This window comes from Emticicia sp. 17c (genome assembly GCF_037153985.1).
Taxonomy (GTDB): Bacteria; Bacteroidota; Bacteroidia; order Cytophagales; family Spirosomataceae; genus Emticicia.
Genome location: NZ_JBBAYI010000016.1, coordinates 1 through 98544, shown reverse-complemented (window position 1 = coordinate 98544; position 98544 = coordinate 1). Strand labels below are relative to the sequence as shown.

Below are 98544 nucleotides of genomic sequence, written 5' to 3'. Positions count from 1 at the left end.
AAAGGTACGGCACTTTTTTGCCTTTGTCAAGACCCCTCTCAAAAGTTTTTTTAGCCCACCAACTTACTCCTCTTATTTACAGCTATTTACAAGTTGCACCAAACAAAACGTTTATATTATTTCTTGGTTTTGTTATATGTAAAACTTAAGTCTTATTCCTTAATTATCTGCTACCAGCACGGCATAAGCACCAGATATGGGGTGGAACAGTTTTTTAGAATACTTATTTTAACGTAAGATTCTAAGTTTATATACCATCCATCATACAAATCATTTAACAATGAAACGAAATAAAAAAGGGATTTTTGGTTTCTTCGACCAGTTTTCCAAAAAGGTAACCAAAGCTACCGGAAGCCCGTATGCCTTTGTAAGTGCTTTTTTAGTAATTATTATCTGGGCGGTTTCAGGGCCGCTGTTTAGTTTTTCTGATACCTGGCAATTGGTTATCAATACGGGTACTACTATTATTACGTTTCTGATGGTGTTTATTATTCAGCAATCGCAGAACAAAGATACTATTGCCTTGCAAATCAAATTAAACGAACTGATTGCTTCAAGTGAAAAAGCCAGTAACCGATTAATTGATATTGAGGATTTAACAGAAGATGAACTCGACAAAGCCAAGAAGTTTTATAGAAAGCTGGCCGAACTGGCCGAAAAAGAAGATGATGCTTTTATTTCCCACTCCATTGAGGAGGCTTCACAGAAACATGAGGAGAAATCAAGTTCTCAGCGAAAGAACAAAACACTGGATGGAAAAAATAATGCAAACAGCAAAGGGGCAACATAAAACAGGCTCGGTTTTGAAACCGAGCCTGTTTTGTTTATCTGGCAAATGCCGCTGGGGCAATATTATCATTAAAGACTATGCTTGTTGTTACCTTCACAGTTCTTTTTTCAACGCTACTGGTGTAGGTTGATTCAGAAGGGTATTTTATTCCGTAAGGCGAAGTAGCATAACTTGTGTAATCTTCGGTGATTATTTCTCCGCTGGCAAGGGTTAGTTTTCTTCTTACAAGTAAATCTGTTTCTTGGTCGAAATAAAGGTTATATTTTACTCCTTTACCATTTAACTCTACTTGTGTTACTTTTTTACCGTTTAAAGTTTCAGCACCTACCAAAGTAGCCACGTATCCTTTTTTCTGATAGTCCCAGAAAGGCAATACCAATTCTTTTAACTCTCTGCGCATATTTTCTTGTTCTTTCTGGCTCAGGTCTTTGGTTTCATACTGAGTAGCTTTGTCACTACTTCCGAGCGGTACTTTTAGCCAACCTTCATTTCCTTTTATACCATATATAAATGTTCTTTTCAGAATGGTTTTAGCTTTTGACATAGAACCATCGGCAAAAGAGGCTTTTACGTCCATGTCATAGTCAGAGGCATTGCCACTTCTATAACTTTGTTTCATAGAATAATTGCTTACGCCCTCCCAGAGAGATTTCCCACCGGTAGCTTCCATATATTTATTTAAAACATCTTCTGCGGTTTGAGCGAATGTCATACTTATCGACATTGCCAGAGCGACGAGACTGATAATTGCTTTTTTCATGAGTTGTCTGATTATTTATGTTTTTACTATTAACGTACTTTTATTGCTCAACATATACGTTAGACCCCACTTATTAACTAAGGTTTAATTTTACGCGGTTGCCCAAATCGGTAAATCGTCTGGTTATCGGCAGTATTGGGCTGGTCATTATATATGATAATATCATTGAGCCGTAAATCATATTGAGCCGAAGGATTCAATAATTTCAATACAGCTTTATGTTTGCCTTTAGGTAATTGGTAATTCCAGAAAATCTCATGCTTACGGGTACGAAATTCAGTAGGCATTTCTACGGTTTCAACCAGTTTATCATCAATATAAACTTCTACGTTCAGTATTGCCTCTTTGGTTTCTTTATCTTTTTTCTCTGCTACTCCTTTCATTACTACGCCTGTTCCTTCAAAATCAAAGGCGTATTGGTCTTTCACACTTTTATAAACAAATATTTTATCTACCGGATACACCTGCTCAAAGCTCTGCTCAAACCGAACAACCTCAGGTTTTTGTACCAGAATGCTTACCTTATTGCCCGAAACTTTACCGCCATTTCGTTCAATAGTCTGCAAGGCGTGTTTTAAGCCGATTTCATATACATCGTTCAACGAAATAGTGGTGTATTTAAAATCAATATCTTCTGCTTCTTTCAGACCTATTTTCCAATAAGCGGGTATTTTTGAGTAACCTAACATAGTTCCCAGAATTCCACAGGCCGACGATGGATTACAATCGGCATCCTGCCCACAACGGGTGGTTATCTCGATGGTCTTCGTGAAATCACCTTTACCATATAATAAACCTAAAACTACATAAGCCGAGTTCAGTTTGGCATCAATATTAAAAGGAGTGAAAACTCCGTCGGGGCAGCCAATATCTTCTGACCAACGTTCCTGCAAAGCATACCATGTTTTTTTCCAGTCGTTCGGATACATTTTATAGAACTTAATTACATCGGCAATACATTTATAATACTCGCTTTGCTTCGGAATTGTTTTCAGGGCTTCATTAATAATATACTCGATATTATTAGAAGTAAACGCCAATGTGTAACAAGCGCCAAGAAAAACCCCTCCGTACCAGCCGTCGCCGTAGTTCATGATATGCCCTATTTTATCAGAAATTCTGGATGCTGTATTAGGCATTCCGGGCGACATCAACCCTGCAAAATCACATTCAATCTGATAATCGATACAGTCGGCATGGGGGTTATGTAACCAATGCCCCGACTGCGGAGGCATAATGTTATGTAATATATTGTAACGCCCTGCCTGATTAGCATGCCAAAGGGCATATCCGGCATTGGCATAGGCTTTGGCATGAGACTCAACGGGTGCATCAAGCCCTTCTTTTTCAAAAACATCAACAAAGGTGAGGTCCATATATAGGTCATCATACAAGCCCGGGTTCTCAAGCATGGTTTTCTTCAGATACCCATCATACCACGGAATAGGCTGGTACTCATTGATAATGGTGCCGTTATACCGGAACTCCATTGGCCCTCCGAAAGTTACGCCAATGGTCTGGCCTGCCCAACCTCCTTTTATTTTATCGTGCAACACCTCTTTAGAAAGTGTCAGATATTTTTGCTGTGCATGGCCTGCCATAAAGTAGCAAACCAACAGGAAGGTGTATATTTTTTTCATAGATGTATATAGGTTTTGAATAGATACTGTCAGAATATTTTTTAAATCTCGCTTATCATTTCTGCTACCTCACGGCCTGTTTGCATAGCTCCGTTTAATGATGGGTAGGCCAGATAATCACCACAACGATAAAGGTTTTCGCCCAGTTTCAGGTTTTGTTTTTCTGTTCCTGCCTGAAACTTTACTAATGCTTCGGTTAGGTGGTAGGTTCGCAAGTGTTGCCATACATTTACCTGAGCCCCAAACCACTCAAAAAGCTCTCGTTTAATACGTGCAATGTGTTGCCTTTCATCGATTTTATCTAAACCCTGCGTACTTACCGAAATCAGGGCTTTGCCTGCGGCTCCGTATTTGGGCGAAATATCAGAAGGCACACAGATATTATGTACCACTCCTTTTCTGTCAGGATTCAGAATAATAAACCGCTGATTTTTCATGGGTGAGTACTCGGCCGAAAAATAAGTACAAGTATTTATCTGATACTGATAGGCGGTGTCTTCTCCTAAAAGATTAGCTGCTGTATGGGGGTCTGTGGCTATTACAACACGGTCGGCACTTATTACCTCCCCTCCTTCCAGAAACACCTGATTCCCTTCAATATACTTTACAGGTGCATTCAGGCGGATTTGTTCTTTGGGTAACATACCAGACATCTGTTTGGGTATTTCCTCTATCCCGTCTGAAGGCAAAGCCACTTCGCCTTTAAAAAATTGTTTAAATACAAACTGAAAAAAATTACTTGAGGTGCTCAGGTCGTTTTCAAGGAATACCCCTCCGAAAAACGGCCTGAAAAAGTTATTAATCATCTGGTTACTCCAACCGTATTCTTTCAGAAAAGTAAGGGTATCTGTATCGCTCATAGAGAAAAACGCCTCATCAGGAATATCAGCCACTTGTTTGGCGAGTTTTCTGATTTTAAGTTTATCGCTCAATGAACCTACCGACGAAAAAGCCATTGAAAAATAGGCGGCTTTATTCTTGAAAGGATTTTGCACTTTCATGAATCCTTTCTTTGCTTTTATCAACGCTCCCGAATCAAAATATCTGAGGTCCAGATCATTATAGTTCAGTATTTTACGTGCTTCTGTATAATTGGTCAATAACACCTGAAAGCCCCTGTCGAGCCTGAAACCCTCTACCCTATCAGTACGTACCCGCCCGCCGAGCGTGTCTGACCCTTCAAGAATAAGGAAACTCATTCCTTTATCATACAGATACTTTGCACAGGTTAATCCTGAAACGCCCCCTCCGATAATCACCGTTGAAAAATCATTCATAAACTTTTAATGTCTATTTTTCGTTTTTAATATAAAAGTTTTGAAAATTCAATTTTAAACCACTATTTTGTCATTAGAAAGCACAAATATATAAGTATTTCAATAATTAAGTCTTTATCAAACCATACTAAATCTTACTTTAGAATTTTATTAAAAGAGGATGAATTATCAAGTACAACAAGAGGGCGAGTTTAAATATATTGATGAGGGTAGCGGCGATACCTTACTCATCTTGCATGGGTTATTTGGTGCATTAAGTAACTTCGACGATGTAATAGAAGGTTTCAGACATCGTTGCAGGATTGTTATTCCTGTAATGCCTATCTATGATATGCCCATGCGTCAGGCAAGTTTAGATGGCTTGCAGGCTTTTATTGAAAGATTTATTGCTTTTAAACAACTCAATGATATTATATTATTAGGTAATTCATTAGGAGGCCATGTAGGTTTGTTATATACACTGGCACATCAGGATACCATAAGAGCATTAGTACTTACGGGCAGTTCGGGTTTATTTGAAAACACCATGGGGGGGTCTTTCCCGAAACGAGGTAGCTATGAGTACATCCGTGAGCGTGTAGCCTATACGTTCTATGACCCAAAAACTGCCACAAAGGAACTTATTGACGAGTGTTTTGAGATTACCTCAAGTATTCCGAAATGTATGAATATCGTGCAGATAGCCAAATCGGCGCAACGCCACAACATGGCTAAAGAGATACCCAATATTAAAGTACCTACGTGCCTGATATGGGGCTTGAACGATACCATTACACCGCCACACGTTGGTTTTGAATTTAATCGTTTGATAGAAAATTCTGAATTATATTTTATTGACAAATGTTGCCATGCCCCTATGATGGAGCAACCCGAAGAATTTAATAAATATCTTGCCAAGTTTCTTGACAAAGTACAGACAGAGGTCTTGGCATAATTTTTTATGAATATTTCTTCGTTAGCTTTAGAAATATATTATAAAAATAAAACAAATGACGGCTGCTCAAATTATCAACCACGAATTACCCATTTTGAAGCTAAGCGATACTGTTGGTGATGCTTTAAACTGGATGGAAGAGAATCGTATTGGACAATTGGTGGTTGTCGACAATGAAAGATACCTCGGTATCATGAGCGAAGATATATTGCTGAATTATGATGAAGATTTGCTTCTTTCTGAGATAATGCCTCAATATTCAGACGTTTACATTTTCGATTACCAACATTTATATGAGGCTTTGGGCCTTATCTCAAAATACCATTTACAAATACTGGGAGTGGTAGACGAAGAAGAGATTTTTGTTGGCACTATTACAGCTAATGAAATCTATAACAAGTTTGGTGAGCTTCTGGGTACGCAGGAGCCAGGCGCAGTAATGGTCATTGCTATTAATAACCGTGACTATTCGTTGGCAGAAATAAGCCGCCTGATAGAATCAGATAATGCTAAAATTTTAAGTAGCTATTTTTCAGGAAATCAATATACAGGTGACGATACTTCAAGGCTTACCCTAAAAATTAATCGTCAGAACATTTCTTCTATTGTTGCTACACTCGAACGCTTCGGCTATATAGTAGAAGGTGCATACGCGCATGAACCTGTTGATAGTATAGAGCAAGAACGCTATGATATGCTCATGAAATACCTTAGTGTTTAGCTTTTTCGGCTTGATCAACCTTCGTATTGTGCTTTTTCAGGGTAATTATGATTAAAATAAAACTTATCGTCGTTAATACTACCGATGCCAGAAATGGTACGCCCGGAAAATACACAGGTGCATTTTTACCCGTAAACTGATAAAACAGGTTTGTCATTAAAACAGGGCCGATGATGGCCGCAATACTGTTGAGGCTTGTTAACGACCCCTGCAATTCACCTTGCTCATTAGCCGGCACTTGCCCCGAAATAATTCCTTGCATGGCAGGCCCCGCTAATCCGCCAAGCGAAAACGGAACCATAATGGCATACATCATCCATGGTTCGGAGGCAAAAGCATAGGCAAGAGACCCCAGAATTGAAAAAACAAAACCTACATAAATAGCGTTTCGGGTTCCTAACTTAGGAATCAGGATACGGGTCAGAAAACCTTGTACTAAAGCTATCATGAAACCTACAAAAGTTAACGACCAGCCAATTTCTTGATCCGACCAGTTAAATTTTTCTTTGGTAAAGTAAGTCCAAGTGCCTTGTGTAGAAAAACTTGATATATATACCAGAAACAAAGCGGTTACTAAACCTGTGAGCATCGGGAAACGACGCAGATTCATACTGGCACCTATCGGATTTGCTCGTTTCCACTCAAATTTGCGGCGGTTCTCAGCACTCAACGATTCTGGCAGTACAAAAAAACCGTACAACCAGTTAAGTATGGTTAATACTCCTGCCACCATAAATGGCACACGAATACCATATTGGCTCGCTATGGCTCCTATGCTGGGACCAATAATAAAACCTAAACCAAAAGCTGCACCTATCATTCCAAAATTCTGCGCTCTTTTTTCAGGCGTACTTATATCAGCCATATAAGCTGCGGCTGTGGTAAAACTTGCACCCATAATACCGGCAATGATTCTACCTACAAACAACCAATTGATTGAGGGAGCAAACACTAATAACAGGTAGTCGAGACCGAAACCAAAAAGCGATGCTAGCAATACAGGTCTACGCCCGTACTGGTCGCTTAACCCACCAACAATTGGCGAAAAAATAAATTGCATAACCGAATACGCAGCAAACAAGAATCCTCCATATTGCGCTGCACCACTCGTATCTACATGAGCAAGTTCCGAAATTAATGATGGCAGAACTGGAATAATTATTCCAAAACCAATAGAATCTATTAAAACTGTAATTAAAATGAACGAAGTAGCGGCGTTTTTTCGTACAGGCATGGAAATCAGATTTTATGCAAAATAACTATTTTTCTAACTAAATTCTTTCGCATTACATTAAAATTAGGTTAAAGAACTCCCCATAATATAATTTCTAACTTTGTTGTATTCCCATGCTTTTCTTCCTTTGCATAAACGACCAAGCCAATAAGCCTGCATAAATTAACAAACCGCCCAATGTTGCCCAGATACCTGCTTTTTCGTAAGGTGGCTCATATTTCATAGTAATATTGTGTTTGCCTTTATCGAGTAATACGCCTGTCATACCATAGGTAACTTTTCTGGTTGTTTGCGGCTGCCCATTGGCCCACACTTTCCAGCCTTCATCGTAAGGAATTGATAAGTACAACAATTTTGGCGTACTCAAGGTAAGGTCACCTTCAAAATTATTATTTGAAAACTGCTTAATGTTCAACGCTTCTTTCTTGAGGTTATCTGATAGCAGTTTTACCTGTTCCAAAGTTAATACGGAGGTAGAGTCTTTTACTTCTCTTAGCTGCCCGAAAGTACTTTTTTCTTTATCTTCAACCACAAAAGCCTGCATCAATGCAAGGTCTTTTTGTAGCATTGATAAGTTCTCAAAGTTAGCGCGGGTCATATAACCATCATACGTAAAACCCATAGGCAAGGCATTCGGGTTTGAAAACACCTTTATATCATTAACGGTGGTCAGAGAATCATACCCAAAATTTTTAAAAGGGATAACATCTCTCGATAACACGTATTTAACTCCTACATGCCCCAGCACAAAGGGGCGGTTACGAATACCCGATAGCCAGCGTGTTTCAAACTCCTGTTTAGGGTTAATCATACCTAAACCAGCCATGAAACTAACCTGATTTTTATGGTTAAAAGCCGTATAAACAGTAGTTCCGTTATAGCCTTGTACCATTGGGTCGTTGGTACTTACATGAATGGCCGTACCTGAAGAATAATCTTTTTCAACCCTATAAAACGATTTATCACGCTCTTTTAAATACTGAACAGCTTCATTTGAGTAATCATTAAACCCAGATTTTTCTTTCCACTCCGATGCCGTGATGATGTCTCGCTTGTTCAGAGTTGCATAAGTTACTCCTGTTGCTTCAATAAACGTAATAGCCACAATAAGATATTTTACCAGATTCTTACGTGTAAAATGATATGTCAGTAACAGGGCCGTTAATACTATAAAAGTAAGCATTGCTTTTACTTTTTCTGAGCTTACCATTACAGTATTCCAATCGTCGGTATAATTAATTGAAAGCAATGCTACCCAGAAAACAACAGTACCCCCTAAAAGGATAAGGTTTATTTTTTTGCCTTTTTCCATTTCAGAAATCACCCATAAGCCCGCCAAAAGTATGGTAATGCCTATAAACAAAGACAACAAACGATAATAGTCACCCGTAAAACCCCAGAAGGCATATCTGAAAAACGGGAAAAGAATAATAATTGCAACCAGCGTAGCTACGGTAGCAGCCGTTTTCCTGAATTTATCTTTCAGCAATAGAAATACTTGTGGAAAAAGTAACAAACCAAGCAAACCCAGATAAAACGTTGGAGCTTCCATGTAATTGGTCCAGCCTTTGTAGTTATTTCCTGCCCCTAAAAGGTTGTTACCAAAAAAACGCGAAACAATAGTACCCGCCTGTAAGGCATCAACGGGTTGTAAAGGAGGGCGGCTGGTGAGGGTATCGAAATAAGATGACCCACCTGACACACGCGGACTGTTAAGCATCGTAAATATGTTAGCACCAAACATAATACCGCCCATAAGCAAGCCCAACAAACCCGAACCTATTAATTTGCCTATATTAATCAGATAAGTGTTTAGCTTTATATGCTCCTGAAAGAAATACCATGAAATAACATAAACAATAGAAAACTCACCAATAAGAAACAGGTTAAAAGGTTGGTCAATAGCAACAAGGGCTATGGCTATGGGCATATAATACCAGCCTTTGCCTCTTAACAGGTACTCTAGCGCAAATAACCAGAAACTTAGTTCCACGGCCCACCCTGTAAAGAAGTTAAACCAGCCTGAACTGATACTCAAAAAACCTGATAACCCATAAACAAGCCCGCCAAGAATACAAGCTAGCGCGCTTAATGACAGTTGTCTTAAATAGGCATAGAATAGCAAACCTGCGCTGATAAATTTTATAAATTCGACCAATGCGATTGAATATGGCAGGTTATCTTTCCCTAACAGATAAATAAGCCAATGAAACGGATTACCCAGATTAAAAGGAGCTACATACTGCCCCAACCCTTGCTGAAAAGACCATTTCGGAATGCCATCTTTTTCGATGGTCTCGATAATCATTTTAGCGAAGGCATAAATCTGGTTCAGTGTATCGCTACCTATATCTTTATAAAGAAATACCTTTTTACCTAGCAGAAAATCTTTAAATACCCAGAAATTGGCCAGTACTAAAAGCACTAGCAAGATATAAAATGAACTTTTATACGATAAAAAATCAGGAATAGGTGAAGGAGTAGCTACCTGTGGTGTATCAATAATTTCTTTTGCTGGTTTGTCTGCCTTCTGCGCGTATTTCTTCTTAGCCATACGAGATTGGGTATAAATAGGTTTGTTGCTACAAAAATAGCAAAAGCCTTGCCTAAATTACTACAAACAAGAAAAAAACAAATATTAACAAACAGTACCATTACCAGACAGTTTTCTACTTTCACCTATCTTTCCTTTAGCGTTTTCGTCCCTACTTCATTTTCAGCGAATAGCCTATTTGTGCATAAAAAGGAAGCAAAGGTTTCGTTCTAAAGTCCTGACTGATTACTTTCCCGACTTTAAGCGAGAGGTCGTGGCTTCGCCAGCTAAAACCGGCCTGCATACCATAATAGAAATTACCACCAGTTGCCGGCACATACCAGCCATTTTTAGCCGCAAAGTTCTCATTCATTAGTTCAGTATGCTTAAAATGCGTTACAATGGCCTTATCAAACCCTGTTTCACCTGCCAAAAACCACTTAGGTTTGTAATATCCTATTACGCCGGATACATCAGTACCGAAATTAGCTAACGTAACATAGTTATTTTCGAATCTTCTGAAAACACCTTGTATTCGGGTACTTAAATTAAAATCGTTAACCCTAACCCATCTTATCTGCCCACCTATTTTGGTTTTAAAATCATCACTGATAGTCTTGCCTGATGGCATGGAGTATTCTGCTGCAATTACCACAGGCAAAGATGTTTTCAATTGATAGCCATACGTTATGCCCACAGTTACGCCATATTCTAGCCCGATATTTATATTGGCAATGTGCCTATGCTGTTTTTGAAGGCTTGCCCAATTTAGAGTTTGAGCATTAATACTATTTACGCTTAAAAGGCTTAAAGCTAAAATCAATCTTACAGTTTTCATATTAAAGTTGGTTTAGGTATTTTAGTGCAATAGGATAAAAATTACTCCAGCCTGTTGGAAAACTGAGCATATCGTGCCCGGCACCGTTGATTTTCACCAAGTTTACATTTGGGTAGGCCGAGGATACCTTTTGTGCATGGGCCAAGCCATAAGATTTGTTACGCTCGCTATAAATAAAGAGTACCTTTTTCGTATAAGCTTTCAGATTTGTTGTCCAATCTGGTTTTTCTTTGTTTCCTGCTTCAAATAAGGCTTCCTGAATAATTGCACCACTACGCCAGAATGGCAAAGGGCCATCGTTCCCTAACGAACTTTCTGTCGATTCATCAGCCGAAGCCATGAGTGTAAATTTATAATCAAGTATAGCCTGTTCGTCTTGTTTTCCTGTAATAAACTGATCGAGGTAAGTAGCATCGTTAAGTGTCTCTGAAAGCAATTTGAAACTACGTGAGCGACCCACGTAGTCTATCACATCTTGCCAGATAAAGCCACCCGGTTCGGCTAAAATTGCTCCATCAACGCTTTTAGGGTAAGCATTGATATAAGCCGTTGCCAGCATAGCCCCCCATGAATGCCCCAGAAAATAAACTTTTTGGGTAGGCGATGTACGGTAATGGGCAATAACGGCGCTCAGGTCGTCGAACATGATTTGGATGGTGTAAGTATCTTTTGCATGACGCTTAGATAAACCTGAGCCTCTTTGGTCATAAAATACTACATAATACCCCTCGTTAGCAAATGCCTTGCAATTAAGCAGGTAACGATAATCACTACCGGGCCCACCATGCAAAATAATAAGCATAGGATTGCTCGGCTTCCCGAAGGTTTCGGCATGAAGCTGTGTATTATTAACAATAATAGAAGGGAGCGAAGGGTCTTGGTCTACTGTTTTAGGCACCAAATTACCCGCTTCGTTGATAGACAGCTCTTTCTGGCAGCTAACAAAAAAGAGTACCAATAGCATGGCTGAAATAATACTAAGTGTTCGATTCATTGTTTTGCTTTGTTTTTCAGCAAAGTTGAACCGCTAACAGATGCTAATCGCCCCAATTTGTAAGGTGGCACCTAATTTTATGCCGCTAAAGGTAATGAAATCTGAGCCAGATACTCTTTGGGCGACATTCCTAGAGTTTTCTTAAAAGTTCGGTTAAAAGAGGTCTTCGAATTGAAACCACAATCGAAAGCCAGCGAAAGAAGGGTATATTTTTTGCTATCATCAGCAAGCACAATTTCTTTGAATGCTTCAATGCGCAAATGATTTATGTAATCATAAAATGTTTTTTGTTCAAAAGAATTAATCACCTGCGATAAAGTATTCTGATGCACGCCAAGTTTTTCGGCCAGTTTCCCAAGAGTTAACTCAGGTATTTTGAATAGTTTCTCTGTTTGCATCAATTGTCTCAATTGCGTATGAATCAATAGAGCTTCCTCTTCTTTTAAAGCTGACTTCTGGTACTTTATTTTTTCGGTGATATGCTTAGGTTCAAAAGCTATTTGATTCGCGTATTGACAATTTTGTTCCATCCTAAAAGCATCAGAAGGCATAGAAACACCATAAGATAAAGCATAATTACTAAATACATTACCTTGTTTAACACCCACATAACCAATTAGTATTACAAATACAGACACAGAACCAAACGTGAGGGTGTCATTACCAATAATAACTACAATCCATATCACTGCAACTCCATACAGAAAATACCATATCCATTTCATATTCATTTTCTCAGCCATTTGCCATGAATCTTGTATTCGTGTTTTATGACGTGAAATCAAGTACCAACAAAGCGCTACATAAATAATTCCTGATAAAACAATAGCAATAAAAATAAACGTTGTTAACGATTCAAAACCAACACCTTGGTGTTTGTAAACAAATATTTTTTGTTCGTTCGATAAAACAAGAAAAGGTATCAAGGAAATATAAGCGGCCAGAGATGGTAGAAAATGAAGAAGCCATCTGGATTTACGTTGTGAATGAGGTATGTGTGAATGGATATATAAATACAAAAATGGACCATGCACCAATGGCATCGGAATTTCGAGCCCCAACAAATAAGGAAACTGAACATACTGCCCACTAAAATGTAAATAAAATAATTGCAGATGCAAGCCAATAAATACAAGCCAGACACTTAGAATTTTATCAGCACGTGATTTATTCTTTTTGCTAATGAGCAATATCGCCAAAAAGAATGTAATAGTAATTCCGATAAGGTAGAGCATTATATGAGTATGATTTGCTTTTATGACAATTTAAACAACATAAACCCCTAAATATTTATCTTTTATAACAAAAGGCTATAAAAACAAAAAGCACTTTCTTGCGAAAGTGCTTTTCTTTATGATGCTTCCTAATTCTAAGAATTAAGCAAGGATTTCAGTTACCTGACCAGCACCTACGGTACGTCCACCTTCACGAATCGCGAAACGAAGACCTTTATCCATAGCGATGGCGTTGATTAATTTCACTTCGATAGTGATGTTATCACCAGGCATAACCATTTCCACACCTGCTGGAAGAGTGATCTCACCAGTTACGTCAGTTGTACGGAAATAGAATTGAGGACGATATTTGTTAAAGAATGGTGTATGACGACCACCTTCTTCTTTACTTAATACGTAAACCTCAGCTTTGAAGTGAGCGTGTGGTTTAACTGAACCTGGTTTACAGATAACCATACCACGTCTGATATCGGTTTTCTCAATACCACGAAGCAATAACCCTACGTTGTCACCAGCTTCACCACGGTCAAGGATTTTACGGAACATCTCAACACCAGTTACAACTGATTTCAAGCCTTCAGCACCCATACCTAAGATTTCAACTGGTTCACCTGAGTTGATTACACCTGTTTCAATACGACCTGTTGCAACAGTACCACGACCTGTGATTGAGAATACGTCCTCAACCGGCATCAAGAATGGTTTGTCAGTTGCACGAGCAGGAAGTGGAATAAATGTATCAACAGCTTCCATTAATTGTTCGATAGTAGCAACCCATTTTGGTTCGCCGTTCAAGCCACCAAGAGCTGAACCTTGAATTACTGGGATGTTATCACCATCATATTTGTAGAATGACAACAAGTCACGGATTTCCATTTCAACTAGCTCCAATAACTCAGGGTCATCAACCATGTCCACTTTGTTCATGAACACAACTAATTGAGGTACACCTACCTGACGAGCCAAAAGGATGTGCTCGCGAGTTTGTGGCATCGGACCATCAGTTGCAGCTACTACAAGAATAGCACCGTCCATCTGAGCAGCACCAGTTACCATGTTTTTCACGTAGTCAGCGTGACCAGGACAGTCAACGTGAGCATAGTGACGGTTTGATGTTTGATATTCTACGTGCGCAGTGTTAATAGTAATACCACGCTCTTTTTCTTCTGGGGCATTGTCAATAGATGAGAAATCTCTTTTCTCTGCCAATCCTTTCTCTGAAAGTACCTTTGTAATGGCAGCTGTCAAAGTTGTTTTACCGTGGTCAACGTGACCAATAGTACCAATGTTTACGTGAGGTTTACTACGGTCAAAATTCTCTTTTGCCATGATTATTGAAGTCTAAATATTAGATTTATTACAAAATTAATTATTCACTTTGATGAGCCTTCTTGCAGAACAGTCGGATTGAACTAGTCAACGAAAGAAGAAACTCTTTTTTATTTCATCAAATCAGGTTTAATGCTGATTTTTTGCCTAAAACTTCTCTTCTTACTTTTAAAAGATTATCAACTAAGGCAGGATTACTTGATTGCAGTGTCCTGCTGTTGTTTTTCTTTTTAAGAAAAAGACTCTTTTCAGAGTTTTGAGCAGGGTTTAGCAGTATAACTGCTTTTGCTGGCTTCTTCCTTAACAAGAAACTGCTCTTTTCAAAGCTAGAGCCTTCAAGCAGGATTGAACTGCCGACCTCTTCCTTACCAAGGAAGTGCTCTACCACTGAGCTACGAAGGCATTTTCTATAAAATGCGAAAGACACTTTTTAAAGTGCTTATTGCTTTTCTGAGCGGGAGACGGGTCTCGAACCCGCCACCTATAGCTTGGAAGGCTATCGCTCTACCAAATGAGCTACTCCCGCTGATAAATTATTTTTCAACTTCACTTATTAGCTTGGAAGGTTACCGCAATGGAATTGTCGCTCTATTAAATGAGCTACTCCCGCTGATAAATTTATTGAATTAACATCAACCATGAACTCATTGTTGATATTTGTGGGGGCGGATGGATTCGAACCACCGTAAGCGTAAGCTAGCAGATTTACAGTCTGCCCCATTTGGCCACTCTGGTACACCCCCTTTTTTCAAAAAACCACACCTTCGGAACACTTATCAAAGAACAATCTTTCCGAATGGGAGTGCAAAATTACATTCTTTTTTTTAATTGTCAAATATTAGCACACAAAAAAATCAATTTCTTTTTATTTTTTTTTTGAAGCATCTTTTCGCACAAAAAAGTGGCAAAAAACTTACAATTTTTTGCCACTTTTTTAGGGTAATTATTTTTTATAGCCTTATGCCAATTGTCCAGGCTTGTAAACCTGAAGCATTTTTCTGGCTTGATTTAAATAATTCGTTTAAATCATACCGACCAAAAAATGTAATACCCCTCTTCTTCCCTATCTCTGCCGTCAGGCCATAACGGAAATCGTTTAAGCCATAACTATCTCTGTCAATTTCTTTCTTTTTGCTATCACTATATTTTAGTTTACGGTAACTTCCAACTCTATAACCAATGTAGCCACCAAGACCTATCTTGAGCTTAGCTTCCTCAAAGCCAAAATTAAACATAATTGGCAGGTTCAGGCTTGTAACTACTAATTTAGTACGATTTAAGTCTTTAGCAGATTTCAGAAACTCTATCTGTTCGGTTGCGTGGTCGATATAGTTATTTCCTTCAAACATGAAGTTATTCCACGATATTTCAGGCCCATAACTTAGAGCGAGGTCCATTTGTTTGCCATTGATAAGTGTGGCATTTCTGCGGAATGATAAAGCTATAAATCTCGAATTCCAAGTTTCAAGTTCGGGAACAGCCGCTGGGCCATTCGACCAGTTATTTAGCCCAACATAGAACCCGAAGTCGGAACGTGAGAAAAATCTACTGTTCCCTTCTTTCCCTTTAGTTTTTTTATAAGTAGACCGATTATCATCATCGTCGTCGTCATCATTACTATCAGAGCGGCTCCAGTGTTCGTCATTACCATTGCGTAAGGTGTCTCTTTTCCCTAGTTGGCCTCTTACATCACGCGCTACTATTTTAACATTTCTGCCATCACGGGCTATCACCAGAATTGTGTCCTGTTTTTCGCCCGACTGCCCAAGAAGCATAAAGGCTTTTTTACGTTCGGCGGAGTCTACTCCGATGCTTTTAAGCACATTATCCAGATTAAGGTTGCGCGGTAAATCAAAGTCTGTTTTGCTTGCAGCATAAACCGTTACACGCTTCTTAACGCCGCGGTCAGTAAACTCAACAATAGTAGTATCTTGTTTGTACGATGCTTTTACTGAAAGACCTCCTAATATTAGTAAGAGTATGAGTCCTAGTCTTTTCATTATTTTATCTTAAAATTATATTCACGTTTATTTTTCTATGTTTCTGAGTACTACTCTCTTTTTTGTATTCTGCCTATTCTGCGTTGTACGTAATCTCTTACATCTTCGCGTTCTTCTTTCAATAAGCCTTCGTCAACTCTGGCAACAACATCTTTTACACCTAGTTTCTTTAGGTCTACTTTCTCACCGTACTTAAAGTGCTTGTATTCTCCGTATAATTTTGCCAGAAAAGATTTCTCTTTTTCGGCTTTTTCTTCCGCTAGGCTTTCTGTTTCCGTAACGGCTGCCAGTGTATTTTCCTCAACCGGATCAATAATAAGCGTAATAGGTTTGCCAATATTATATTTACCTGCTACTACATTTTTGTTGGCAGATGATTCAGCCAGAACAGCCGAATTTTTGCTAGCTAAAGCCTGTAAAGGTGTTGTATCTGTAACTTGTATAGATGCAAGTGATTGTTGCATTTCTTGTGGTTTCTGTATTTCAGGCACAGAAACTTTTTCATGTATTTCTGCTGGCTTTGTTACCACAGCCTTATTAGCTGCTAGTGTTGTTTTGCTACTTAGCTGAGTAGGTGTTGCATTGTTAGTAGCTGGCATCTGTTTTGTTTCGGCACTAGCTACTGTACTGCTTGTTGCCTGATTATCTGACAAATTCGCTTTCGTGTCATTGGCCGATGAGGCGGGTTGTTTAACGGCATCAACCTGAGTAGGTTTGTTTGTATTAACTGCTACCGACGAGTCAGTAGTGTTATTCTGTAATAGAACCCCTATGGTTAAAGCTGCTACAACACTGGCAGCGGCTGCATAATAAGGCCAGTTGCGATAAATGGCAAATACTCCTCCCCGACGCTTGCTTTGTTTTTCCTGCAAACGCGCCTGAAATTTCTCAAAGGCTTTCTGAGAAGGCTCCTGGCGGTGTTCTGCCAGTTTTTTGGCAAATAGGTCGTCAATCGGATGTTTTTTCATTTTTATAACTGATATTTTCATGTCCCCTACCGAATCTGTCGGCACGCCCATAAGGGGGAATTTCTAAATTACATTTTTTTCCAACTTCATTAACTTACTTTGCAAAATAGCTCTTGCTCTGCTTAACTGAGATTTCGAAGTTCCTTCCGAAATACCAAGTAACTGGCCTATCTCTTGGTGGTTATAACCTTCAATTGCATAAAGATTAAATACCATCCGGTAGCCCTCAGGCAATTGTTCTATTAATTTTAGTAAGTCTTCTGCATCTAAATCAGTACTAAAGGCAGCATCGTTGGGCTCTTCAACAGCATATTCCAAATCTACCTCTATCACTTTTTTACTTCTGACATACATTAAGGCTTCGTTAATCATGATTCTTCTGACCCACCCTTCAAAACTACCTTGAAAAGTAAATTGGTCTATTTTATCAAAGATTTTCATGAATCCCTCAATCATTACATCTTCTGCCTCCATTTTATCTCCTACATAACGACTACAAACAGCCAGCATTTTCGAGGCGAATTTCTCATATAACCGAGTTTGCGCCTTTGGGTCTTGCCGCTGTACGGCCTTTGCAAGGTCGTATTCGTTAGTGAATAAAGATAAAATTCTTGTCATAAAATCATACGTTCATAAGCAAGATGCAAAAAAGTATTGAAAGGGTTGCGTCAATAGTAAAAAAATCTTGACAAAGTTAAAATAAACCTCTCGGGTACAAGTTATTAGCCTTAAAATATGGCACTTATTGGCTACAAACAGACTGACTTTAGCTTTTGATTAATAAATTACACTTAGGTAATTAATTGATTATAAACCTATTGCCACCGTAAACAACCAATCTCACCAATAAGTTTTATATTTTTTTTTACTTTTTTTTGGGAGTTTGGTACAATGCTTGTACTTTTGCACTCCCAAATGGTCCTGTGGCCGAGTGGCTAGGCAGAGCTCTGCAAAAGCTTCTACAGCGGTTCGAATCCGCTCGGGACCTCAAAACGCAAACGCAATTACCTCTTTAGCGAGTAATTGCGTTTTTTGTTTTCTCATATCTGCACCTAGCCTCTTTGTTGGGCATTTACATAATATAATTCTCAAAAGCTTTAAAATTTTTAGAAGCCCAAACCAGCAAGGAGTTTTTGCCCTTAGGCAGATTAAGTTTTTTTACAATATTAGCTCGATGCCCTTCAACCGTTTTTTCTGAAATAAACAATAGCTCTGCAATCTGTTTATTTGTTTTATTTTCGGCCAGTAGCCCTAAAACCTTTTTTTCTGCAAATGTTATTTTAGGCACAGTAGTAAAGTCAGAATCCTGATTAATAAAGAAAGTCATTTCTATTGTTTGGGTTTTAAACTTTTCTCCGTTCAGTACCTTTCTGATACATGTTTCAAGGTCATTCTCATTATTATCTTTCAAAATAAAGCCTTCCACACCCAGTTCACGGGCTTTGTTATAAATGCTTATTTCTTTGTGCATGGTTAATAAAATAACTTTTGTAGGGATTTTATTGAGCCTGATTTGTTTCAGTATTTCGAGGCCGCTCATACCGGGCATATTAACATCAAGAATAGCAAGTATCGGGTGCTTTTGCATAATATGATTATATGCAATAATGCCGTTGGTATAAGATTCTACGTTGGTATATCCTATTGAACGGACAATATTTTTAACTCCCATGGCAAAAATGGGGTGGTCTTCGGCAATAATTATTTTCAGCATGTTGTTTTAGGTATATAAATAGTTATATTAGTTCCTCTTTCAGAAGACTCAATGTGACATTCGCCCCCAATAATTTTAGCCCTGCTCAGAATATTATGCAAACCAAACGAGCGTTTGTCTTTCAATATCATTGTTGTATCAAAACCTTTACCATTGTCTTCTACTTTAACTAATATTTTTTTTTCATCTTCCTGTATAGTTATTTTAGCAGCGTGTGCCGAAGCATGTTTTACAACATTGTTGAGGGTTTCCTGAATTATTCTGTAAAGGTGTAGTTCATTGGCTGACGTTAAGGAGCCTTTATAAGAGGTTTCGAATGATACCCATAAATTATGTGTATGATGAAACATATCAATAGCCCCCTCGAGAGTAGGTATTAAACCTATTTCTTCAAAAAGTGCCGGATACAGATTTCGACTGAGGCTTCGTACATTTTCTATAATTTTATCAACACTCGGGCGCACCTCTGTAAAAGTCGACTTCAACATGAGTAGTTCGTAGCTGATACTATCGTGCAGGTCGGCAGCTATGCGCCGGCGGTCGTTCTCAATGTCTTCCATTAAGGCTTTCGAAAACCATTGTTCTCTTTCGTTCTGTTGTTTTAGTACCTTGTTTTTTTGTCGCTGAATATACAGCAAGAAACCTAGTATTATCGTAATCAACAGTAATAGCAAAAACCCAATCAATCGCTTATTATGGGCCAGTTCTTCCTGCTGTAATTTGATTTGCTGTTCTTTTTTTTCTGAGGCATACCTTATTTCTAAATCAATTATTCGCCCTTCATTGCTTTTTCTATGAATAAGCCCCTGTAAATTATTAGCTTCTTGCAGATACCCTATTGCTTCTTTATACACCCCTTTATGAAAGGCATTTTTATACAGGAGTTTATTTACTTCGAGTGCTTCGAGCAGCAGCCCGTATTCTTTAAAGTTATTGGCTAGTTTTTCAAGTTTTCGGGTGTCTTGTATCGCCCCGTTTTTCTTTAAATCATATTGGCCCTCAATAAGAGAAACTTCATTTGTATAATCTTCATTACCCGTTTGTCGGGCAAGTCGTTGAATCGTACTTAAATACGGGCCAATACCTGTTAGCCACCCCTGCTTGCTAAACAAAAACTTTTGACACTGCAACAGGGCATTATCAAACACCAGAACAGAATCTCTGTTTTTAAGTGTTTTTATTTCTTCATTAACTCTGTCGGCCTCATGAATAAACTTGAGTGTATCGGAATCGAAATTAAAGACGGTCTTGATATAATTCACCTTAAAGTCGAGATATATTACAGAATCCTTATCTTTCAAAGACACACTCATGGCCTTATTAATATATGTCTGATACTGCGGATAACTGTAAATATCCTGAAAACAGTTAGCAATATTGGCATACACTACCCCCAGATTAACGTGGTCGTTCTGTAATTCGTAAAGTTTTTCGGCTTTCAGGTAATGCAATAAGGCTTGTTTGAGGTTATTCTCGCTGTAATATACGTTTCCCAGCACCATTTCGGTATTGGCTTGCAGGAGTTTATTCTGGTTTTGGTTTAGCACAATACTCTGCTGCAAAAACCATTTGGCAGAATCGTAGCTGGCAGCCACCCTGTATTGCAATCCTAATGAATAAAGAATCTGGGCTCTTGCGGCATCTGGTCTTTTATTAGGCTTTTTGTTCAGGAACTGCTGCCCTAAGTTTACAAAAAGGGTGTCGTACTGGTAGGTAGGAATCACATTAGCAAAATCTACCAATAATCTTTGGCAACTGTCGGTTAGTTCTTTTTTTTGGTAGTTTTTGTACGTATCAAATAGTACTTTATGATAGGTTTTATCTGTATAATTATCAGGATTTGCAATCCAGACGGCAGTTGAGTCAGATTTAACAAGTGTATTTTCTTTTTGGCATGCAACAAAGCTAGTAGCTAACAGCAAAGCTATTTTTAAAATTCTCATCTAGGTGGTATAGGGTAATTAGCTTTAAAGTTAAAAAATATAGGGGTTAACCCTTATATTTTTTAACTTTTTTTGTGTCTAGGTTTGTAGGCTCAAGGTGATTCCTGAAAAACCTGTAAAAGAGTAAGGAAAAGAAGTAATATAATTATTTTGCCGTGTCAAAACCATCTTTCATTGCCCGCGCCAGCATTGGCATCAAACAAGTTTTAGCTGTATATCCAGATGCCTTATTATTAGAAGTAGATGCCTGGAAAACCGAAGGAACTACACTGAATCCTGACGATTTAGACAAAATGAGAATTGTGTTCGCTTATAAGAACATCTTTTCAATTACAATCGAAAACATTTCTTTCGATACTTTTGCCCAACCTGTTTTACATAAAGAGCCGTTTTCTGAAGACATCGTTATAACAAAATGGCCTCTCAAAATGGACCTCCCACAAGCATTGGAATTGGTACAAAAAGCAAATTTAGAGCAACAATTCAGCAACGTTACCCTCCGACACCCACTTTCGCAGCATCGTACTCATACGCTTTATATTATAGGCACCAGCCCGATGCAGCCTTATATTACGGTTGATACTGTTACAATGGAAGTAAAAAAAATGCAGCAAATGCTGGGCGAACAATGGTTTAGTGTCAACATTTGTGTGTATGGCGTTTCTATCAAAGGTACTACCAATGTAGTACATGGTTCGAGTAGTATTCCTAAGACTGTCGATTTCCCAGATGGTAAATGTACCGCTACTAGTAAATTCACCTCTGCTTCATGGTCTGTTGCCGTGGGTACTGAGGGAACTATCGAACTAAAAGAAAACATCACCAACGGGCAAGTTATCTGTAAAATACATTGGGACTCGCCGTCGGTTGGCGAAAACAAATTCTATCTGACAGACCAAAACTCGGGCTACAGTTGTGAAATTACTGGGTCCGGTAACGCGGGGCAATCGACGGGTACGCTGGGAGCTTGTTCAATGAATATCTCTAAACTTTAATTTTTATGGCCAAAAGTATAGAACAAGGAGACAACGAATTAGTTGCGCTCAGGCCTAACAATGCCTATAGTCTTTATAAAATTGGTACACCCGTCAGATACAATGAGGTACTCGACACCGCCGAAATCTTTGATTTAGACAAACTAAACGGAGCTAAGCTGCTTGATTTTCAGAAAGGCTCAAGTGAAAAAATATACTCTTCCGAGAATACTTTCAACGAAACCGAAAGTAGCTGGGCTCTTGGTTTGGGGGTTAGCACCAAAATAAACTTATCAACCTGTGCCATTGAAGCTAAATATTCGATGGTTACGGCACGAGCCAGCCTGACAAGCGAAACCCGCGAGAAAATTTTTATGCTTTACAAATTTGACAACGGAATTGTAAAGCTAAACTACGGCGCAGCCAATAACGATAAAATAGTGGCTGCGCTAAAACAACCTGTGGCCGATTTATACTGGAAAATAGTTTTAGAGTCAGGTTCTTTTGCTGAACGAATCAGGGCTTATGATACCTTTATTAATACCTACGGAACAGGCTGTATTGTCAGGCTTGATTTAATTTCGTATTCGGCCGCCCAGATTGTTTATGAACACTCTAAAAGCAGCAATAAATCGAAAGACCAGCACCAGCTTACTTTTGGTGCTACATTTCAGACAGCTACTTCGATTAGCAGCTCGGTTAATTATCTGAAAGAAGCCTCAGAAAAAAACGCAAGCCTGAATTTCTCTGCGTATCAGGACACCTACCCTGTTGACTCAACCACCGCTACATGGGTAAACGACTTGTTTAAAACAGCGGTTGACAACATTATAAAAAAGGATTGGGCCAATGTAAAAGCACCTGAAAAAGACCCAAGCCCGCCGGCTATTCCTGAGCCGCCCAAAATAGACCCTAAGGTAAGCAACGAAGCTGCTTTTGACAGCCTGCATAAAAGCTTTGAAGAGCTTGAAAACAACCGTAAATTTCTTCAGGGTATCAAGATGTATAACATTGCTACTAAAGAAATAAAATACATTGCAGACTCCGACAAGCAAACAAAAAAAGCACAGGCCGAAGAAGACCGTAAAAAAGCCATTGCCCGAATTAATGACATGGATAAAAGCTACCTTATCAGGCTGGCTATTAATCTTGACTACATTAAAAAGAACGATGTCTCTGAGCCATATTTGTACGTTATCCAGAAAATAGAAGGCATTGACCTTGAAGTAGCCTTAAATGCTGTAAAAAGCAATCTGGTTAGTTTACTTAACGACCCCGCTTTTGCAACCAATGAGGCCATGGATAACTTTGTAAAAACCCTAAAAGGTGACGAGATAAAAATGGTTAATACTTATGCCAATCTTTTAATCTCTTACAGCAAAGAACTTGACCTTATTGTTGAGGAATTAACCAGAGCCAAAAATCTTTTCGATAAAACATCGGCATCAAGCAGTTTGCTTTTATCGGTTAATCTGCCCTCCATCCCTGTAACAGAAGCACAGTTTCAGGATTTGGTTCTGCTGATTCAAATGAAGAAAGACTGCCTAAATACGACTACGCTCAAAGACTACAAACAAGAACTTGCCAGAATAAAAGAGAATTTCTATACGCTAAAAATAATACAGGATATCCTGACTATTGAAAACGCTTAAAGCCTTTAACCATCATGGAAAAACTAAAAACATCTCCTTATGATACCTACGTAGTAAAGGGTTTTCAATATAAGAACTGGGAAACTGTATTGAACCTCAGCAAACCGTCTATTACTGAAGACTTCACGGGTACTAGTAGCTATTTAGCCAAACTTAATATCTATATGATTACCCGTCAGCAGTTTTTGTCTTACCTGAAATTTTTCTCAAGTTATAGTATTACCTATCAGCAAATGCACGACGAATACTATGACTTTTGTCTTGAATTGAATAGTAGTATTACCAACTATCTGGACAAAGGAGAATACAAGGATATTATAAACCGTTATAACACGCTCATTAAATCATTCTATGGGCTGGTAAAGAAATCCTCGATACCTAGTCTTGAAAAACTGTATAAGACGTTTTTCAAGAACTATGAGTATTTTAAAAATTTCAGAATTGGTTATTCTTGTATTTTCAAAGACAAAAAAGACGGCCCTGCTTATTACGCCAACACAGTTGGCAGCAAATACCCCATTATAACTAGCACACCGGGTCTTTTCTGTGTTGAATTTAATGAATACAAAAGTCTGGTCGATAATTTCAGACTTTATCCGTTTATTCCGCTGGATGTCAATCCTGACAACCCAGTTTTAAAGCTGGCTATTTTTGGTAACGAAAAATGGGTTTCACCAGTGCAGTTTATGTTCCCATACAGAAACTCAGAAAAACCTAATTATAAGTTTTCGGTCAATAGTTTTGAAATTTCAAAAAGTATTAAGGATTTGAATATCAAAGTAATTGAGGATATGCCAATAGAAATAAAAGTTGATTATTATTATTTTAATGGCAGGTTGTACCCAGCATCGAGCGAAAAAACAAGTGGTTTTTTAACAATATACCAACAAACTGCTACGAAAGAAACAATGAGGGGTATTCCCCTATTTGACTTTGGCCCCGAATGGGTTGCGCAGCCTATGTAATACGTTTGTTTGGGTAAGTTTACTTAGCCAGCCGGAGGTAAGTCTCCTGCTGGCTTTTTTATTTGTCTGGTTCAGGTGGGTTTTCATTATGCTTTTACTGAAAAACAAACCAATGTTTTCAAGAAAACCCATAACCTGCAAATATTTTTATTTAATCAGGCTTTTTCTAATGCCTACTTTCTGCTATTTTGGTTTATTATTCTGTATTTCTTCTTTGCCAGTTTTATAAGCAGCTAATTGTTAAGCAACGCACCTCATGGAAAAATTAAAATATTACTTTAGCGCAATGGGTTTTAACGATAATGATTTGGAGAAGATTGTGGCTGCTTTTAAACTCCAGCATTTCAAAAAAAATGAATCTTTCGTGGAAGAAGGCAAAACAAGCCGATACATTGGCCTTGTTGATAGTGGTATGTTTCAGTATTACGTGCTGATAGACGGCGAAGAACGAACTACCTATATTTCTATCGAAAATACCTTTATTGCCTCAGTACTAAGTTTTGTAGGCGAAATACCCGCGCTAGAAAATATAAGAGCTTTAACAGACGGAGCCATTTTTCTGATTAGCCGAGTGAACCTGAAAAAGCTCGTCAACGAAATTCCGCTCTTTAAAGATTTTTACATTAATCTTCTGGAGCAGTCAATTTGTGGTATAGATGCCACCCGCCACGACCTGATTGTATTGAGCGGTGAACAACGTTATGAAAAAATGCTTAGAGAAGAACCCCACCTACTACAAAGAATACCGTTACAATACTTGGCCTCTATGCTTGGTGTAACACCCCGCCACCTTAGCCGCATAAGAAATAATATACGCTAGGGCTTCTTTTTAGACATTTGTCCAGTAAAAGCCTTTTTCTGCACCCGAACTTTGCATCGTCACATTAAACAAACGACGATATGCAACATTTCAACAATATTTTAAATACTTATGGATTATTAGTAGTCATTATATTTTCATGCGTACTTTCATCTTGTACGCTCCGCCCACAAGCATGGCAGCCGCAGCCCAAACCAGCCTTTGAAGGCACAAGCACGCTTAACGAGGCCCTGCTTCAATCTCAGAAAATCAGCCTGAATGGTTGGTATGGCCCCGAAGATATTATCTTTGATAAAGCGGGGAATCTGTATTGTGGCGTTCATATTGGGGCAAATAATTTTAATGATGGCAAAATCTTAAAAATTGATACTACGGGCAAAATCGAAGTTTTTTACGATGCTCAATCTTGGGTAGCTGGCCTTCATTTTGATTCAGTAGGGAATCTGGTTGCTTTGAGCCATAAAGAAGGGCTTATTCGCATCAGTCCTGATAAAAAAGTAACCCTTTTAGCTGACAGAGACGAAAACGAAAACCCTTTTCTGATTCCTAATGGCTTAGATATTGCTTCAGACGGAAAAATCTATTTTTCAAATACTTCTGATATTGCTCCTTACACCATTCAATATGGTCGTAAAGTAATTCTTGAAATGAAGCCCATCGGCGGTTTCTACTGTTATGACCCAAAAACAAATCAGGTTAAGACCCTTATACGAGGTACTTATTTTGGAAATGGGGTAGTTTTATCAAAAGACGAAAGCTACGCTTTACTGGTAGAAACAACCAGATACAGAATACTGAAATACTGGCTTAAAGGAGAGAAAACAGGCCAAATTGAGATTTTCATTGATAATCTTCATGGATTTCCGAACGGAATTTCAATCAGAGAAGATGGCTCCTATTGGCTTGGTTTTACTACAAAACGAAACGATGCGCTAGATAAAATTCATTCTAAGCCCGGCATGAAAAAGTTAATCTATGCTTTACCAGAATTTATGCAACCCAAACAGGAAAAATTCGGAATGGTTATGCACATTTCAGCAGATGGCAAAATACTTCAATCATTCTTTGATACTCAGGGTAAAATCATGCCTGAAGCCGGAGCCGTAAAAGAACATAACGGGTACCTCTATATAGGCGGCGACGTACTTCCTCATATCGGCAAATACAAACTTTAACATTCTCAAAAAATTACTCCTGTTATCTGGCAATCAGCCAGATACATGGCAGAGCTATGTCTTAATTTTTAATTTAATATCTAAATAATTACAAAAATGAACACAAAACAATTACTCGTTTTCTTATTATTATTTGTTTCAGGTACAGCTTTTTCACAAAGCAAATTCTCGGCAAACGAAATCAGTATTAATGGTTTCCGCAACCCGTCGGTTGGGTTAGAGTACCGTCGTCATCAGGTTTCTGTTCATGCAGGCTACTACCCCACTGCTTTTAAATCTGGCGAAAACACTAATTTTTTCAAGGCAGGAGTAACACTCTGGTTTCTGCCTGTGGGTAAAAAAGAAAATCCCTCATCGTTCTACGCCGGAGCCAACTATCTGCGCGGATTCAGCCGCGACTACGAAGGCAAAAACGCCTTAGGTGTTGAAGCTGGTTTCAGATGGATGATTTGGAAAGGATTAAATTTCAGAATCGGTGGTATAGCCGTAGCAGCAAAAGGTGAAAGCCTGAAGATAAATCCGACACCCGGCCTAAGTTATTCTTTCTTCTTTTAAAATACTTTTATCAATGAAAACTATCTTAGGAACGGGTCAGCTAGGGCTTACAATTATGGAGACTTTACTCCGTAATAACCCAACAGAAAACATATTATTAGTGAACAAACAGGGGAGATTAAACATCAATCTCCCCAAAAATGTAAAACTTATCGGGGCAGATGTAACCAATAAACAACAACTGGAAAACATTGCTCGGGAGTCAGAAGTGATTTTTAGTTGTACAGATGTACCTTATCAACTCTGGGCCGAGTTTTATCCGGCCGCTGCTTCGGCGCTAGCTTTTGCACTTGAGCAAACATCGGCTAAACTGGTATTTGCCGATAACCTTTATTCTTATGGAAATGTAAGGGGGCAGGAAATGACCGAAAGTATGTCTCATACAGCTACTTCTAAAAAAGGGCAGATAAGAGCTTCTGTTATTAAGACTTTGTTACAGGCCAATAAAACAATAAGTAATCGGGTGGCTTTTGTTAAAGCTGCCGATTTTATAGGCCCAAGAATACACAAGGGGGTTTTTAGTCTGAATTTCCTGGAAAGGTTACATCAGGAGCACACCATTATGTTAGCTGGTAGCTTATTGCTTCCTCATACTTTTACTTACATCAGAGATTTTGCCACAGCCATGATTAATGTCGGAACTGCTAATGATACTTTCGGACAAATATGGCATGTTCCTAATGCTCCGGCCCTGAACCTGAACCAGTGGATTAAACATTTTGAAGCAGAAACAGGTAAAAAAGCTAAAGTTATGATATTACCTAAGTTTGTTGTCAGGCTAGCCGGTTTGTTCGACCCTTTACTGAAAGAACTTTACGAACTGGCTTACCAGTTTGAATATCCGTATCTGGTCAGCCATCACAAATATGTAAGTCGTTTTGGTAATCATTATACTAATCATTTAACTATCATTCAGGAAACACTCCAATGGTATCAATCTCTCCAAAAAACAACATGAAAATAAATCATATTATCGGGAGCTTCTTAATTGCGGGTGCAATTGCGGTTCTTATTCCATATACCTTGCTAACCATTATTTTTCAATATCCTGATATTTTGCGTGAAGAAACCTCTGTTGTATTGACGAGGTTTCATGAGGGCGGAAAAACCTTAATCTGGACATGGTTTGCTTTTGCCATTACAGGTATTCCGCTGATTCCTGCCTATATCATGATTGGCCAGAAATATGAAAGTAAAGCTCCGCTTGTGCGTGTAGCAACCATTATAGGGGTTATCGGGCTAATAGTGCAAATGATTGGCCTTTTACGCTGGACATTCGTTGTGCCTATTTTTGCTGAGACCTTCGTGAAGGCCACAGACGAAGCCACCCGCGCAGCGGCTGTGGTATCGTTCAAAACCATTCATCAGTTTGGGGGTGTTATTTTGGGAGAATATCTGGGGCAATTATTTACCATTATCTGGACAATCCTTATTTCTTTTTCCTTTGCCCAGTTAAAGCTGTTTCCGCGATGGGTAAACCTCTTAGGCTATATAAGCTCGGTTATTTATTTAATGGCTCAGGCCGAATTATTTGCCACCATTATGCCTGATTTTCCGGTGTGGAACATGGCAGGTTTTATTGGCAGCACACTCTGGCTGGTATGGCTGATTATTGTGGGTATAATGTTTTTCCGAATCGAAAAAACACACGCATAAATACACTATGCCTTAAAATAAAAAAAGTGTTGCCAAAAACAGGCAACACTTTCCAACATATTTAAACGTATTACTAACCTTTTTTTCTCTTTGTTGGTTTTGTCTTTTCTTTCTCTACTGTTACACCGTTAGTAGTAACTGTGTATTTTAAATCACAGGTACCATCTCCATAATCGACAACTTTTGAATCGCCCGTGAAAGGCTTGATTTCGATAGTTCCGCTCACAGGAAAACCTCTTGATTCCTGACAGGCGTATTTCACAACTAATGTTTTGGTAATATTGGCCGTAAACTCGGTACCATCACTTGACTTGGCATTGGTACTACCCGTAGTTTGTGACTCATCGTCATCTTTTGTGGCAGTCCCTTTGTTATCAACAGTACGTTTCTTTGTACTGGTGTAGGTAATTACCTTATTTGTATTAGTATTGGTAATTGACATATTGGTAAGTTTCTCACTGGCAGTTGCTTTGCCATTTGCTACGGTAGTAGTAATGGTATGCGAACCATTCAGAATGAGCGTGTCTCTCTTCAGATTTTCATAATTGACAGTACGTGTAAGCGTACCTGAAAAACCTGAATCGGGTTTAACAGGCATTGTGATAGTCAGTTTTCCGCCAACGGCTTTGTCGTCGCAGGTACTTACTCCAGTGTAATCAAAAACAATGGTAATAAGATTATTGGCAACGGTTTTGGTTACGTTTGCGCAATCATCGTCAAGCTTTCCTTTCCAGGGCCTGTCCCAGCCTGCACCTAGTATCGGGAAATGCCCCCCCCCGTTAGGATGCCCTTTATCGTCGGCACCGGTTTCACGGAAATTCCGCCCACCAAAAGGCAAAAAGGTAATGTCATCAACCAATTCGTAGGCATCTTCCGACTCATCCTGAATAGTCTGGTTATCGGCTACAACAGCTGCTGCCTGCGAATCCGGCGTAAGAGAATCACTCGTCATGTCTTTGTTACAGGCTGTAATCAAAAACCCTAAGGCCAGACTAAGCGATGCCATTTTTAAAACATTCTTTTTCATCGATTTTAGATAGTTTTTTAGTAGTGAACAAATAAAGATTTGTGTACACTTCTACTCATAATTAGCGAAACATTATTTAAATAATTACCAGAACTATACACAATGACGAATCTCTTAAAGAAAAGGGTTGCACCAGATGTATTAAAATATTTGAAATGATATTTTTAATTAATACGAGGCAGGATTTCACAAAAATTGTACTTTGTTACTGAATGATATTTCTAAACAAAGTTTGTTTTGGAAATACTTGGCGATATGCTTTATTTTTGCAAATGGAACAACAATCTGATAGTATATTCTCTCTCCAATACTGGCTTCTCTGCATAAGTTCACTGGTTTTCTTTGCAAGTTTTAATATGCTTATACCTGAACTGCCTGATTATTTATCAAAATTAGGAGGGGCAGAATACAAAGGTCTTATCATTAGTCTTTTTACACTTACCGCAGGGTTTTCGCGTCCTTTTAGCGGGCGTCTCACCGACCGTATCGGCCGTGTTCCTGTAATGGCTTTTGGTTCTCTGGTTTGCTTCGTATGCGGGTTCTTCTATCCGTTGGTAACTAGTATTTACCCGTTCTTGTTTTTAAGATTAGTTCATGGCTTCTCGACAGGTTTTAAACCTACCGGAACCGCCGCTTATATTGCTGATATTGTTCCTGCCAACAGACGCGGCGAGGCTATGGGAATGCACGGCTTAATGAGTAGCTTCGGAATGGCGTTCGGCCCGGCTTTAGGTAGCTGGATAGCCGATACTTTTTCGATGAATGTGCTGTTTTATGTTTCTTCTATGTTTGCGCTTATTTCAATTGCTATTTTATATAACATGAAAGAAACTCTGCCACAGAACCAGCGTGAGCGTTTTTCGGCCAACTCGTTAAAAATTAAACAAACCGATATTTTTGATGAAATGGTTTTGCCTGCTGCTACTGTTATGTTTCTGACATCGTTCAGCTTTGGGGCAATTGCAACGCTTTCGCCCGACTTAAGCAAAAGCATTGGTTTGCATAACAAAGGTTTATATTTTCTGATTTATACGTTAGCTTCTTTGTTTATCCGTTTTGCAGCGGGTAAGGTTTCTGATAAAAACGGCCGGATTCCGGTATTACGCTGGGGTTGTTTTGCCTTGATTATTGCCATGGGTTTTACAGCTTTTGCACATAATATTTACCTGTTTATAATAGCTGCTGTTTTCTTTGGCATTGCGCAGGGGGTGCTCTCTCCTATTTTACAAGCATGGACTATTGACCTATGCGACGAGAACAATCGCGGACGAGCGTTGGCTACCATGTATATTTGTATGGAAGCCGGTATTGGTTTGGGAGCTTTTTTATCGGCCGAGATTTACCACAACGTTATCAGCCGAATGCCTTATGCTTTCTTAATTATGGGAAGTCTGGCAATTCTGGCCTTTATTTATCTGTTTTCAGGAAAAGTGCGCCGCATGAAATTAAAAGAGGCCTTCTAAAACCATAGCTGGTTGAGCTTACCTATATAGACATCTGGCAGGTTTCCGGCTAGATACGCCTTTATATGTTCGCTTACATTCGGGTAAAGATGTACCTTATCAAGGTCAGCTATCTTTATCCACTCAACTGCCAATGCAGAAGTATGCACTGGATTCAAGACAGGTATACCTTCGGTTATTTTACCTTCAAAAATAAAATGAATAGTTTGTTTATGGTGTTCAGGGAAATGCACCTCCCCTACCATAATCAAGTCGCCTATACTGGCTTTTACTGATAGCTCTTCTTCCAACTCCCGCGAGAGGGCATCGGCCAGAAACTCACCAAATTCAAGATTTCCTCCGGGAAGATTGTAAACATCCTGACCACCATAACAGTAATGCATGGTCAGGATACTATCATCTTGTATGATTAAAACAGCGGGTCTGATTTTCATAGCTATTCTACTCAAAGTGGATTCATGGATAATAATAGGTATTTACAACAAAACACAAGTTATTTAAACGCCGAGTCATAAAACTTATCTGCGTCTTTCTTTAATTTAATTAACGATTCTTTGTGGATATACATCATGTGTCCGGCTTCAAAATAGGTAAAATTTACGTTTTTCTTTTGTTCAGGGCGCAACATCATGTGATTAAAAGTATATTCGGCTGCAAAATAAGGCGTAGCCAAATCGTAATACCCTGCGGCAACCCATACCTTTAAATACGGATTTTTCGACATTGCCTGACGTAACGTTTCGCTCACATTCAGATACTTGTTCTGCACATTATTGTAATTCCAGGGTTGTACTCTACCTGTTAGAATCAGATAAGGCAAATCGTTTTCATACTTTAACTCCTGACGAAGATAATGGTTGATAGTTCCCGAATAAGGTCCTGAGATGGTGGCATCAAGGCTTGGGTCAAACTCGTAGCGTTCTCCGGCGTTGTCGTAGTCAGTACCTGTAAACCTTCCGTCCAGACGGCCTGCGGTTTTACCTTCGTCACGTAATAGTTCTTTCACAAACCGACTGATTTCTATACGGTTATTGGCACGTTTTATATATTCTTTCGACAAGCCCGTAAATTTGCTTAGTTTTTCGGTAACCATTGTTTGTTCGGCTTCAGTTGCCATATCTCCTTTCATTAATACAGTTGAGTATTCGTTCAGAACGAATTTTTCAACCTCCCGAAGTGTTTTTTGCAAATCGGCCTGATACTCAGGAGCTATTTTTTTATGATACCATGCCATGGCTGTATAAGTAGGCAGAAAAAGCTCGTACGGCAAGTCATTGCCTTTATCAAAAAGGGCTGTCTGAAAATTCAGGATGGAAGAAATCAAAGCAATACCATTGATATACATATTGTATTTGTCTTGCAGGTAGCCCGATAAACCCGCTGCTCTGGTAGTACCGTAGCTTTCGCCTGCCAGAAACTTAGGAGAACCCCAACGGCCATACTTGGTTGCGTGTAAACGAATAAACTCTCCTACCGCCTCAATATCTTCTACATAACCCAGAAACTGACGCTCATTTTCCCCTTGAACTGCTCGGCTATAACCTGTATTCACGGGGTCAATAAATACCAGATCGGTTTTATCTAACCAACTGTATTCGTTATTTACATAAGAATATGGCGGAGCCAGAGCTTCTCCCTTGTCGCTCATCGGAATACGTTTGGGGCCTATACAGCCCATGTGCAGCCACACCGAGGCCGAACCCGGGCCACCATTGAAAGTATAGGTAACAGGGCGTTTAGTTACATCACTTACGCCATCTTTTGTATAAGCTATAAAGAATATATTTGCTTTGGGTTTGCCGCTTTCATCTTTTAAAACCATGTATCCTGTGCGGGTAGTGTAGCTAATGGTTTGCCCGCCAATGGTAATCTGGCCTTTGGTTTCTACTGGTGCAGGAACTATCTGGGCAATTACAGGTTTTTCGTCATTTTTTTTGTCATTATTCTGTGAAAAGCCCGTGATAGCCCCACAAAGCAGCCCCAGAAGGATAGTCTGTTGAATTTTTTTCATACGTTTGGTTAATAGTTAGTTGGGCAAAAATAGAAAAATTTGTGAGTTTGCAAGAAAATATCATCCATAAAAAAAGGATTCTTCAATGAAGAACCCTTAAATTAAAGTTGTGTGTGGTGAAACCTAATTTTAACAAAACTAACCCTATGTATTTTATTTGTTTACGACATCATATCTTACTTGATTAATATAGTAAGCTCATATATTTCAGCCAACTCGTAAGGAGGCACAAAAACACCCGTGGCCGAATCGCTATAATCTTTCTCATCATAACGTACTTTTACTTTTAGCTTCCTGCCATTACTCACGTCTCTTGCCGTAATCTTATATTTTCCTACGGGTATATCATAAATATTATAATCGTCAGCTGCGGCACGGCGCACTAGAGTTTTACCAGTACTCCCGTCAACCAATGGGCCATCAGGCACTAACGTCAGTTCTATATTCTCTCTTTCAATGGTATCGAAATCGTGGTGTATTTCAAGTGTACCGCCATAAAAGCCATCATCGCCAAAGTTTCCTGTTCTTTTACCTGTTAGTTTCAGGGTAAGATTCTTGATAGCACCATCGTAGGGCGAAAACTGGCTGTCATTTTCAGTAAAAAGAGCTAAATCATAGTTTTGCCCATTATATTTTACTCTTACACTCCCTCTCACATAAAATGAGCCTGACGCTATGCCAGTAGGGAGTTTAATACTGTAATTACCGTTTGCATCAGAATAACCAATGCGTGCATCCTGATAATCGAGGCTATTGGCTACAATTTTTGCATTGGCAATAGGTTTATTATTGGCATCGGTTACCCTTCCTTTTACAATTCCTTTTTCTACTTTACCCGAAGTGTTATCCGCTGGGGTGGGTTCGGTTGTTTTATCGGTAGTGCATGCCATTGCAGACAAAGACAGCATCAGGCTATATATGATTGATTTCATGGTTTTATCTGGATTTCTAGCGGGCAAACATAACAGCATATATCTGCCCGAAATTTGTTTATAGTTTATAGAGATTTGTGCCTGCATTCGCAGCAAATGTGTTAGCCGATGCGGCGTCGGCATTGATTTCAGCATCAGATGTATACATGATACCATAACCACCGCCATTGCTGATACGCGTATTTTTGATACTTACTTTTGCCCCTTTGCCATAGGCTGTTACAGTAGCTTTTTTACCCGACACAATTACGGTGCTTCCGCCACCACTTACTTCGGCGTTTTCAATTACGTTCAAGGCACTTACCGAGTACACAATTATGCCTCTCCAGTGTGTTGTATTTCTTGAAGACCCCGTAATAAGCACTTTGTTATCGGCTGTTCCTTTGGCTGATAAATACCCATTGCGGTTAATACTAATCATGGCATCTCTGGCTACTTCTACTATTACTCCTGGTTTGAGTGTCCAGCCTGTTTCAATAGCCATATTACCTAGCAAACGATAAGGTGTTTTATCTGCAAAAGCCGACCAACTCACATTTTGCCCATCTTTAATATCTGACGAACTTATTTCCACTACGTCGCGCCCATTACCCCCTGTAAACTTCGAGGCCGCATCGAGCAAAGTAGCATTATAGGCATCTATCAGAATACCCGCTTCGGTTTGTTTGGCAAAGCTATTACGAGCAAATGCACGAAACACCGAGCCATTCTGTACATACAACCCATAACCATCGTTACTTGTAAAGTTGCAATCTGTGAGGCTTATCTGCGCCTTATTATTGCCAAACATTGCCAAACCTGCTTTTGTATTGGTAAAAGCAATTTTGCTACCTCCGAACTCAATATCAACAAAAGCTAAAGCATTGGCAGTACTAGGAGAATATAGCTTTATACCTGCCCAATAGCTTTTTTGGGCCTGAATACCCGTAAACCTGATACGTTGTTCGATTACCCCCAACGCGCTGATAGTACCCTTTTCTTCAATACTAAGGCTTTTATCGCGGTCAAATGCCATTGTTACGCCTTGGTCAATGGTCAGTTCAGCACTTACCGGAATATCTTTCGTTACCAGATAATCAGCTTTAACGGGGTCAATAAAGCGGTCAAACAAACGTGTTTTGCTGGTAATAGGTTTATCTAACGTAATAGGCTCAGTATATTCTGCTTTTATCTTTATACGGTCCTGACTTTTTTCTGAACCATCGGTTACGGTCAGTTCAAATTCATAGTATCCGACAATATCAGGGGTAAAGTTGGGCTTTGCTGTGTTTGCCTGCGCCAACGTTGCATCGCTGTTGCTGGGTTTCCTAATCATTATCCAGTTAAAAGTTTTACTATCTTTTCCGGTCGAAGCCGAGCCGTCTAAAGTAACAAGTTTTGTAGGTAAAACATCTTGGTCGGGGCCTGCCTGTGCTTTCAGTTGTATGTCAGGTGTAGGCTTAGGTGTTTCTTCGGTTTCTTTACATGATACGAGCGTACTGCCTACAAGCAGCAACAACGCCCAAAGTGTTGAAGTGATTTTCATTTTTTTTGATAACTTTTTCATAATTGATAAATAGCAAGCATGTAAAGAGGATTCTGGCAGATGATTTATTGCTCTAAAACTTCTGATACAGATTTTCCTCTGACTTCTTGAGCATCACAAAATTATCCTGACCGTGTAGGTTTAAACTAACTGTTTAGGCTTAAACTGCGCATTCGGGTGGCTAAACTGCTATATTATCAGGATGAAGTGAAGAAATTTGACCAAGCAAGTATTGCTTTTATATTTATGTCTGTATGAGAGAGTTTTTATGCAATTGATGTCTAAAAATGGCTGATTCATGCACCCAAATTGAGGTTTCAGACAGTGCAACATTTAATAATACCTACCAAACCCTACATCTTTGCATGGCTGACAACAAGTTTGTACAGCAGTATTTTCTTATTCAAAACAAAATTATGTAAACAACAATGAAAGCATTACGTTACTCTTTAAAATCAGTATTAGGTGTATTAGCTATTTTTACCTTGCTACTTGGCTCATGTAAAAACCATGACTCGCCCACCCCTGACCTAGCCACTCAGGCAGCAGGCAATTATAATTTTACAGAAATTGTGTTTCAGGGTCAAACCATACCTGCTTCTGAAACCAGCATTAAAGGTTCTATTCAGATTACCCGCAAAACGGACTCAACAGTAGATGTGAAACTTAATATCCGTCAGAAAGCTACTAACGATGAGTTTATGGTTGAGTTTGTAGAAGGAGTAGTGGTGTCGCCCGGAAGTGGCACTATCGACCTGTTCTATGAAGGCGAAAGAGTAGCACAAATAAAAGATAAGAAACTCATGGTTAACAGCGTTGATGAAGCCGGAGAATCCTTTACACTAGTGGCCGTTAAATAATGTTATTATATTCAAGGTACTGCTTTGGTTGTTTCTGTCAGGCAGTACTTTGTTTTCATTTTTGCCAGACTCTTGCCTTGTTTGCGCTGTAATTTTAACGGCAATAAATACAAATCATACAGCATTTTTATCAATTCATACATAAAAGCAGGTTCATAAAGTTATTCTATGAAAACATAGCTGATAAAATAGTTATTTTTGAAGATTAGCTGGAGCGCATTATCCTCAAAATACGCTGATACTATTTTATGAGGCCGAGTTTTTTTTCAAAATATGAATGGTGGTATCATCTGTCGATGATGCCCATCTTTTTTGTTGCAGGTAACTACTATTTTATTGGCGAAACTTATTTCTCCAACCTACGTACCTTTCTTATCGGGACAGAACTCGTTTTTGTGCTATACTGGTTTTCCATTATCATGCTAACACTGGCTATCCGCTGGGTAATAGCCCGTTTCCCGATGGTTTATCAAACAAAGCAACGTTTGTTAATCATGCTTATATTAGTCGGAAGCATGACCATGCTGCTAGCTGTTTTTGATGTATGGGCTTACAGCATTATACCTTATCTTGGCGTAGCGTTTGTCTGGCAAAAAATATGGCCTATCATGATACTGGGGCTTTTCTTTGATGTTTTCCTGTGCGCTGCTTTAGGTTTATTCTATGCTTTTGAAAAGTGGAAACAGCATCAGGCCGAAAACGAAAAACTGGAACGTATTACCCTTCAACGCCAGTTCGATGCTTTGAAAGGGCAAGTTAATCCTCATTTTCTGTTCAATAGTTTAAATACGCTTTCATCGCTCATTGGCGAAAACAAAGAGTTAGCCGAACGCTTTGTTGAAGACCTTTCCAGAATATACAGGTATATGTTACAAGCGGCAAAGGTCGAATTTGCCAGCCTATCAACCGAACTCGAATTTCTGGAAATTTATACAAGGCTGCTCAAGGTACGTTATGGCGACGGGCTGCAATTTGTATTTCCTGAACTGCCCAATCATTCAGGCATTATTATTCCTCCTTTAAGCCTCCAGATACTTGTCGATAATGCCATTAAACACAATATGATGTCGGTTAGCAAGCCTTTAACCATCAGCCTTGAAGTACTACCCGATAAAAGAGTTATGGTACAGAACAACCTGCAAAAAAAGATTCGGAGCATGGATATGCAGGAGGCCCTGCTAGCTAACCTTCAGGCCAAGTACACATTTATTTGTGACGACCCCGTGGAGGTAATCAAAGATGATACCCATTTTACGGTAATTCTGCCTGTAATTAAAGAAAGACTTCCCACCAGTTAGGAATCAAAAATATGCAATCCATACAGTTTTTATTGAGTTTGATACAAGGTATCAGTTAAAAGCAGCCTTAAATTGACTTATTTTTGTTAGTTAACCATAGAAAAGGTTTCATTTTATAGATTTATGAAGAATCTGCTTGCAAATAATTTTACCAAAAAAACCGAGGCAAAGACAAGCTGGTCTTACTTACTTACCATGCCTGTGTTTCTGGTATTCTTTAGTTATTTGCTGGTAGGCTCGTCTTATTTTTCTGATATAAAAACATTTCTGGGCGCAACCTCTCTTAATCTGATTATTCTTACCTGCACCTTTTTAGTTCAGAACTACGTTAATACCCTTATTGCTCAACGGTATGCAGGCTTGGGGCAAACCATTCAACGCGTAGGCATTTCGGTACTTACACATGCCATTTTATCGGCTATTTTTCTGGGGCTAGTAGCTACCTTATACATCCGTCTAAGGCTTTTTGGGTCTACACTTAGCTACATGACCTTGCTCATTATATATGTCATTAACATGATGGCCATTGTACTGACAATGGTTATTCAGGAAACATTTCACTCGCTTGGGCATTGGAAACAACACGAGGTAAACAAAGAAAAACTGCTGAAAGAAAACATTCAGGGGCAACTGCAAAGCCTGAAAGCACAAATAAGCCCACATTTTTTATTTAACAGCCTTAATTCACTTTCAACACTCATTACTGAGGATTCGGAAAAGGCAGAAGAATTTGTTGACCAGATGGCACGGGTGTATCGCTATTTGTTACAAGCCAATCAATCAACCGTTGAGGGCGACACCACCAGCCACCTGACAACCCTTAACAATGAGTTAAATTTCATTGAATCGTATTATCATTTGCTTAAAACCAGATACGGCGATGGCCTGCATCTGAACATTAGCGTAAACGACAAATACATGGGGCATCTGATTCCACCCATAACTTTACAACTACTGGTCGAGAACGCCGTCAAGCACAATGTTATCAGACCAAGCCGCCCGCTCACTATTAATATCAACACCACTAATGATGGTTTGCTGGAAGTACAGAACAACCTCCAGAGAAAAAGTGTGTCGGGGCTTGAAAACCTCGAGTCAACGCAAATAGGCTTAGCCAATATTCAGGCAAAATATAGCCTGCTTGCACAAAGTAAACCTGAAATAAGTCCTCCTGTTATCGAAAACGGCCCAGATTACTTCACGGTTACATTACCTCTGATTATGAAGTCCATGTAAAAATACGCTATACTAAATATCTGAATAAAATTAACTTAAGAACTACTGTTTATCATGAATGCATTGATTGTTGAAGACGAAGCGTTATCGGTCCGTCGTTTGAAAAAAATAATAAATGAAATAACTTCCGAAATCAATGTAATAGGAGTTACCGACAGCATAGAAGATACCGTTGAATGGCTGGAAACAAACAGAGCGAATCTGAATGCAGACCCTGACCTTATTTTTCTCGACATTGAGCTTTCAGATGGACAGAGTTTTGAAATTTTCAATCGGACAGAAGTAAAAAGTACTGTTATTTTCACTACTTCTTATGATGAATATGCCTTGCAGGCTTTCAAGGTTAATAGTATTGATTATTTATTAAAGCCTGTACATCGCGATGATTTACAACGTAGTTTAAACAAATACGAAGCCTTAAAAGTACATTCAAAACCTGCTCAGGACTCGTTAGGTGGTATCAAGAAATTACTCGACGAACTCAAAAAGCACGCTACGCCCGAATATCGGGAGCGGTTTCTGGTAAAACAGAACCAGAAACTACTTTCTATTGAAGTAGGTGAAATTGCTTACTTCTTTACCGACGAAAGATATAGTTTCTTTACAACCCATACTAACCAGAAATTTCTGGTCGACTACACTTTAGATGAAATAGCTGAAACCCTTGACCCCGCACGTTTTTTCAGAATTAACCGCGCCATGATATTAACCCACAAAGCCGTTGAAAAAATGGAGCCTTATTTCGGAAGTCGTCTGGCTTTAACGCTTCGCCCTTCTTACAACAAACAAGCCTTAGTTAGCCGCGAAAAGGTAAGCGATTTTAAACTCTGGATGGGAAAATAACTAAAACGTAAATATCCGATAACAATAGTTTCAGGAGGGTTTTCCCTCCTTTTTTAATAGCCATAAAGCTCATTTCTGAACAATCTACACATACAATTCATCAGATGGTTCCTACATTTCTACAAGCCAATTATACAGTTCATACATACACCGATTCATATACTCTATGAAGTAATATAAGTTTGTATCATGTTTTTGACATCATCACATTATATGAAAAGCTATTACTTTAAAACAATTATGAAAACATTACAAGCTATTGTTATTACCTTACTGGTATTAGTCGGCCTGTTTTCCTGTGACAATAATCGGGAAAACATTAACCCTGATAAGCCTGTTTCAGGAACACCAACCGAAGTAGGGAAACCTCTGGGTGCTACTACATCAAAAATGATTGGCCCACAAGGTGGCAGCATTACAACCTCTGACGGTAAACTTACCCTTACTTTTCCGGCCGGAGCAGTAACCAAAGAAACTAATATTACCATTCGTCCTGTCGAAAACAAAGCATGGGGTGGTGTAGGCACAGGATATGAGTTCGGCCCTGATGGTAGCGAATTTGCCAAAGTTGTTACTTTTACATATCATTACACCGACCGTGAAATTAACGGCGCATCGCTAGATAACATGGCACTGGCTTTTCAGGACCAGAAAAAAGTATGGCAAATGACCAGCCCGCTAGTGGTTGATAAAGCTCAGAAAACCATTACAGGTTATATCAAGCATTTCAGTTGGTGGTCAATGGTAACCCGTTATCGTCTTGTGCCAGAATACGATACCGTGTTAGTAACACAAACCAAAGAACTAACGGTTGAATACCTCGAAAATGGAGAATGGCCCTGGACAACCACTTCTAAACCAATACCAGACATAGAATTATTATATCCGCTGATACCCCCAAAAGTTGCAGACCGCACCGATATTGCCAAACTTTACCTGAATGGCGTTGACTGCACCACCTCTGCGCCTAAAGACCCATCAGCAGGCTTGTTGGGTTATGCCAATAAAGGAAATAAAGCAGTTATTATGTATACAGCTCCGGGTAAAAAACCAGAAGATGCCTATAATCCTGTGGCTATTAGCGTAGAGTTATCGCACGCAGGCAAAGCCAAATTGATGCTTGTGAGCAATCTATTTATTCATCAGGAGAATACGTTTAGCGTAGATGGGTCAGGAGCTAGCAAGATTACCATTCATGCAGCATACAGCTCAGGCATATTGTATATGTCGTTTGAAGACAACTCGTCTAATTTACTCAATGTTTATGCTGAGCATTTCAAAACAGGCAAGTTTTCTTTTAATACAAAAGACACCTACGTTGGTGCCATTCATTACTCAAAGAAAAAAGGCGGGTCTTCTATATACAAGCATTGCCGTGAAGAAAAGAGCGAACAAGGCGACCTGATTATTGAAAAAATTTATAAGTCCGATGGCAAAACTATCATGAAAGGGCAGATTGTCGGAACCGTTTGTACAGACCATGCTGCTGACGAAAAATGCAATGTGATTCTTCATGAAACCATGAAAGTTAGTGCCAACTTTACAACAGTAGTTAATACCAACTAAAAGCAGGAATCCGTCCTTTGATAAAAATAACTTATCAAAGGACGGATTCCTTTATATATTCTTTCTAAATTCTGAAACCCCTCAGAAAATCTTCTACGCCCATTTTCTTTTTTCCTTCAAGTTGAAGCTCTTTTATTTTCAGAAGTTTATCGGCACATTTGAATGCCAGAAAGGTTTTTCCGTCTGACTGCATTTCTCCTGCTTTTGCTTCTGGCGCATCTGTGTCAGTCAGTTCAGACTGGTAAATTTTACATATTTTCCCTTGCAGAGTTGTCCATGCAGCCGGATACGGCGAAAGCCCCCGAATAAAATTATGCACCTGCGCTGCCGGCTGATTCCAGTTAATTTCACAGGTTTCTTTAAATATTTTTGGAGCTGGTCTTAATTCCTGACTTATGTCCTGAGGCAACTGCGGGTAATCGTTTGCTTCGATAGCCTTTACGGTTTTCAGTACCAGATTAGCCCCCCTTTCCATTAGCCTGTCATGTACTGTGCCGGCATTATCATAAGGGAAAATAGGCTCTTTATCAACGAAAATAATATTGCCTGTGTCAATCTCCTGCTTAATAAAAAACGTAGTTACGCCTGTTTCAGTATCTCCGTTAATTACAGCCCAGTTAATAGGGGCCGCTCCACGATACTGCGGCAATATTGACCCATGCAAATTAAAAGTGCCTTTTGAGGGCATTTTCCAGACCACCTCTGGTAGCATCCTGAAAGCCACAACCACCTGTAAATCAGCCTTATAGCCTCTGAGTTGTTCCAAAAACTCAGGGTTTCTGAGTTTTTCAGGTTGCAATACAGGTATCCCCTGTGCAACTGCATATTTCTTTACAGGTGTTTCGTGCATCAGCAAGCCTCTGCCTGAGGGTTTGTCGGGTGCTGTTACCACAGCCACAACTTCGCAACCATTCTCTACCAATTTTTTCAAGCTCGCCACGGCAAAGTCTGGCGTACCCATAAAAACTATTTTCATTTTTTCTTCGTTATAGAATTAAGTAGTTCCAAAAATACTTAATTTCAAAAAATCTTTGTACCTTTGTTATCTAAATTGCACAAATGAAACAAAATCGAGCAAATAAAGTATTTTTTCGAGTAAAATTCAGGTAGTTTCTTTGATAAAATTTCAAGTTTTATCAGGAACGGTCGAATTTTCGCCGTTCTTTTTTTGTCCACCCCTCAGCAAAAAGGGGTTTTTAAATTTATAAGAGATATGTCAAAAATCCAGTATTACACCGAAGAAGGGTATAATAACCTAAAAAATAGACTTCACGAACTCAAGACCAAAGGAAGGGCTGATATTGCTCGTCAGATTGCAGAAGCACGTGACAAAGGTGATTTGTCTGAGAACGCCGAATACGACGCGGCTAAAGATGCTCAAGGCTTGATGGAAATGGAAATTTCGAAATTAGAAGAACTGGTAGCCAATGCACGTATTTTAGATGAATCGACTATTGACACCTCTAAAGTATCGTTGTTGTCGAGAGTAAAAATAAAAAATAAGAAAAACGGAGCTTTGATGACTTATACGCTGGTATCAGAAGAAGAAGCTGATTTGAAACAAGGTAAGATTTCTGTTAATTCTCCTTTTGGAAAAGGCTTATTCGGCAAAAAAGTAGGCGAAATGGCGCAGATTCAGGCCCCTGCCGGACTAGTAGAAGTAGAAGTATTGGAAATAAGCAGATAGTTTTCCCTCACACAAGACTTATAAATATTAATTATACTGGCATCTCCTATAAAGAAAGACCACTTAGCAGCTAAGTGGTCTTTCTTTATATACCGATTTATTGATTTGGTGTTCTTTCTAATTTAAAGGCAAAAAGCTCTTTTGAACGTACAAAAAGCGTGGCAGCAATAACGAGCGTCATGACCCCACCGAAAACAACTGTCTGAATAGGGCCTATCAGTTTTGTCAAAGCGCCCGATTCAAAAGCTCCTAATTCGTTAGAACAACTAACAAAAATTCCATTTACAGAACTTACTCTACCCCGCATATCGTCAGGTGGCAACACCTGTAAAATGGTTTGCCTGATAACCACACTTATACTATCAAAAGCTCCTGTGAGAAACAACGCCCCTATCGACAGCAAGAAACTGGTCGAAAAAGCAAAAATCAGCGTTGCTAGCCCGAATCCGGTTACTGCTATGAGCATATTACGCCATGCTTTATGGGTAGGCGGAAAATAAGCCGTTCCTAACATGGTTAAAACGGCACCTACTCCCGGAGCAGCCCGCATAATGCCCAATCCTTCGGGTCCTACATGCAGAATATCCTTCGCAAAAACAGGCAAAATGGCTACTACTCCACCAAACAAGACCGAGAACATATCAAGCAAGATGGCATAAAACAATATTTTATTACGCACCACAAAGCTAATACCTTCTTTGAGGCTTTGCACAACACTGCCTTGTTTTTCAATATTCTGAATACCTTTTTTCGAAATGCGAGAAACAAACACGAAAGCTATCAGAAAGAACACAATTACCAATATTAAAGTATCTGTAAGCCCTAGCCACGCATAGAAAAAACCACCTAAAGCTGGCCCCAAAATGGAACCAGTCTGCCAGAACTGGCTACTCCATGAGGCAGAGTTAGAATAATGTTCGGCTGCAACCAGAAAGGGTTTAAGGGAGGTCCAGGCAGGGCCATAAAACCCTCGGGCCACGCCCAGAAAAAACACAACCAGATAAATAAAATTCTTTTGTTGTGTCAGGTCGAAACCATGTTCGGCTGATGGATGCGTTACCCATAGTAAAAGTAAAGAACACATCATAATAATGACATAACAAACCTGTATGATGGTTCTTTTATCTTTGCGGTCGGCAAAATAGCCCCCAAACAACGCCAGTGAAATATATGGAATTGCCTCAAAAAGCCCGATAAGCCCTAGCGTTAAAGGGTCGTTGGTTTTATCATACAGATAATAACTGATAACAATCTCCTGAATCAGAATAGCAATTGTAAATAAAAACTGGGCTGTGATGAAATATCTGAAGTCAGGATACCGGAGGGCAGCATAAGGGTCTTTTGCCTGTTTCATGTTTTATTAATTTAGAGGGATAAAACCCTCAACGTGACACTTTTTCTCTCAGAACAGGTAAAACCTGTTTCTTATTTTAGTACAATTTTTATCGAAAAACAGTTTGCCAGAATCAATTAATTTAATCTGATTTTCATACAGATAATAACACTCAACACAATTTTTTAAATTATGTTTCGGTTTTCTACAAAGTAAAGATTTTAAACTAACTTTGGCTTAATAAAATTTATCAGAACATGAAAATGCGTAAAGCATACTTACTTTTTATCAACATTCTATTTGTTTTTACTACATACGGGCAACTCAAAACCAAAGAATTTACCCATGACGACACCCTCAGAGGTAGTATAACCCCCGAAAGAAGCTGGTGGGATTTAAAATACTATGAGCTTCGCGTAAAAGTAAATCCTCCTGAAAAATACATTTCTGGAAGCACTTCTGTTTACTATCAGGTGCTAAAACCTTACCAGACTATCCAGATTGACTTGCAACCACCCCTTGCTATTGATAAAGTAACACAAGACGGAAAGGAACTCTCTTTTAAAAAAGACGGTAAAAATGCCTATATGATTGCATTGAAGAAAAAACAAGAGAAGGGTAAAAGGGAATCAATTGTGGTTTATTATTCTGGTAATCCTATTGTAGCGAAGCGTCCGCCGTGGGATGGTGGCGTACAATGGGTAAAAGATTCTCAGGGAAACGACTACGTAGCAACTTCTTGTCAGGGTTTAGGTGCAAGTGCGTGGTGGCCCTGTAAAGACCACATGTATGACGAATGTGACAGTATGCTTATCAGTATTACTGTTCCTGAAAATTTAAAGGATGTATCGAACGGCCGTTTGCGTCAGGTAATAAGCAATTCTGATGGCACCAAAACATTTAACTGGTTTGTTTCTAACCCCATCAACAATTACGGTATTAATATGAACGTGGGCAATTACGAGCATTTTGGTGATACCTACGAGGGCGAAAAAGGCAAACTTACGCTCGATTACTATGTACTACCTGAGAATATAGCTAAAGCGAAAGAACAATTCAAACAAGTGCCGATGATGCTGAAAGCCTTTGAATACTGGTTTGGCCCCTATCCTTTTTATGAAGATGGCTATAAACTGGTAGAGGTTCCGTACTTGGGTATGGAACATCAAAGCTCGGTTACTTATGGTAATAAATACAAGAACGGCTATCTGGGACGCGACTTATCGGGTACTGGCTGGGGTATGAAATGGGATTTCATTATAGTACATGAGTCGGGGCATGAATGGTTTGCCAATAACATTACATATAAAGACATAGCCGATATGTGGATTCATGAGAGTTTCACTAACTACTCTGAAAATCTGTTCACAGAATATTATTATGGCAAAGAAGCAGGGGCGGCTTATGTAATTGGTTGCCGGAAAAATATTCTGAACAAGGCTCCTATTATTGGCACCTATAATGTTAATAGTGGAGGTTCTGGCGACATGTATTATAAAGGTGGAAATATGTTGCATACAATGCGCCAGATTGTTGATGACGATGCCCGTTGGCGTCAGGTATTAAGAGGTTTGAACAAAACTTTTTATCATCAGACAGTTGTGAGTAAACAAATTGAAGACTATGTTTCTGAAAAATCAGGCAAGAATTTCAGTAAAGTATTTGACCAGTATCTGAGAGACATTCGGATTCCAGAGCTAGAATATAAAATTGAAAATGGGAAATTGGTTTATCGTTGGAGCAATTGCATTGAAGGGTTTAATATGCCTGTAAAAGTGGCTATTAATCAAGATAAAACGAATTTCATTTACCCGACTACACAGTGGCAAACGTTAAAACAAGAAGGTGTTACAGAAATAAAACTGGATGAGAACTTCTATGTGACTATCAAAAAAGCTGAATAGTTTTATTTAATAACCGCTACCTTACCAACGAGGCTTTCGGAGCCATCGGCAGCAATACAGAAAACCATGTAAATACCCGAAATATTACGGCCTGATGTGGCGTTCTGGATGTCCCATGAGGCCGTACCTCCATTCGATTTCGTTTCATATATCAATCGCCCTGCGGCATCAGTTATTTTTACGGCTGTGTTTTCTTTTAAACCCGAAACCGTCATTACTCCCTGAAAGTCTGGCCGAATAGGGTTCGGGAATATTTTTATATTACTCAGGCTTTCCTGTGGTTCTGTTGCATTGCTCTGGTAAGACAGTAAGCCCTTAGGTGTTAATACAAAAACTTCTCCTGTGGTGTTATCAATACCTATATCTGTTATTTCATTAGTGGGCAAGGGGCTGTTGTCCTCGGCAAAATGTGCAACCAGTTCATCAACTGTATTATTAAATAAGTTAAGCCCATTAGTAGTGCCTATCCATTTTCTGTTACCACCGTCAATCACAATTTTTGTTATGGTTTCCTGTAACAAAACTCTGCGCCCCTGTGTGTTATAGGGCGTATAAGCATCATTTGCTCTGGTGAAAATATCTCTTGCTGGTATTATTCCGGCTATACCATCATTTGTTCCTATCCAGATAGTACCTTCTCTATCAAGTGCTATTGTGTTTACAAAGGAACTTGGTAGGTTTCCGGTATTTTTACCAGTTGTATATAGGCGGGTCAGGCCGTTTGTCGGGTTAGTTACACGCACACCGTTATTAACAATCTGCCACCGAAAATCGTAAGCATCAATTATATCTTTCGAATTTACCGGTATCTGCCCTAAAGGTAGCTGCTTCCATTCGTTTGCCTGAAATACATTTCCTTGTGTACCTTTAGCATAAAGGCCGGGCGACACATAAAATACTTCGTTGATTGTGCCTTGTATACCATTAGGCGAATAGGTCTTGAATATATTTTCCTGATTACCTAGTAAACCATTTGTGTTATCGGCAATCCATGTTTTCCCCTCATTGTCAGTTTCTATTTCCTTTGGAGCAACCACGAGCGGGTCTTTAGGGTAATCTGGATTTTTAAATAGTGCTGGGTTATTTACCAGATGCCAGTTACCGAAAAATTGCAGATTAACATCAGCAGCAAATTTTGCTCCTAAAATACCACCTGAAGCGTTTACAAAGATGCTGTCTCGAGTGAAGGCTATTTGTTGCAGACTCACCTGACCGCCTCCTTGCCCAATGTTCTGATAGGTTTCTTTAATTTCTGATTTTCTGGTATCTAGTACCACTAATCCAAAATCACTGGCGAGGTAAGCAAAATCTCCCTGATATTCAATGGCATTAATGTGTTTACTGCCCTGAATTGTATTTGTCTGTTTAATAAAGTCTATATTATGAATAGTACCAAATGCACCATCGGTATCTATTTCGATTAAATCCAGATTACCTGTTTCATAGGCTATCAGCATTTTTCTGGAAACAGGGTTGTAACGTATATGTGCAATGTTGGCCTCTGCTAACCCGTCGGCTTTTGATAGCTTTATGGCTTGCTTATTGAGTTTGTCATAATAAAAAAAACCGTTATCCGAATAAGCATATATTTTGCTACCCACAACTTCTAGTCCTTTTAAGCTGGAATAATTGCTATGGGTACGCCAAGTGTTTGTAGGTATCTGGGCAAAAGTCTGGAATGCTAATAAGCTAAGCAGGGTTCTGAGCATCATAGATAGTTATATTTGCTTGCTGTTTCCTACACGGAATACCATTCCGTGATACGTACGGCGGAATGTTATTCGGCCGCACTCACATAAGAAAGTACCCCACACCGCGGGTTTTGGTAGCAAGCGGATGTAAAAAACACAATAGTGCAACAATCGCCAATAAAATTCGAAGCTGTTTCTCGGTTAACTTTGTGCGAACCAGCAGCAGTCCCAGAAAAATCATTGGAAAAACATAAGAGCCACTACGGGTCGAATCGTAGGTTGTCATTCCTAAAAATACCATTCCTACTGTACCACCCATTACCAAAAGCAATTTAAAATACTCCCGATTGGTATATAAAACCAAAAATGCCAGAAGCATTAATAGCCAGAAACCCTCTAGCACCCAAACAAACTTAAAACCATAAGAAGCCCAGCTATCGATAATCATTTGAGAAAACTCCCCTTCTTTATAAGTAGCCGACATCCCGACGTACTTCATCAGATAAAAACGTAAGCCCCCATAAGCAATAACGGCTAAAGCAGTAGCTATCATCTGCCAGCTTGGAATAAAACTTACAGGCTTGCCCTCACGGATGGTCGGAGAAACCCACCACCACAAAAACACCAGACCTGCGCCCACACTAGCACGTTCATCACACCAAGTAGCAGCAAAAATACTCGCAAAGATTACTAGCGGATTTCGAAAATATATACCTAGAAAAAGAAGCAGGAAGGCATAAAAATCGCCATATCCACAATTTTCGATAAAGAAAGAAGTCCCAAAATAAATACACGCTAACGCTATTACTCCTAGTAGCGTTGACACCTTGTCGTTGAGCAGTTGAAACAAAAATCGCGTGAGCAAAAAATACAACAACACCCCTAGTATTAACTGTAAACCATACAAAAACACACTTACGTGCCTGATATGCAAGACCTTTACCAATACTGGCAAGGTAAGCCGAAAAACACGATTATTCGACGCAGGCTCTTCATAAACTCGGTGTTCAGTCAAGTTCTGTGAGCGGTCTTTTGTAACCTTATATAGAAAATACTCTCCCCTCTTGGTTATTACTTCTTCATAATATGACCTAAAGTCCTGAAAAGGCATTACATTATTAAAAAATGACAACAACATTATCAGGATTGCTACCGCTACCACACGCCACTGCCAATTAGAAGCCTCCAGAAAAAGAACAATTTTAGATTCAAGTTTTTGGTAGATATTCTCTAGAAAAGTCATAAATGTTAAATGCTATTGCTAAGCTCCAAGTAATTTTTATTCGGAAGGTTCCATTGAAATGTAGTGCAAACTTACAAATCAAACTATGTATTTTAGTAATAAGACCCAGCTTTTTTAAAGAAAATCACAAAAAAAGAACAACAGACTCATTTTGGCGGAATCAGATTTTACCCTGAAACTTCTGCACAAAAATACTGTTGTTCTTTCTTATAAAGTTGTACCGCCGTTACTCAGCCGCTACTATTGTAAAACGCCTGACGGCAGATAAAGTAAGCCCTGTTATCACTAACAAGAAACCAAACCAAAGCAAGTTAATATGGGGTTTTTCGAGGGCCTTCAATACAATATACTCTCGTTGCCCACGGCTCGTTGAAAACGTAAACTTACCCATAACAGGGTCAATTCGGGTTAATTGCATACGCAAGCCCATTTCGTTGTTCACTTCGGGTTTACTCCATATTTCATGGTTACGGATAGCAAAAACAGGTCGCATTGTAACAGACGCATTTCGGTCCAGCACTTTCACTATGGCCCGTGCTGCGGCATCTCCTTCATTGAGTTTCATGCCATCAACCTCTCTTACTCCTTCAACATCCTGCAAAATGGCCACGTAATCATTTACAAAGAAAGTATCGCCTACGGCCACAGTAAACTCTTCCGGCACACTCCAGTCTCTGTCTTCATCCATCGTAACAAAACGAACGTGCGTGTAAATATCCTTATTCCAGAACTTTTTAATATCAGGCGATGCCACATTACCCATTTTCTCATTAATCTGGAAGCGTGGATAAAGATTAAAGTTCTTGCCGTTTTTGTCGGTGTATTCAACCTGATAATAAGTATTTTCGGCTTCATACTCCAGAGTATCACCACGTTTGTAAAATACCTTGTCACCATCTACAACATCTGCGCGGGCAATACCCTTAAAATTACTACCTGGCACAGGTAAAATATATTTCTTTTCGATATACCCCGGCACATTCCTTACATCAACGAATTGTCCTTTATAGGTAAACGAAAAATCGCTCAATTGCGTAGGTCGGTTCAGCCAGAGCAATACATTCTCTTTATTTTCTTTATCGTTCCCCTGAAAAATTTCAGATCCTGAGAAATTCAACGACACTATTTTTGAATAAGCCGATGAAAACATAATCCCGATAAGCATCAACGCTACACCAATGTGTGTAATAGCCCCGCCAGCCACTTTAAATTTGCCTTTCAGAATATCGGTCAGGATACTACCATTTGCCACAATACTAAAAGTAGCTGCTGTTAACACAATAATGTATTGCCAGTTGTTAACTTTAGCAAAAGTAATAACCGCTGCCGATACCAGAAGCGTAATAATAAGTGGGTTTAACAATTTTGAAAGGCTTTCTTTCTTTACACGTTTCCACCAGAAATACTGAGCGATACCCGTCAGAATTGTAATAACTACAAAGAACCACATCTGAAAACGTGTATAGTGCTCTACCTGATTGGTAGGCAAAGCCATATTAAGTTTTACTCCGAATACATCTCCGATTTTGTTATAAACGGGTATTGAAGTAGTAACAATTATCTGGAAAGCTGCCAGACTAAGCATAAGTACACCCATAAAAATCCAGAACTCGCGTGAGAACGTAGAAATCTCCTGTGCATCTTTTGGTAATTCTTTCCAGCGAATAATTGATAATACTACCGACGCTATAATGAAAGTAAACAAATACAAAAGCAACTGCCCTGAAAGCCCCAAGTCAGTAAACGAGTGTACTGAGGCATTTCCAAGCACCCCACTTCTGGCCAGAAACGTTGAGTACAGAATCAGAATATACTGCGCAATAACCAGAATAATAGTGTATTTAAGTGCTGAACTGTTTTTACGTGCCAATAGCATTGTATGGAAACTAGCTACTAATACCAGCCACGGTACATACACGGCATTTTCAACGGGGTCCCAGTTCCAGTATCCTTCAAAATTCAGGGTTTCATAAGCCCATATTCCTCCCATCATAATGCCAGTTCCAAGTATAACAGCCGCTACGAGTGTCCACGGCAAAGCAGGTTTTATCCATTCTGTATATTGTTTTCTCCATAAACCTGCCATACAAAAAGCAAAAGGCACTAAAGTAAAAGCAAAACCCAAGAAAGTAGTTGGCGGGTGAATTACCATCCAGTAGTTTTGAAGCAAAGGATTCAGTCCGTTTCCATCTTTCGGAATAAAATTCGGATTAGTTTTCCAGATAGGAATATCCGGCATTGATTCTTTCAGGGTAAGGAATGGAGAACTACCAATCTTGAAATCTCCGAAAATAACCACACCAAGAATCATCGATGCCAAAAAAGCCTGCACCAACGTAAAAATGGTAAGTGTAGGGGCTTCGAGTGTTTTGTTTTTTCTTAAAGATGAATTAATCAATATTACCCCAACAACTACGTTCCAGAACATCCATAATAAAAAACTACCCTCCTGGTCTTGCCAGAAACACGAAATAGCATAGCCAATGGGTAAACTCAAGGAGGCGTTGTCCCAGGCATAATGATATTCGAAATAATGATTAAAAATGATACTTAGCAACGAAACACAAATCGCAACAGTAGCTACTGCATGCACATAAAAAGCCCGACGGGCAAATTTAAGCCAGTCGGTTACAATGTGTTGCAGGGCTTGGGTGGTCGGGCGGCTAGCTTGCCAATAAGCATACGTAGAAACTAAGGCAGCAACGAAAGCGACAATAATGGACAAATGCCCTATATTTCCTAAATATGGTCTTAACATAAATTATAAACTTTATCTCAATAAACTAATTCCTGTAAATTGCAGAAACGCGTGAGGTTTCTGGTATCACAGACTTATTTAAACCAGTATTGCCACGGAATACGGCTTAAAATAATCACGAAAGCCAAGCCAAAGAATATCATGGTTTGCTTAAATTTCTTACCATTACCAACAGCACGTTTCGAACGCCCAAAACCAATAGTTACCAACGCAACCGCAATAAGATTCATAAAAGGATGTTCAATAGTATAGAGGCGCAAGAAAGGGTCACTCATGGTTGCTTTCAGGTTACTGAACTGCACTTTCGGAGAAAGCACCAGCAAAGTAAGCCCTAAAAGAAACATGGTATGAACAGCCATGAGCGCGAATCGGTTAATACTGGCATCTTTTTGCTCAAAGGCTTTCTGGCTATTAGCACCGATGATTCCGTTCACAGTAGCAACCAATAACAAAAGCAAAGTAAGCGCAGCCAGATATGAATGAGTGGTTTGAATGATTTGATACATATATAAGTCGTTAGAAGATTAAAATTTTTGTCAAAATTACGTTATAATCTTTTAATAACATAAATGTTAGGCAGCGAACTTTCGGTCTGCTCAACAGCGTTACAGAAATAATGAAATTTCTTAAAACAGCCCTAATACTCATATTCTTTGTTTTTTTCCTGTTTATCTGGGTTTTTCCACAGGTATTACGCTGTGCTTTTATCAGATATGATAACTTCTCGGCTATCGAAAAAAATGTTTATGTGTCTGCCTCATCTACTCTAAAACAGCAAGACTCCCTGAAAAAGTATATTAAAATTGCTAAAAAACGTATTCATGAATTTTGGGGCGGTCGGCAGGGGGAAGCCACCCTTATATTTTGTAATAATCTGGCAGACTACCAGCAATTCTGCCAAACCACAGAAGGCGCCGGCTGCACGATAGGTACGCCTTTTGGCTCTTGGATAGTTATTAATAAAGATGGCCTTAACGCTGATGTAATTGCCCACGAGATGTCGCACGATGAGCTAATAAGCCGCTTGGGTTGGTGGAAAACCAAAACAAAGGTACCAACTTGGTTCGACGAGGGCCTTGCGCTCATGCTCGACTACCGCTTTGTAGCTACGCAGGATACCCTACAACGCTACGCCGCCTACACCTCCGAACTACGTTTTATTGCCCCTAAACCAATACCCCTTAGCAGTTTAATCAGCGAAAAAGATTTCTTTGGCCACGGCGAATACTTTACTAAAGCTGCTTACTTTACTGCAGCCGCAACCATAGCAAAGAAAATTGCCCGAAAAGGCAAAAAAGGTATTTATAGTACAATTGATACCCTTAAACAAAAAAACATTTTTGTGTTTTAAGGCGTTGTTACCAACTTTTTAAAGGCATTTTTTTCTTTTCCAAAAAACTTCCCGACCTTTGCCCTTTTAAAACCAAATTTTAGATTAAATGAATATTCTGATTATTGGCTCTGGTGGCCGTGAGCACGCTTTTGCATGGAAAATTACTCAATCCAAAAACTGTACACAGCTTTTTGTTGCACCCGGTAATGCCGGTACAGCAAAAATAGCCCAAAACCTACCAATTGCCGTAAGTGATTTTACTAAAATTGCCGAAGCAGTAAAAGAGCATAATATTCAGATGGTTATTGTAGGGCCTGAAGACCCTCTTGTAAAAGGCATTGTTGATTTTTTCAGAAAAGATAAATCCCTGAAAAAAATAAAGATTGTTGGCCCCGACGCCGCAGGCGCACAACTGGAAGGCAGCAAAGACTTCTCTAAAAACTTTATGCAAAAGTATGGGATTCCGACAGCGGCTTCACAAACTTTTACAAAAGACACCCTTCAGGAAGGGCTGGCTTATCTGGCGCAACAATCGTTACCTATTGTACTGAAAGCTGATGGTCTGGCGGCAGGCAAAGGGGTAATTATTGCAGAAACCCACGAAGAAGCCCGACAAAGCCTGCACGAAATGCTGGCCGAAGCTAAATTCGGCGATGCCAGTAGCAAAGTTTTAGTTGAACAGTACCTGAACGGAATAGAGCTTTCGGTGTTTGTATTAACTGACGGAAAAAACTATAAAATTCTGCCCGAAGCCAAAGACTATAAACGTATTGGCGATGGTGATAAAGGATTGAACACAGGCGGTATGGGTGCCGTTTCACCTGTGCCATTTGCCGATGAGGCTTTTCTGTCGAAAGTAGAAGAAAAAGTAGTTAAACCTACACTTACAGGCTTACAGGCCGAAGGAATCAAATATGTAGGCTTTATTTTCGTTGGATTAATGAACGTACAAGGCGAACCTTATGTAATTGAATATAACGCCCGAATGGGTGACCCCGAAACTGAAGTAGTACTGCCAAGAATTAAAACCGATATGGTGAAACTCATGAAAGCTACTGCCGAAGGTAAGCTGGACAAAATAAAATTAGCTGTTCATGCAAAAGCGGCTATTGCGACGGTGGTAGTAGCGAAAGGCTACCCCGAAGATTACAGAAAGGGCGACATCATGGTGATTCCTAAACCACAAAAAGATACTATACTTTTTCATGCAGGCACCAGATTGGCCGAGCGCGACATAGTTTTAACCAACGGCGGCAGAGTAATTGTGTCGGTAGCAATGGCACGCACACTAAATTCTGCCCGTCAGAAATCACAACGATTAGCAAAAAATATTATCTTTGACGGAAAATATTTCAGAAAAGATATAGGAAAAGACCTTTTAAAATATTTAAAAGGTGAAAAAGAAGATATTTAAGACTTATTAAAATAGAAACCACTAAGATTCATATTAGCTGAATATATAAAACTATCTATAAATCAGTACCAGATAAAGTATTTAATGAGTTAAAATATCTCTTTTGCCTGTATTAGTAAAGATATTTCGCCGGATATATTTATTTCTTGAACTATTGGAAAGAAATAAATACTCAACTAAATGATTGAGTTTTCAATCATGATTAACTAAATAATTTACTCATTACAATAAAGAGGATATGGGCTGTGGACAATGTTCATCAGGTGGCTGCGGAGCAGTAAAGGCCTTGGATAGAACCGAAAAATCGAACCATAAAACTGTGGCAGGGTGCTCGTCAGGAGGCTGCTCAACAGGTGGATGCAATAAAATGAATGCTTTTGACTGGCTTTCAAACATGGAAGTGCCAATGTCAATGCGTTATAACATAGTGGAAATAAAGTTTAAAGGTGGCCGGAAAGAATATTTCAGAAACGTAAATAACCTTGAACTTTATACTGGCGATTTCGTGCTTTGCGAAATGCAAACGGGTTTTCATATAGGTAGTGTTTCGCTACAAGGCGAACTCGTACGCTTGCAAATGATAAAAAAAGGCATTCAGGATGATGAAAACATCAGAAAAATCCTGAGAGTTGCGCAGGAAAAAGACATCGAAAAACACCAGCAGGCTATCACCCGCGACTTACCTACCATGTATCGCGTACGTGAAATTGCCAAAGAACTTAAACTTCAAATGAAGGTGTCTGACGTTGAGTTTCAGTCAGACAATACCAAAGCTACGTTTTACTACTCGGCCGACGACCGTGTCGATTTCCGTGAGTTAATCAAACTTTTAGCAGCCGAATTCAAGATTCGTGTCGAAATGAAGCAGATTAGTCTGCGTCAGGAAGCAGCACGTGTGGGCGGCATTGGCTCATGTGGGCGCGAATTGTGTTGCTCAACATGGCTAACCGATTTCAGGGCGATTCCTACCTCAGCAGCCCGTTATCAGAACCTATCGTTGAACCCTGCAAAACTTTCAGGGCAATGTGGCCGTCTGAAATGCTGCCTCAACTACGAACTTGAAACCTATCTGGATGCACTAAGTGATATTCCTACGGTTGAAAAACCCCTTAAAACCGAAAAAGGAATTGCCGTTTTACAAAAAACTGACATTTTCCGTCGGATTATGTGGTTCAGCTATAATAACGATATTAACTGGCATTCGCTCCCGATTCATAAGGTCGTTGAAATTATGCAAATGAATGAAAGAGGATTAACGCCTAGTTCGCTCGAAGACCTGAACTTGCCAGATAGTATTGCCACAGACAAAAACTCACCGAAAAACTCTGATCTGGACCGTCTGGACAAAAAATATACAGACAAGAGCAAAAAGAACAGCCATAATTCAGCAAAAGACAATAAATCTGAAGCTAAAGCCCACAATAATAACCAAAAACAAGGCAACCAGCCACAGAACAATCAAAAACAAGGTAATTCGGGCCAGAACAACCCAAATAATAATCAGAAGCCACAAAACCCGAATAATAATCAAAAACAAGGGAATCAGCCACAGAACAACCAGAAGCAAGGCAATTCGGGCCAGAACAACCCAAATAATAATCAGAAGCCGCAAAACCCTAACAATAACCAAAAGCAGGGGAATCAGCCGCAGAATAAAAATAATAATCAGGGGCAACACAACCAGAATAATGCCCCGAAACAGGCTAATCAGGCAACCGAGAATCCCAAACCACAGCAAAACCCAAACAACGGGCAAAAGCAGGGAAACCAACAGCCCAATAACCAGAAACAGGGGAATCAGCCTCAGAATAAAAATAATAATCAGGGGCCGAAACAAGGGAATCAACCCAATCAGGGAGGAAATAAACCACAGAATAACCCTCCTAAAAATCAGGGCAAACCCAACAATCAGGGAGGAAACTCAGGCAAACCTCAGGCGGAAAACAAACCTCCGCAAGGGAGTCAGCCGCAGAACACACCCCAACAAAACAACCAGAATAACAACAATCGACGCAATTAAAAACGTCCGAAATATATATTTAATGAAAAACCTCGTTTTAGGATTCCTATTATGTTTTTCAGTTCTTTCATGCGAAAGTAACGCCGTCTATAAGTCTTTTGTAGACTTCAAAGACACCAAATGGTATATCAAGGATGTACCATCTTTCACTTTTGACATACAGGACGAAACCATTCCTTATGATATTTATCTTTTGGTCAGAAATGCCTCACAATACCCCTATAATAACCTGTACCTGACGCGTTATATCTATGGGCCTGATAATAAGTTACTGAGCAACACACTTGAGCAGGTAATTCTTTTTGACCCTAAAACAGGTAAACCACAGGGCAAAGGTTTAGGAGATATTTTTGATAGCAAAATTATTTCGAGCAAAGCGTATAAGTTTCCTAAAAAGGGCAAATACACTATTAAGCTCAAACAATATATGCGTCAGGACCCACTGCCTTACATTATGTCGGTGGGTATCAGTATCGAAAAACCTGTTGCACCGAAACAATAATTGCAGGCATTGGGTTATTTAATTATAAGCCAATGCACCGAAACTTAGTAGTTATATGAGTTTCTTATCTCTTTTCCCTCTAAATCTGGTAGTCTTCCCGCACGAAGATTTGAATCTTCATATTTTTGAGCCTCGTTATAAAGAACTGATTAACGAGTGCCTCGAAAACCAGACTACCTTCGGGATTCCGACTTTTGTTAACAATAAACTGGCCGGATACGGAACCGAAGTGCACATTACCCAGCTTTCAAAACGCTATGGTGATGGCCGCATGGATATTAAAACTAAAGGTTTACGAATTTTCAGAATTACTGATTTTCAGAATCCGGTTCCTGATAAACTTTATGCAGGAGGCGAGGTTGTCTTTATTGAAAACGAAGACCTCAACGAAACCATAAACCCGATTTTACTAAGCCTCGTTAACAGACTTTATGCGTTATTAAAAATAAAAGTCGACTACAACAGACCAGAATACCAGCCTTTCAGTTACAGAATTGCCCACAAAATAGGGCTTTCGGTTAGTGAAGAATATGAGTTGCTAACGGTTGCCTCCGAAGCGCAACGCCAACAGGTACTCGTTACACACCTTAAACGAATTTTACCTATCGTATCAGAAGTAGAACGTGCCAAAGAACTTATTGCAATGAACGGTCATTTTAAGGGATTTGATGCCTTAAATTTTTAATTTTTTACCGGATTTTATCACTTACATACACATGCTTATTCATCGCCCGCGAAGAAACCGAAAAAGTGCTGCTATCAGAGATTTAGTACAGGAAACTACACTTTCGGTCAATGATTTTATCTTTCCGATGTTTGTAATGGAAGGAGCCAATATTAAAAGCGAAATAAAATCAATGCCAGGGATTTATCGCTTTTCGTTAGATAACCTCTTGGAAGAACTCAAAGAAGTAACCGACTTAGGTATTAAATCTATTTGTCTGTTTCCGAATTATCCTGAGTCAAAGAAAGACAAATATGCTACTGAAAGCCATAAAACAGGTACTCTTTACCTGAAAGCCTTAAGCGAAATTAAAAATAAGTTTCCTGACTTAGCCCTCATGACTGATATTGCCATGGACCCATACAGTAGTGATGGCCACGACGGCGTAGTAGAAAACGGGCAGATTCTGAACGACGAAACCCTCGATGTATTAGGCAAGATGGCATTGGCACAGGCACGTGCTGGGGCCGATATACTGGGGCCGTCCGACATGATGGACGGGCGTGTAGGCTATATCCGTGAATTACTCGACGACGAAGGCTTTACCAATATCAGTATTATGTCTTATTCGGTGAAATATGCCAGTGCATTTTATGGCCCATTCCGTGATGCACTCGACTCAGCCCCTAAATTTGGAGACAAAAAAACATATCAGATGAACCCCGCCAACGTTCGGGAAGCACTAGTTGAAGGCCAACTGGATATGGAAGAAGGAGCCGACTTCCTGATGGTAAAACCTGCTTTCGCGTATCTGGATGTAATTAAAACCATGTCAGATAATTTCCCTTTGCCCATAGCAGCCTATAACGTATCGGGCGAGTATGCCATGATTAAAGCCGCCGCACAAAACGGCTGGCTCGATGGGCAAAAAGCCATGTATGAATTATTACTAAGCATTAAGCGGGCAGGAGCAAAAATAATACTCAGTTATTTTGCCAAAGAATTTGCACAGTTAAAAGCCTGATAAAAAAGCCTGACAACTACAAATGTCAGGCTTTTTTATTATTTCCGCACGAGGGTTATCACCTCAAAATCGTAATCGTTTTTTTCGTCTTTCTCATAAGCCTGCCGTGCTACCTCTTTCCATTCATCGGCTTTCAGTTTCGGAAAAAACGTATCACCCTCAATATTTGCTTTTACCTCGGTCAGATAAATCTTGTCGGTCAGTTCTAGAGCCTGCTCATAAATATTTCCGCCGCCAATAATAAAAACCTCATCATCAGCTTTTACCTGATAAGCCAGCTTTATGGCTTCCTGCAAGGAGCTAGCCACCAGCACTGCTTCATCAGCCGAAACACTTTTTTGGCGGCTCACAACAATGTTAGTTCTGTTGGGCAGAGGCTTGCCTATCGAATCAAAGGTTTTTCTGCCCATAATTATGGCATGCCCTGTGGTTAAAGCCTTAAACTGCTTTAAATCGGCCGAGAGCCTCCATAACAACTGGTTGTCTTTCCCTATGGCTCCGTTTTCGGCAACTGCTACTATTATAGAAATCATTTATTGGTTTTTTATGGCTGCAATTTAGTGTTTTTAATAGGCTTTTACAGCATTTTTTGGCATCTTTGCCAAAATTTAGTCTCAAGGTTTATTCAGAAACCGTCAGCAGGTTTTCTGTTTTTTTCTCAATCATTTAATGAAAAACATTGACGTTTGCCTAACACCCGATTTATTACACCTGCATAGTATTGATAATTCCATTGTAATCATAGCCGATATTTTCCGTGCTACTTCGTGCATGGTAACAGCGTTTGCCTATGGTGTAAAAAGCATTATTCCCGTAGAAACCGTAGAAGAGTGCAAGAAACTTCAGGAAATGGGCTATATTGCTGCCGCCGAAAGAAACGCCAGAAAGGTAGATGGCTTTGAACTGGATAACTCACCGTTTAGTTACATGAGTGAAAAACTCATAGGTGAAAAAATTGCCATGACTACCACAAACGGCACTTACTCTATTACAAAAGCGAAGGCATCGGCTGTAAAAGTATTAGCGGGCGCATTCTTAAACCTGAATGCCATAGTAAATTACCTGAAAACCCAGCCGTATGATGTACTAGTGCTTTGCGCTGGCTGGAAAGGCCGTGTAAACATTGAAGACACCCTCTTTGCTGGTGCTTTGATTGATGCCGTTCAGGACGAATATTTTGTGGCAGAAGACAGCGCAATTATGTCGTTACGTCTTTTTCAACAAGCCAAAGACGATTTAATTGGCTATTTGGCTAACTCGTCACATATCAGACGATTACAGAATCTGGGTATTCATAAAGATATTGCCTATTGCTTACAAAGAGACTTGTACGATGTAGTGCCAATTCTCCGAGGAAGTGAATTAGTGAATTTATAAATGTACCATACTATTAATTGCTGGAATCAGCCTACATTTCATCAATGAAACTAAAATTCCATATTCTTACGCTGCAAATGCGGCATACTTTTACCATAGCCCACGGCTCAAGAGATGACATTGATGCCTTTATTGTAGAATTACAGGATGGACCCTTGAGTGGTTTTGGCGAAGCTACGCCTATCCCCTACTATGGCGTTACTGCCGAAGGAATGAGAGACAAGCTAAGCCAGTATCAGTCTATTATAGAAAATTATGACTTGCAAAATCCCGAAGATTTTTGGGCTTTAATGTATCCTCATTTAAAAGACAATCCTTTTGCACATTGCGCACTCGACATGGCGGCGTGGGATTTATGGGGCAAAAAACAAGGACAACCCTTATATAAAATATGGGGGCTTACACTCAACAACATTCCGTACTCAAATTATACAATCGGTATTGATACTATCGACAAAATGGTATCAAAAATGCAAGAGTTTGATTTCCCGATTTATAAAATCAAATTAGGAACTAACCACGATGTAGACATTGTAAAAGAACTCCGCAAACATACCGATGCCATTTTCAGAGTTGATGCCAATTGTGCATGGGGTGTAGAGGAAACAATCCAGAATTCGATTGAATTCAGCAAATTAGGTGTTGAATTTATTGAACAACCTATGGAAAAAGGAGCGTACGAGCCAATGCAAGAAGTAATGAAACACTCTGTTTTGCCTCTCATAGCCGATGAAAGCTGTATTCTGGAAGAAGATGTAAAAAAATGTTTCGGGAAGTTTCATGGCGTTAACGTAAAACTGGCCAAATGTGGCGGTATTACGCCTGCCAGAAGAATGATTGCCGAAGCCCGCACATTAGGCATGAAGGTAATGTGTGGCTGCATGACCGAAACCAGTATTGGTATTTCGGCTATTGGCCAGCTATTACCCTTGCTCGATTACGTTGATATGGATGGTTCTATTCTTATCTCGAACGACCCTGCTACGGGTGTGTATCTGGACAAAGGCCGCCCTGTGTTCCCTGATGTAAACGGCACAGGTGCTTTATTAAGTTTATAAGTTCTGGCACAAACCATAAAAAAAATCATTGCCCGTTGGCGCAATGATTTTTTTTATGCTATTAATTACAATTTATTTACTGAAATCAGCCGTTAATTTATTCATTTCTGCGTCAGAAACTTCTCCTGACGTTACTACTACACGATAACGGAAAGTAGTTGATTGCTTAGGTGCCAATGTAAAATTCAGGGTTTCTTTGCCATTTGAAAAAACTTTTTGCCCAAGCGGATTCACCGAGAAAAGACCATAACCACGTGAGTGCCAGTAAGCAGGATACCCTACGTTTTTAGGGTGGTCTATGATAGCTACTGATATTTTTTCGTCGCCAATTTGCCCTCTCAGGTTTATCCACTCCGAACGTTTAGCCCAAGTATCTTCCCCTTCAACTCCTTCTTTGTTACGGTAGCTTCCCGTAATACCCGTGTTATCAAGCACAGGAACTTTAGTAGCTACGCCGCTGGCATCGGTAAAAACTTCAGCTTTGTTTGACGGATGCTCCAACTGACGTGCTAAACGAATAGCAAACATACCATCTTTTACATCTTTAAATACTACTTCTTTGTCGGCAGCAGTTAAAGTTGTGGCTCTGTCAATAATGCGTTGATTGGCAGTACCCTGAAAAGTATAAGTAGTTTCTTCGGTTAGCATTACTTTGCCGTCTTTGTCCAGCCAGTTAGCTGTTACCACCAGCGTACCTTTATTTTTACCCGATTTCACTGACTTGATACCCGTATGCACAATAGTGCCATACGTACCTTTAGGATTAGGTGGTGTATTAGAGTTATTCCAGAAATCATGGCCGTTTACATCTTCATAATTAAGCCAGATACCTACGTGGTGCGGGTGGTCAACTCTTTCGCCTGCACGAGGGTCAAGCGGCCAACCACGCGTAATAAGGGTTCCTTTAGAGGTTTGAACCGGATACAAAACTGGTTTTTTAAGCACATCTGGGCCCGGATAAAAATAAGCCGTAAAAGGTTTACCATCTACCAGAACATTTACTTTTTTATTGGCGTCGTCTCTGACCAGCTTCACTTCTTTGGTCTGTGCGAAAACAATCGCTGGACTCAACATTAGCAACAAAAATAATTTTTTCATGAGTATTTCGGATTGAATAATGAATAGGCAAATTAAAGAAGCATTTCAATACATTACTACCGATATATTCGCTTTTTATTATATTTTTTTGACTTTAAATTATATTTTCTTTTAATGAGGAAGTTTTTCTCTGATTAATCCATAGAACCATGTGCCTGCAACTGCACTCAACAGGGTTATAATAAAAACGCTAACACCCGTCCCTATCTGTGCATAAATTGGCCCCGGACAAGCCCCTGTTAATGCCCAACCAAAGCCAAATAGCAATCCGCCATAAATCTGACCTTTACTGAACGGCTTGGCTTCCAGTTTAATAGGCTCACCACTTAAGCTCTTCATATTAAATCGTTTAATAATTTGTACCGAAATAATACCCACAACTACGGCTGTGCCAATAACACCATACATGTGGAATGACTCAAGCCGGAACATCTCCTGAATACGGAACCATGATATTACCTCGGCTTTTACTAGCACAATACCAAATCCTATACCCAGTAACAGGTATTTAAGCTGGCTGGCTAAGGTTTGTTTTTCTGCTTTTTCTTCGGGCTGATTCCGTGTCTCAAAATCAAGTGTATCTATGTCTTTTACTTCTTTCATGGCATTAAAATTATAAATAAGGAATTACTAACCAAGTAACAATAAAACCGCCTACCATAAAGCAAATGGTGGCAATAAGCGACGGTAACTGAAGGTTTGACAAACCCATAATAGAATGCCCCGACGTACAGCCTCCTGCATAACGGGTACCAAAACCAACCAGAAAACCACCAACTACTATAAAAATAAATCCCCTGAGCGTGAAAAGCCCTTCCCAGCTAAATAAATCGGTAGGCACTAATGCGCCAAACTCCTGAATGCCTAGCGTTTGAAGGTAAGTTTTAGTAGTATCGGCAATTTTGATAGGTTCGGGGTTAGCTAATAAATGTGAAGCTATCCAACCTCCTATCAGAACTCCAGACACAAAAATCAGATTCCAGCTCTGTTTTTTCCAGTTATATTTAAAATAAGGAATTTTTGCAGGTAAAATAGCGGCGCATATATGCCGCATAGAAGAAGAAATACCAAGTGCTTTGTTACCTGTTATTAATAATAAGGGGACAAAAAGACCAATAATAACACCAGCTACTGACCAGTGCCAGGGTTGTTTAAGCAAATCGAGCATATAATTTGGTTATTTATTTTACAAACTTAACAATAATCTACTTGTTTTATAGACTATCAAACATAAGTTTTAAAGAATAAATTCCGTACTTATGCGTGCTTGCTACCTCTCTTCCTGAATGATTTATTCTTTTATGCCCAGAAACGGCACCCAGTTCTCTTCAATGGAGCCTGCGAAATCGCGAAGGAACATAATAAAGGAAGGTTTGTAAGGTTTTCGAGAGAGAGAGAGCTTTGCTTCTTCGGGGGAGAGGTCGCCTTTTCGGGAGTTGCAGCGGCGACAAGCAGTAACGAGATTATCCCAGTTTGTTTTGCCACCCTTTGATTTCGGAGTTACGTGGTCGAGGGTGAGGTCTTCGTGGCTTCCGCAGTATACACATTTATTGCCGTCCCGCCTAAATACATTCTGCCTACTGAGCATAACGCCTTTATAGGGCAAAGCTACATAACGATGGAGGCGAATTACTGAGGGGAGAGGATAAGTGGTATCAACGGTGCGAAGATAACCTTTCTGGGAGTCAGACACCAATTCTGCTTTATTAAGGAATACTAAAGTAAAAGCCTTAGGAACTGTACAAATACTCAATGCACTATAATCGGCATTCAAAACTAAAACTTTCCTGCCCATACAACATTTAAGATTAGCGGTTTATGTATTTGCAAGGCAATATAACAGAAAGTTTTTAAACTTCCAACAGAAGTTTTTTAAGAAATTGTTTTTTCGTTATTTTGAAATCTTCTATTTTTATGAGGCTTTCAGAGAAGCCAAAGGCAGGTATTGAGCAGAAGAAAATAAAAATCAGGCGTTCATTTTTTAAACAATTGTGTACTATGACAGCGGGAAAAGGGAAATTATTGATTGCTGAACCATTTTTAGGCGACCCGAACTTTGAACGTAGCGTAGTATTACTATGCGAACATAATAATCAGGGGTCGTTCGGGCTGGTTTTAAACCAACGGACTAACCTGAACTTAGACGATGTAATTGATAATGTATACAGCGACTTGCCTTTACATATAGGAGGCCCTGTTGAACAAAACACCCTCCATTTTATTCATAGACTAGGCCATGAGATAGACGGAGCTGTTGATATAGGCAATGGCATTTATTGGTCGGGCGATTTTGACAGTATTAAAACCCTGATAAATATCGGCAAAATAACCGAAAAAGACATACGCCTGTTTGTAGGTTATTCGGGTTGGTCGGCAGGGCAATTAGCCAATGAAATAAACCGCAATTCATGGATAATTTCAGAAACTGATGCTTCTTTTATTTTTGATACCCCTACCGACCAGTTCTGGCGTGCTGTTCTTAAACGTATGGGTGGCGAATACAAAATCTTATCTAACTACCCGATAGACCCACGGCTTAATTAATAACTTTGCCTTTTCCGTAAATTATTTGGCCTGCTTTTTTTCCGGTGTGTTTTCCGTTTTCCAACACAACTACTCCGTTAACCAGCACATAATCAATTCCTTCCGAATAGGCATGTGGTTTTTCGTAAGTAGCCTTGTCATTTATTTTATTTTCGTCAAAAATAACTATATCGGCAGCAAACCCTGATTTTATTAAGCCTCTGTCATCAATTCTGAACCTCTGTGCAGGTAAAGAGGTCATGCGGCGTACGGCATCTTCTAAAGTAAGCACCTGTTTCTCGCGAACATACTTGCCCAATACACGGGCATTAGAGCCATAGCCACGCGGGTGTGGCATATTTCTGTTAAACTGAATTACACCTGCATCTGAGGCAATCATGGTGTTAGGATACCTAAGTATTTTTGCTACATCGTCTTCACTCATTTTATGAAAAACCATTTGTGCGCCGCCTTTATCAACCATGTCCATAATTAAATCTGCCTCGGTAGCCAGATTATCTTTTCTGCCTAATAACTGGTTTATTTCACTTACGTTTTTTCCATTCATGGTCGAGTCGGCTCTATAACGTGCCACAAAAGCATAGTCATAGTTTTTTCTTTTATCAGCTTTTACACTTTTTATCATTTCGTCCCGTATTTTTTTGCGTGTTTCAGGGTTAGTAAGCCGCACATGCACCATCGAATCTCCGTCAGCTAAAGCCCATGAGGGTAGCATAGTTCCCATATTTGTACTGCTGGCGGTATATGGGTATTGGTCAACATTTACATCTATGCCTTCGCGTCTGGCGTTTTCGACCAGACTGATAGTTACATTACTTTGCCCCCAAAGTGGCTTGCTCGAAATCTTAAAGTGCGAAATTTCTACCGGAATTCCAGCCTCCCGGCCGATATTAATGGCTTCGTTAATAGCGTTCTTTACCCCTACCCCTTCGTCGCGGATGTGCGAAGCATAAATACCGCCTGATTTTGCTGCTACTTTGGCTAAAGCTACTACTTCGGGTGTTTTGGCGTAGGTACCCGGTATGTAAATCAAGCCTGTGGCTAACCCTACGGCACCGTCTTTCATGGCCTGCTCAACCAGTTGCTCCATTTGTTGTTGTTCTTTGGGCGTGGGGTCACGGAATACGTTCATCATGACCTGCCTTCTGACAGAGTTATGCCCAATTAATGAACCTAAGTTAACGCTTATCTGCTTCTGTTTAAGTTCTTCAAAAAACTTATCCAGATTAACCTCCGACGACCCACAATTGCCTGTAATTACGCTTGTTACGCCATCATGAATAAAGTTGTCAGCCGTTGGTACTGCCCGAATACCTTCTTCTACGTGGGTATGAACATCTATAAAACCAGGGCATACTATCTGATTTTTCGCATCAATGATTTGTGTGGCGGCATTTGTCTGAAAAAAGCCTATTGCTGCTACTTTACCATCTTTAATGGCCACATCTGACACATACCACGGATTACCCGAACCATCAACGATTCGCCCGTTCTTGATAATCAAATCGTATTGCTGAGCAATGGCAAATGTATTGATGAAACCCGCCGCTACGATTAAACATAAACATTGAGTATTGAAGTAAGCTTTTAGTTGAGTAAAGAATTTCATAAATATCTAAAGAATTAGTCTATTGAGGCCACTATAAAAGCTAAGAAATAAGCTATTAAGTGCTTGTTTTAATAAATCTACGATATTTCTGTTACTTTACAATGCCTCTTGGTAACAGGCCCTGATATTATGCAGGTAAACGATTGCTTATGTTTATTTAACCAGTTTCTTAAGCAGGTCGGCAGTGATTGGTTTAGGTATGTAGCCGATAATGGCAGGATATTGGCGGGCTTTGTTTCTATCTTCGATATTTGTAGAAGAAGATAAAATTACAATTTGGGTTTGATTAAACTTAGGGTAATAAGTGCTAATAAATTCATCCAGGAAATCCCAGCCGCTCATAACGGGCATATTCAGGTCAAGAAAAATCAACTGAGGCGCCTCCGTAGATTGTTCTGCCAAGATATTCTGATAGTAACCTAATGCTTCCTGAGCACTCTTACAGGTTTTTATTTCTTTAGCAAAACGAGCTTTTTCAACAACCATTCTAATCAAGAGCAAGGTGGTTTCATCGTCGTCAATACAAAGCAGTTTCGTAATCATTGTTTAAACTTTAAAATAAATTTGGTACCGACGTTAACTTTGCTTTCAACACTGATACTGCCACCGAGGCTTTCCATCTGGGTTTTTATTAAATACAAGCCCATACCTTTGCTATTGGGTCTGTCGTGGAATCGCTGGTAAAGCCTGAATAGCTTGTCTTTGTGGCGTTCTAAATCTATACCGATACCGTTGTCTTCAAACTCCAGACAAATCATGTCTCCTTCTGTATAAGACCTGATATCAATCAGTAAGGGGCGGTCATAAGACCTGTACTTGATAGCATTAGTTACTAAATTCATGAATATGCTTTCGAGGTATGTTTCGTTTGATACCAGATACGGCGCATACCTGAAATTCATATCAATACTAGGTTGCACTTCTTTTATCAGGTTGTCGAGTTGAGCAAATACCTGATTAAATATTTTGTTAAAATTTGTTTCTTTCAGGGCAATCATATTATTATCACGGATTACGAGTATTTTCACTAAATCGCTTACAGTTTCATTCAGCATAATAGTTGAGGTCTTGAAACCCTCCATTATTTTCTCCAGAATAGGGTCTTCTATTTCGAAGTCGTCGAGCAGTTTAACAAAACCCACCAGATTTGAAAGCGGTGCTTTCAGGTTATGAGATGTAATGTAAGAGAAATGTCGCAGGTCGGTATTATTCTGATTGAGTGTTTCAATGAGTTTTTCTCTTTCAAGCTCCTGATTTTTTCTTTCGGCAATATCTCTGAAATTTAATACAATGGCTTTTACGAGTGGGTCATGCAACAGATTATGGCAGGTTGCTTCCAGCCACTTATAGGTACCATCAGGCATCAGACACCGATATTCAATGTTTTTTATTATGTCTGGTGTGCTTACTACTTCCAGAAAAACCTCCGTAATTGCGGGCAAGTCGTCAGGATTAACTAAATCATTTTTTATTTTGCCAATCAGTTCATGGTCTTCATATCCGATTATTTTTTTGCCCGAAGCCGGCACTTCTATAATAGACCCAGTATAGTCTAACAAAACAATACCGTCGGCACTATTCTGAAACAAGCTCCTGAAACGACGCTCGTTATTTCTGATTTTATCTTCGCCGAGTTTCTTTTCGGTAATATCTCTGGCAATTTTAGAAGCCCCGATAATATTCCCCATATTATCTTTAATAGGCGAAGTAGTCAGTGAAACATAGATAATTTCGCCGTTTTTCTTTACACGCAGGGTTTCGTAGTTTTCAATGGTAACCCTTCTTTTATTTTTTCTATAATTTCTAATTCTTCGGCCTGTTTTATTGGTGGTACAATTCTGAAAATATTGCTACCAAGCATCTCTTGGCTGCTATAACCATAGGTACTCTCGGCTCCGCGGTTCCAGCTACTAATAACGCCGTTCAGGTCTGTACTCAAAATAGCATCTTCTGAGTAGTCGATAATAGAAGCCAGAAGTTTTTGCTGGTCTTCAAAGTTTTTTCTTTCGGTTATATCTCTGAAATTAATAACAATGGCCTCTACACCTTCAATATCAAGCATATTTGAGGCATTGCCTTCTACCCACACATATTTGCCGTTTTTGTTCATACACCGGAGTGTTGCGTGAATCTGGCTATCGGTTTGTTCAAATAATATCTTGAATTTATCACTGAACAACTCAAGGTCGTCAGGATGAATAACCTCGGTAATATGTATGGTGGCTACTTCTTCGGTTTTATAACCAAGTATTCTTTCAACCGACGGGCTAATATATTCAACATAGCCATTCAGGTTTATTAACGTAACCATGTCCTGACTGTGTTCTATCAATGAGCGGAACCTGTACTCTTTATTGATTAGTTCTTTCTCGGCTTTTTTCCGTTCGCTTATATCTTTAACAGTTATACAAATACCTTTACAAACTCCGTCTTCGGTTACTTGCCTAAGCGAATATGTTAACCATACGTCTTCTTGGTTTTCGTGCTGGTAAAGGCGGTCAAACTGCATATTTTCGCCTCTTAGCACTCTGGTGAAATAATCTTTTTTGACTTCTTTTATATGCTCTGGTACCAGTTCAAAGATACTTTTGTTGAGCTCAAGTTTTGTTTCTGAATCAAAAAGAGCCAGTTCTTTGGCTTTTGAGTTAAATACCTTTACGTTAAACTCTGTGTCTAATAAAACAAAGCCTTCGGCAGTATTCTCAAAAATAGCTTTAAGATTTCGCTCCGACTGTTCAAGTTTTTCTTCTGCTGTTTTTTTGTCGGTAATATCTCTGAAATTGGCTACTATGGCGCAAACGTTCTCATCATGCAAAAAGTTAGTAACTACGCCTTCAACCCATATTAACTTATTTTCTTTGGTAATTAGGCGTGTAGTACGAGGGATAGCAACTCCAGGGTTTTGTAATAACTTCTGCAATACCTGTATTCCCATTTCTACCCCCTCAATTGGCAATAGGTATTTACCATCTTTGCCTATTACCTCCAGTAACGAAAAACCTGTGATTTTTTCGTAAGCGGGGCTTACATACAAAACTTTACCTTCATTGTTGGTCAGGATAATAATATCAACGGCATTTTCTACTAAAGCTCTGAAACGTTTCTCACTTTTTTCAACGGCTTTTTCAATGAGTTTTCGCTCAGTAATATCTGTCAGAAAAGTACATACCCGTTTTTCGCCGTTAATATCTTCATAAATGGTTGATGTAAATTCAAACGGGAAAGATTCTCCATTCTTACGAATACCCAGTAATTCTCCTTCAATTTTATTATTTTGTTTTATCTGTTCGACTACTTTTTCATAGTTAACACCCTGTGGATTAATGATTTGCTTGAGATTTACCTGACGAAATTCTTCAATGCTGTAGCCGAATATTTCGCTTGCTCTATGATTGGTACTAAGAATTGTACCATCTGTTTTACTGTAAAGAAAAGCGTGATGTGAGTTTTCTATTACGGAACGATACTTATCTTCTATTTTTTGGAGACATATCTGTGTCCTTTTGGTATCCGTAATATCTATTGTCGAGACGAATGCGCCAATTATGTTACCTTGTGGGTCATAATAGGGCTTAAATCGATTCAGGAAAGTGTGCATTTCGCCGTTTTCGGCTTTGCGTGGAGTTTCAGTCTCGAATGTTTCTCCATTAAATACTCTGCTATATAAACCTTTTATCCGGCCGATATTTTCTGGCTCAATAAAATCCAGCACAGACCTGCCTATTTCTAAGGAGATATTGAAATAAGTTAAATACCTTTCATAAAATTTATTATTAAAAATAAGAATATTCAGATTTGTATCTATTACCCAGAACGCTTCTTCTGTATATTCCAATAATAAATAAAATTGCTCAATTATTTGTTGTGGCTGTAACTGTTTAGGATAAATCTTTTGTGTAAACCTTCCGAATGCCCCTTTTAAATTGCTGCTCATGTTTGTCTTCTCCAGCGAAATAGTCGCGAACTTCTTTATCATACAATATGCGTAATAATAGGTTATACTTGGCCATACTCTTTCAAACTACCGCTAAAACTCAATATTTACCCAAATAAAATTAGTTGCCTGACACCTATGTCTATGGCTTACCATGTATTATAATATTATAATTAAATAAAAAAAGTAATATTCAGGTATTAGCCCGAATTAGCTTTTCATCGTTGTTAAATAAAAACTTTTAGTGCTAAAAGTATATATAAAGAAGTGTGCGCTAAAGAAAATATAGGCAAATTTTATGCCACAGCTTTACTCAAAACCATAATTAATTGTAAAGTTAACACTTTTTTATTCTAAAAAAATATAGCCTGTTCAGAATAAAAACTGCTTATATTCTGGCAATGTAATCGGTTGTATAGCTTGAAAAAATATTTATACAGTAACTTTTCAGAAACCTTGTATTGTCGGGTTATGGCTTAGCCATGTTATCAAGTATTTTCAGACTTCATACACCTGTATACGTATTGGAAACTACTTTAGTTGTTTTGCAAACTATAACTACTTAACTTTTAAAAAAAGAGGAATGTTTAATCATTTTAAAAAATAAACAAGATTAATTAATACAGTCTTGCTATTTTGGCTACATGAGGCTTATCTGGCAAACCTGTTTTTATCTTATGCTAAAGCTAAACAGGCTATTAAATAGCTTCATTCTTTTATACTATTATAAATATACGTTAATCACGTAAAAAAATCTTTACAAAACAATAAATACTCTTTTTTTTAAAACAAATACTTAACTTTAATATAAATTTCTCCGATATTTAATGAATTTACTCAAAAATGGATTAGGATTGTATGCTGGATGTGTGTTTAAGAATTGTTGTTAAAGCTATGCAGCCAGCTATTAGTGTTTTTTAACCTGATTTTTATCAGGCATTCGCTGCGTTACCTGATATGCTCTTTTATCTATGAAAAGAAAAATACTCTTATTATTACTTTTTGTTGGCGTCACGGCTTCTGCACAGACCACTACCCCTCAGGTAAAGCAACTAGCCTACCAGATTACAAGAGGTATTAGCACAGACTCGCTTAAAGTAAGAGCTATTTTTGAATGGATTACCAAAAACATTGCTTACGATACAGAACTGCTCAATAACATAGCTAAAAAAACTACCGAGGAATATACCCTAAGCCAGAAATCAGACAAGGTAATTCAGCGAAAAAAAGCTGTTTGCATGGGTTATTCTACTTTGTTTGAAGAGCTATGTATGGCCTCAGGCATTACCGCATACAATATATCTGGTTATTGCAAGAACTTCATTTTTCAAACCAACAGGCTTAGTTTTACGCTAGAACACCATTCGTGGAACGCCGTAAAAATCAATAATCGCTGGTACTTATGCGACCTCACATGGAGTGCCGGTAGTGTAAATGAGAAGGGTACGTTTAGCAGAAAACAAAACGAGGAGTTTTACCTGAGCAATGGGCAAGCGTTTATTAACCGGCATATTCCTTTTGACCCCATCTGGCAACTGCTCGAACGACCAGTTACTATGAACGAGTTTAAATATGCCCAAAAGCACCGTAAACTTTCGTATTTTAATTATACCGACTCGCTTAGAGTATACGAATCATTAAATGCTGAACAACAAAAACTCGGTTCCGATTTACGAAGTTTAACCTTTGATTCGAGCAACGACGAAGCCAAACTGAGTATTGGCTACTACTATGCCAAAAAAGCCGAAAATAACTCTAAACGCTGGCATGAGTTAGTAACGAGTTTTATGAATAAAAATACAATGGATTCGTATCGAAGAGCTAATGAAGAAAAAGAACAGGTATACCAACTCCTGACAAGCATTGAGCAAGATATGCAACAGGCACGTTATTACTATTCGCTTATTTCTCCTACTTCACACGTAAGCCGCACAGCCCTCAGTAATATCCGAAGTGCCGACAGCTACCTTTATTTTGTTGAACAGAACAAAGAAAGTATGGCTCAATATTATGATACACTCAAAAAGGTAAAATACTGAGTGCATAAGCCTGCTCATAAAAGTTTTTTAGCTATTTTTGACCTCTGTTCCGATTCTTAACCTAAATTTTCACATGAAGAAAAACATTTTTCTGCTTTTACTAAGCATCCTGACTTTTGATGCCATTTCACAAAATATTATTCCGAAACCCGTTGAGGTAAAATCTTTAACAGGCACATTTCATCTGACTTCGGCTACCACTGTTGGTGCTAATAACGCCGAAAGTCAGAAAATAGCAGAAATGTTTGTAACGAAACTGAAACAGGCAGCAGGTTTTATACCAAAAATTCAGAAAACAGGTGCTATTCAGTTTACTATTAATACAACTCCTGACAGCAAGCTAGGCGACGAGGGTTACACGCTTGATGCCACTAATACCGGAGTTAAAATTACAGCCAACAAAGCCGCAGGCTTATTTTATGGAATGCAGTCGCTAGTACAATTATTACCTAAGGAAATTGAAAGCAAATCAATTGCAAAAGGAGTAAAATGGAGTATTCCGGCGGTTAAAATTGTTGACTACCCTCGTTTTGGATGGAGAGGGCTTATGCTTGATGTAAGCCGCCATTTCTTCTCAAAAGCCGATGTAAAACGTTATATCGATGACATGGTTCGGTATAAATTCAATACCCTTCACTGGCACTTGACAGATGATAACGGCTGGCGGGTTGAAATAAAATCATTGCCTAAACTGACCGAAGTTGGTGCATGGCGTGTAGAAAGAGCAGGACGCTTTGGCGACAGAAAAGCTCCTCAGGACGGCGAACCAACTACGTATGGTGGCTTTTACACACAAGATGATATTAAAGAGATTGTCAGCTATGCGGCAGAGCGCAATGTAACCATTATACCAGAAATCGATGTTCCGGGGCATAGCATGGCTGCTATTGCGGCGTATCCTGAACTTTCCTGCACCAAAGACCCTAAAACAAAGGTAAACCCGGGTACCAACTTTGCTGAATGGTTTGGCGATGGCAAATTCAAGATGTTTATTGATAATACCCTGAACCCGTCTGACGATAAGGTCTATGAATTTCTTGACAAGGTATTTACCGAATTAGCCGTATTGTTTCCGAACAAATACATCCATGTGGGTGGTGATGAATGCTACAAGGGCTTCTGGGAACAAGACCCGGGTTGTCAGGCACTCATGAAAAAAATGAATATGCAACACGTAGAAGAATTACAAGGTTACTTCATGAAACGTGTAGAAACCATTTTAAATGCCAAAGGGAAACAACTTCTAGGCTGGGACGAAATTCTGGAAGGGGGTATCTCGCCTACGGCAACCGTAATGAGTTGGAGAGGCATAAAAGGCGGCATTGAAGCCGCTAAATTAGGCCACAATGTTGTCATGACTCCTTCTACTTTTGCTTATCTGGATTACAACCAAGGAGAAAACACCATTGACCCACCTATTTATGCCGGACTACGCTTAACTAAAACATATAGCTTTGACCCTGTGCCTGATGGTGTTGATGCTAAATATATTCTGGGTGGACAAGGTAACCTATGGACAGAGCAGATTCCGACCATCCGCTATGCCGAATACATGACTTATCCTCGTGGTTGGGCATTGGCCGATATTTTCTGGTCGCCAAAAGAAAGTAAAGACTGGAACAATTTTACCAAACGTATGGAGGCCCACTTCGACAGAGCCGAATTAGCCGAAATAGGGTACTCAAAAGCCGTTTATGATGCCATTGTTAAAGCTAGTATGAAAGATGGTAAGCTAATGGTTGAGTTAGGCTCCGAAATACCCGATGTAGACGTATATTATACTACTGACGATACCATGCCTGATAATTTCTCAACCAAATATACGCAGCCATTTGAGGTTCCCGACGCTCAGATAACACTCCGCGTCATTACCTATCGTGACAAAAAACCGATGGGGCATCTGATTACATTGAAGCGCGAAGAACTAAGGAAACGAGCCGGAAAGTAAATTTTTTGGCAGTATACACAAAAAATAAGTCTTTTACTCTACTTTTGCAAACCGAGTAAAAGACTTATTTTTTCAATGCAACCGACCCAAATACGCAACAGGCAAAACCTTTTTCTTTTTTTATTCAGTATTATTTTCTTTTCTCTGTCATTACCGGCAGGCTATGCAGGCTTTGATATTGATGCCTCGTGGCACGAAGCACTAGTAATGGCTATTGAAAAGAACTTTGTTTTTGGTCGGGATTTTATATTTAACTATGGCCCGTTGGGTTATCTTAATACAGGGCTTTTACCCCGAAACGTATCACCATTACTACTGGTAAGCGTTGAAGTTTTTACTTTAATCAATTACCTGATTATAATCCGGCTGGCTTTCGACAAAGCCGGAAAAAACTGGTGGGTAGTAGCAATTTCGGCTTTACTTATTTTTATGCCTTGGGGTTTTATTGCCGATACGTCTTTTACACTCTTTTATTTTTTCCTTTTCTGGCTCTTATATGCCCAACAAACACGCAATTCAATTGCGTTGCTTTTAGCTTTTATTCTTTCAATACTCATTTTTTACATAAAAGTTAACCTTAGCATTGTTGTTTATTTTATCTTCTATGCCTCATTTATATATTTTTATCTAGCGCGTTTTTTTACCCTGCGAACCCTCCTCATAGTGGCGGTGCTACAACTGTTATGCACATATACGTTTTCTTTTATACTGAATGTTGACATTCCGGCTTACCTCACAGCAAGCCTGAAAATTATTGACTCTTATCAGGATGCCATGGCGGTCATGATTCTGGGTTCAACAGAGTTTTTATCGCTGTTACTTTTTGAAGCCCTTATCTTGCTGGTAGCAGGCTTATTTATATTAAAAACGTTCAGGCTTCAGTATGTTTACTTATACCTACTTGTAGCCATAAGCTGGTTTCTGAATTTCAAGCAGGCACATACTGCCGTAGGCCATTACAATGTTTTTGGTTTCTTTTTGTTTATGCCACCTCTGGCTGTGCTTTTGTATTTATTTAGTGCCGAAACCCATAAAACATGGGCTAGCCGAATGTTTATTGTAATACTTGTTTTGCAACTAAGTGCTACACAGCTTATACGCTATTATATGGGAAGCCACACCCTGAAAGGCTATCTGCTTACATATCCGCCTACGGAATTGGCACAGGAAATGAACAGCAAACCAAAACTTATACAATTAGGCAAAATACTAGCGAAGAAAAACCCTGTTAACTATTTCAACAGGCTTTTAAATTATGATTATAACGATAATTTTGAAGATATTCCTGTGCCATTACCGCAGACATTACTCAATAAAATCAAATCCGGCTCTGTTGATATTGCTCCGCATCAGGTTACGTACCTGTTTTTTAATCAGATGAATTACAATCCTCGCCCGATTATTCAGTCATATCAGGCAAATAGTGATTGGCTCATGCAAAAGAATGGCGAGAAATATCGGTCAAAAACAGCCCCTCAATGGGTATTATATAAGATAGAATCGTTTCGTGAGCAGCATCCGTTCTGGGTAGAAACCGATTTAAGTAAAGCCCTTTTACAAAATTACCGGCTTACTGATACAACTTTCATTGAAAAAGACACCTTTTTTGTTTTTCAGAAACAGGCGTTGAGTAAAACACTCACAAAAGTCAGCACGAAAGAAATTAATTTCAGACTAGACGAAGACATTACGATACCTATTTCCGAAAACTTTATTCAGTTTTCGGCCGACATAGCATATAGCCTTAAAGGCAAATTAGCCCGTTTGGTTTTTCAGCCACCTTATTTGCAATGTTTGGTTACCTATGAAGATGGCCGACAAGAAAACTTCAGGGTGATTGACAAGATTCTGAGAGGGGGTGTATTTGTAAGCCCTAAAGTTACAACACAGGCCGAAGCAGCTAACTTTTTTATTAATAAAGGTAAGGGCAACCAGAGAATCAGTAAGATTCGTTTCTGGGCAAAACACAAAAGTGGTTTTCAGGCTACTTTCAAAGGGCAGTTTCAGGAGTACATTATGCCTTAAGGCATAATGTACTTATCAACTTTCCAAGTGGTTTCTTTATCATTTTTAAGACTCCCCACAAAAAACTCTTTATCGCCTATCCAACCGAAATTACCAACATCCGACATCTGCCAGATTTTTTTCGTTTTTATCTCGTAAATCCATAAGTCACTGCTATTAGCAATATTACTACCAAACATGATGTAGTCCTGCTTAGGCGAAAACGACACCCATTGCAGGCTATTAGGCCATTCGAATAAATGGGTAGCATTCTTGCTGGCATCTGCAATATTGTAGCTTACAATTTCTTTGGTGTTATCGACCGCATTAGGCTTGTTTCTGAGTTGTATAATAGATGTTCCGTCGTTCGACCAGTCGAACTCATAGAAGAAATCTCCTGAAAACTGTTTATTTTCTTTGGTATTAACATCATAAATATATAGCCCTTGTTTTGCATAGTCGGTATAAGCCATTTTGGTCTGGTCGGGCGAAAAGGCATAATTCCATACTCTAGCCGTGGCAGGTATTTCAATTGTCCCGAAAGCCTGCGCAGTTATATCATAATACTCAAAAGCTCTTTCTCCATTTCTTGAGGTTTCAAGTAAAATCCTGTTTCCGTCTGAGTAGAACCCTCTTACTAAATAGCTTTTACCAGTGGTGTTTTTATATAATATTTTTTTCGATTTATCTTTCCAGTTAAGCAATACCAGTTCATTGGTTTTGTTATCTGTATAAGCCATATAGGGCGTATTTGTTGAGCTTTTCATATAAAAACCAGACGATAACTCAAGAAGGGTTTCAACAGGCTTAATTGAGCGGGTAATAAACATAATAGGTTTTGAGAAGTCGGTTTTAGCTCCTTTCTTTATTCCTTTGGCCGAAACATAGTAAACAGTTTCGGGTTTCAGGTTGTCAAGCCTGATTGTTTTGTCAGAAGTAGTATAAGCCAGTTTCATGTTATTTGTACCTGAGTTTTCTTCTCCAATCCATATTTCGGCCTGCTCAAAAGTAGTAGACAGAAACCCGACACTTCCTTTAAACGTGAGGGCTTCTATACTTAATGTAACGGTGTTATCTACCTTCTTAGCCGATAAAGACATCATATCAATATCATCTTTAGGCGAAGGTTCGTTGGTTCTCCAACAGCCACTTACCAATAAAGTAGTAGCAAAAATAATAGCAAGCTGAATGTGTTTCATGATGTATGGTTCTTTATTAACTATGACTTAAATTTCTGAAAAATGGTTGGGAAAAAGTATAAATTAGGCTATCTTTTATTATTTGCGTAATTTTGCCACACTTTTATCAATAGAATAACACGTAGTTTATGCGGGTTATTCGCTATTTAATATCCGTTCTGATGGAAAATCCTTTTGAAATATTTGATCTTAATCGCCAGTTGCTGAACGCCATTGCAGATGCAGGATACACCGAGCCAACACCTATTCAGGAAAAGGCCATTCCTTTAGTTCTACAAGGGCACGATGTACTGGGCATTGCTCAGACAGGCACTGGCAAAACGGCTGCATATCTTTTACCAATTCTGATGAAAATCAAATATGCACAAGGCAAAATGCCCCGCTGTCTGATTTTTGCCCCTACGCGTGAACTGGTTATACAGATTGACAAAGCTATTACAGAGCTTGCTAAATATACCGACTTACGCCACACAGCCATTTATGGGGGGCTTGGCCCAAAAACCCAGATTGAAACCATACAGCAGGGAGTCGATATTATAGTGGCTACGCCGGGCCGGTTCATGGACTTGTATTTAAGGGAAGAAATTGGGGTTAAAGACCTGAAAATAATGGTGCTTGATGAAGCCGATAAAATGATGGATATGGGTTTTATGCCCCAAATCCGTAAAATTCTGGAGGTAATTCCACGCAAAAGACAAAACTTGTTGTTCTCGGCTACATTTCCTGAAAAAGTAGAACGCTTATCGGCCGAGTTTCTGGAGTTTCCGACCAAAATAGAAGTAACTCCGCAAGCTACAACGGCCGAAACTGTCAAACAACGAATGTTTGAAGTGCCTAATACACAAACCAAAATAAATATTCTGAAATACCTTTTCTCGACAGGAGAAATGCAGAAAACCATTATTTTCACGAGGTCGAAAGAAGTAGCCGACCATGTTTATAATTCTATGGTGCAACGAATAGTTCCTTTCAGTAAGATTCGGGTAATTCATGCCAATAAAGGGCAGAATACACGTATTAACTCAATGGATGCTTTTCGGGATGGCAATGTAAATGTATTAGTAGCAACCGATGTAGCTGCACGCGGAATTGATATTCAGGAGGTATCGCACGTGATAAATTTTGATGTACCATTAATTTATGAAGATTACGTGCATCGAATCGGAAGAACAGGCCGCGCTAATCAGTTGGGTGAAGCCATCACTTTTCTGACGATTGCAGAAGAATATCATATCAAAAAAATTGAAAAAATTATTCGGATGGAAATTCCAAGAGAAGATATTCCTACTGAAGTTGATGTGGTTAATACTTCTTTTGACGAGCGTCAGGCACAATTAAGAGAAATTGACACCCAACGTAAAAAAGAAGACCCTACTTTTCAGGGAGCTTTTCATGAAAAAAAGGTGCATAAACCTGTGGCAAAGAAAAGAAGTGGTTCTCCGGCCAAGAAAAGCCAAAGCCATAAGCCTGACAAAAAAAGAAATGTTTCCAGACGAAAATAGTCTTCTATAAAACTGTAAGCCTTAAACTTGGGTATATCAGTAAATACGGTTTCAGCATTCGTAAAAAGATTAATGCTGAAACCGTATTTTTTTGCTAAAGTTTGATAATATTTGAAAGATATTTATTTACTCCTATTCAACCTCCAAACATGAACCAATACCTTAATCGTCGAGATTTTGTTAAGCTGGGTGGCTTAGCCACCGCAGCAACTTTATTTCCTGAAATGAGCTTCGGCAAAAATGATGAAATAATTATAGGCCACAACAGCCATAAATACCGTGTAAAAGCAGGCTGGGGTGTGCTAGATGCCAGTAAAAATCCGGTAAATGACTGCCACGAAATGGCCGAAGATGCCAAAGGCCGTCTGATTCTGCTCACAAACGAAACTAAAAATAATGTACTGATTTATGATAAATCGGGTAAATTACTAGAAACTTGGGGTACTTCATACCCCGGCGGCCACGGCCTGACTATTGCAGGGCAAGGAAACGACCAGTTTTTACTGATATGTGACACAGACCGCCATCAGGTAATTAAAACCGATTTAAAAGGAAAAGTAATTTTCAAAATAGATTACCCTAAAGAAACAGGTGTTTATGATTATCCGACACAGTTTAAACCTACCGAAACGGCAGTTAATCCGGCCAATGGAGATATTTATGTAGTAGATGGTTACGGGCTGAACTACGTAATACAATACAGCCCTAAAGGAGAATATATACGCCATTGGGGAGGAAAAGATGAGTTTAAGTGTAACCACGGAGTAATAGTTGATACCCGCAACAAAAAAAATCCTACGCTACTGATTACCTCTCGTGTAGAAAATTGCTGGAAACGATTCACGCTCGACGGCAAGTATCTCTCAACTATTGCTTTGCCGGGTACATTCATTTGCCGCCCTGTTATTAAAGGCGAAACCCTGTTGGGTGCGGCGTATAGGTCTACTTCGGGCGACAATCCGAATTCGGGGTATATTACTATTCTGGATAAAAATGACCGCGTTGTTTCAACACCGGGTGGAAGCGAGCCTATTTATACCAATGGTAAACTGGAAGAACAACGCAAACAAGACCCTTTTAATGTTTTTATGCATCCGCATGATGCCTACATGGACTCTGACGACAACATTTATGTTGCCCAATGGAACTCGAAAAAAACTTACCCGATTAAACTCGAGAGAATCTAAATATCTTTTACCTTTTCACAGATGCAGGCATTCCTGCATCTGTGTTTTTAGCCAGTCAATAAAATTGTATCCTGATTTTCTTTTGTTTTTATATGTTTTTTGCATCAAAATGCAGAAATTTGGTCAATGTTTAGCCCCGTTTTATATAAACCATGAAAATTTTTCATAAACTATTGAGTATTGGCATAAGTCTTTTGTATGCCTCGTTTATTAAAGCCAACGCCCAGTCTACTACTATTACTCCGGGTAATAGCCAGCCTAATATTACTGCTACCTCGACAGATAATGGTATTGTTGTACCTAAAATTACACTTACGGCCAGTTTATCGTCTGCCAGCCCTGTTAGTAGCCCCACTGAGGGTCTTTTAGTTTATAACATAGGCGGAAATCAGCCCAAAGGTTTTTATTTCTGGACTGGTACTGCTTGGAAACCACTCGACACCAGTACGTCTTTTTCGGCCACAGCCCCTATTAGTATTGTTTCTAATAATATCAAGCTTAATGCGGGTACAGCCGTGGGGCAACTCCTGACATGGGACGGCAACAACTGGGTAAATACCAATCCTAAGCCGGCTACCAATATTACTAACCTTCAGCCATATCTTGTCATTAATTTTTGTATTTCTTTGGAAGGCGGGTTTCCAACCAGAAACGGATATGAGCCATTTCTAGGCGAAATATCTATGTATAGTTTTAATTTTGCTCCTCGTGGTTGGGCTGCCTGCGACGGACAGCTCCTATCTATCTCTCAAAATACACCGCTTTATGCCTTACTAGGTACTGAATTCGGCGGCGATGGTTTGTCAACCTTTGCTTTACCTGATTTAAGAGGACGGGTGCCTGTACATCGAGGTCAAGGACCAGGTTTAAGTAGCAATTATATCCTCGGACAAAAAGGTGGGTTTGAATACTATATTATACAGGATAAATATTAAACCAGTGAGGTCCTCTTTCTTCGTCAAAACCTACATTTTAGCACAGGTTCTGATTTATCTGCCTGCATTAATATTTGCTCAAGCAGATAAAAACGACTGGCTCTGGAAGGAAATTGGTGTAAAACCCGATTTCCAAAAACTCGTACCCAAAAAAAATATCATTATTGCCGTTGTAGATGATGCTTTCGACCTGACAAACCCATTCTTGAAATCTTATTATTATCAAAATCTTCGCGAAATTCCGGGTAATAATCTGGATGATGACAATAACGGCAAAATTGATGACAGCGTAGGCTGGGATTTTTCAGACAACGATAATAACGTCAATCCACCGCCACATGCTATCCAACGTTTTTCACATGGCACCAAAGTAGCGGGCATACTGGCTCAAACCCTCCAGAAGCTCTGCCAAACAGCCACTTCTTTTCAGATTCTTCCTATCAAAACCTCCTCTGACATTCGTCAGAGTAACTATATTACCGACGGCTACGAGGGTATAAAATACGCATTGGAACAAAAAGCTGATATAATTATTGCCTGTTGGAGCGGAGGCAAGTTTGACGTAACTCAAGAAGCTATTCTGAAAAAAGCACAGGCTCAAGGCGTTGTAGTAGTGGCTTCAGCAGGTAATTTCTATGCCGATACGCCCGTTATGCCTGCGGCGTTTCCGTGGGCTATTGCAGTAGCGGGTATTGATAAAAACAGAAGAAAAGAGCTTGTATCAAACTATGGTGTGTTTATAGATATTGTTGCTCCAGCCGATTCTATTGCCACGTGTTACCCCTACGAAACCGATTTTAACCACTATTTGTCTGCAACATCGGCAGCTACACCTGTTGTTGGGGGCATTGTTGCCTCTTTTATGGCTGCTTATCCTGACTTACAAGCTGCTGACTTCGACCGGCTACTAAAAAATACCGCACAGCCCGTTGATGCTTACAATCCGCTCTATTATGGCAAATTGGGTGCAGGCTTAGTAAATGTTTATGCACTTAATAATTATATTTTAACCAAACAATCATCAAGCCGTTTTGTTCAGTCTAAAGCCTATTTACCTTTGTGGCAACCAGCTACTAAAGAAGCTATTTTTCATGTAAGCCCCTTAGGGCGTTTTCCGAGTTATAAATTATTACTTAGCCAACCCTTACCCTTAAAAAATACTTTTGCCGTTTCTACTTTCCAGAATCAGCAAAGAAAAGATACTACTTTAACTGCTCAACAGTTATCTCAGCCTTATGTATTTACGGCTGACTCTTTTCAGGTACATTTTTTAACCAGACCATTTAAAGGCAAAAATGCTTTTCTCTACTATGAAGCCCAACCCATTGACTCCAGCGCACTTTACTGTCGTGACAAAGTGCTTGTCGGAGGTGAAGAAGGCTATATTGAAGATGGTAGCGGGCCAGAAAATTATGCCAACAGGTGTAGTTGCAAATGGCTGATTGAAGTACCTAAAGATAAGGTAATTGATATAAATTTTGAAGCGTTTGATACCGAAGCCCAGTTTGACCAAGTATATATTTTTGCCGATGATGGCACCAATTACCCCATATTAGCCATTTTTAGCGGCCCTAAAATTCCGCCTGTGATTACAAGTTGGTATAATCGGGTGCTGGTTTGGTTTGTTACTAATAACAGCAACACCCATAAAGGCTGGCGGCTACATTATAAAGCAGTAGACATAAAGTAAACCTACTAACCTGTTTCTTTTCGGTTAAAAAGTATTTTTAGTATTACCTTTGTGGTATGAACTATTTCAGAAAGTTACTCGACCTACTAAAGATTGAGCGGGAAGAAGACCACAATCAATACAAAAAACTAACCGAACAAACCTCAGTTTCAGAACGCCGTGCCAATGGTTTATGCTGGTATCCTGTGGCCATCAGAGGAACAGAAATAAGCCGTGGAGATTATCTCACAGTAGAGCTTGAACGCACAACGCATCAGGATATAGCCCATCAGCTAAGAAACGGAATGCCTGCGGTATTTTTTAGTAATCATGATGCCAAAAACGACCGTGTAGAAGGAACCATTTCTTACCAATATAACAATCGTTTAAAGATAACACTACGCACCGACGAGCTACCCGACTGGAGCCGTGATGGGAAGCTAGGTGTAGAAGTACTTTTCGATGACAATAGTTATGAAGAAATGCAGGAGGCCCTCAAACAGGCATCGGCATTGAATGAAAAAGGCGAAAACAGGTTAATTCGTATACTTACGGGTCAGGAATCGCCCACTTTTCAGGATGAATCAAGCCCGATAAACATCCCGACTTTGAATGCGTCTCAGGTATTGGCAGTAAAAAAAATAGTACAAGCCAACGAATTAGCTATTGTGCATGGCCCACCCGGCACAGGCAAAACCACTACATTAGTACAGGCGGTAAAAGCGTTATATCAGCAAGAAGGTAAACAAATATTGGTAGTAGCTCCTAGCAATACGGCCGTTGATTTACTGAGCGAAAAACTTCACCAGCAAGGCCTGAATGTGTTAAGAGTAGGAAATCCGGCTAAGGTAACCGAACGCTTAATGGCCCTGACGCTAGACAGCAAAATGACCGAACACAGCCTGATGAAAGAAATAAAAAAGCTCAGAAAACAGGCGCAGGAATATAAAAATATGGCTCATAAATATAAACGTAACTTTGGTAAGGCCGAACGCGACCAACGTAAGTTACTGTTTGATGAAGCACATAAGATTATGAAAGAAGTGGAGAAGTCGGAGCAATATATTATTGATGATGTGGTAGCGAAAGCGCAGGTAATTACGGCTACGCTGGTAGGCTCAAACAATTATACCGTTGCAAAGTTACGCTTCAACACAGTTATTATTGATGAGGCTGGGCAAGCCCTTGAGCCTGCTTGCTGGATACCTGTGCTGAAAGCGCAGAAGGTAGTGCTTGCCGGAGACCATTGCCAGCTCCCTCCTACCGTTAAATCGAACGAGGCAGGGCGGCAAGGGCTTAACACTACTTTACTTGAAAAACTCGTTGAACTACACCCCGAATCTGTTGTGCTATTAGAAGAACAGTACCGTATGCACGAACAAATTATGGCTTTCTCGTCACAGGTTTTTTACCAGAACAGGCTAAAAGCCAACGAAGCTGTGGCAAAACGCTTATTGTTTGACAACGATTCAGCCGTAGCATTTATTGATACTGCCGGATGTAGTTTCGACGAAAAACTGGAAGGAACCAGCACAACCAACCCCGAAGAAGCAGCTTTTTTATTTAAACACCTCCATTTGCTTGTTGGGCAGTTAAAGCCATATTATGACGTAAAGCATTTCCCGACAATTGCGGTTATTTCGCCTTATAAAGAGCAAATTCGTATACTTCAAGATTTACTGGCCAATTCTCCTGATTTGGAAGAATATGCCTCTAAAATTGCCATTAATACCATTGATAGCTTTCAAGGGCAAGAGCGTGACATCGTTTACATAAGCATGACCCGAAGCAACGAAGAAGGAAACATTGGTTTTCTGGCCGACATCCGCCGGATGAATGTAGCCATGACCCGCGCCAGAAAAAAACTGGTTATTGTTGGCGACAGTGCTACTTTGGCTACTTTTCCTTTTTATGCCGATTTTATTGCTTTTGCCGAACAAACAGGGGCTTATCAGAGTGCGTGGGAATATATGTCCTGATTTATATATCTATTATAACTTGTTCATTGGTTTCTTCGGATATATATGCCGACACAGCCTCTTTTATTTCCTGCCGCAGCACTTCAAGTAATCTGGTCTTAACAAAGTGCCTGTACGTTACCAAACTTATTTCGCGCACGGGTACAGGTGCTTTAAATTCACGTATCTGGCTTTTTTTCTTTTCATCAAAATTGATAGCAGCCAACTCTGGAATAACTGTAATGCCGTGGTTGATTTCTACAATTTTTAATAAAGACTCAATACTACCTGCCTCATATTCAAGGTTACCTAAGTCGGTGTTTTTCTTACGTAATTCACAAAGATTCATCATCTGTGAGCGTAAACAATGGCCTTCTTCAAGTAACCATAAGCGATTCACATCAATATCTTCGGGAAGAATATATTTCCTGTTGAGTTTTTCTTCACTCTCCGACACATAGGCCAGTAACTTCTCATAAAATAAAGGATACTCTTTTATACCGTCTACGCCTACGGGTGTAGCCAGAATACCCACATCAATTAAATCATTACTGAGTTGGTCAATTATCTGGTCTGTATTCAACTCACTGATTCTTATTTTTACTTCAGGATACTTCTTTAATAAATCATATAAGAACAAAGGCAGCAGATAAGGGGCTAAAGTTGGTATAATTCCGATTCGTAAATGCCCTTTAACCTCATTCTTAATAGTATTAGCTATTTCCTTCAGAATACGCGTTTCTTTCAGAATCAACTGTGCCTGTTCTATTATTTTACGACCCGTATCAGTTGGCACAACAGGTTGTTTGCTTCTATCAAAAATAATTACTTCCAGTTCTTCCTCCAGTTTCTTTACCATCATGCTAAGCGTAGCTTGCGTTACAAAGCAGGCATCTGCTGCTTTTAAAAAATGCCGGTATTTATCAACGGCTACAATATATTCTAATTGCTGGAGGTTCAAGGTATTTGATTTTATCTATACAAATATAAGAAACATCAATTGAGCTTAATAAATAAAATACTACAAGGCCATTTTTTGTACGTACCGAGAGGCTCGTGAAGCATCTGCATAAGCCTGACTGCTAGCTGGCAAACGCAAGCACTTGTCCAGAATTGAACAAGGCTTGTCCGAAAACGGACATTTTCAAGCGCAAGCAATTTACACAAACACCTCATAATCAATGACTTATATTTTTTGGTATAAGGTTTGTTAACTATATTATCGAAAAAGGCCTATTTCTTATACAAAATTATGATAAGCAACTACTTAAAAATTGCATGGCGGAATCTTTGGAAAAACAAGACGTTCAGCCTCATTAACGTTCTGGGTTTAGCCCTCGGTATGGCTTGCAGCCTGTTAATTATGCTCTGGCTGCAAGACGAACTCAATAAAGATAAATTCCACAAAAATGGAAGCCGTCTTTATCGGGTCATGGAAAACCAGTTTTATTCTGGCGACACCTTCACCTACGCTTCTACACCCGGTATTTTATCACAACACATTACCAAAGATATTCCTGAAATTGAAATGGCAAGCCAGATTCTCTGGCAAGAAACGCCTGTTTTTACGGTAGGTAATATTTTTGAAAAGGAAAAAGGCCGCATGGTTGATGGCGATTTCCTGAATATGTTTAGTTTCGAGCTGGCCGAAGGCGATGCTCGCACGGCTCTTAAACGCCCCGACGGTGTAGTTATATCTAAAAAACTAGCCACCAAGTATTTTCCGAACCAAAGTGCCTTAGGCAAAACTATCAGAATTGATAACAAAGCCGATGTAATGGTAACAGGTATACTGAAAGATATTCCAGACCAGTCGTCGTTGAAATTCGATTTTTTAATGAGTTACGAACAATGGTTAAAAAATAACGATTGGGCAAAACAATGGGGCAACAACGGCCCAAGATGCTACGTAATGCTCAATAAAAATGCTTCTATTGATAAAGTTCAGAAAAAAATAAAAGGCTACATTAAAACTAAAAACCCAAACAGCAATGTAGAGCTTTTCTTACAACCCTACGAAGACGCCTATTTGTATTCAAATTATAAAGCTGGCGTGCAAGATGGCGGCCGAATCGATTACGTAAAAATGTTTTCTGTCATTGCCATTTTTATTCTGGTAATTGCGTGCATTAACTTCATGAATCTGGCTACGGCACGTTCTATTAAAAGAGCCAAAGAAGTAGGAGTCCGCAAAGTAGTAGGTGCTGTTAAATTCTCTTTAATAAGCCAGTTTCTGGGCGAATCGCTCATTATTGCTTTCTTAGGTTTGGTATTTGCCATTATGATTGTATTTATCATATTGCCAACATTTAATACTTTAACTGACAAACATTTAAGTCTCGATTTCACCAACCCGACCTTCCTGCTCATTCTGTTAGGCTTAACTATTGTTACAGGTCTGGTTTCGGGTAGTTATCCGGCTTTGTTTATGTCGTCTTTGCGCCCCGTAGTTGTATTAAAAGGAGCCTTGAAATTTAAACCAAGTGCCACGCTTTTCCGTAAAGGGCTGGTTGTATTTCAGTTTGGGTTATCTATTATGCTCATTGTGGGTATGATAGTGGTGTACCGCCAGATTGATTACATTCAAAGTAAAAATCTGGGTTTCGACCGCGAAAACCTCTTATATATGCCCATAGAAGGTGACCTTGCATCAAAATATAAATCTTTCAAGCAAGAGTTGTTAACCATGCCGGGCATTAAATCTGTTACCTGCTCAATGGCCGACCCACTGCAAGTAGGTAACTCAACCCAAGGTGTAACGTGGCCAGGCAAAGACACTACCAAGATTATCCTATTCTCGCAGAATCCGGTTTCTTATGATTATTTATCGACGATGGGTATTCAGTTGAAAGATGGTCGAGATTTTTCGCCAACTTTCAGCACTGATACTTCTAATTACATTATTAATGAAGAAGCGGCTAAGAAAATGGGCATGAAGAATCCGGTCGGGAAAGAAATGACCATGTGGGGCAATAAGGGAACTATTATTGGTGTGGTTAAAAACTTCCATATTAACTCTTTACACGAGAACATTCCACCGCTTATTCTCAATTTTCAACGCGGGCAAGACAACTGGGGGCAGATAATTGTTCGTACACAACCGGGCCAATCACGTGAAGCTGTGGCCAGTATGGAAAAAGCCGCTAAAAAGTTTAATCCGAGTTTCCCTTTTGGCTACCGATTTACCGATTTAGAGTTTGCTGACCAGTATAAAGGCGAAAACGTAGTGAGTAAACTAGCCAATTACTTTGCTTTTCTGGCTATTTTTATTTCGTGTCTGGGCTTATTCGGTCTGGCCATGTTTACCGCCGAACAACGTACCAAAGAAATTGGTGTAAGAAAAGTACTGGGAGCCAGCGTAGTAAGCATTATCACCATGTTATCGAAAGATTTCCTGAAACTGGTGTTGGTTTCTGCCCTGATTGCCTTCCCATTAGCTTGGTATTTAATGAATAACTGGCTAAAAAAATACGCCTATCGTATCGAAATTGAATGGTGGGTCTTCCTGATTGCAGGTGTTATGGCGGCTGTCATTGCCTTGTTAACGGTTAGCTACCAGTCTATAAAAGCAGCGTTAATGAATCCTATAAAATCTCTTAAAAGCGACTAGCAGCAGGAGACCGTCAGGAGGTAGGGAACTAACCGCCTCTTGGCTATCTCTTTTTTTATTAATAATTTACTATGGCACATATAGCTATCCCGATTCCTTCGCTTCCAGGAAAGCAGGAAATCGAAATCGAGGTTACCATTAATGGATTAAAGCAACAGCTCCATTATCGTGTTGAGCTATTCTATTGGGATGAGTGCGAGTTCCCGACGGTTGACCGCGCAGAATGTATCAGAAACATGTTGTCGAGGTATGACCAAGACTGGACACTCTACTACATCGGTTCTCCAACTGAAGAGTTTGTACCTATTACTTTCGTAAAAAAAGCAGATTTATCTCTGCAAAGGACCTTAGTAGCTTTATAAGCTTATGACAATACCTTTACGTTAGTAATTTATTGTGTCTGATTTTCGGTTTGCTTTCATAAGTATTTATGCAAGCAAACCGATTTTTTGTTATTTAAATGCGCCTTTTCTTTACATCGGCGTGGTCGGCATCACCAATTAAGAAACCATAAGGTCTTAAACTTTCTATCGAGTCGAATATTACTTTAATAATTGCCGTAATTGGCAATGCTAATACTAACCCTGCCAACCCCCACAGATTACCAAAGATAATGAGCGCAATAATAGCCGCCATCGAATTGATACTTACCTTTGAGCCAACTACATAAGGCGTAATAAAATTACCTTCCAGAAACTGTACCCCACCAAACAATAAAGCTACGCCAATAGCATACCAAGCCGAATCTTTCGTAATGAGTGCAAATAAAATAGGCAATAAAGACCCAATGGTAACGCCAATGTATGGCAATAACACTAAAACAGCCGCAAAAAAGCCGAAGAAAAAGGCGTGGTCAATACCCAGAATGAACAAACCCAACGTGTTTAAAATTCCTATAATGCCTATTACGATTACTAAACCTACTACATAGTTTACCACTACATCTTTTACTTTTTTCATCACTACGTCTACTCTGTGGTTGCTCACAGGTTTAAGGGCTTTATAAAAAAATACCCTGATGAAATCACGATACAGTAATAGCAGAAATACATATAACGGAATAAGCGATAAATTACCTAACAAACCAGTAGTGGTAGAAAGCGTATTGGTAAGAATATCACTATTGTTCTTTAAGAACTCGGTAAGGTACTTTTGCCCTTCTATGCGTTGTTTGGTACGGCTGATATGAAAGTTATCACGAATGATAAACTGGATTTTCCGGTACCAGATTTCGGCTTTTTCAGTTAACTGAGGCAATACCTCCTCCAAATCCATTATCTGCACATATATTACATAAAAAAACAAGCTCAGAAATGCCAGCATCAATAAAATAGATAATGTAATAGCAAGCCAGCGCGCAATGAATTTTTCGAGAAAATGGCATACAGGTAATAATAATAAAGCTATAATACCCGAAAAGGTAAGCGGAACCAGCAAGTCTTTCAGGATGTACATTCCGTAAATCACAATAACTAGTGAAATGAGTACATAAGCAAGACGCGTGTAGAAAGGCTGTTGATAAGGCTGCATAAAGAATAGGTTAGAAACTATTTAAAAGACTATTTACAGATACCTGTTTCCAAACAACTCAAAATTAATTAACTTGTTGTCTAAATTCAAAATTTTAGAAGCGATTTAAAAAATCGTTAACCAAATTTATGTTTCTGTATAAGTTTTATATGTTTTTGTTCTCGCTGAAAGTTGCCACCTGCAATTGTCATTCAGAAATAAAGAGAAGTAACTTTCAGGCAGCTAAAGCGCAATATACGATTACCAAAACAGGCACGCTCCCTGTTTGTATCAATGAAAATTCGGGCCTCGCTAATGCTTGGCAGGAAAATTATTACTGGACCCATAATGATGGTGGTGGCAACGCTGAACTATACATGATTGACAAACGTGGATACGTTTTTGACACTTTACTTATTAACGATGCCGTAAATATTGATTGGGAAGAACTAACTAAAGATAATGAGGGCAATATTTATATCGGCGATTTTGGCAATAATAATCAGGCCCGTAAAGACCTGTGTATTTATAAACATAAAAATAATAAAACAGAAAAAATAACCTTCCGGTATGCCGACCAAACGGAGTTTCCGGCACAAAAACGTGTTTTTGACTGCGAAGCCTTTTTCTGGCATGGTGGCAATTTATACCTTTTTTCAAAAGACTGGTCGAAAAAACACCATACAAAATTGTATATGATTCCAGACAAAGCCGGAGATTATACCATAAGCCCACAGGACAGCGTTTTCCTGAAAAGCCCCGTTACAGCCGCCGACATAAGCCCCGACGGAAAAGAGTTTGCATTACTATCGTACGGTAAAATTTATACTTTTGAAATAAGCGCAGGAAAAATTGATTTTTCGAAGCCTAAAGGCTGCATAAAAGTAGGTCGGAATCAGATGGAGGCCCTAAATTACATCAATAATACTGACTTTATTATGACAAATGAACAACGGAAAATCTATACCGTAGTAAAGAAATAATAACAATTGCTCCAGTCGCAATTCAGCAAATCTTCCGCCTAAATCGAATAATTTCAGTCTTTATAACATTTATAAAGCATTTTTATTCGTTTTACTCATACTGCGTATCTTACGTAAAGACAACAATCTGTTTCTATAAAAAACTTTATATTTTCTCAGAATATTACTATCTTGCATCATAAATATTATGCAAGCATACTATAATGGAAACCTACGGCAAAATCCTTAATATTGCAATGCCCGCATTCTTGGCATTAGTACTATTAGAAAAACTATATGGGTGGTTCTTTAAAAAAGAATCATTCAAAACCATGGATATGCTTTCCAGCATGACCTCTGGCTATACCAATATTGTTAAAGATGTGCTAGGCTTGAGTATTTCGCTGCTTACTTACGGCTGGATGGTGAAACATCTGGCTATTTATAAAGTAGAGTCAACCATCTGGACCTACATTATTGCCTTTATTGCTTTAGATTTTTCGGGCTACTGGGTACATCGATTGAGCCATCAGATTAATTTCTTCTGGAACAAACACGCCATTCATCATAGCAGCGAAGAGTTTAATCTGGCTTGTGCCTTGCGCCAGAGTATATCTACCTTCATTAATATTTTTACTATTTTTTTGTTACCTGCTGCCCTATTAGGCGTTGACGAAAAAGTAATTGCTATTGTTGCACCGTTACACTTGTTTGCGCAGTTCTGGTATCATACAACCTATATTGGTAATATGGGTTTTCTGGAAAAAATTATTGTTACCCCTTCACATCATCGGGTGCATCATGCTATTAACCCCATATATCTGGACAAAAACCATTCACAGATATTTATCATCTGGGATAAATTATTTGGCACCTTTCAGGAGGAACTTCCGAATATACCGCCAGTGTATGGCATTACACGGCCAGTTAGTACATGGAATCCGATTAAAATAAATTTTCAACATCTTTGGTTACTTATACAGGATGCTTACAGGGCAAAAAGCTGGAAAGATAAACTAAGAATATGGTTTATGCCTACTGGCTGGAGACCCGAAGATGTAGCAGCGAAGTATCCGATACATAAAATTGAAGACCCTTATAATTTTGAAAAATATGCCCCTAAGGCATCGTTACTGATGCAAAGCTGGATATGGGTACAGTTCCTTTTTACGTTTACTCTGATAAGCTATTTCTTTGCCAATATTGCTAGCATAGGCAGCCCTACAATATTTGTTTATGGCGGATTCATTTTTCTGATTGTGTTTAGCTATACCGAACTGATGGATAGAAACCCTTTTGCACTTTTGTACGAAACGCTTAAAAATTTTATCGGGCTTTTTATTATTTACCAAACAGGCGACTGGTTCGGCATAAGCCAACAGATTTCATGGGCAACACCTGCCATTGCTGCTTACTTTGTATTATCTACTTTAGTAACAGCTTATTTTGTTTGGTTCGAAATTCGTAAAGATAAAACAACAAACGAAGTAGTATTTTCGGAGGTAACACAATAAGATTATCAATTGTTGGGGTTACCTGAAGTCTCAGACCTAAATTATTGGCGTATCTCTTAGTACAATATACATAAAAACTCCTGATTAATTTGTGCTTATTACAGTACACAAACTAAATCAGGAGTTTTACATTTCTAACATTCATGATGCTTTATTGGCATCATGACCGGCTTATTTCTCAAATATTGGTTTAATAGGTTTCCCAACACAGCCACTTGGTTCCTGAATTTTCAGCAAAGCGGCCAGCGTAGCTGCAATATCAGAAATGTAGGTTTGCTCAATAGTTTCACCTACCGGAATATTCCAGCCATACCAAAGCAACGGCACATGGCGGTCGTATTGCCACATGGTGCCATGCGTAGTACCTTTTTTGCTTCCACTATGGAACCAGCCCGGCTCTAGCAATACCATAAAGTCACCGCTACGTTTAGGATTATAGACATTCTCAACGAGTGTTTTATAGAAAGGCGGAATAACAGTATTGGCCATATCATGAAAGTTTACTACCTGATATACCGGAGAACCTAGCGAAAGGAGTTCTTCCTGTACCAGTTTGAACATTTCATTCATATCTACCTTGTTCTTCTTCATTAGTTCACGGTTTAGGGTTATCTGATAATTATCTGTTGATAATATCCATTTACCTTCACCGAATTTCTCAACCATTTTGCCATTCAGGTAATTTACTTCTTTTGAACCTTCCCAAACACCACCCGGAAGTTTATTCTTTCTTAAAAAGGCCGGAATGTCGGCAGCGGCGTGGTCGGCTGTCAGGAACACCGTATAAGTTCCTTTTCCTAAGGTAGCATCCAGGTAATTCAACATTTCTTCGATGTCACGGTCAAGGCGTAAGTATGTATCTTCTACTTCTATTGAACGTGTTCCGGTGGCGTGGCCAACGTAATCAGGCGATGAAAAACTCACGCACAGAAAATCGGTATAAGCACCTTGCCCCATTTTTTCATTTTTTAGCGTTGCAAGAGCAATTTCTTTAGTCATGTTATTCCCAAAAGGCGAGGTCAGAATAGCATTATTGCTATTAATGGCATGAGGGAAAATGGGTAGTTTTTCGCCCGACATCACATTTTCATACTCTTGGTTATCTTCATCACTCTCAGTATATTGTGCAATCGGGAAAAGTGTTTCCCATTTTTGAGTTTTATAGAAATCAGGTAATTTACGAGCGTTAAAATCTTTTACCCATTGTGGAAGCTCGTTCATGTAATAAGTACTGGTAATCCAGTTACCCGATTTGCCATCGAACCAGTAAGCTGCATTGGCCGAATGACCTGCTGGCAGAATCCCTCCACGGTCTTTGGCGGCTATTCCTATTACTTTCGATTTAAAATGCGTAGCCAGACGCAACTGGTCGGTAATAGTAGTGGTTTTCATATTTACGGGCGAGCGTTTACCTTCTGTTCCGGCTGCGTCGGTACCTACTGCTACCACGGTTGTGTCTTCAGCCACATATACTACCCGATTGGTCAATGGGTCGTACCAGTCATTTCCAATAATACCATTTACGGCTGGCACGGAGCCTGTATACACAGCAGCATGGCCTGGGCCTGTAATAGTACTGGCATAATGATAATGATTATTACGGCAATTAAATCCTTTATTCATTAGTCTTTTAAAGCCCCCTTCGCTGTATTTATCATAATAACGGTACAGATAGTCGTAGCGCATTTGGTCAACCATAATGCCTAATACTAACTTGGGTTTAGCTAGTGGAGCGGGCTTTTGTGCCTTTTGGGCAAAAACCGAGAGGCTTAAAAAGAGTAGTAAGTATGTGAGTCGTTTCATTGTAAATAAATTATGTATAAAATAGTATTGGTGTTACGCGATAAATGAGCATCAAATTAAGTATCTTCTTTAACTAAAATCAAACATTCAATGCTAATTTTGTGTTAAGAAGACAATATAAAAGATTTAACAGATTAAAACATTACTCAAATGCTATTAATAAAATTTCTGATTGTTTTTGGTACCTTCTGTTTTATGGAATTTATGGCATGGTTTGCTCACAAATACATTATGCATGGGTTTGGCTGGGCATGGCATAAAGACCACCACCAACACCATAAAGGTTTTTTTGAAAAGAATGATTATTACGCATTAGTGTTTAGTGTAATTGCCGCTTCAAGTATTATCTACGGAAATATTAATCCTGATTTCTGGTATCTGACATGGATTGGCGCAGGTGTAACCTGTTATGGGGTAGCCTACTTTGTTTTTCATGATATTATAGTGCATCGACGTATAAAAATAAAATTCGTTGCCAGAAGCAAATACATGAAAAGAATTATGAATGCGCATTATGTTCATCATAGGGTACATTCCAAAAACGGCGCAGAAGCATTTGGTTTTTTGTATGCGCCGCGCAAGTATGAACCTAAAAAGCGTGAATAATGTAGGTTATTTGAGGTTTTCCCAACACAAGGCGGCCAAATCAGCTATTATTTGTTCAGCCTGTGTTTCAGACGCAAAACCTTCTACAAAAACAGATATAATAAAAGGTTCTGATGTGTAAACAATGGCAGCATCACTACGAACGTAGCTGAGGCTGCCTGTTTTATGGGCAATTACCAGCGTCTTCGGTAGTTTGTTCGGAATCGTAGCTGTATCGGCACAGTTTTTCAGCATTTCAATCATCTCCTCACACAAGGCTGGCGTAGCCACTTCTTTACGATAAATCTTTCTTAGTAAATCATTTATTTCTAATGTGTTTACATAGTTCTCGCGCCCTTGCTTCACAGCCATTGTGTCTAACATTATACGGTTTAGTCTGGTTTGAGTACTACCCAGCCGAATTAAATTTTGATTAACACCTGCCATACCAACTTTGCCGATTAAAATATTAGTGGCGGTGTTATCACTTGTGCGAATCATTTCCTGTGCTAATTCACGGATAGAAATTTGCTTTCCGTCAGGCATACTGGCTATCACGCCGGTATCCCATGTTTTATCGGTAGCTTGTAGTAGATGTTTAGCGTTTAAATCAATCTGCCCTAGTTTTACTTTCTCCATTAAGGCCGCTAATACCGGAATTTTTATGATACTTGCGGCAGGTACTTTTACCTGAGCTCTATACATGAAATATTTTTCTCCTGCAATACTTTCAACAGCCATAGTAATTTTAATGGGTGCAGGTAGTTTGGCAATATAATTCTCTATTTTCATGGCATCGAATTTCTGTGCTTGCGCATCGGAGGTTTGCCCATACAAAAAGCCAACAAGGAAGATTAAAGGTAAGAGTATATTAATTTTCATTTTATTCTGAAAATTTTAAATATATTAAAAATATCATTAATTTTAAACAAAATATATTTTCAGTAAATTTTGACCATACGAAACACACGAAACTTACAAAATAAATAATTCATACAGAATATACTATTTATTTTGTACGTTCAATTGTAAATTGAATTAAATCGTGTAATGACTGGCGGAAAGCAGATTCAGGAAAAGTAAAAAGTATATCTTTGGCTTCACTTACGTAGCGTTGCATAACTTCGGTGGTGTATTGTATTCCACCCGATTGTTTCACAAATTGTATTACTTCGCTTACTTTTTTAGGATTTTCAGAGTGATTTTTTACCAGATTGATGATATTTCGTTTCTCAGACCAACCGGCATGATTCAAAGCATAAATCAGGGGTAAGGTCATTTTTTTCTCTTTAATATCAATACCGGTTGGTTTACCAATTTCGGCGTCTCCATAATCAAACAAATCATCTTTTATCTGGAAAGCCATTCCTATTTTTTCGCCAAGCAACTTGGCTTCGGCAATAGTGGCTTCGTTACAACCAACCGACGCCGCACCTACGGCACAGCAAGAGGCTATCAAAGAAGCTGTTTTCTGGCGTATTACTTCATAATAAAGTTCTTCGTTAATATCAAGGCGGCGGGCTTTTTCCATTTGTAGCAGTTCACCTTCGCTCATTTCCTTCACAGCCGTTGACATAATCTTGAGCAAATTAAACTCCTGATTATCGACACTTAACAATAACCCGCGCGACAACAGGTAGTCGCCTACCAGTACGGCTATTTTATTCTTCCAAAGTGCATTAATCGAGAAGAAGCCACGTCTGTAATTTGAGTCATCCACAACGTCGTCGTGTACTAATGTGGCTGTGTGTAGGAGTTCTATCATGGCTGCTCCTCTGTGAGTCGACTCATTGATAGTACCTAAAGTGCCGGCAGTTAAAAAAACAAACATTGGGCGCACCTGCTTACCTTTGCGGTGTACAATGTAGCTCATAATCTGGTCAAGAAGCATAACATCAGTTTTCATTGACTGACGAAATTTCTTCTCAAAAACCTTTAACTCCTGCTCAATCGGCGCCTGTATTTGCTTTATATTCAAAGACATGAAGATATGAGTAAGTGTATAGCTTACTCTAACGATACAATGTTACGACTGAATTCTGATTTTCAATGCAGTTTTTAAATAATTGTGTAAATTTTAGTATTTTAATACAAAAAAATATTGCAATTATCTTATATCATAAGATTCTGGCATCAAGAAGTAAATCAGGACTCAAGTCTGGTTTTGTTGTTAAAAATTATACTAATTCGTTCGTCGCAAAAATCTGAAAACTCACTTCACTCAGCTTGGCTACTTGCCTGTTTTTCATCTAATGCAAGGCAGCACTTTTTCCAAATTTTGTTCAAAGATAAAACGCTTAAGATTTAAAATCATCACTCCGGCCAAATTTAATTTTGCAAGTTATGCTTGAATTTTTGTCTAATTATTTACTAATTCGCTCATTCATTTCAACCATTATACATGAAGGCATTAGTTTTGGGCGGGGGCTCATTAAAAGGAGCCTGGCAAGTTGGCGCCATACAAGCAATTTTAGAAACAGGTTTCAAACCCGAAATGATTTATGGAATCTCGGCAGGTGCGTTAAATGCCACTTTTATGGTAAATGAAGCCGGAGCGCAATATATCGAAAAAGGAGAGATAAACTGGGACCTAGTTAATAAAAAACTACTGAAATTCTGGCTTGAAAACATTACAAAACCTTCTGATATTGGTATTTTAAAATCAAAGTTTTCGTTGGGTATTGATACCATCATGAGCCGCTTCGATGGTCTGATTGACACCAACCCTTTGCATGATAAACTAAGAAAATACCTGAATATGAATTTGCTACGCCGAAGCCCCATTTACTTAAAGGTAGGCGCAGTTAATATCAATACCGGCGAAATGCATTATGCCGACCCCATAGAACAACACTTTCTGGATTATGTGCGCGCCAGTAGCTCGTTGCCTTTTATTATGCCTGCCATTCAGATAGGAGGCGACCACCGCGAAGCTTTTATGGACGGAGGTCTAAGAGAAGTAGTACCCGTAAAAAAAGCGATTGAGGATGGGGCTACCGAAATTTATTGCATTGCCACGCACCCAAAACACCGCCCGATGGAGCATTTTAATTACCGAAATTTTCTGAGCCTGATAGAACGTGTAAAAGATATTACGGTAAACCAGTTTGAAAACAGTGACATTGAATGGGCCGAAAATTATGCTGAAAGTTTTATGAGTATAGGCTCTTTTAAACTGGCCAGAAAAATTAATCTCAAGATAATACGCCCCGACGAACCTATTCATTTAGAGCTTACCGATTTCTCATCAAAAGATATAAGGGAAGTAATTAAACAAGGCTACGAACACGCCTACAAAAAACTTTTTATATAACAGTACTTCTGAAGTTTACTCATAAAATTGTAGAGAATAAATGACCGATGAATAATTTTTTTTATTCTATATATCAGCTATTTATGTGAATAATGGGTTAAAACATCCAAAAAAGTAAAGCAGTAGCAATAGAACCCCAGATATGA

Annotated in this window: 82 protein-coding genes and 4 tRNA genes; 43 read left to right on the top strand and 43 right to left on the bottom strand. The window is 39.2% G+C overall.

What is annotated here, in order from left to right:
* The first annotated feature begins 280 nt into the window (after positions 1–280).
* A complete protein-coding gene (locus tag WAA15_RS22735) occupies positions 281–790 on the top strand; it encodes a low affinity iron permease family protein (RefSeq protein WP_337045146.1) in 510 nt (169 codons plus the stop codon).
* Positions 791–824: 34 nt separating this feature from the next.
* Here the strand turns inward: WAA15_RS22735 and WAA15_RS22730 are convergent, their stop codons facing one another.
* The 3 genes from WAA15_RS22730 to WAA15_RS22720 form a co-directional block, all read right to left on the bottom strand.
* Positions 825–1550, bottom strand: a complete 726-nt coding sequence (locus WAA15_RS22730; RefSeq protein ID WP_337045144.1) for a hypothetical protein — start codon at positions 1548–1550, stop codon at positions 825–827.
* 77 nt (positions 1551–1627) lie between these two features.
* Positions 1628–3190, bottom strand: coding sequence for an ADP-ribosylglycohydrolase family protein (locus WAA15_RS22725; protein ID WP_337045143.1), 1563 nt, complete (start codon positions 3188–3190; stop codon positions 1628–1630).
* A 41-nt stretch (positions 3191–3231) separates the two neighbouring features.
* Positions 3232–4467 (bottom strand): NAD(P)/FAD-dependent oxidoreductase, encoded by a 1236-nt coding sequence (locus WAA15_RS22720; RefSeq protein WP_337045142.1) that lies wholly within the window; start codon positions 4465–4467, stop codon positions 3232–3234.
* A 160-nt stretch (positions 4468–4627) separates the two neighbouring features.
* Here WAA15_RS22720 and WAA15_RS22715 point away from each other — a divergent pair, with 160 nt between their 5' ends.
* Both WAA15_RS22715 and WAA15_RS22710 read left to right on the top strand, forming a co-directional pair.
* Positions 4628–5401 (top strand): alpha/beta fold hydrolase, encoded by a 774-nt coding sequence (locus WAA15_RS22715; protein WP_337045141.1) that lies wholly within the window; start codon positions 4628–4630, stop codon positions 5399–5401.
* A gap of 55 nt (positions 5402–5456) precedes the next feature.
* On the top strand, positions 5457–6122 hold the full coding sequence (locus WAA15_RS22710) for a CBS domain-containing protein (RefSeq protein WP_337045140.1): 666 nt from the start codon (positions 5457–5459) through the stop codon (positions 6120–6122).
* Here the strand turns inward: WAA15_RS22710 and WAA15_RS22705 are convergent.
* The 12 genes from WAA15_RS22705 to WAA15_RS22650 all read right to left on the bottom strand — a co-directional run bounded on the left by WAA15_RS22705 (position 6112) and on the right by WAA15_RS22650 (position 17871).
* A complete protein-coding gene (locus tag WAA15_RS22705) occupies positions 6112–7356 on the bottom strand; it encodes a TCR/Tet family MFS transporter (RefSeq protein ID WP_337045139.1) in 1245 nt (414 codons plus the stop codon). The two genes, WAA15_RS22710 and WAA15_RS22705, sit on opposite strands and share 11 nt — an antisense overlap.
* A gap of 94 nt (positions 7357–7450) precedes the next feature.
* Positions 7451–9910: a YfhO family protein gene (locus WAA15_RS22700; protein WP_337045138.1), complete on the bottom strand. Its 2460-nt coding sequence runs from the start codon at positions 9908–9910 to the stop codon at positions 7451–7453.
* Positions 9911–10061: 151 nt separating this feature from the next.
* Positions 10062–10727: a hypothetical protein gene (locus WAA15_RS22695; protein WP_337045137.1), complete on the bottom strand. Its 666-nt coding sequence runs from the start codon at positions 10725–10727 to the stop codon at positions 10062–10064.
* 1 nt (position 10728) lies between these two features.
* The gene (locus WAA15_RS22690; RefSeq protein WP_337045136.1) at positions 10729–11721 is read right to left on the bottom strand and encodes an alpha/beta fold hydrolase; all 993 of its coding nucleotides are present in this window, start codon (positions 11719–11721) and stop codon (positions 10729–10731) included.
* 77 nt (positions 11722–11798) lie between these two features.
* The gene (locus WAA15_RS22685) at positions 11799–12956 is read right to left on the bottom strand and encodes a helix-turn-helix domain-containing protein (protein ID WP_337045135.1); all 1158 of its coding nucleotides are present in this window, start codon (positions 12954–12956) and stop codon (positions 11799–11801) included.
* 141 nt (positions 12957–13097) lie between these two features.
* Positions 13098–14285: an elongation factor Tu gene (gene tuf, locus WAA15_RS22680; RefSeq protein WP_337045134.1), complete on the bottom strand. Its 1188-nt coding sequence runs from the start codon at positions 14283–14285 to the stop codon at positions 13098–13100.
* Positions 14286–14615: 330 nt separating this feature from the next.
* Positions 14616–14687, bottom strand: a tRNA-Thr gene (locus tag WAA15_RS22675).
* Positions 14688–14738: 51 nt separating this feature from the next.
* Positions 14739–14811, bottom strand: a tRNA-Gly gene (locus tag WAA15_RS22670).
* A gap of 134 nt (positions 14812–14945) precedes the next feature.
* Positions 14946–15028: transfer RNA gene (locus tag WAA15_RS22665), tRNA-Tyr, on the bottom strand.
* A gap of 207 nt (positions 15029–15235) precedes the next feature.
* Positions 15236–16285 carry a hypothetical protein gene (locus WAA15_RS22660; RefSeq protein WP_337045133.1) on the bottom strand — a complete coding sequence of 350 codons (1050 nt, stop codon included), beginning with the start codon at positions 16283–16285 and terminating at the stop codon, positions 15236–15238.
* Positions 16286–16335: 50 nt separating this feature from the next.
* Positions 16336–17253: a hypothetical protein gene (locus WAA15_RS22655; RefSeq protein WP_337045132.1), complete on the bottom strand. Its 918-nt coding sequence runs from the start codon at positions 17251–17253 to the stop codon at positions 16336–16338.
* 63 nt (positions 17254–17316) lie between these two features.
* A complete protein-coding gene (locus WAA15_RS22650; protein ID WP_337045131.1) occupies positions 17317–17871 on the bottom strand; it encodes an RNA polymerase sigma factor in 555 nt (184 codons plus the stop codon).
* Between the two features lie 299 nt (positions 17872–18170).
* On the opposite strand from WAA15_RS22650, the gene WAA15_RS22645 reads away from it, so the two are divergent.
* Positions 18171–18241: transfer RNA gene (locus tag WAA15_RS22645), tRNA-Cys, on the top strand.
* Positions 18242–18325: 84 nt separating this feature from the next.
* Here the strand turns inward: WAA15_RS22645 and WAA15_RS22640 are convergent.
* Entirely contained in the window at positions 18326–18967 is a 642-nt protein-coding gene (locus tag WAA15_RS22640; protein WP_337045130.1) for a response regulator transcription factor, read from the bottom strand.
* On the bottom strand, positions 18961–20910 hold the full coding sequence (locus tag WAA15_RS22635) for a sensor histidine kinase (RefSeq protein WP_337045129.1): 1950 nt from the start codon (positions 20908–20910) through the stop codon (positions 18961–18963). Before WAA15_RS22635 ends, WAA15_RS22640 begins: the two co-directional genes overlap by 7 nt.
* A gap of 155 nt (positions 20911–21065) precedes the next feature.
* On the opposite strand from WAA15_RS22635, the gene WAA15_RS22630 reads away from it, so the two are divergent.
* From WAA15_RS22630 to WAA15_RS22595, 8 genes are all read left to right on the top strand, one after another.
* Positions 21066–21905: an aegerolysin family protein gene (locus WAA15_RS22630; protein ID WP_337045128.1), complete on the top strand. Its 840-nt coding sequence runs from the start codon at positions 21066–21068 to the stop codon at positions 21903–21905.
* A 5-nt stretch (positions 21906–21910) separates the two neighbouring features.
* Positions 21911–23536, top strand: coding sequence for a hypothetical protein (locus WAA15_RS22625; RefSeq protein ID WP_337045127.1), 1626 nt, complete (start codon positions 21911–21913; stop codon positions 23534–23536).
* A 14-nt stretch (positions 23537–23550) separates the two neighbouring features.
* Positions 23551–24501, top strand: coding sequence for a hypothetical protein (locus WAA15_RS22620; protein ID WP_337045126.1), 951 nt, complete (start codon positions 23551–23553; stop codon positions 24499–24501).
* Positions 24502–24757: 256 nt separating this feature from the next.
* Positions 24758–25321 (top strand): Crp/Fnr family transcriptional regulator, encoded by a 564-nt coding sequence (locus WAA15_RS22615; protein ID WP_337045125.1) that lies wholly within the window; start codon positions 24758–24760, stop codon positions 25319–25321.
* 80 nt (positions 25322–25401) lie between these two features.
* Positions 25402–26496 carry an SMP-30/gluconolactonase/LRE family protein gene (locus WAA15_RS22610; protein ID WP_337045124.1) on the top strand — a complete coding sequence of 365 codons (1095 nt, stop codon included), beginning with the start codon at positions 25402–25404 and terminating at the stop codon, positions 26494–26496.
* 96 nt (positions 26497–26592) lie between these two features.
* A complete protein-coding gene (locus tag WAA15_RS22605; protein WP_337045123.1) occupies positions 26593–27051 on the top strand; it encodes a hypothetical protein in 459 nt (152 codons plus the stop codon).
* A 13-nt stretch (positions 27052–27064) separates the two neighbouring features.
* Complete coding sequence (locus tag WAA15_RS22600) at positions 27065–28009, top strand: NAD-dependent epimerase/dehydratase family protein (protein ID WP_337045121.1); 945 nt, start codon at positions 27065–27067, stop codon at positions 28007–28009.
* Complete coding sequence (locus WAA15_RS22595; protein WP_337045120.1) at positions 28006–28707, top strand: DUF4386 domain-containing protein; 702 nt, start codon at positions 28006–28008, stop codon at positions 28705–28707. Before WAA15_RS22600 ends, WAA15_RS22595 begins: the two co-directional genes overlap by 4 nt.
* A gap of 73 nt (positions 28708–28780) precedes the next feature.
* Here the strand turns inward: WAA15_RS22595 and WAA15_RS22590 are convergent, their stop codons facing one another.
* Positions 28781–29734 (bottom strand): hypothetical protein, encoded by a 954-nt coding sequence (locus WAA15_RS22590; RefSeq protein ID WP_337045119.1) that lies wholly within the window; start codon positions 29732–29734, stop codon positions 28781–28783.
* Between the two features lie 212 nt (positions 29735–29946).
* On the opposite strand from WAA15_RS22590, the gene WAA15_RS22585 reads away from it, so the two are divergent.
* On the top strand, positions 29947–31197 hold the full coding sequence (locus WAA15_RS22585; protein WP_337045118.1) for an MFS transporter: 1251 nt from the start codon (positions 29947–29949) through the stop codon (positions 31195–31197).
* Here the strand turns inward: WAA15_RS22585 and WAA15_RS22580 are convergent.
* The 4 genes from WAA15_RS22580 to WAA15_RS22565 form a co-directional block, all read right to left on the bottom strand.
* Positions 31194–31631, bottom strand: a complete 438-nt coding sequence (locus tag WAA15_RS22580; RefSeq protein WP_337045117.1) for an NUDIX domain-containing protein — start codon at positions 31629–31631, stop codon at positions 31194–31196. The genes WAA15_RS22585 and WAA15_RS22580 overlap by 4 nt on opposite strands.
* Positions 31632–31690: 59 nt before the next feature.
* Positions 31691–33208, bottom strand: coding sequence for a S10 family peptidase (locus WAA15_RS22575; protein WP_337045116.1), 1518 nt, complete (start codon positions 33206–33208; stop codon positions 31691–31693).
* Between the two features lie 176 nt (positions 33209–33384).
* Positions 33385–34140 carry a carboxypeptidase-like regulatory domain-containing protein gene (locus WAA15_RS22570; RefSeq protein ID WP_337045115.1) on the bottom strand — a complete coding sequence of 252 codons (756 nt, stop codon included), beginning with the start codon at positions 34138–34140 and terminating at the stop codon, positions 33385–33387.
* Positions 34141–34198: 58 nt separating this feature from the next.
* A complete protein-coding gene (locus tag WAA15_RS22565) occupies positions 34199–35665 on the bottom strand; it encodes a PKD domain-containing protein (RefSeq protein WP_337045114.1) in 1467 nt (488 codons plus the stop codon).
* Between the two features lie 428 nt (positions 35666–36093).
* On the opposite strand from WAA15_RS22565, the gene WAA15_RS22560 reads away from it, so the two are divergent.
* The 5 genes from WAA15_RS22560 to WAA15_RS22540 all read left to right on the top strand — a co-directional run bounded on the left by WAA15_RS22560 (position 36094) and on the right by WAA15_RS22540 (position 41468).
* A complete protein-coding gene (locus tag WAA15_RS22560; RefSeq protein WP_337045113.1) occupies positions 36094–36525 on the top strand; it encodes a hypothetical protein in 432 nt (143 codons plus the stop codon).
* 248 nt (positions 36526–36773) lie between these two features.
* Positions 36774–37823: a sensor histidine kinase gene (locus tag WAA15_RS22555; RefSeq protein WP_337045112.1), complete on the top strand. Its 1050-nt coding sequence runs from the start codon at positions 36774–36776 to the stop codon at positions 37821–37823.
* A gap of 123 nt (positions 37824–37946) precedes the next feature.
* Positions 37947–39059, top strand: a complete 1113-nt coding sequence (locus tag WAA15_RS22550; protein ID WP_337045111.1) for a sensor histidine kinase — start codon at positions 37947–37949, stop codon at positions 39057–39059.
* A gap of 54 nt (positions 39060–39113) precedes the next feature.
* Entirely contained in the window at positions 39114–39902 is a 789-nt protein-coding gene (locus WAA15_RS22545; protein WP_337045110.1) for a LytR/AlgR family response regulator transcription factor, read from the top strand.
* 240 nt (positions 39903–40142) lie between these two features.
* A complete protein-coding gene (locus WAA15_RS22540; protein ID WP_337045109.1) occupies positions 40143–41468 on the top strand; it encodes a hypothetical protein in 1326 nt (441 codons plus the stop codon).
* A 64-nt stretch (positions 41469–41532) separates the two neighbouring features.
* On the opposite strand, the gene fmt is transcribed toward WAA15_RS22540, so the two are convergent.
* The gene (gene fmt / locus WAA15_RS22535) at positions 41533–42429 is read right to left on the bottom strand and encodes a methionyl-tRNA formyltransferase (protein WP_442892824.1); all 897 of its coding nucleotides are present in this window, start codon (positions 42427–42429) and stop codon (positions 41533–41535) included.
* Positions 42430–42681: 252 nt separating this feature from the next.
* Here fmt and greA point away from each other — a divergent pair, with 252 nt between their 5' ends.
* Positions 42682–43155: a transcription elongation factor GreA gene (greA, locus tag WAA15_RS22530; protein WP_337045107.1), complete on the top strand. Its 474-nt coding sequence runs from the start codon at positions 42682–42684 to the stop codon at positions 43153–43155.
* A 97-nt stretch (positions 43156–43252) separates the two neighbouring features.
* Here greA and WAA15_RS22525 read toward each other — a convergent pair whose 3' ends face one another.
* A complete protein-coding gene (locus tag WAA15_RS22525; RefSeq protein ID WP_337045106.1) occupies positions 43253–44509 on the bottom strand; it encodes an MFS transporter in 1257 nt (418 codons plus the stop codon).
* 242 nt (positions 44510–44751) lie between these two features.
* Here WAA15_RS22525 and WAA15_RS22520 point away from each other — a divergent pair, with 242 nt between their 5' ends.
* Positions 44752–46392: a M1 family metallopeptidase gene (locus WAA15_RS22520; protein ID WP_337045105.1), complete on the top strand. Its 1641-nt coding sequence runs from the start codon at positions 44752–44754 to the stop codon at positions 46390–46392.
* 2 nt (positions 46393–46394) lie between these two features.
* On the opposite strand, the gene porZ is transcribed toward WAA15_RS22520, so the two are convergent.
* The 4 genes from porZ to WAA15_RS22500 all read right to left on the bottom strand — a co-directional run bounded on the left by porZ (position 46395) and on the right by WAA15_RS22500 (position 52590).
* On the bottom strand, positions 46395–48104 hold the full coding sequence (porZ, locus tag WAA15_RS22515) for a type IX secretion system anionic LPS delivery protein PorZ (protein ID WP_337045104.1): 1710 nt from the start codon (positions 48102–48104) through the stop codon (positions 46395–46397).
* A 79-nt stretch (positions 48105–48183) separates the two neighbouring features.
* The gene (locus tag WAA15_RS22510) at positions 48184–49326 is read right to left on the bottom strand and encodes a hypothetical protein (RefSeq protein WP_337045103.1); all 1143 of its coding nucleotides are present in this window, start codon (positions 49324–49326) and stop codon (positions 48184–48186) included.
* 226 nt (positions 49327–49552) lie between these two features.
* A complete protein-coding gene (gene ccsA / locus WAA15_RS22505) occupies positions 49553–52084 on the bottom strand; it encodes a cytochrome c biogenesis protein CcsA (protein ID WP_337045102.1) in 2532 nt (843 codons plus the stop codon).
* A gap of 74 nt (positions 52085–52158) precedes the next feature.
* Positions 52159–52590: a hypothetical protein gene (locus WAA15_RS22500; protein WP_337045101.1), complete on the bottom strand. Its 432-nt coding sequence runs from the start codon at positions 52588–52590 to the stop codon at positions 52159–52161.
* A gap of 110 nt (positions 52591–52700) precedes the next feature.
* Between WAA15_RS22500 and WAA15_RS22495 the strand changes: the two genes are divergently transcribed.
* From WAA15_RS22495 to hemB, 6 genes are all read left to right on the top strand, one after another.
* Entirely contained in the window at positions 52701–53435 is a 735-nt protein-coding gene (locus WAA15_RS22495; RefSeq protein WP_337045100.1) for a hypothetical protein, read from the top strand.
* An 88-nt stretch (positions 53436–53523) separates the two neighbouring features.
* On the top strand, positions 53524–54831 hold the full coding sequence (gene purD, locus WAA15_RS22490) for a phosphoribosylamine--glycine ligase (protein ID WP_337045099.1): 1308 nt from the start codon (positions 53524–53526) through the stop codon (positions 54829–54831).
* Positions 54832–55069: 238 nt separating this feature from the next.
* Positions 55070–56851 carry a regulatory iron-sulfur-containing complex subunit RicT gene (gene ricT / locus WAA15_RS22485; protein WP_337045098.1) on the top strand — a complete coding sequence of 594 codons (1782 nt, stop codon included), beginning with the start codon at positions 55070–55072 and terminating at the stop codon, positions 56849–56851.
* Between the two features lie 22 nt (positions 56852–56873).
* Positions 56874–57353 carry a gliding motility lipoprotein GldH gene (locus tag WAA15_RS22480; protein ID WP_337045097.1) on the top strand — a complete coding sequence of 160 codons (480 nt, stop codon included), beginning with the start codon at positions 56874–56876 and terminating at the stop codon, positions 57351–57353.
* Positions 57354–57408: 55 nt separating this feature from the next.
* Positions 57409–58038 (top strand): LON peptidase substrate-binding domain-containing protein, encoded by a 630-nt coding sequence (locus WAA15_RS22475; protein WP_337045096.1) that lies wholly within the window; start codon positions 57409–57411, stop codon positions 58036–58038.
* A 31-nt stretch (positions 58039–58069) separates the two neighbouring features.
* Complete coding sequence (gene hemB / locus WAA15_RS22470; RefSeq protein ID WP_337045095.1) at positions 58070–59041, top strand: porphobilinogen synthase; 972 nt, start codon at positions 58070–58072, stop codon at positions 59039–59041.
* 38 nt (positions 59042–59079) lie between these two features.
* Here hemB and WAA15_RS22465 read toward each other — a convergent pair whose 3' ends face one another.
* Positions 59080–59574 (bottom strand): dihydrofolate reductase, encoded by a 495-nt coding sequence (locus WAA15_RS22465; RefSeq protein ID WP_337045094.1) that lies wholly within the window; start codon positions 59572–59574, stop codon positions 59080–59082.
* 136 nt (positions 59575–59710) lie between these two features.
* Between WAA15_RS22465 and WAA15_RS22460 the strand changes: the two genes are divergently transcribed.
* The gene (locus tag WAA15_RS22460) at positions 59711–60418 is read left to right on the top strand and encodes a 2-phosphosulfolactate phosphatase (RefSeq protein ID WP_337045093.1); all 708 of its coding nucleotides are present in this window, start codon (positions 59711–59713) and stop codon (positions 60416–60418) included.
* Positions 60419–60462: 44 nt separating this feature from the next.
* Complete coding sequence (locus WAA15_RS22455) at positions 60463–61476, top strand: dipeptide epimerase (RefSeq protein WP_337045092.1); 1014 nt, start codon at positions 60463–60465, stop codon at positions 61474–61476.
* A gap of 72 nt (positions 61477–61548) precedes the next feature.
* Here WAA15_RS22455 and WAA15_RS22450 read toward each other — a convergent pair whose 3' ends face one another.
* From WAA15_RS22450 to WAA15_RS22435, 4 genes are all read right to left on the bottom strand, one after another.
* Positions 61549–62574: a PmoA family protein gene (locus WAA15_RS22450; RefSeq protein WP_337045091.1), complete on the bottom strand. Its 1026-nt coding sequence runs from the start codon at positions 62572–62574 to the stop codon at positions 61549–61551.
* Positions 62575–62685: 111 nt separating this feature from the next.
* Complete coding sequence (locus tag WAA15_RS22445; RefSeq protein ID WP_337045090.1) at positions 62686–63177, bottom strand: DUF6691 family protein; 492 nt, start codon at positions 63175–63177, stop codon at positions 62686–62688.
* 10 nt (positions 63178–63187) lie between these two features.
* On the bottom strand, positions 63188–63742 hold the full coding sequence (locus tag WAA15_RS22440; RefSeq protein ID WP_337045089.1) for a YeeE/YedE family protein: 555 nt from the start codon (positions 63740–63742) through the stop codon (positions 63188–63190).
* Between the two features lie 123 nt (positions 63743–63865).
* A complete protein-coding gene (locus WAA15_RS22435; RefSeq protein ID WP_337045088.1) occupies positions 63866–64369 on the bottom strand; it encodes an HNH endonuclease in 504 nt (167 codons plus the stop codon).
* 203 nt (positions 64370–64572) lie between these two features.
* On the opposite strand from WAA15_RS22435, the gene WAA15_RS22430 reads away from it, so the two are divergent.
* Positions 64573–65118 carry a YqgE/AlgH family protein gene (locus WAA15_RS22430; protein WP_337045148.1) on the top strand — a complete coding sequence of 182 codons (546 nt, stop codon included), beginning with the start codon at positions 64573–64575 and terminating at the stop codon, positions 65116–65118.
* On the opposite strand, the gene WAA15_RS22425 is transcribed toward WAA15_RS22430, so the two are convergent.
* From WAA15_RS22425 to WAA15_RS22410, 4 genes are all read right to left on the bottom strand, one after another.
* Positions 65111–66727 carry an N-acyl-D-amino-acid deacylase family protein gene (locus WAA15_RS22425; protein WP_337045087.1) on the bottom strand — a complete coding sequence of 539 codons (1617 nt, stop codon included), beginning with the start codon at positions 66725–66727 and terminating at the stop codon, positions 65111–65113. The genes WAA15_RS22430 and WAA15_RS22425 overlap by 8 nt on opposite strands.
* A 153-nt stretch (positions 66728–66880) precedes the next feature.
* Positions 66881–67270, bottom strand: a complete 390-nt coding sequence (locus WAA15_RS22420) for a response regulator (RefSeq protein WP_337045086.1) — start codon at positions 67268–67270, stop codon at positions 66881–66883.
* Entirely contained in the window at positions 67267–68499 is a 1233-nt protein-coding gene (locus tag WAA15_RS22415) for a PAS domain-containing sensor histidine kinase (RefSeq protein ID WP_337045147.1), read from the bottom strand. The genes WAA15_RS22420 and WAA15_RS22415 overlap by 4 nt, the downstream gene beginning before the upstream one ends.
* Positions 68472–70703: a PAS domain-containing protein gene (locus WAA15_RS22410; protein ID WP_337045085.1), complete on the bottom strand. Its 2232-nt coding sequence runs from the start codon at positions 70701–70703 to the stop codon at positions 68472–68474. The genes WAA15_RS22415 and WAA15_RS22410 overlap by 28 nt, the downstream gene beginning before the upstream one ends.
* Positions 70704–71632: 929 nt before the next feature.
* Here WAA15_RS22410 and WAA15_RS22405 point away from each other — a divergent pair.
* The 3 genes from WAA15_RS22405 (at position 71633) to WAA15_RS22395 (ending at position 76673) form a co-directional block, all read left to right on the top strand.
* A complete protein-coding gene (locus WAA15_RS22405) occupies positions 71633–72700 on the top strand; it encodes a transglutaminase domain-containing protein (protein WP_337045084.1) in 1068 nt (355 codons plus the stop codon).
* Between the two features lie 73 nt (positions 72701–72773).
* Positions 72774–74648 carry a beta-N-acetylhexosaminidase gene (locus WAA15_RS22400; RefSeq protein WP_337045083.1) on the top strand — a complete coding sequence of 625 codons (1875 nt, stop codon included), beginning with the start codon at positions 72774–72776 and terminating at the stop codon, positions 74646–74648.
* A 75-nt stretch (positions 74649–74723) separates the two neighbouring features.
* Positions 74724–76673, top strand: a complete 1950-nt coding sequence (locus WAA15_RS22395) for a hypothetical protein (protein WP_337045082.1) — start codon at positions 74724–74726, stop codon at positions 76671–76673.
* On the opposite strand, the gene WAA15_RS22390 is transcribed toward WAA15_RS22395, so the two are convergent.
* Entirely contained in the window at positions 76670–77851 is a 1182-nt protein-coding gene (locus tag WAA15_RS22390) for a hypothetical protein (RefSeq protein ID WP_337045081.1), read from the bottom strand. The two genes, WAA15_RS22395 and WAA15_RS22390, sit on opposite strands and share 4 nt — an antisense overlap.
* A 161-nt stretch (positions 77852–78012) precedes the next feature.
* Here WAA15_RS22390 and WAA15_RS22385 point away from each other — a divergent pair, with 161 nt between their 5' ends.
* The 5 genes from WAA15_RS22385 (at position 78013) to WAA15_RS22365 (ending at position 85123) form a co-directional block, all read left to right on the top strand.
* A complete protein-coding gene (locus tag WAA15_RS22385) occupies positions 78013–79353 on the top strand; it encodes a DEAD/DEAH box helicase (RefSeq protein ID WP_337045080.1) in 1341 nt (446 codons plus the stop codon).
* 149 nt (positions 79354–79502) lie between these two features.
* Positions 79503–80540, top strand: coding sequence for a 6-bladed beta-propeller (locus WAA15_RS22380; protein WP_337045079.1), 1038 nt, complete (start codon positions 79503–79505; stop codon positions 80538–80540).
* 152 nt (positions 80541–80692) lie between these two features.
* Complete coding sequence (locus WAA15_RS22375; RefSeq protein WP_337045078.1) at positions 80693–81475, top strand: phage tail protein; 783 nt, start codon at positions 80693–80695, stop codon at positions 81473–81475.
* A gap of 4 nt (positions 81476–81479) precedes the next feature.
* Positions 81480–83165, top strand: coding sequence for a S8 family serine peptidase (locus tag WAA15_RS22370; protein ID WP_337045077.1), 1686 nt, complete (start codon positions 81480–81482; stop codon positions 83163–83165).
* 56 nt (positions 83166–83221) lie between these two features.
* Complete coding sequence (locus WAA15_RS22365) at positions 83222–85123, top strand: AAA domain-containing protein (RefSeq protein ID WP_337045076.1); 1902 nt, start codon at positions 83222–83224, stop codon at positions 85121–85123.
* 1 nt (position 85124) lies between these two features.
* Here WAA15_RS22365 and WAA15_RS22360 read toward each other — a convergent pair whose 3' ends face one another.
* Positions 85125–86063, bottom strand: coding sequence for a LysR substrate-binding domain-containing protein (locus tag WAA15_RS22360; RefSeq protein WP_337045075.1), 939 nt, complete (start codon positions 86061–86063; stop codon positions 85125–85127).
* A gap of 291 nt (positions 86064–86354) precedes the next feature.
* Here WAA15_RS22360 and WAA15_RS22355 point away from each other — a divergent pair, with 291 nt between their 5' ends.
* Both WAA15_RS22355 and WAA15_RS22350 read left to right on the top strand, forming a co-directional pair.
* A complete protein-coding gene (locus tag WAA15_RS22355) occupies positions 86355–88712 on the top strand; it encodes an ABC transporter permease (protein ID WP_337045074.1) in 2358 nt (785 codons plus the stop codon).
* Between the two features lie 71 nt (positions 88713–88783).
* On the top strand, positions 88784–89074 hold the full coding sequence (locus WAA15_RS22350) for a hypothetical protein (RefSeq protein ID WP_337045073.1): 291 nt from the start codon (positions 88784–88786) through the stop codon (positions 89072–89074).
* A gap of 94 nt (positions 89075–89168) precedes the next feature.
* Here WAA15_RS22350 and WAA15_RS22345 read toward each other — a convergent pair whose 3' ends face one another.
* Positions 89169–90242: an AI-2E family transporter gene (locus tag WAA15_RS22345; RefSeq protein ID WP_337045072.1), complete on the bottom strand. Its 1074-nt coding sequence runs from the start codon at positions 90240–90242 to the stop codon at positions 89169–89171.
* Positions 90243–90370: 128 nt separating this feature from the next.
* Here WAA15_RS22345 and WAA15_RS22340 point away from each other — a divergent pair, with 128 nt between their 5' ends.
* Positions 90371–91204: a hypothetical protein gene (locus WAA15_RS22340; protein WP_337045071.1), complete on the top strand. Its 834-nt coding sequence runs from the start codon at positions 90371–90373 to the stop codon at positions 91202–91204.
* Positions 91205–91440: 236 nt separating this feature from the next.
* Entirely contained in the window at positions 91441–92697 is a 1257-nt protein-coding gene (locus tag WAA15_RS22335) for a sterol desaturase family protein (protein ID WP_337045070.1), read from the top strand.
* A 171-nt stretch (positions 92698–92868) separates the two neighbouring features.
* On the opposite strand, the gene pafA is transcribed toward WAA15_RS22335, so the two are convergent.
* The gene (gene pafA / locus WAA15_RS22330) at positions 92869–94500 is read right to left on the bottom strand and encodes an alkaline phosphatase PafA (RefSeq protein WP_337045069.1); all 1632 of its coding nucleotides are present in this window, start codon (positions 94498–94500) and stop codon (positions 92869–92871) included.
* Positions 94501–94650: 150 nt separating this feature from the next.
* On the opposite strand from pafA, the gene WAA15_RS22325 reads away from it, so the two are divergent.
* Complete coding sequence (locus tag WAA15_RS22325) at positions 94651–95106, top strand: beta-carotene hydroxylase (protein ID WP_337045068.1); 456 nt, start codon at positions 94651–94653, stop codon at positions 95104–95106.
* Between the two features lie 6 nt (positions 95107–95112).
* Here the strand turns inward: WAA15_RS22325 and WAA15_RS22320 are convergent, their stop codons facing one another.
* Both WAA15_RS22320 and WAA15_RS22315 read right to left on the bottom strand, forming a co-directional pair.
* Complete coding sequence (locus WAA15_RS22320) at positions 95113–95967, bottom strand: serine hydrolase (RefSeq protein WP_337045067.1); 855 nt, start codon at positions 95965–95967, stop codon at positions 95113–95115.
* Positions 95968–96094: 127 nt separating this feature from the next.
* Positions 96095–97069 (bottom strand): polyprenyl synthetase family protein, encoded by a 975-nt coding sequence (locus tag WAA15_RS22315; RefSeq protein ID WP_337045066.1) that lies wholly within the window; start codon positions 97067–97069, stop codon positions 96095–96097.
* A gap of 417 nt (positions 97070–97486) precedes the next feature.
* On the opposite strand from WAA15_RS22315, the gene WAA15_RS22310 reads away from it, so the two are divergent.
* Positions 97487–98398, top strand: coding sequence for a patatin-like phospholipase family protein (locus WAA15_RS22310; protein ID WP_337045065.1), 912 nt, complete (start codon positions 97487–97489; stop codon positions 98396–98398).
* The last annotated feature ends 146 nt before the right edge of the window (positions 98399–98544 follow it).

What these genes read in the sequence shown, in the direction of transcription:
- WAA15_RS22735 (WP_337045146.1), top strand. Translation starts at nt 281, where the DNA reads ATGAAACGAAATAAAAAAGGGATTTTTGGTTTCTTCGACCAGTTTTCC.
- WAA15_RS22730 (WP_337045144.1), bottom strand. Translation starts at nt 1,550, where the DNA reads ATGAAAAAAGCAATTATCAGTCTCGTCGCTCTGGCAATGTCGATAAGT.
- WAA15_RS22725 (WP_337045143.1), bottom strand. Translation starts at nt 3,190, where the DNA reads ATGAAAAAAATATACACCTTCCTGTTGGTTTGCTACTTTATGGCAGGC.
- WAA15_RS22720 (WP_337045142.1), bottom strand. Translation starts at nt 4,467, where the DNA reads ATGAATGATTTTTCAACGGTGATTATCGGAGGGGGCGTTTCAGGATTA.
- WAA15_RS22715 (WP_337045141.1), top strand. Translation starts at nt 4,628, where the DNA reads ATGAATTATCAAGTACAACAAGAGGGCGAGTTTAAATATATTGATGAG.
- WAA15_RS22710 (WP_337045140.1), top strand. Translation starts at nt 5,457, where the DNA reads ATGACGGCTGCTCAAATTATCAACCACGAATTACCCATTTTGAAGCTA.
- WAA15_RS22705 (WP_337045139.1), bottom strand. Translation starts at nt 7,356, where the DNA reads ATGCCTGTACGAAAAAACGCCGCTACTTCGTTCATTTTAATTACAGTT.
- WAA15_RS22700 (WP_337045138.1), bottom strand. Translation starts at nt 9,910, where the DNA reads ATGGCTAAGAAGAAATACGCGCAGAAGGCAGACAAACCAGCAAAAGAA.
- WAA15_RS22695 (WP_337045137.1), bottom strand. Translation starts at nt 10,727, where the DNA reads ATGAAAACTGTAAGATTGATTTTAGCTTTAAGCCTTTTAAGCGTAAAT.
- WAA15_RS22690 (WP_337045136.1), bottom strand. Translation starts at nt 11,721, where the DNA reads ATGAATCGAACACTTAGTATTATTTCAGCCATGCTATTGGTACTCTTT.
- WAA15_RS22685 (WP_337045135.1), bottom strand. Translation starts at nt 12,956, where the DNA reads ATGCTCTACCTTATCGGAATTACTATTACATTCTTTTTGGCGATATTG.
- tuf (WP_337045134.1), bottom strand. Translation starts at nt 14,285, where the DNA reads ATGGCAAAAGAGAATTTTGACCGTAGTAAACCTCACGTAAACATTGGT.
- WAA15_RS22660 (WP_337045133.1), bottom strand. Translation starts at nt 16,285, where the DNA reads ATGAAAAGACTAGGACTCATACTCTTACTAATATTAGGAGGTCTTTCA.
- WAA15_RS22655 (WP_337045132.1), bottom strand. Translation starts at nt 17,253, where the DNA reads ATGAAAAAACATCCGATTGACGACCTATTTGCCAAAAAACTGGCAGAA.
- WAA15_RS22650 (WP_337045131.1), bottom strand. Translation starts at nt 17,871, where the DNA reads ATGACAAGAATTTTATCTTTATTCACTAACGAATACGACCTTGCAAAG.
- WAA15_RS22640 (WP_337045130.1), bottom strand. Translation starts at nt 18,967, where the DNA reads ATGCTGAAAATAATTATTGCCGAAGACCACCCCATTTTTGCCATGGGA.
- WAA15_RS22635 (WP_337045129.1), bottom strand. Translation starts at nt 20,910, where the DNA reads ATGAGAATTTTAAAAATAGCTTTGCTGTTAGCTACTAGCTTTGTTGCA.
- WAA15_RS22625 (WP_337045127.1), top strand. Translation starts at nt 21,911, where the DNA reads ATGGCCAAAAGTATAGAACAAGGAGACAACGAATTAGTTGCGCTCAGG.
- WAA15_RS22620 (WP_337045126.1), top strand. Translation starts at nt 23,551, where the DNA reads ATGGAAAAACTAAAAACATCTCCTTATGATACCTACGTAGTAAAGGGT.
- WAA15_RS22615 (WP_337045125.1), top strand. Translation starts at nt 24,758, where the DNA reads ATGGAAAAATTAAAATATTACTTTAGCGCAATGGGTTTTAACGATAAT.
- WAA15_RS22610 (WP_337045124.1), top strand. Translation starts at nt 25,402, where the DNA reads ATGCAACATTTCAACAATATTTTAAATACTTATGGATTATTAGTAGTC.
- WAA15_RS22605 (WP_337045123.1), top strand. Translation starts at nt 26,593, where the DNA reads ATGAACACAAAACAATTACTCGTTTTCTTATTATTATTTGTTTCAGGT.
- WAA15_RS22600 (WP_337045121.1), top strand. Translation starts at nt 27,065, where the DNA reads ATGAAAACTATCTTAGGAACGGGTCAGCTAGGGCTTACAATTATGGAG.
- WAA15_RS22595 (WP_337045120.1), top strand. Translation starts at nt 28,006, where the DNA reads ATGAAAATAAATCATATTATCGGGAGCTTCTTAATTGCGGGTGCAATT.
- WAA15_RS22590 (WP_337045119.1), bottom strand. Translation starts at nt 29,734, where the DNA reads ATGAAAAAGAATGTTTTAAAAATGGCATCGCTTAGTCTGGCCTTAGGG.
- WAA15_RS22585 (WP_337045118.1), top strand. Translation starts at nt 29,947, where the DNA reads ATGATATTTCTAAACAAAGTTTGTTTTGGAAATACTTGGCGATATGCT.
- WAA15_RS22580 (WP_337045117.1), bottom strand. Translation starts at nt 31,631, where the DNA reads ATGAAAATCAGACCCGCTGTTTTAATCATACAAGATGATAGTATCCTG.
- WAA15_RS22575 (WP_337045116.1), bottom strand. Translation starts at nt 33,208, where the DNA reads ATGAAAAAAATTCAACAGACTATCCTTCTGGGGCTGCTTTGTGGGGCT.
- WAA15_RS22570 (WP_337045115.1), bottom strand. Translation starts at nt 34,140, where the DNA reads ATGAAATCAATCATATATAGCCTGATGCTGTCTTTGTCTGCAATGGCA.
- WAA15_RS22565 (WP_337045114.1), bottom strand. Translation starts at nt 35,665, where the DNA reads ATGAAAATCACTTCAACACTTTGGGCGTTGTTGCTGCTTGTAGGCAGT.
- WAA15_RS22560 (WP_337045113.1), top strand. Translation starts at nt 36,094, where the DNA reads ATGAAAGCATTACGTTACTCTTTAAAATCAGTATTAGGTGTATTAGCT.
- WAA15_RS22555 (WP_337045112.1), top strand. Translation starts at nt 36,774, where the DNA reads ATGAGGCCGAGTTTTTTTTCAAAATATGAATGGTGGTATCATCTGTCG.
- WAA15_RS22550 (WP_337045111.1), top strand. Translation starts at nt 37,947, where the DNA reads ATGAAGAATCTGCTTGCAAATAATTTTACCAAAAAAACCGAGGCAAAG.
- WAA15_RS22545 (WP_337045110.1), top strand. Translation starts at nt 39,114, where the DNA reads ATGAATGCATTGATTGTTGAAGACGAAGCGTTATCGGTCCGTCGTTTG.
- WAA15_RS22540 (WP_337045109.1), top strand. Translation starts at nt 40,143, where the DNA reads ATGAAAACATTACAAGCTATTGTTATTACCTTACTGGTATTAGTCGGC.
- fmt (WP_442892824.1), bottom strand. Translation starts at nt 42,429, where the DNA reads ATGGGTACGCCAGACTTTGCCGTGGCGAGCTTGAAAAAATTGGTAGAG.
- greA (WP_337045107.1), top strand. Translation starts at nt 42,682, where the DNA reads ATGTCAAAAATCCAGTATTACACCGAAGAAGGGTATAATAACCTAAAA.
- WAA15_RS22525 (WP_337045106.1), bottom strand. Translation starts at nt 44,509, where the DNA reads ATGAAACAGGCAAAAGACCCTTATGCTGCCCTCCGGTATCCTGACTTC.
- WAA15_RS22520 (WP_337045105.1), top strand. Translation starts at nt 44,752, where the DNA reads ATGCGTAAAGCATACTTACTTTTTATCAACATTCTATTTGTTTTTACT.
- porZ (WP_337045104.1), bottom strand. Translation starts at nt 48,104, where the DNA reads ATGATGCTCAGAACCCTGCTTAGCTTATTAGCATTCCAGACTTTTGCC.
- WAA15_RS22510 (WP_337045103.1), bottom strand. Translation starts at nt 49,326, where the DNA reads ATGACTTTTCTAGAGAATATCTACCAAAAACTTGAATCTAAAATTGTT.
- ccsA (WP_337045102.1), bottom strand. Translation starts at nt 52,084, where the DNA reads ATGTTAAGACCATATTTAGGAAATATAGGGCATTTGTCCATTATTGTC.
- WAA15_RS22500 (WP_337045101.1), bottom strand. Translation starts at nt 52,590, where the DNA reads ATGTATCAAATCATTCAAACCACTCATTCATATCTGGCTGCGCTTACT.
- WAA15_RS22495 (WP_337045100.1), top strand. Translation starts at nt 52,701, where the DNA reads ATGAAATTTCTTAAAACAGCCCTAATACTCATATTCTTTGTTTTTTTC.
- purD (WP_337045099.1), top strand. Translation starts at nt 53,524, where the DNA reads ATGAATATTCTGATTATTGGCTCTGGTGGCCGTGAGCACGCTTTTGCA.
- ricT (WP_337045098.1), top strand. Translation starts at nt 55,070, where the DNA reads ATGGGCTGTGGACAATGTTCATCAGGTGGCTGCGGAGCAGTAAAGGCC.
- WAA15_RS22480 (WP_337045097.1), top strand. Translation starts at nt 56,874, where the DNA reads ATGAAAAACCTCGTTTTAGGATTCCTATTATGTTTTTCAGTTCTTTCA.
- WAA15_RS22475 (WP_337045096.1), top strand. Translation starts at nt 57,409, where the DNA reads ATGAGTTTCTTATCTCTTTTCCCTCTAAATCTGGTAGTCTTCCCGCAC.
- hemB (WP_337045095.1), top strand. Translation starts at nt 58,070, where the DNA reads ATGCTTATTCATCGCCCGCGAAGAAACCGAAAAAGTGCTGCTATCAGA.
- WAA15_RS22465 (WP_337045094.1), bottom strand. Translation starts at nt 59,574, where the DNA reads ATGATTTCTATAATAGTAGCAGTTGCCGAAAACGGAGCCATAGGGAAA.
- WAA15_RS22460 (WP_337045093.1), top strand. Translation starts at nt 59,711, where the DNA reads ATGAAAAACATTGACGTTTGCCTAACACCCGATTTATTACACCTGCAT.
- WAA15_RS22455 (WP_337045092.1), top strand. Translation starts at nt 60,463, where the DNA reads ATGAAACTAAAATTCCATATTCTTACGCTGCAAATGCGGCATACTTTT.
- WAA15_RS22450 (WP_337045091.1), bottom strand. Translation starts at nt 62,574, where the DNA reads ATGAAAAAATTATTTTTGTTGCTAATGTTGAGTCCAGCGATTGTTTTC.
- WAA15_RS22445 (WP_337045090.1), bottom strand. Translation starts at nt 63,177, where the DNA reads ATGAAAGAAGTAAAAGACATAGATACACTTGATTTTGAGACACGGAAT.
- WAA15_RS22440 (WP_337045089.1), bottom strand. Translation starts at nt 63,742, where the DNA reads ATGCTCGATTTGCTTAAACAACCCTGGCACTGGTCAGTAGCTGGTGTT.
- WAA15_RS22435 (WP_337045088.1), bottom strand. Translation starts at nt 64,369, where the DNA reads ATGGGCAGGAAAGTTTTAGTTTTGAATGCCGATTATAGTGCATTGAGT.
- WAA15_RS22430 (WP_337045148.1), top strand. Translation starts at nt 64,573, where the DNA reads ATGACAGCGGGAAAAGGGAAATTATTGATTGCTGAACCATTTTTAGGC.
- WAA15_RS22425 (WP_337045087.1), bottom strand. Translation starts at nt 66,727, where the DNA reads ATGAAATTCTTTACTCAACTAAAAGCTTACTTCAATACTCAATGTTTA.
- WAA15_RS22420 (WP_337045086.1), bottom strand. Translation starts at nt 67,270, where the DNA reads ATGATTACGAAACTGCTTTGTATTGACGACGATGAAACCACCTTGCTC.
- WAA15_RS22410 (WP_337045085.1), bottom strand. Translation starts at nt 70,703, where the DNA reads ATGATAAAGAAGTTCGCGACTATTTCGCTGGAGAAGACAAACATGAGC.
- WAA15_RS22405 (WP_337045084.1), top strand. Translation starts at nt 71,633, where the DNA reads ATGAAAAGAAAAATACTCTTATTATTACTTTTTGTTGGCGTCACGGCT.
- WAA15_RS22400 (WP_337045083.1), top strand. Translation starts at nt 72,774, where the DNA reads ATGAAGAAAAACATTTTTCTGCTTTTACTAAGCATCCTGACTTTTGAT.
- WAA15_RS22395 (WP_337045082.1), top strand. Translation starts at nt 74,724, where the DNA reads ATGCAACCGACCCAAATACGCAACAGGCAAAACCTTTTTCTTTTTTTA.
- WAA15_RS22390 (WP_337045081.1), bottom strand. Translation starts at nt 77,851, where the DNA reads ATGAAACACATTCAGCTTGCTATTATTTTTGCTACTACTTTATTGGTA.
- WAA15_RS22385 (WP_337045080.1), top strand. Translation starts at nt 78,013, where the DNA reads ATGGAAAATCCTTTTGAAATATTTGATCTTAATCGCCAGTTGCTGAAC.
- WAA15_RS22380 (WP_337045079.1), top strand. Translation starts at nt 79,503, where the DNA reads ATGAACCAATACCTTAATCGTCGAGATTTTGTTAAGCTGGGTGGCTTA.
- WAA15_RS22375 (WP_337045078.1), top strand. Translation starts at nt 80,693, where the DNA reads ATGAAAATTTTTCATAAACTATTGAGTATTGGCATAAGTCTTTTGTAT.
- WAA15_RS22365 (WP_337045076.1), top strand. Translation starts at nt 83,222, where the DNA reads ATGAACTATTTCAGAAAGTTACTCGACCTACTAAAGATTGAGCGGGAA.
- WAA15_RS22355 (WP_337045074.1), top strand. Translation starts at nt 86,355, where the DNA reads ATGATAAGCAACTACTTAAAAATTGCATGGCGGAATCTTTGGAAAAAC.
- WAA15_RS22350 (WP_337045073.1), top strand. Translation starts at nt 88,784, where the DNA reads ATGGCACATATAGCTATCCCGATTCCTTCGCTTCCAGGAAAGCAGGAA.
- WAA15_RS22345 (WP_337045072.1), bottom strand. Translation starts at nt 90,242, where the DNA reads ATGCAGCCTTATCAACAGCCTTTCTACACGCGTCTTGCTTATGTACTC.
- WAA15_RS22340 (WP_337045071.1), top strand. Translation starts at nt 90,371, where the DNA reads ATGTTTCTGTATAAGTTTTATATGTTTTTGTTCTCGCTGAAAGTTGCC.
- WAA15_RS22335 (WP_337045070.1), top strand. Translation starts at nt 91,441, where the DNA reads ATGCCCGCATTCTTGGCATTAGTACTATTAGAAAAACTATATGGGTGG.
- pafA (WP_337045069.1), bottom strand. Translation starts at nt 94,500, where the DNA reads ATGAAACGACTCACATACTTACTACTCTTTTTAAGCCTCTCGGTTTTT.
- WAA15_RS22325 (WP_337045068.1), top strand. Translation starts at nt 94,651, where the DNA reads ATGCTATTAATAAAATTTCTGATTGTTTTTGGTACCTTCTGTTTTATG.
- WAA15_RS22320 (WP_337045067.1), bottom strand. Translation starts at nt 95,967, where the DNA reads ATGAAAATTAATATACTCTTACCTTTAATCTTCCTTGTTGGCTTTTTG.
- WAA15_RS22315 (WP_337045066.1), bottom strand. Translation starts at nt 97,069, where the DNA reads ATGTCTTTGAATATAAAGCAAATACAGGCGCCGATTGAGCAGGAGTTA.
- WAA15_RS22310 (WP_337045065.1), top strand. Translation starts at nt 97,487, where the DNA reads ATGAAGGCATTAGTTTTGGGCGGGGGCTCATTAAAAGGAGCCTGGCAA.